We start from the raw sequence: 115,343 nt of genomic DNA, 5'->3' as shown, positions 1-115,343 counted from the left end.
GATAAACTGTCTCGCAGCAGCCGGATCAGAGCCTTCAACACCTGCAATTTTTTGCTGAAATTCATCAGCTTTTTTTTTGGGTTTATCCCGGTGCGTAAAGCCGAGGATAATCACATCGGTGTAATCTTCCGCCAGCAAAGCTCCCAGAACGGGGCCGGTTGTCTGTTCCAGTCCGAGTGAGGCCCTGAAATCAGTCATTCCATACCATGTCATTAAATATTTCTTCAATTTAAACTCCCTTGACTTTTGGGTACGAGTATTTGTGCTATCTGTTCACCCGCATTAATTATTTCGCCGACTTTGACGTACACCTTGACAACAAGCCCGTCAACAGAGGTATTAACTTTTTGGGTGTTACCTTCCTCATTATCTATTTCAATAATAATGTCGTTATATTTGACAATATTGCCTGCAAAGCAAGGAATATTCTGAACCGTACCTGTTGTGATAGACCGAGGAAATTTTATTGTTGCCGTATCAAATATTATTTTTCGTTCTTCAAAAGAAAGCTTATGGGCAAGCGACAATAACTTACTTGCATCAATCAATTTCTTTTTATAGAGTTCGAGAATGACGCCCCCAGTCATATTTGGATGCTGCAATGCAAGGTCGAACTCCTTTTTTGTGATTTCGTTGTCACTCCAGGATCCGCGGTTATTGAAATCAAATTTTCGATATTGACTAGCGACTTGTTGTAAGGCTTCAAGTGGACATCGTGGGTTACTGATTGCCGCTTGACGAACTAATGGGCTTTGATCTTCAACTAACTGTTTGAGCTTTTCAGGTGCGATATACTCATTTGACGCAGCATTTTCTTTTTCCGCAGGTGAATCGCTTTCACTTATTGTATTAATTCTCTCAAGCTCTTCGTCTGTAAGAGAGGCCGCTTTCAGGTTAAATGCCTTAAACAACTCCTGATAAATAGAAATCTTATCCTTAAGAACGATACTTATTGGCGTAATCAGGTTTATATGCTTATTAATAATTTCTTGAGTTAGAACAGACTCATTACTACGGAACATACTCTCTAATGCATCATTGATCACACATTCAATATCTGCACCAGAGAAGCCTTCAGACATAGTTGCCAACTTTGCAAGGTCGAGTCCTTTAGGCGGTGGGGTCAGTTGATTTGTTTTAACAGTGAAAATCTGTTTTCGCTCACGTTCACTAGGTAAGTTAACATAAAAAATTTCATCAAACCGTCCACGTCTCAATAGCTCCGGTGGGATATTGGTAATGTCATTTGCCGTCGCAACAACAAATACAACCCCAGGTTTCTCTTGCATCCAGGTGAGAAAATAACCAAAAAGACGGGTTGTGATTTCTGCGCTTCCGCCGGCTCCATTAATTCCTGAAAAAGCTTTTTCAAGTTCATCGATCCACAAAACACAAGGGCTCGCTTGTTCTGCAATTTTAAGAGCGGCTTTCATATTGGCTTCACTCTCACCCACAAACTTCCCCATCAAAGAGCCAATATCTAAGCGAAAAAGAGGAACATTGAATAATGAAGAAACGGCTTTTGCACTCATTGATTTTCCACATCCCGGCATACCTGCTAAAAGCACGCCTTTGGGAGCCGAAATACCCAAGCTCTGGGCTTTTGTTAAATTATCAATGATGTGTTTCTTGTTACGTAACCAGCTTTTAAGCCGCTCCAAGCCACCAATTTGTCCAATATCTATTTTACTATCGACCAGCTCCAATAGACCTGAGCGAGATAACTCTCTCTTTTTTAAGGCCAAAGCATCCCCCACAGATTCCTGTGTAAATTTGTCCTTATATTTGTTTTTGAGCGTTTCGAATATTCTAAAAACCATGTCTCGCTCCATCCCAGACAATATGGCTTTAAGCGAGTTTCTCACTGCTGTATTAACAGAGATAGAAGAATTGTTTAAAAGCATGTGAAATATCTCATCAACTTGAGATAACGAAAGAGGAGTACAAGAGAAAGGGAGTAAAAGATCTACAAGGTCAGGAAATTCTATACTCTGTTTTGACACTAAAAAGATCGCAGCCTGCCCTTTAAAATAACGCTTAATCCTTAACAGTTCCTGTTGCAATCTGGCAATAGATCTAATGTCATCTTTCAATACAGAATAGGCGTTTTGTATAACATAAATCCTACCAGTGGGATCGTCATCAGCTATTGCTTTAAGATCCTGAAACAGTGATGGTTCTTGATCCTGTACCAAAGCCCGTTTAGTCTTAAAATCAACCCAGCCATACCCCAGATTCCATTCCTTTACTGTGAAGTTCAGTTGCGTGGCAACCGCTTCAATTTCTTCGTCGATTCTATTGAAGTCCTGGCCCAGAATCTGAATTCCCGGAACGCCTGAACAAATGGCCTCAATAATTCCCTTAACATCCATGTTTAAAACCCAAATAGAGAGGCCACGCCACTACAGACTGATGAAACTCCGCTACTTATCGCCGAACCGACCGATTTAATGGAATCAACGACTGTAGATACAATCTTCTTTCCACCTTCATAAATGGCTTCGCCAACGGTACTGCCTGCAATTCCACCTACAACACCACCCACAACACCTCCGATAGCTGTACCGACTGGTCCTAGCGCTGTTCCCAGCGCAGCACCAACACTAGCTCCCTTAGCTCCGCCAGCAAGTCCTCCCACAAGGCTGCATGTGGTACTTCCAGCTTGATCTAGCGCTTCTGCACCGGTAATTTCTCCCTTTGCGAATTTGTATAGAATCTTGGCATTTTCAATACCTATACAAACAGCATTAGCAATTCTTCCAGCAGGTGTGTTTTTTAACGCATTGCCAAACCAGCCACTTTTTACTGCTACGGTTACACCACCAGTAACAGCAACGGTTAGTCCCGAAGTTGCTGCGGATTTCAATGAGCTCTGCACAAATTCTTGAAGGTCTTCTTCTGCACTATTATTTTCTTTCCCTGTTATTCCATTCCATATCCGCCGCCCTAGAATACGAGCGCCTTGAAATCCCACAGACAATAAAGCCGCAGCACCAGCTTTTTGCCCGATATTTTTTGCAATATCGATCCTGCTTGTCTCGTTCCAATCATATTGTTTGGCCTCAGCCTCTTCTTGTGCTCTGCGTTGTCTCTCTTTGGCCTCTTGTTTAGAAAGTGGCTTAGATTCGACACCATCAATTTCGATTGTTTCAGTACTTCCAGGAATATCTTCAGACTGCCCTTCTGGCACTAACTTGCGCTGCCCTCGGTAATCTCCTTTTTTAAGCATGGTGTCTGTCGCATCCGCATCTGCACCATATTTTGCTTGATAGCGACGGACAATTTTTCCTTCACCGTTCTTAATCACAATATCAACTGAATTTTTGCCATATGTCTGGCCGGGTTTGGGTTGTAATACTTCGGCACTGTATTCACTACCTTTAGCTACCGCATCAAGGTTGAATGTATCAACATGATGTTGTTCAGCAATAAAACCATCCAGATTAAGCTGCTGATTCAACTGGCCATCATTTCGGTAAAGCAAATCAATGTTTGCTTTGTTTGCCGTCTCAATGGCTGTATCAATTTTAGTAGCGTAAGCTCCGAAGTTAGTCACCCCACCTGCGGTTGCACCTTGCTCAATTTTCCCCGCCAACCAATTGTTAGTGCTTAATCCTTTACTGTGGTGTTCCGTCAACTCTTGCTGAGCAGACTTGAAAACCGCCACCTCCTCAACAATCTCGCCAGCGGTTTGTTCGATCTCCTCTTCCGTCTGCCAAATATTTGGATATTTAGCGAACTCACGACAAAGCCAAGCCTTATTGGATAGTTCAGGAGATTTATCTCTGTAGGAACGAATAAATGAACCTATAACTCCGCGCGTTTTTTTTGCACTCTCCGACGTAACCTTTATCTGTTCAGCTAAAGCATCTGCCTGAGCTTCACCATGAGATGCGCCATTCGCTATCAGTTCTGGCAAATCCAAATTATCCTGATTCCTATCCATTTTGCTCTCCTACCAATAACCTTGATCATCATTCTCAATAGAGACTGACGCAGCAATATTTGACTTCGTACGCTCATCCAACTCAATTGACGCCGGTACCACGTTCGGGTTCTTGGACTGGGTACGCATGGTCACCGACATGGTCACTCGCTGGAAAAACTCATGCAGCTGCCCGGCATTTTCCGCATAGAAAAGGTCATGGGGCGTGCCCTCGATAAAACGCTTCAGAACCGTCTCATCCGCATCCCGTCCGATAGCCATTGCCATACGGTCACATTTGGAAGAGCGTCCTTCGGAGATAAAATCCTCCAGCGGCCTTTCCCATCTGTCATTAGGCTGCCCGTCTGAAACAAGAACGATCGTCGGGCGGTAAGCACGGGAAGGAGTGGTCTCCTTGTCCTCGATCATGGCCTTGGCCATTTTGAGGGCAGTTCCCATTGGGGTCATACCGTTTGCCTGCAGACCTTGCCACTGCACCTGAGAAGCCTTGGTATAGGGCACCTGCAGCTCAACCTGATTGCCGAAAGTGATGACGGAAACAAGAATCTCCGTTTCCATCTTTTCTTCCTGAGCAAAGGTATCCAGCATATCCTCGACAGCCTTGTTAAGGTTGTCGATTTTATCTCCGTACATGCTATAACTGACATCCAGAAGCAGAACAACGGGAAGCGGTTTGGCGGTCGGGGTGGTGAACTTTTTTGGATCAAACATGAATCATCCTCCTGATTAATTAGCTGGTTTCAATTTCATACAATTCTCAATACTCGGGAAAAAACTCAGCAGGGTTTCTGCTCCCGACAAACACTTCGCAGACCAGTCGGCCCCGATCCACTTTGTAAGCGGTCCTGAGTTCAACCTGCTGCCCATTGATTAGTTTTGACAAAGCATCCTTCACTTTCTGTCCTTTGGCCGTATGCAACTCTGGAGCATCGTATCCAGCAGGACGGACTCTGGTTCCCTTCTTACCGTTCCATTTCCACTCAGGTGACACCGCGAAGGTATCGCCGTCGATAATTAAAGTGACACTGAATACTGGCATTGTTGCTCCTTTAGTTTTTCAGCCGATTACTTTTCTTTCTGCATCTTCCTTTAAGCAGTATGTATGCCAAAACGCTTAAAACCAATTAACCACCAGTTATTAAAGGGAAAAATTATACCCAATGGTGTGAAGGAATGGTTAGTACTTCAACTTAGGTTGATACACTTTCAACCAAGATTTAAATTTATCGCTTAGTATTATTCAAAAACTTGTGCACCGCCTGAGGGGTTACACCTAACATTCTCGCCGCCTGACTCTGGTTGCCGTTAGCTGCTTCAAGCGCTCTCAAAATCATCTGTTTGCGGGCACTGCTAATAAACTCATCCAGAGAAAATCCCTCGTATGGCTCTGGCAAAACATCCAATGGGTCGGCATAGGTGATCGGTTCGGTAATAAGCAGGTCCGAAGCATCCAGCACCTCCACACGGCTCAGTCTGACAGAGCGTTCGATGACATTTTCAAGATCCCTGATGTTGCCTTCCCAGTTGTGGGCCTGCAGACGGCTGAGCGCGTCGGTAGTTAGTCGGCGATGTCTTTTCAAAGAGGTATTCAAACGATCTAGGATATGGAGTACCAGTTTGGGAATATCTGAACGCCGCTCACGCAAAGAAGGCAGTTTGATCTCACCGACATTAAGCCGGTAATAGAGATCTTCCCGGAAGCGGCCTTGGCGGATTTGCTTACGAAGCTCTCGGTTGGTGGCCGCAACAATCCGAACGTCAACGGCATGCCCCTTACTATGCCCGATCGGCTCGACAATTCCATCCTGAAGAACCCTCAAAAGTTTTGCCTGAGCAGGCAGAGGCAATTCTCCAAGCTCGTCGAGAAACAGCGTCCCCTTGTCAGCCGCATCAAATTTTCCGGTCTGATCGTTCACCGCTCCGGTGAAAGCACCTTTTTTGTGTCCAAAAAGAATGCTTTCAACAAGATCCTCAGGGATTGCAGCGCAGTTTACAGCGACAAAGGTTTCCTGTGGGCGACCACTCAATGCATGGACATATCGGGCAAACAGTTCTTTTCCGGTGCCGGTTTCACCTGTGATCAAAATTGGAGCTAGCGATGAGGCCAGCATGGCACCCATCTCAAGGGCTTTGAGCATAGCCGGATGATCTCCGACAATCCCGAGCTGTGCTCTGACCGAATCCACATCCATCTCATGTTCATCAATCGTGAAGCTGGAGGATTTGAATCTGACCGAAGGAAACTCATCGGATGATAGCTCTATCTCACTGAGCAGTGGTCGGTCCTTAGTTACAAACCGTGGAGGCCTTACGTGAAGAATCTTGGCAGGAATTTCACCTGATGCTGCCAGCAGCACCCAACAAGCATGCATTTGCGGTGTTCCCGACGCTACCGATATGTAGAACTTTGCATGTTTATGCTCTTCTTGAATGGTGAGAGCGAACTCTTTCAGTCCTTTGAAAATATCATGATAGTTGGTCGGATCTGATAACTTCATGTCCAAGACATGCACAATGCATTGAGGATACAAATTCTTGATAGCTTCTTTTGTATTACTACTGGCCTCACGAGTAGCTGAAGTGTCAAACAAGTAAACGATCTGGAAGGTTTTGGCTTTTAACACACTAAGTATTGGGCCTGGTTGCTCTTCTTGCTCCACTAGACCTTTACTAAAAGGGTCATTAAACCCCGTAAAACTTAAAAGAATATTCATTATGCATCCTTGCCTTTCTTAATTAACCCCAAGCGCCTTAAACACTGCATCGACGGGGTCTGCATAAAAGCTGATCTGGAATTTTGAGAACAACTCAGCAGGAACCGTTGGAATATCTGAGGCTGAGGCCATTGGGAGCAAAATACGTTTTGCGCCACTATCCATTGCTAACTGAAGACTGCCTGCAAGATCTTGAACAGGATTGACGACACCACCTAAAGTCATCTCACCCAAAACAACCATCTGCTCTTGAATCGGTCGGTTCATCAGAATTGAACAGAACGCAATCAATGCAGCGAGCGATGACTTTGTACTTGGCCCCGTATTGTGGAGCTCAACAACATGGAGGTGATACTCATGATCAGAAAACTTCGCCGACGCACTGATTCTATTCAGATTACCTTTGAAATAATCAAAGCCAACACGCACAGCTTCTTTCGCTGCGGTATTCGAACCAAGGCCAGACACTGAATGTTTGCCAGAACCAGCCATCATCTGGGTTTCATAGCGATATAACCCAAGCTGCCCAGTGCTTCCCTGAGTAACCAAGTGCACAACACCAGCGCGAGGTAAGCCCTCAGGAATTAGCTTGCTGCCACCTTGTTCCGGTACATTAACGAAGAATTCTTCTAATGACTCGTTATCGATGTAGCTAAAGTGCACATCAAAAAATTCCATTCCGCCAAGCTTTTTCAATTGCTCTTTGACTCTACGTCTAGTTTCCAGCGCATAGGTCAAGCAGGCTCTTACATCATCTTTTGTGTACTGTGCGTCGGGGTGTAGTAGCTTTAACAAGCCCGAAACCGTTCTGCGTACAGCAATTACATCACGCTGATTAAGGTTATTACCGAGTTTGAAGAACTTCTCGATAGCATCCGCAAAACTTCTTTTGCGCATTTCACGCATGTATTCAGCAAGATAGTCTGTGATTAATCCGTAACTATTGGTGAAAAACTCAGGACGCATCTTCGGTATTTCCCATCCAGGAATATAGGAATGGAAACGGTCAAAAAAAGCAGTGTCAATCATGGCATCAGGAAAAGGTGCCAACAGATGACTGGTCTTCACCAGTGTCTCAACGCTTTGATTGATGTTACCGACGAATACCATGGAAGCCTTCGCTTCGATTGAATCACGACCACGGGCAAAAGACCCTGACGCCATATAATCTTTCATTATTTGAACGCCGTCTTTGTCTTTGAAGTTAATACCGGCCACTTCATCAAATGCGACAACATCCCACATACCAACCAACCCAACTTGGCGCGAGCTCATGTTATAGAACAAGTTCGCCACAGTTGTTTGTCCGCCCGAGACAAGCAATGAATTTGGTGAACACTCTTTGTAGACATGGCTCTTACCTGTCCCTCTTGGTCCGAGCTCACACACGTTGTAGTTGTTTTCAACGAATGGGATCATGCGAGTAATAAGATGCCATTTCATCCGATGCTCTAAGTTGGTTGGCTCCATACCCACGGAACGAAGCAACACATCCATCCACTGATCGGTACTAAAATGTCTTCTGGTTGAAAACACCTCATCCATGTTCATGGACGGCATTTGTATCGGTTTTAAACTCATAATGGAGAAAGGTGATGTCTTCTGACCTTCCTCAAAGAAATACTGCACGGTAATAATGCACCAGATACCGCCAGTTAATAATTTTTCGTTGTCTTGTACAATTTTGGTCGGTACAAGGGCATCCTTGATCCCCAGGTTCGACAACGCAGCTTCATAGACGTCTTTTTTCTGATTGAGCTTAACGCTTACTTTGTCGATGATTTTAAACGTGCCGCGTTCACGAATCAGTGACTTCACTTTCTCCGCTTCATCTGGTCGAACATAGTTCTCAGCCAAGATTTTTTTCACATTCTCAAGGCCTTGCATTACGACTTCGTCGTCATCGGACGCACAATACATGCCTAGTAAATACTCCAGCACATAAACAGGGACGTTAGCGCCTTCTTTCAATTGCTTTGTCAGATCTTTTCGAACGACACGGCCTTTAAAATATTGATTGAGCAATGCGTCTAAGTCGGCGCTTTGCATCTGATTTTTTTCGTCTTTATGATCTTGTGAAAAATCAGTTGTCATGTTTCACCCCAGCGCCTTAGAAAAAATCATCTTGGAATGCCAAATCAATGGTTACCGCGTATTGGCTATAACGGGTTCTCATTTCCGCATTCTCAAGAACTAATGTGTATTGAGCGTTCCTGTCGAACTGCGAACCAATTAGTTTTAACCTAGCTTCGCGAGTACGCTCATCCATCACTTTACTCACGCTATCAAAGTTAATCGTTTCACGACTGGATACTTCATTACCTTGTGCATCGACGATATAGACATCCAACAACCGTGCGACAAAACGCTCGCCTACAGGGTCTGTCTGAATAAATCTGACCTTGTCGATATTGTTTACTAATTTGATGGGCTGAGTGGCTGCTACAACACCTACCGGTTGTTTCTCATGTTTTGCTGCTTGTTCTTTTTGCAGCTCGCGCACATGTAGTACCGGTACGCAGATTTCCTGTAGCATCGCTCCACCGTGCACAAACTTGGCACCACCAACGAAGTGGAAGCGTTGAGCCGCTTTTGGAAGCAGGAACTCGGTATCACTAGAGCCATGAGCCGTATCGTTAATTGAGCCTTTCCAACAGGCTTCATCTGAAGGCAAGTTATTACCAACGATATAACGCTTCTTGGCTTCTATCGCGCCAGCAGGTTTGGTTTTCAACGAGGTTTTGTCAGCAGCTACAAGAGCTTTCTGTTGGAATAGGAAGCCATGGTCAGCGGTGATCACAACTCGGCTGCCGTTTAGACGGTTGATGACCCGCCCAACGAGGTCTTTTAGCTCTTCAATGGCACTACGACAGGCTTCAAACGTTTTCTCTTCAGTTGCAGCCTTATCACCAATTGCATCAATGGTATCGTGATAGATATAAACGACTTCTACGTCTCGAACCTTGTCACGCCCCTCCTGGTTACTCCAGCTCATCAGTTCCTTAGAACTCACTGCCATACCACCAACCTTATGTAGGATGGAGTTACGATTCTCTAAACCCTGTGAAGAAATACCATCCACATAAACAACCGTGCCACCGCTTGTGCCAGAAGTAGAGAGCGGCTGGTAACTGAGCGCCTTATGAGGCAATAATGCCGCCATCCCAAGTTGGGTATAACTCGGCAAAACGCCCAACTGCGTAGACACTTCAGCTTTAAATCGCTTCTCGTTGTTAATGATAGCGCCAAGCTCATTCGCAATTTCAAATCGCAGGGCATCAGAGATGATCACAAACACTCGTTTTGTCTGTTTCAGACTCAGTCGTGTGCGAACTTCTTTTTCATAGAAGTCATACTGGTGCGGTACGCCAGAAATCTGCCACTTTTCAAGTAATTTCTCATTGGCCAAATGGCGATCCCAGGCAAGGCCAAGCTCATATAAGTACCAGTTGGTATAAATGCTTTCGACTTCGTCGTCGAGCTGACGCAGTATGTCTGCTCCTTTACTCAATACAGAGTGCACATGCTCATTGAACAAACGGTAAGCCTGGTCAAAACGATAAATGTCTGTGGTATAGGCGTCGTACATTGCTTTCGCGTTATCAAAGTGGAACCCGTCTACATAGCGATTTCGCAAGTGCATTAACTCTTCAGCGTTGCGGATAGCTTCATAAATTGCGAAGTATTCTTTGCCATTCTTTGAATTAGGGTGTGTCCAGTGGCTAGCAAGACGTCTTGATAAGACCGTATCAAACTGAACCCGGTCTAGCGCTTTACTGCTATCGAGCAAATCACGAACTAAACCACGGATTATGGCCTGTTCCACAGCCTCGAACGTTTCGCATTCGATAAGCTCAACCGGATGGTACTGGCCAGCACGAGTCGAAATTTCCAACTGTTGGCTAAGCACCTTAGAGATGCTTTCGTAGTAAGCGGCGAAAGAGCGGCTGTCGCGCCAGCTCACCATAAACGCCAAGGCTGTCGCCCGGCCTGATGCGCTTTTTAGAACATTGTTAAGCAACCAATCGCGTTCACCACATTCAATTTGGCTCCAGAGTTCAGTACAGAACAATTTCAACACGAAGTCTTGGAAGGTTGGCTCTTCGACTGTATAGCCAAAACCCTCACTCAGATATGCCCAGAGTGAGGTCTCAAGATCAAACTTTCCTAGCTGGCTCCACACTTGTTTAAAGGCATCGGGCTGGCCAAAGCTTTCATCTTCATATAAGCCGTCAGCGCCTGCGGCGGGCGCGTCTAGCGCATCAGAATAAGCGCGTAGTAACCCAAGCAGAATGTCCGATAAAGACGCAGAATCAGCTTTTACAACCACTGCCATCATCTTCCTGTCTAACGACAGTTCGTCTTCGTTCTCAGTCACCCACTTCTTTAAACCGGCTATGCGCTGTTTATTAGCAAAAAAGCTCTGGCGCTTACGAATGTGCGTGCGAAGCGCCATTTTCGGGATACCTAATTCATTAAGCAGCATTGAGCTGTGATCAGCAAAAAACTGCTCGCTATACAAACGCACGTCTAGCAACCAATCGCGGTCAGGGTCTGGCTCAGCGCTTGGAAAATAGATAAGGAATTTAGCTTCACGCTCATCTACTTCAATACGTTTTTTCACTGCCAATACAGACTCATTTCCCATATTGAGGATGGTCAAATCATTTGGCAGTACTCTGACAGTTCTATCTGCCGCTTTATCACCTGATTCTTTTGCAAGCCCTTCTTTCGCAATAGATAGGGCGTTAGCTAAATGCTCAAGCTCTTCAATAAAACTTTGTTCTGGGTCGTACCAAAACACAATGCGGCTTTGTTCGAGTTTGGCAGCGATACCTTGCGCGAGTTCACTAATCTGCATCCGCTATTCCTTGAGTAAAATAGTTTACTAACTCAGTGGCACTAGGACAGTTTTGGTGCTGAGCAGCATGAACTAATGAAAAGCCGTGATGTTTTGTAATTTTCTTTGCAAATGAAATTTTCTGCCCAGGGCCTCGCTTTCCTCTTTCGGTAGCGATCTCTTTTAACCTATCCCATGGCATTGTTTGCGTTTGCTCTGGCTGTGCCTCATGAAAGTTAGAGTCATCTAGCCAAGAATTCATTGCTGCACTATCTGCGAGATACCACGCTTCTAATGCTTTCACCGCTACAAAAGAAAACTGAATAGACTCATTTTGTATACGCTGCCGCACTGCATCAACACTAGGCTCATTCTCGAGATCTGTTAATACAAAAATATGGTCAACAGCTTCAACATCAAAGCGTGCTACAAACGATTCAATATTTTGAGGCAACAGATTACCACCACCCTTGGCATCAATAACGGGCGTAACCAACTCATATCCTTTTCCATCTAGAAAATCTCTAAATTGAGTTGATTCAACGATAACTTTCTCGCTACCACCTTCAACGATAAAACCAACTTTTATCTTTCTGTTCACCGCTACCATGGCAAACCTCCATCAAAAAGATTGGTTAACCATGCGGTATCTAATGGAATTTTTGTTTTATCTACCCCAGAGTCTAACGCGCTTTGCAATTGAGTTTTCCCATCGGCTTTACTCGCAAAATAGAGCTCATTCGTTTCTAAGTTACGAACCACAGATTCGCTATGGGTAGTGATAAAAACAGGATGCTCAGTTGACGCATTGTCACGCATTAATGAAACCAGTTCTGAAATGGCTTTCGGGTGAATCCCTCTCTCTGGCTCTTCAATAATGGTAATACCGGATGATTTAGAGCGGCTAAGAATGGCTGTTAATATACACAGCGCATAAATGGTTCCATCAGAGATTAACTTAGCTGGAAATCTAGCCCTTGTTCCCTCTTCCTTAAAAGTAATGACAGTAGATGAGTCTAGACGCTGCTTTTCGGTCGCAACAGTCTCCATTCCCGGCACAATTAGCTCTATCCACTCAATGATTTGCTCTCGAAAATCCTCATCTTTTTCAAGAACAGATAGCATAGTGGCAATATTTTTACCCTGAGCATCTAAAATACTGGCATCTGCCGTTGACGTATCGGGCTCTTTTGCCGCAAAGGGGTCAATGCGAAAAACTCGTATATTGGTTAGAAATCCATATAAAGGATTTTTACCCAATAGCATTAACGCTGACATCTCCTTGGGATAATCCGGTAGTTTTTGTAAGGGAGCCCCGTCAGTTAGACTAATTAATGTTTCGCCCGCTGCTTTGCGGTCTATGATGCTAGCCTGATTGATTTTTAATGACTCTTGTAACTCAGGGGATTTATTTAACGCACGTATTTTTAACGAATAATCAAACAGCATTCCGTCTATATCAATCGACAAGGCAAAAGACATGGTTGTGCGCTGCTCTTTTCGAAACTTAAAGCAATGAATTTGGCTAAAACCACCAAACTCACGAATGGCTTGAATAGCCCCTCGCTGCACGACAGCGCCTAAAAACACCAGAGCATCAACAAGGTTACTTTTTCCTGCACCATTCGCCCCGGCGAATACTAGAAAAGGAGAAATATTTTCCAGCGACACATGGGCAATACTTTTAAAACCTTTAATTTCAAGTTTTTGTATATTCATTATATTACCTCCGGGGCCGAACCGGTAATGGCCTTAACATCAGCCAACAGATCACCAAACTTGCCGTAATTCACTTTCACGCCATTATCGAGATCCAGTGAAATACGCATATCAGCGTAGTGTTTTAGCTTGTCATCAAACTCTCGTAGCTCGACCTGTTTCTTGATTAAGGCATCCAACTCTTTCTTGAAGCGGTTCGCTTCACTGGTCGAGTCTGCCGTTTCGATCTGCTTCTCAAGCTGCTCAGCATAAGCATCGTATTTTCCGAGTAGCGGGGTGACATACTCGGTACGCATACGAGAAAGTGTGCCCTCGTTGTAGCGATGCAAATATACCAGACACTCAAATGCCTTCTGCTTACCAGAACTAAACAGCCAATAAATCGGGCGTTTTTTGTAAGTCTTCAGATGGTCTTTGTAGAACTGGGTCGATAAATAACGGCGAATCGTCTCCAGCGCTGATTCAGACTGCCCTTTTTTAGAGATTGGTTTAATAGCATTTAAGCATAGTGATTCGGCAATAAAATCGAGGTTTTCTTGTAAGTGTTCCTCACCCCATACGACCTGAACAAACTCACGGAAACGGTTGGTAGCATCATCTTTGAACCACTCTTGGTCGGTGAGCGGTATAATTCCATCCTCATCAGCAACGAATGATTGGTAAGTGCCATTGGCTATAAGCTTTTCAAATTCTTTATTTCCTTCATGAGCATATACTAGACCACCTCTGTCTAATGAATACCGCCCCATAATACAACCAATAGAATAGCTAACTAATGATGAACAATAATCGCTCACACTGAGTTTATTTCTTTCGCTCTCACTTTTAGACTTATATTTAAAGTGTCTATTCGAAATTAATGAAACATCTTCAAAATCAACACCAAAGTCAAAATCGCCCTCAAGAGATGCCAATTCGATAGTTAATTTATTATTTTTTTCCTCTAGAACCATCAGTTCCTTGGTCCTAGCACTTGATAAGCGTGCGTAAGCCTCATACGATTGCTTAATAAATTCTCCAGAATAATCATGCCCGATAAATTCATAGTTTTCCTCAAAAAGAGCCAAGTCTTCAGCGCAGATATCAATCATTCTATCGACATCAGAAACTAGGTCTTTATCATTTCGAAGAATTGCAGGTAATGCGCCGAAGTCACCCAGCTTAAAATGCATTGATGGATTAAAAACCGGACCAAGATAGGTGATAACTTTCGTATTACATAAAGCTAAAAGTGCATATAGCTTTTCTTTATTCTCACTGAATGCAGAATTAGCAGCTGCATCAAACCCAAAACCAGCAGGGTAATATCTGAAAGATAAATTTCCCGTGACAACATCAGACCATGAAACTTGAGGCCTAAAAAAGTAATTGGGGTTCCTAACAGTAGACTTCGGTCGAAAATCAAAAATTTCCTTACCATCATTCTCCCAGTTGATTACATAATCATTGTTCCCTAGCCATTTCTTATAGCCTCCTCCTTTGTTGTGAGGAAACCACTTTTTATGGCTTAATTTTGCGCTATCTCTATTCTCAGAATCAAAACAACAAGAATCAAAAGCCACTTCATGCCAATATCTTAAAAATCTGTCATTATCAGCACTAGTAATGCCATTCTTAGATTCAAACTTTTCTTTTAAGCAGCCAAATTTAGAGAAAGTTTTAATTAAATTTGTGCTAAGCCAGTATGCAATCGGGCTGTTCGGAATTAATTTAAAGCTATCCTGGCCTACATCCTGAAATATATTCTCTTTGTTTTGAAGACATTTACGCTTTTGCTCTTCATTACCTTCAACTAATCTTATAAAAGCTGGCTTTGCTTCTAAAATTTTTGCGTTAGAAATAACCCAAGCACATGTTTGAACCACCTCACCAGAAATCTGGCTAAAAGCTCTTGGACCAAGGTGAGCTAAAGAAACAATAGTTTTATCTTCTAATACTGCACTTCTAAGCTTCGCGTAGGTGGACAAAAACATCCAAGCCTGCATATTAACTTGTGCGTTATAACCATTCACTGACAACAAGTTAAAGGCTCTTTCCATAAAAATAGCAAAGAGGTCAGATTTGCTATTTGAATAGTTTTTCTTCGCAAAGTCTTTCAAATCTGCATTCATACCTTTGCTGCCCATATATGGAGGGTTTGCAATAACAGCATCGTAACGAATAGATAAAACCAAAGCCTGATGAACAAATTCAGTCAATTGCTTCGCCGCAGGCTTTTCCATTGAGTCGCCTGACTCTTGTAGCTCGACTAGAGTGCTCATTAGCTCTTTTAGCTGTTCATGCTCATCGCTTGGAACATCAATCAAAGAACCAAAGCTCTTGGATTGAGTAAATCTTGCCAATGTTCGCTTCAGCAGTTGGTAGCGGTTGTCTGCATTGAACGAGCTTAAATCTTGCTCTTCATCTGAGAACAAGTCCTGGGACGTGCCGCTTTGCCAACTTCCCGATAGGTTGAGTGCTTTCCACAACGTCGGCAGGTCAATATGGTTACTTTCCTGCAATGACAGTACATTGAGTCGCACGTTACGGGTAAAAATACGCTTATCGTCATCTCTAGCCATCATCATCAGCGCAAAGCCAGATAGCTGTGCTGCACGATCATCTATGTCTAGGCCGAAGAGGTTGTTCTCCAGAATCATCTTTGGAATATCACGAGAGCGGAAACCACGTTCTTCGTAAATGGCTTTTAGTACGTTGTAAGCTTCAATCAGTATGTGGCCCGAGCCACAAGCGGGATCGAGTACTTTGATGGTTTCCGGTTCAATAGATTCTGGCGTAATAGCCTTTAGCTGTTGGTTAACTTCATCAGATTGTTCAGCTGGCTCAATGTAGTATTCCATCTGCGATTTAATGGCAGAATCTGGATAGGTTTGCAGCCATTGACGACCGACTGAGTTTTGTACCAGGTACTTTACAATCCAGTTAGGTGTAAATAACTGGGTAGCGGCAGGAATATCTTCACTTTTGACCACCTTACCCATTACCTGATCTTTCTTTTCAGAAATGTAGAACTGGTAAAGCCAGCCAATAACTTCTACCTGTTGCCAATCTTCTTCAGGGATGCCGTCTACCAATCCACGCAGTATTGAGTCGGTACGAGTTAGGTTGTCTGGTAGCAGAAGCTCAGTTTCATCGTCCAAAGCGTCGAATAAAAAAGGCATAGCTTCATGTAGCTTATGGCACTGGCCTAACAACAGTTCACGATACAGCTCTTCGTCTTTGTTGCCCGCAAGCTTGAGTTCGATAATGCGAGCTCTATCTAACCCGAGTTCATCCGCAGCGTCTTGGGCATGGTCGATAATTTCAAAACCTTTAGGGTTGTCTGGGTGCGACAAAACACGAAAACCGTGACCTAGGTAGTCATGGATTTCCATATAGCGAATAGCACACAGACGGTTGAACCAAGTATAAGCTACCTGTTCCACGAGCTGGTTATAGCCCATTGCCTGAACCTTTTTGACCAATCGCTCTCTGGCAGTTTTTACGCTAGGCTCGAAGGTTTTGCCTTCAATTAGCAATACTGAGCCTTCTTGTTTTGCCTCTGATATCTGTTTGTCGCTATATATACCTAGCTGGTTTAGTTGTTTTGAAACTGCGGTGATAAATTCACGTCTAGCTTGAGGGGCATACTTTTTTAGTTTCGCAGTATTCATAATGTTCTCGCTGTTCCGTGACCACAAACACCTTCGATGGCTGTGGTCAAATCTGTTTTAAACTGGTTGTAACTAGGCATGTCTATGCGTGTGATATCTATCCCTGCTACCATTTCATATTGATGTTCAGTTGTCGCATTTTGCCCTAACAATCGAGCTAAAACTTTCTTAGGGGCATTTTCATCTGATGCAGCATCATTCCCTGACAGTTCGGTTTCTAAAGCTGTGCAATGAGCATATGGATCCTGCTTTTGACTACATATCAACCAAGCTTCTGAGGTTGGTTTGGGTATCATCGGTATCCCATGTACGCCTTCAATTCCATTAAAGCCAAGCATGATAGATTGATGTAAATCATCAAAATCACACTTATCGGTATCATGAAAATAGAAAGCCAGCTGATGTCCATTGTCTTTTGCATAGCCTGCCATTGTTGTGGCTCTATTTGCATGCTCGACGAAGCCTTTTTTTAACTTTGTACTTGGTCGATGTTTACGAACACCCTTAGCTTGGCGTGCCAACTCGTTGCCTGAAATACAAGTTATCCAATTATTGGGGGATTGAAAATCTATATTATCTGCATTCCAATCAGGGATAATTTTCTGCAATAGGCGAACCGCTAACAATGCCATGGGACCAAGGTTGTAAGATGCCCCACTAGATATTGAATGACCATTATTTGATCCCCCCATATCTGAGCCACCTTCACCTGTTACCAAGATGCTTGTAATCATAATGAACCTACCGACTCAACTCTGAAGAGTTTGCCAGAAGCTCGGCTTCATCGGCAGCATCTTTTAGGTAAACGTCAAGCATGGCATCGCCAGGAGCCAGCGAATTAAGTTTCTTAGTCAGAGATGGTAAGGCAAACAATTTGGTTGCTTTGGTATGCCCTTGTTTATTTTTATAAACAAGTATTATAGAACTCTTCGCTAAATCATCTTCTATATAATTCAATACCATTGGACTGTGCGTTGTAATCAACACTTGCTGAGGTGAGTTTATGAATGCCTCGACCAATTTTTCGGTTATTTCAGAGTTCACACCATTCTCAACTTCATCAAATTGCTGGAATCTTGAACTAGACCTTTGACTAGCCAGTATGATTAAAATGCGTAACATACCATCGTTGATATGCTTGGCATTAGTTACAACATCAACGTGAGAACCATCCTCATTATAAAACCGCTCTGTTAGCAAAAGGCTTAATGTGCCATCCAACTCAGTTTTAGTATCAATATTCACAACCTGAGGAAAATAACCATACAAGTTTGTTCGCAAAGTATCTCGCGCACTTTTTTCCAAATTGTGGATATAACTAATCAAGTACTCACCAGCACTACCTATTTTTCCTGCTGAAGCAAAACGACCTGAACGCATGACCTTAGGTGATAAAAGGTCATGACTATCAACATTAGTCATAAAGTTTCGAAAAATGACTGCTTCTTGCGGTAAAGCCGAATCATCCAAAGCAGACAATATTGAACCTGAATATTTGAAAATAAGGTCTGGAAAACTGTGACGCTTAGTTTTGAGTCTTCCCTGATATAGACGTAACAGCTTATGACCGTTAGCTAAATCCGTTAGTGTCTCACTTGTACACAGGCCTCTTTTCCAGTTGTAAGTGGCTTCCCAACGCAATTGCTTATCTGAAAACTCTATATCGAGTTCCAGATCAAACGTTTCTCTTGTAGGGAAAAAATGAGAAGCAACATCTTTTTCTTCCCAACCTCTTTCACTTAACCAACGGTCAATTTTTCCTTCAATAAGAGCAGATACATAACTAAACAGTTGTAAAACCGAACTTTTCCCTGCGCCGTTTAAACCAATAATGCAATTAAATTTCGAGTCAAGGTTTAACTCAAAATCAACTAACGATTTGAATGCGCTAACGCTTATTCGTTTAATCATGGTTAGTTTGTCCCAATCTAATAAGCTCAGAGTTATTCAAATTTGGCTCAGGCCTTAGTGCAGAAATAATACGGGCAAGCAGTGTTTCCTGACGCTCGCGGTAAAAGTCCATAAACTGGTTTAGTTGTTCGGGTAATGATGTGATGGCTTGCGATTGCAAATGTGCTTGTCTTGCATTCACATCAGGCCACTGCTGCGCATACCATTCATGGGGCATTTTTTGCCGCTTCTGATTATTGATAGTCCCTTCCAACAGCTGAAGGTTTGGCAGCTTGTTAGATGCCTCGATGAGCTCATCTAGCTGTTCAGCAGGGACACCAACTTTTGCAAGCTTGTTACGTGTAAACAAACCTTTGGGGTAAATGTGGTCCACATGAAAGTGTCGTGAAAAATCGAATCCAGGGAACAACAAAGTCAACAAGGCAAAGGTACGCGGATTACCATAATCCAACTGTGCTAGTTCACTAATTTCCTCTCGGTCAAAGCGCAACGATTTACCACGCTGTTGCATGGTCGCTTCAATTTTCGCTAGCGGGAAACCCGTATCACCCGATTGTTTTATGTCTGAGCGAAGCATAGTAAGCAGGGTATCCAAACCACTTCCCCAGATGCCTGACGCTTTCAACAACGACCTAACAAGCCAGTTTCTGATGCATTCTCTATCGACCGCATATTCAACCCTAGAAAGGTAGCTTGCCGTTAACTTTCGGTGGTGCAGGTAATAAGCCAACGGGAGGATGGCACTTGTTGCTCTAAGGTTTTGTGCATTAAAACCAAAACTTGCCAGCAACTGCATTGAGAGCAATAACGCATCACGAATTGGCGTCCAGTTCTTTTCGAGAATCGCCATGTTTTCCTTGTTAAAGTTCTCAACCTTAAAGCCCACGCTACCGATGTCAGAGAGCATTAAGCCTGCTTTTAAAACGAGATCTTTTGATACGTTGAATCCATCACCAACACGGTTCATCTCATCCACTAATGCATGAATTTCTTCACGGGCATCTAACGAGCTCCACTGCGCTACTGCTATTGAAAGTAGTAAGTCTGAGTAGGACAAAGTAGTGCCGCCGCTATTCATGCGGATAAAGATATTCAGAACACGTTCAAGGCTCTGATCACTTTCTTCGTAAAACGAAATCTTGTCTTTGTCATGGATGGTTCGATACAAGTGACGAAGAGTTGAGCGAGCCTCTTTGCGTTGCTCCGAGCTCAACCTAGCATCATCAGCAACTTCATCGATAAGTGCATCTTCTTCCTCTTCCATGATCCGGCCTACACGGAACCAGTATTGTTCAGATGCATCCAAAGAGGCTTTATCGTCGGTTAGGAACTCAAAGTCATACATCGACCCAGTTTCTAAGTCAGGCTGGCTTAACAGATTTAAATGAAGCCTGCGCACAGGGAAGGCGTCATCATTGCTCCACCATTTACCTGTCAGCTTCCACGCAAATGAGCCGCGTAGGCCGATATTCAAAGCAGTAATCCGCTGCTGTCCATCTAGGACGGCAATGAACTCACGTTCCGGTAACTGAGTGACATTTTCACAATGGTAGTTATCTCGCTCATGGTAATGCTGCATGAACTGATAAAACTGATAGCTATCCCGGTTCTCTGGTTTTATCTTCCAGAATAGAAAGGTCCCAAACGGGTAACCTTGCAACAGGCTATCAAATAGACGACAGATCTGTTCTGGTCGCCATACAAACTCACGCTGGATGGCAGGTAACAGGTATTCCTGCTCAGCAACCTTGTCGAGTAATGATTTTATTGTTCCACCCGCTTGATACATAGCTATCCGTTGCCTCTTACTTAATTCTTACTCGGTCGCCAGCTTTGACCGCAGCAATCAGCTGCTCTCTTAAAGCGGCAAGATAGGCATCAACTTCGGCTTCACTTTCAATGAATCCGGTTGTTACTGACTTAGCCATGGCATCGGTTGGGTTAATCGTTACGGTACGTTTTGCAACCGGCTGTGGCTGCACTGGTTCAGGGGCTGGCTCAGGTGCTGGAGCTGCCTTACCGGCTTTCGCTGCTTCCTCTTCGCGTTTCTTCTGTTCGAGTTCACGACGTCTTTGCTCAGCTTCAGCTTTTTTGCGTTGATCTTCGATAAAGCCATTCAGCAACTCATAAGCTTCGTCCTCGTAACCTTCCGCTTCAGTTTGCTCACTGATAATTTGTGGTATTGAAGAGGTCGCTTCAATGCGCTGTCTGCACATTTGTAACGGGCGCAGTGCTTGGTTCTGTAGTTCAGACGGTGCATGAGCTTCAGCTAGCGCTTCTTTTACACGTCCGATGCGCAGATCAACACGCTCTAAGGCATGAGTGCGTTTTTCTTCAACCAATGTTGAGTTAACTTTTGCCACCTGCTCGATAAGCGGATTAATGTGGCGCAGCTGCTCATACGGTGACGGCATATTGTAAATGCGTTCTAATTCAGTGAGCGCTTTTAATGCTTCACTGTCTTTTTCTAACGCAGGTCTATTGGCCTTAAACTTCTCGTTCAATGCGCCTGCAAGGGCTTGCCAAGTTTGAAATTGGCTATTGTAGAAGTCATCAAGATCCTCAAAGTCCTCAGCAAACTCTTCAAGGGCATCAGCGTCTTCTAGAAATCGGGCTATCAAAGCGAAACGAGATGGTTGTTCCAGAACTCCAGCAACCAATGCTAGACCCTCATCAATTTGAGACTTGCCTGGGAAATGACCATTTTTAGACATGTCGCGAAAGGATCTTAAGCTATTTAGCCATTTATTTAGACCGTCATTAACGTTGTTGGCGATCTCTGCCTCGCCACCACCTGTATAGGTAAGTGAAAAGAGTTCTTTAGCTAAAACAGCCGCCTTATTAATTTGGCGCTCGTCATGTTGCCTGATCTTATGTACACGGATCTCGCCGCGTTTACGCACACTGGTAAACGGCTCGTAAGCTTTTTTCAACGCCAGATCTGTACCTTGGGTACTAAAAGATACCTTTCCAGCCAAGCCCAGCCTTGCAGTGAGCAATAAGATTTCATTGTCTGGCCAGCCATATGGGCGCTTGCCGAAGCGAGCAACGATGTCACGTAAGTACACAGGCTCATTACGCTCGACTTTCAGCGTTACGTACTGCTCAACCTCACGCGTAGCTTCTGGATTACATTCATCCGCTTGAAGATCCAGTCCAATCTGAGCAATATCATCAGCAACAAGAACGGCCTGTAGCTCACGCAAAACTTCACCAGGCGTTGCCTTGAGCATGTTCAATTTAGCGAAGGTGTTTTCGATAACGTATTTGTATGCTTCTTCGACGATGGCACTTGGCGTTGCTGATTTCTTCGGTAGTTTTGTGCCGATAGCGTAAACGTCCGCCTCTGCAAACAAAGCTTCAAAATCCGTTCTTAAGCGTTTTTCACGCTCAATATTTTCCATCTGCTTTTCGCGGAGAAGGTGTTCTTGCTCTGGTCGCTGTCCTGAATTTTGTTTTAAGAATCGGTCAGTTTTAATAAAGGTTGTCAGGTCATCCCAAAGACGCTTATGTTCGCCCAGCTTGATGAGCACGCATCCATCAGCCTCAAGCGTATGATTGATGCACGCTTGATCGTGGGAGTAATTTTCAAAGTGCGAATCCAAAGGTGAAATGACTTTAATGACTAGGTCTTCCAGCGTGGTGCCATCTTTTGGATGACCATTACAAAAACGGCTCACCGCAAAGTCTTGCTTATTAATCGGGTAACGATAGGCACGATTACCTTTCAAAATACCGTCAAATACGATTGCTGAAAGCTTGTTAGAGACCTCTGACATTTCAACGTCAGTGTGGCGGATCTCGTTTTCAATCTCTTTTTCTTCGTTGGTCAGGAAAATAAATTCATCACCATTACGGGCAATCAGCAATTGGCGTTCTAGACGATTCAAGCTCTCTTCAATTTGCTTACGCAACGCAATTTTATCTGCATCGATTCGATCAATTGACAGCGTCACAAGGTTGTCTAGTGTGCTTTTGACAACGTCCACATAACGGATCAAGAAAAGAGTTTTTAAAATCTTGCCATCGAATTCTATTAAGGAATCCAACTCACAGGCTTGGTCAATCGTTCGCTTAACCGCTGGCTCCAAAAAGCTTTCAATCGGTGCATAGAAACTGTAGAACGGGATTAACACATCAAGGCCAGAGTCTTTCATCTGTTTTGCAGCTGATTGGAAAGCATCAAGTAATGAACGCTCACCCATAGCTAAGTGCTTACCCGTCGCGCCTTTTGTTCGAATTGACTCAAACACTTTTTGAACTAGCGTGTAGTGGTAAGGCACGAACGGATAGTTGTCCACAAAAGACGGAGCGTCGGTGTAGCCCTTTAGAGACGCGGTTGTCGTTTTATCAAATGTCAGCTGATTACGAAGAATATCGCCCTTTTCAGCAAAGACATCGATGAGGTGTGTACGAGCTTCTTCCGTTTTGGACAACAAACGCTTTTGAATAACTTCCGATGTATTCGAGCTCGACAGCTGTAAGCGGGTACTAAAACGCCCTTGAATTTTAGAGAAGTCCTCGCCATCGCGCTTATCCATACCACCAATGGCAGCATCAATGTCTGCCTGAGAGGTAACAACGACCCAAGCTCTGCCACCACAATATGTGCCAAGATCTTCAGTAATGGTCTGAAGCTTCAACATCATTTGTGTGTTCTTACCGATAAACTGACCGACTTCATCGACTAAGAAAAGAAGGTTACGATCCCCAGTTCGATCTAAGTATTCATTAACCCACTTACAGAAGTTTCGGATATCTAGCGGGAAATTGTTTTCAACCTGCTCAACCCAAGCTTTGGCAGACTCTAATGATTGCTCACTGGAATAAGCGAGAGCTTCTGAAAGTTCGTCTCGATAGAAGTCATAGGCGTCACGCTCTTTTTCCCAAGTTGATTGGGTCAACTCAGCAAATTTATCCTTGAAAGATGCGTATTGATTACGTTTATCAAGCTCGCGTTCTAAGTGGGCAATATGAGGAAAATCAGCGCAGTATCCTACACGCTCATTAAAGACTTTGAGGAAGACCTTAAGAATGGCATTTTCTCGGTCGTCCGTATTGGCTCGTGAATCGATGTTAAAAAGAATAACGTCTGTATCTTTGGTAACAGCGTTTTGGATATCAGCCAACAGCATGGCATCGTTGATTTTGTCTTTAAAAAACTCAAATGCTTGGCGGCCTTGGCCATCCTTTTCGACAGATTTGTTTTCAAGGAGGTAAGACAAAATTTTCAGGAAGTGAGACTTACCCGAACCAAAGAAGCCAGAAATCCACACCCCCATCTTTCCAGACAGAGAAGCGCCTGAAATTGATGCGCCGCTTTGCGTCACAGATGGAACGTAAGTCTCAAAGAAAGCGCGAAAATGTCGATCTAGCTCTCGGGTAACAACATATTCATCAAGTTCGACATACACACTGTCATTGTCTTTCTGTTCCGCTTTAACAACGCCGTTAATATCACGCGTTAACTTCTTGGAAAAAATCTGTTCAATTTTCATTCGGGAGTTTCCCTGCTCTACTTTTTACTTGTATTAATTGATTTTTTTACCGTCTTCAGGCACAAGCTTGAAGGCGCGATAGTAGTTTTTAGATTCGATCATGCCGAAAGGATGTAAATCCCTTCCGCTATATTCACCCGGATAGAAAAGTACTAATGGCGTGCTACCCATCACGTCTTGCAGTGCACTGAGTAACTCATGTCCTCGGACAAGAGGCCAAGCACTGCCTAAGCCTGACATCAACACAAACTCAAGTTCTGATGGCTTATATTTATCCGCGATATACCTTGCCACTTTCTCTTGACTCAGAGGCCCGGCTAGTGTTTTTCGAAGGCCATCAACACCGACTTGCAATTCACGCTGGCAAGCTCGGTCGAAAAGGCCTCGCTCCTCAAGCATATCTATCAAGACTTCAAAAATATTGAGATGGACAAAACGGTAACCACGCTTGTTGAGTTTTTCGTCAACGTGCTTAAGGTGCTCTCGTACAAGCAGTTCATACTTGGCTGGATAGTCAAATACCCAAAACCCAATTTCATTGCCCAAACCATCGTTTTTCAAAAACTTAGGGCTTTCAATTCGCTCCAATATCAGATCAAGCCTGGTCTGAAGAGCCTTCATATTGTGCACTCCATTACCTCAATCAAGTCTTCCCGGTCCAGACGAACTAACCAGTCTTTAACTTCTGGCATTAGGTAAACAGGTTGTATATTCTTTGTCCTGCTATCACTCAGGTAGCCACTATCAACCAATGCCTTAATTGCGTTGTTACCCATTTTTTTGACAGTTGAGTCAGAAAAACCGCCAAACTCAGCATATGTCCGCACTCTCATGTCATAAAACTCAGACCATGCATCAGCAGTTAAAGCGGGTTTATAGGTGCGGCGAGCTTCGGCTAAGATAAGTCGCATAAAATCAGCGACAACCGGAGAATGAATGAGTAATGACATCATCAGCATTTGGACATATGCGCGTTCACTCGCGGCTAAAAGATCAGTCATAAACTCATCACCCAGGCCTTCAATACGCCAACGGATTGTTCTGGCATAACGAATAGCTGTCTGGCCGGATTTTTTCTGAAGAACATTTTGCTCAACGATTAGTGACTTCCACTCGTCATCTGGAAGTTTTTTCAGTAGCGATTCTGCGATTATTCTAGATTCAGTTATCAATAAACTGCCTCCGATAAGATCGCCAAAATATTCTTTTATATTCATAAATTCATCTCACGATTCGCTATATCCAGGAGCGAGCGAAGCATTATCAACCCCGTATAGTGCTTCTGGATTTTTAAGTGCTAAATGGAACTCTCGCCCATTACTCTTACTATTCTTTGAACAATCGATATTCCATAAACGCAGTAAATATCCAGCGAACGCAGCTCTTATCTCTACACGCAACCTATTGTTTTCCATTGCGTAGTCCATCGATACAGCTTCTGGATGTTCTAGTTTGGGATGAGGTATCAGCTCTAGTTCAACGATTCGGTTCCATTGCTTATCCCACTGAAGAGTCTCAACTTCGTCGTTAACCTCATCCTCTAACAACTCAACTTCACTTATTCTGGTTAAAACAAAATCCCTAAATTCTCTATGCTTTCTATCGAATGCTCGGACATGCCATCTCAAGCCATTGTCAATCAAGGTATGAGGAACTATTTGCCTGCTCCCATGACCACTCGACGATGAGGTGTACTCAATATTAATAACAGCGCGCTTATGTATGGCTTCACTAATAGCCGCCACCACTTCCAATTTCGGCTTATTGAGATGGAACGGTGCTTCACAAGCCATAGGTGGCCTGACCTTACCAAGAAAGCCATCACCGAACCCTTGGCTTATCGTCGCAAGCGTTCGAACAACGTCATAATCAAACAACGGCTGGAATGCGCTCGTCTTCAAGTGCACTCTGCGCTTTTCGTCATACATAACGTTGTTAGGAGCCAACTCTTTGTACCGCGCAAAATCTTGTGTTGCCACAGACGGCGCTACGCTAAAGCGCTCGGTTAAATAACTACGCCCAGCTTCACCTTTAAATAACAAAGTGAAATCAATATGAGCGAGTCGTTCTCTCTGTGCTTGGCTAAGCTCTTCAAGTCCAGTGTTGTCTTGCACTGTCAGCCTCTCAATCCATCTGGGACAAGCCCGAATCATTTAAAACTAGGAAGCCATCGATTGAATACCATCAAGCAACCTACTTTTTTTCATTAGGTCAGATAGTACCAATCAGTTTTTTTATTTGCTAGTAAAACCTAATTACCATAAAAGAAGAAACACATAATTGTATAAATCTAACTCACCTGTAAACTAGCAATTCAATTGTCTCTTTCGTACCAAATTAGGCTATTCACTTTATCATTGATTAAAGATTTATCTTTCTTGCAATCATTAAGAGCTACCGACGTAATATAATTCTGATACCAATCACTACTATTTTTATATTCTAAAAGGCAACTAATTAGGCTTAAGTACGGAGTCACTTAGAATGACAGGGTAATCATTAGGTAAAAAAGTTGCGAGACTAATAGGATGCTTTTCTAAGAATTCATTAATCTAATATATTTCAATTACTTTATTAAAGATTTCATGCTTCCTTTGCTTAATTCAGAATTCTCTGATTTAACATTGAGCTTGAAATTAATACTATCCTTTTTCAATTGGTACATTATAAAAATTGAGCTTGCTTTAGACCCGTACTCTTTTTACCAACACAAAGTTAGTATTTAGCTTCATCTTAACTTAAATATATATCCAAATCATAACCATGTAGCATTTCATAAAGGGCATCACTCCAACCTTCAGAAATCCGCTGAAACATCAAAGACTCTTCAAGTGATTGCTTTATTTCATTACTGTTCATTACATTCCTTTTTAAAGATTACTTTTAAACGCGCTGTTAAAGCTTTTAAATTCTTTGGGACTGCTTTAACTCGCGTTTGATTCTTTCTATTGTAGAAGTACCGACTCCATGTTTTTTGGCGTACAACTTTGTTGTGAGTTTCTCAGTTTGTAAAGATAATATAATTTGATTGATCTTTGCCTCACTAATTCGTTTTTTGCTTATGGAGCGAACTTGTGAATAATTACTTTTAACTTGCTCCGAAGTTAATGTTTTTGCACTAACTAACTTCCTTATTGCCCTTTCAGTTTCAGATTTAGTCTTTGAATTTAAATGAGCAAGTTCTATAAGCTTGTATGGTACTTCACTCAAAATAGCATTAACCAGTTTTCTATTTTGTTCGTCTGTAAAACCCATATGAGAAGAATAAACTGTTCTGCCTGTTACATTCCTCTTTCTACCATTAACAATATCTAAAATGTAGGAACGCGACACTTTAAATAACTCCTGGAGCTCTTGGATATCTGCCCCTGAGTCATATCTTTCACAAATATCATAAATATCTCCGTCAGTGAGCTGGACCTGCGGTGCTCGCATCCCGAATCTACGGCCTGACTTCATATCATAATTTAAAGTTATTTTCCTATAAGTCCGCTTATTTCTAATACCTTCTACAACACCCAAGCTAATATCAAATTTATTGGCAACCTCTTTATTTGTTGGATCGTGTATTGAAATATATTTACAAATACTATGAACTAAATTTGATGGTAACAACCTTTCCTTATTTAGGTTAAATAATCTTTTGCACTTTTTTAGGTAAGCTATATTTTCTTTTGGAGTCATAAGTTTCAAATGCTTTGGATTAACACAAGCCTTATTCTCATAGTTATGACCGCACACATGACCAACATGCATATTCTTAGGAATTGATTCAATATTGTTAAAAATTATATAACTACATCTGGCTGCAACCGACTCTCTCTTACCTTTAAAAATCATATTAAACTTAGGTCTTCCTGATTTGTCATGCGATCCTTTAAAAGACCAGCATCCATCTTCTAAATCCCCTTTTTCGATTAAAGATAAAAATTGAGCTTTCTTTAATGAGAAATATTCTTCACTTGAACTAGTCTTTTTTGATGGGGTTATTCTTTCGTATACAGTTTTAGCCCCCAAACTGTTATTTTTTGAGAACTTACATGTAGTTAAATGAGATGGTCTTAAACAATTGGGGTTCTCACACCTATGAAATACTCTTAAATTAGAGTGCTCAATTCCATTCGCGATGAGATATGCAACTCTATGGACTAACCTTGTCCTGTATTTAGTATTAGAAATTCTGCCAAAACCACTATTTTGATCAATTGTTCCAGCCCAAAGCCAACACTCATCTGAAACAACTTGGCTTGGTCTTACAACTACCTCAGAGAGCAATCGATTTAAAATAGTGCTATTTGTGTTTTGCTTATTATTAATAACGTTAAACCAAGTTTTCTCTATTACTTGAAGTGTCGAGTTCATTTTAAATACCACCATCTGTAATTAACATCTATCATGCCACCTTACTTTGTAGCTAAGGCTGTATGCTTTCCCCAAGCGACAAAAAAGTACAATTGTCGAATCCAAACGACAAAAGTCTAATCCGTTTATTCATATCATGAATACCAAAAAGTCATTATTTTTAGATAGTTAACCAATTTACACTTTAATATATTCAGCTAATTAGTCATCAAACAACACTGCTAAACATTTATAAAACAGCGCGACAAAACTCAATTTATTTATGCATTTTGTTACTTCTAAACGCCTCAAAAACCACTTTAAAACCTTAAAAACGGCAATCTATTACTATGAGATTATCTAAAATCAATCTCTAGCCTTTTATTTACGTGGCTTTGATAGGGAATGGAAAAGTTAATAACCTAAACAAAACCACGAAAAAATCTTAGAAAAATTATCATAGAACTCAGCTCATTTGGTGAGCAGAGTTAGTGGTAAGGATGGTTGGAATTTATGATTTACTCGTTCGATCTCTTTGATGATTTCAGCATCAGTCATCGATTGTTTAGCTAAAGTAATACTGCTGCCATATTGTCGCTTCAAGTTTTTAAGTTTTTTACTTAGAAAAGACCCACAACGTGTAATTGTCTCTCGCGTTACATTTCTCGGCTCAGCAACTTTAAGCATTCGCTGATACACTCTCGGATAGCTGCCAACAAAATAGTCATCAGGCTTGAGTAAAATATCTAAAGGAATTGGCGCATCACTGCGGGCTTTTAACCTCAGCTCATGCCTGGTCCAATTATTAAAATCTGTATGGTTATTTGGCAGTTCAAGTTGCTTTCCTTTTTCATAGACAACCATTTGTTTATTAGACCTTTTCGAACCTATATACATGGTTCTGCCACTATTTGATTTAATATTTTCTTTTAGCGGTTTCGCGCCTGTTTTGGCATTAAACGCACCTGAACTAAAACGCTTTTGTGCAAATCGAATATTGTACTTGCCTGTCTTATCATCTAGAGCAATATCTATTCTTTTAATCTCAGCTGAAATACTTTTGCTGATTTCAATTAACGGAAAGAAGTAGTCAGAGTGCATATTAATTAGCTCACAGGCAAAGCCCGTTAATTCAAGCTGTAATAAACGACTATTAGACTTCCACTTTAATGAACCACATCTTTGGATATCTACATCATAAGAATTGAGTAAAACTCCAGAATCAAAATATTTCAGTGATGGTTTTGACGCAGTGACCCTGATCCTCAGTTCTTTTAACCACTTTTCAATTTTGGCTCTGACAGATTTAAAATCTTCGGTATCAGAACATTTAAATTGAATCGTCAGATAATCGATTCGGCTTTTAATCTTATTATTAACTAGATACGGACAGTCTGTCTTACCTGTTTGCAATGTAAAACCAAAATCCAACCCTTTGTTTTCTTGATTATTTTTATGGCTCTCTGTCACTTTGAATGGCTCTATTATGATCTTATTGCTCATTTTCAAGGTCCTTCATCCACTGGCGAATATCAGACAGCTTCCATGCAACCGTGCGTTTGTTAAGTTTTAAACGTTTTGGAAATCGTCCTTCTTGTTCCATCTCGTATCGTGAAGTGCGCGACAAGCCAGTTATTTCTCTACACTCTTGTTCACGAATAAAACGCTCTTCGAACATTAAAGCTGATTGATTATTTTGTTGTTGCATGGATAACTCCTCAAAATAGTTTGATGTCAGCTTGATCGGTATTGATCAAGCTTGTTCGAGGAGTATTTAAAAGGAATTGGAAAGGTCTGAGAATGGATCCTAGCTGCTAGGCTCAGACTTTTAATCTAACCATGAACCGAGTTTTTCTTTACAAACAATTTCACGGCATGAGATGTTTTCGATCGAAATTTATGATTATCTAAATAAAATTTAAAATTAGAGATCCATTTAAAAATAGCTTCAGATTCATCAGTGTAAGGCCTCAAATACGCCCTTAATTCAGGAGTTGTTTCAATTAAATGATTCACTTTACCTTTTATTAAATCAGCAATATTTTTCATACTCTTGCCAGATTTAAGATAGTTTTTTTGGTACTCATCTAAAACATAAAACACAATTTTTCGTTCTTTTTCAGCTTTTTTAGTGCCGCCTTTACTACCGCTAAGCTTTGCTGACTTTTGCTTAAAAGCTAGACCGCCAACTTCATTTTTTACTTTATCCGCGGCTTCTCGAACTAACTCCTCAACTGACAATTCATGAAATTTATTAGAAACATTATAGAGACCAAGTTGAGTCATCAAGCTAGCAATTCCTTTGAACAAATCCTCTTTATTTGCTTCCTCCAAATAAAGCTTTGCATCCTTATCTAGCGCTCTTAAATTTTCCAAAAATGAAAGTGATCTGATCCAGTAAAACTGGACACTGCATTAAGCGACATTCAATTGTTCAAATCTTTCAGGGCTTAAATAGCTTAAGGCACTATGCCTTCTCTTCTTGTTATAATCAATTTCGATGTACTCAAATATGTGCTGACGCATGGTTTCTCGGTTCATAATCGGCTCATATTGAATGGCTTCAACTTTCATCGAATGGAAGAAGCTTTCAACACAGGCATTATCCCAGCAGTTGCCTTTACGGCTCATGCTTTGGATTAAACCGTTCTTCTTAATCAAGTCTCGATAAACGTGAGAGCAATACTGACTGCCACGGTCACTATGAACGATGACATTCTTAGGCTTTCCACGACGCCATAGCGCCATTTGCAGAGCATCACACACCAACGTAGAGGTCATTCGGTTACTCATCGACCAGCCAATCACTGAGCGAGAATACAAATCGATGATAACGGCCAGATATAACCAGCCTTCGCTTGTCATTAGATAGGTGATATCACCCGCCCATTTTTGATTTGGTTTCTCGGCAGTAAAGTTCTGCTCTAGCACATTCGGTGCAATAGGCAACGAATGTTTGCTATCCGTTGTGACTTTAAACTTACGTCCTGCTTTAGCGACTAACCCTTGACGCTCCATGCTGCTGGCAATGGTTTTAATGTCATGCCTATGGCCTTGCTCTTCAAGCTCTGCTTGAATACGTCTAGCACCATCTCGCTCTTTACTGTCATCAAAAATGTGTCTGACTTTTTCATCACGAACTTGCTGTGCCTGCTTTCGCTTGCTTGGCTGCTGACAAGTCTTCAACCATGAATAATACCCACTTGGCGAAACAGACAATGCACGGGTCATTCTGACAATGGAGAATGACCCGAGATTGTCTTTAATAAACTCAAATCTGGCTACTTTTGGTTTTTCGCGAAGTAGGTGGCCGCCTTTTTTAGTATTTCTAGCTCCTCGGCTTGTTCAGCCAATTGGCGTTTTAGCTTTGCATTTTCTGTGGCTAGAGTGCTTTCTCGTTCAGATGTAGATGCTTTCTTTTGTGCCGAGCTTCGCCATGCGTAAAGTTGAGACTCATAAATGCTAAGCTCGCGTGCAGCCTGTGCGACTCCAACTTTAGAAGCTAACTTTAGGGCTTCTTCTTTAAATTCGACTGAATAGGTTTTTCTGGTTTTCTTTGGGGATGTCATTATTCACCTCTGTGAGTTAGTTTACTCACTTAATGAGGTGTCCAAAACTATTGGATCAGATCATTACCTTCTACCCCAGAGAAAAAAGAGGATATAAATAAAAAGAACTCTATCATTATGCTTTCCTTAAGTTTTTATTAGACTGAAATCAGTCTAATAAATTTCATTTTTAAGCTCAATATCTATGCCCCAACTTGTTCATGAACAAGTTCAACATCTTCAAGGATTGGCTCTGAGGCGAACCATTCTAGAAAGCCATTTATACTGGTGTCTTGCTCTTCAAAAGGCACCTTTGAGGGCATATTTAAGCGTTTCAATACTTTTTCGTCTGAGAGTATTTCATCTTTCAAAGGGCTAAGCTCTATAGCTCTTAGGCAAAGTAATTGATAGGGAAAAAACGATTCATAATCAAAAAAGTTATGAACGGCTCTACAGTGAGATTTATGCTTAGTGCTTAGATGCTTTGTCAAATCGTACCCTAGAATCAGTAAAACTTTTTCAATCACTTGTAGATTCATATCTTTACTTATGCCAAAGCTAGCAACGCTAGCTAATTGGTTTTCTAATTTACTCCATCGTTGATAGGGTTGCTCACCTTGCGAAGAGTAATTCCTTACTACTTTTAATACCTTGAGTTTCGTTTCAAGCTCACGCGACTTGTAGTCAATTTTATAAAGCGCTTTTAACCAACCTCTTTCAGAGTCAACATCTACCGAAGGCCATTCACTCTTGGCGGCTCTTAGAAACCCATCCCAATCATGCACTTTATATTTACGGATATTCTTTAAAAGCGTTTTCTGTCCTAATTCACGCAGCTTATCCTTATGCGCTTTGTTAATTGCAAAAAAGTCTTTATAAAAGGTTTCGCCATTTTCATATGTGAGCTGGGCGTATTCAATTTCATATTCATTCCAATCATATTTAATACTTTGGGAACCAAGCTTCAGGTAAGACTCCCAAACCATCGCTATTAACTCAAGCTGGCCTTTTTCTAGTGATCTTTCAGCTCTTATATCATCAAAAATAAACCAGTTTCCGCGATTACAAAACGCAATATCTTTGTGGACCTGTTTTACAAAGCCGCTGCTCTCATCCAAATAAATGTTGTCTTTGCTCGCGCTTAACCAAATGAGTTGAAAGCCTTTGTTTTTATAAAACTCTTGGCGCTTAACAATAACTTCTGGTGATTCGCTTCTAAGCTGTACCTCGAAAACAACATCTTTACCCATATATTGAGCGTGTATGTCTGGTTTGGCCCGATTGAGCTTATCAGCGCTGAATATAAACTTTTTATCTATATCTATAATTTGCCAGTGCTCTAAATGCTTTAGTGTATTCGCAAGTAACCTTTTTGTTTCTAAATGCAATCGACCTTCTTGAACCCCTGCATAGATTTCTGCAACAGTTGAAGAATCAGATTTCCAAGGACATATAGCATCCTTATGATGATTGAAAAAATAGTTATGACCGTACTGTCTATTTTTGTCTGCTGTCGCTTTTAAAAAGACGGGGTTTTTACAGTGTTGACAAACAAACCTATTAGTAAACTTTTTATTGGTCCTAAAGCCCTGTAAGTCGGCTTGCTCGAATATGAAGTCAAAGGAATCAACCCACAATGATTCCTCTTCCCATGTGTCTATGACAATGGGGATCTGATGTCGTTTTTCCATATATAGAATTCCTTTCTATAAGTGTACTGAATTGATGGTATTGGGTGTTGTACATGTACAATGCACAACATTAAAGTTTATAAAAGTAAATTTAACTTAACTTTTTTAACTAAATGAGTTTAATAAAACCTTAACTTAATTGACACGCTTTACACAAACATTGCTTGACGGCATCTATCGTACAGCATAATAAAGATCTCCGCTGAATGCTCCTATTAGAGCGTGATCTGCATCACTCAATTTACCTTCGGCAAACAATGCGTTAATCATACCTTGCATTCCGCCTCGGCACATAGCTCTTACGGTACTGTCATTGGTAGAGCACATAGTTTCAATTTCTTCTTTGAACCACTCCTGAGCTTTTGAACTCCAACCAAGGGTTCCAATCAGAAACTCTAGTGAAGACTTTCTATCAATGGCGAGAGCGCTTAATTGATTGCGCTCAGTAATTCCTTTGAAGCTGCCTTGGGCCATAGGTGGGCTGGATAAAATTTCCGAATCTTGAGATGGGCGACTCCCATACGAATGCGAGCGATCCCCTTTAGCAAGTTTAAAGGTTGCCTTTAGCTTAATTAAGTCACCTTCTTTGACATGCTCACGAATGCATAAAGGTATGGTGCTGTATACAGTGGATTTGTTAGGTAGCTCCACCAGCATCTTTAATGTTGGCACATGATCATCTGAATAGAACCCTACTGGCTCTGGCTTATCAGCTCTGGAGTCAGATATCTTTAGAATAGTACCTACAACCTCCTGCCTACCCTCCGGCGCAAGCCCTTTACCTTTTGATGAAAGCTGCACAATTTTGTTGAAAGTTGACTCACTCAACACACCTATATATGCGTAGCAAACTTCACCATCTCCATCAACCCATATTTTTCCATTACTCACATGAAAACCAAACTGGTTACCAAGGTCTTTAAGTGCAATCAGGTCAGACGCCGAAATTTTAATTTTGCGCCTTTCTTCATTTGCCACGTAAGATCTATAGTCACCTTCTATAGGCAAGAACTGCCCTTTATCGAAAAGCGTCGAGTACCATCGGTAATTATTGCTTGGAGAGATCAGCCTACCAAATTCATCTTGGTCTGGCTTTAAGCCATTACTTGTAGTTGCAACTTCAATCAACTCACATTTGATCTCTTCGATTCTTTCTTTTTCTAATTTAAGAACATCTATAACGGCAGTTAAAACAGGCGAAGTTTGCACATCAATCTCCTTGCTTAATGTTTTAGTTAACTTATTGAGAGTACAGGTTCAGCATAATAGCCCAAAAACAAAAAAGTTGTTGCCTCAACAAGGGGTCGCATAAGGTTTAGATATTTATCTCAACGTTTAAATATACTTCTTTAACTGAATCGCTGGTTATACCGATATATTCAAATCTTTTACGCATAGAATATGTGCTAAGCGTATAATTCAAGCTTTGGCGTTTAGCGACTTTTTATCCTTTTTATGAATCTTGAAGTCATGCCTTACATTGATTGAAGTGGTACTTAAGAATCCAGTTTGACTCCCCTTTGAGACAAATAAATAAGGTCAATATAAACATGTAGATATGAACATAACTATAGCTTTTTATGACCGCTCTGGTAAATACAAGGTCTGATTTAAGAATTTCTATTTATCTCATTAACCATCTGAAATATTGTAAGTTAATTGCCTAAATAGCTTTATAAGCATATAATTAAAAACTTAACGGTTAATGCTCGAACAGTAACGAACAGGCTCATTAAAAGTGATTTAAATTCATAATGTTACAGAGCAGAGACGGCGGTTCAACTCCCTTTCCGACAGTGACTCGGAAGTACCACATTTCGTACCACAAACCTTGGTACTTGAACCGAACAATACATTAAAAGTCAAAGGGTTAAGATTTGGGTTCAACCTCCCCCAGCTCCACCAAATAGCAATATCAAAACCCTATCAAAACACTGTTTTTGATAGGGTTTTTGTTTTTCTGGGATTTGAATAGTGTGTGAATGGGGACGTAAATGTGGTATGATTTGTCGCGTTTTTGTCCCGTAAAATAAAGTCAATTGAAGAAGTCGCCCAAGTGACAGGCCATAGAAATTTAAATATTTTTGGCAAGTTTACACGCAACTATTTCCACATAAGTTGCATGATAAAGAGCAAATCAGTTAGGGGTTTGAAACTCCCTCCACATCACGAATAAGTTGAATAAGTTTTAATCTGATAGCTGCCTATGTGCCAAACTCGCGCGTTCGGCACCTTACTCTTTTATTAACCATTTTCTTTGTTAACTGTATATATCCTAACACCCAAGACACTTCTTCGTATTTTAAGCGACACAGTATCTCCGGTCTTAAAGTTGGGGAATAAATCTTCATCCGTTATTAGATAGTTCTTAGAAAAACCTGATACTCCCTCAAATGAGATCTTATATTCACGTCTTTGAGTACTTTTTACCTTTGTAATTAGAACTTCATTTGGAGCTAAAAACTTACTGAAAACTGCTGTAATACCTATACCAAATGGAAGAAATATAAAATAAGTTAAAAATACTATCATTAAAATAAATAACACCGGAATTGGCAGTTTATCCCTTCGCTTAAACTTAAAAGATTTATAAACTTCTGGGTCAGTATATAGTTTCAAAGCTAGCCATAAAGTGAACCATATACTAATCGAGAAAGAAACAAGTAATATAGGAACTGCAATTGTTTTATTAATAAAAAACCATGAGTTATCAGAGTAAAGAGCTAGAAATACCCAAAGTGCCATAGGTAGATAATAAATTAATAAATTTTTCATAAGGTTAACAGCTTATCATTGAAGCAAATCAACCTAAGGCAACGGCGAAGGACGCGTATATCCATGCGCTATAATTATCATCCAATGTCTTATTAAGCACTATCTCTTCCCTTTTCAATTCTAAAGCACTGCATGTATGCCTAAATTTTTAGAGATATTGACAAATTTCATAATAAAATTAAATAAAAACCGCTCCTAAGCGGCTTTTTTGTTTTTAATCATTCAACGCATCATCCAGTGCTCTGACCAATTCATCATCTAGCTTGTTGGTTGTCTTGCTGGCCAAGTGTTTGGCTGTGGCGAGACAAACGCGCTTGATGAATACTTCGGTTGCGAGTTTGGTTAATAGGTATTTACCCAGAGTGCTTAACATGGTTTTTGTTCTCCAGTTTGGCTACTCGTTCCTTAAGCTCTTTCATTCCTTGCTTAAGCCACCCTACATCCGTGCGAACGGCCTTGACTGTTGTCATCCCTACCTCAATTGCGTTTGGTAAATACCTTCAGGTGTGCGGTAATCAAACTTTGATAACGGCAGAATAAAACGGCCTGTTTTGCGGTAACGCTTATAGGCTTTATCAAGCATATCGAGCATTTTGTTCGTCACCGAAACAACTGGCACACCACCAATGTCGATGGTGATTTTTTTGATTGTTTCGACGTGTTTTAAATTGGTTTCAAGTTCAATACCGTGATAGGTCAAACCCGATTGCAATTTAATCGCCCATTCTTCGCCGTAACCCGTGCCCGTTGGGCTTGGTAGCTGAATCATCGACGGTCGAATTGATTTAATAAGACTCATGCCAGCTCCTTAGCCGATTACATCTTCAACTGCATCTACGTTATTAGATGCCCAAACAACCACCGCCGCGATTACTGTCGCGATACCCGCTGTGATTAAGTAAGTTTTGTTTTTAGCAGTCATTAAATAAAGTTCCCTTTGGTATTTGCTAAATCGTCCTAGATTGCCCCCGATACTGACCGAACTGCGAGCGCGTTTGCGTTTATTTGTAAGCCTACGCTTGGCTTTTTTTGCTTTTTGGTGTGTAACCGGTTCTTTACGCTGCTGAACTAAATCAAAAGGCAAAGGGCTACGGTCAACAAAAAGCGCTTTAGGATTCCACTTCCTGAACATGCTTTGTTCCTTTAGCGATTTTTACATTGACAAAAGCAGTAATAGCGGAGCCTAAGGCTACAAGTGAGTAAATTTTCATAATGTGTTTCAGTCTTTAGCTGACTAGTGTTGCTGCAAATGTGGGTGTTAAGGTAGGGAGAAAAAACGGTTTTGGTCAACGGGGGTTTGAGTTGGGGTGACCTAATAGGTTAAATTAGTTTAATATTTTAAGGAAAAATAAGATTATGAATATAGATTTCCCGTTAAAACTTGGCGTCATTAAAGATGCGAATGATAATGTTTTCAATCCAAATACTCCATGGTTTCTAAATGAGTTAAATCACTTTAATTGTTTCATTGGTCCAAATAATAGCGGTAAAAGTAGACTGATAAGATTTTTGTGCAACCTAAAACATACAGATATCTTTCTCGATAATAAGTCCGAGACCAGCCAAAGAATAAAGGATGCGTTAGATCGACTTTATCCGAATAATTACATGGAAAGAAGGGCATCGAATGTCACAAATATAATGCAAATTAAGTTATTTAAGGAATTGAAAAAAGAGCGAAACATAATAAACACTAAAGATCTTTTTCAAACATTTAAGGAAGTTTGCCCAGATCAGATTAATGGAAGTACAGAACACCATTATAATTCACTATCACAGGTTGTTAATCAAGACCTTGCGCAATTAAGCAGATTCAAATTCGATACTGAACTACAAGATTTGAATAAGATAAATTGGAAAAAAACTTATATACCTGTGCTAAGGTCATTAAGACCTTTAGGAATAGAAAAAACTGAAGACTTTTTTAAAACAAGAACTATTGATGATTATTTCCCACAGCTTAATCAACAGCAAAATAAGCCCAAAATTAATATTTTTACAGGGCATTCAATCTACAATGATATACAAAGAGCATTACTAGGCTCTCATGAAGAAAGAACAAAAGTTGCGCACTTCGAAAGCTTTTTATCCCAGAAATTTTTTAATCATCTACCTGTAACATTAATCCCTAAGCTCAATGATGATGTAATTAGTATAAGAATCGGTGATGAGGAACGTGATATTTGTTCTGTAGGTGATGGGATTCAGTCTATTATAATAATTACTTTTCCAGCATTTATGGAAAACCAAAATACAATGTTCTTTGTTGAAGAGCCCGAAAAATTTCTTCATGCTGGAATGCAAAGAGTACTTGTAGATACTCTATCAGAGTTCAAACAACATATTTTTTTCTTTACAACACATTCTAATCACTTTCTTGATTTAGCAAGTGAAAGGAATGATTTATCTATATACAAAGTTCAACGACAAGAAAAAAAAACAGCCTTAGAGAATCAAAAGAACTTCAAGCATATTCTTGATGAATTAGGAATTCGAGCTTCTTCTGTTCTTTTAGCAAACAGTTCTATATGGGTAGAAGGCGTTACGGACCATAAATATTTAAGAGTATATTTGAGAAAGTATATTGAGTCTTTAGGGGGTAATGCTAAAAGTTTCATCGAGGACTTACACTATACATTTTTTGAATATCAAGGTTCAAATATAGGCCATTGGGATTTTGCTTCAGAGCATGAAGATCGTGATACAAACAATAAAACCCAAAGACTTAGGGCAGGCCTAACTAATAACAACATTTTCTTAATTGCAGACGGAGACATAAAATCAAAAGAAGATAGAGTCCGCGAATTAGAAACCAGTCTGGGTGACTGTTTTTACAAGATCAAAGAAAAAGAAATAGAAAATTTAATACCCCTGAAATATCTTAAGAGATACGCGCAATACTATTGGAACAATCGTATGCAAGATACGGACGGTCTAGAGTTAGATTTAGAAGGTCTAGAAGAAAGGGACCTCTTGGATGAATCAAATAGTGTCGGTGTAATTTTAGAACAATGTATAAAAGGCACAAAACCGACACCTGATAAGACTTACTTTCAAAAAGGTATAACTATTCACAGAAAATCGGATTTTTGTGACGATATTATCAAGCTAATTCTTGAAGATTGGGATAACTTTGAATTAACACCCGAGCTAAACGAATTGTGCGAATCTATTTATAAGCATATTCAAAGTGCAAATAGCTAAATACTTTAAAGCCGCATAACGTGGCTTTTCCTAAACCCTCAACTTCCCAAACTCTACATTTCCAATACCTGGGGACTTGAAGAAATACTCAAGCTTCTTAAGCGCTTTGATATCTTTCAAAGGAATATCGCATTCTTCGGCCATACGCATGGCGTCTTAATCGACGCTTGCATGCCTACCCATTTGTAGATGCTTTGCGATAGCGTGGTTTTACTCATTTCAACCACTCGCTGACCGACTGAATGCACCACAATGCCAAACTTACGGCCTACGGCTAGCAGCCAGACATAGGCGCCCTTTTCTTTGCCTAATGACTCGGTAACTTGGGGCACTTCTTCACACACTACATGCAATTGTTTTTTGTACTTACCATCGCCCAAAGCTTTGACGATTTCACAAAAGCGCAAAAAGTTTTCACGGGTTTCTGGTACTGTGAGCGCAATCTTAAAACCGCTTTGGGTTTTGCGCCCTGCTATTGCGGCCTTAAAGAATTTAGTAAACGATTTATAGCGCCTTACAGTACGACCTTTAAACTTGCCGCTGTAGTCTTCATGCGGGTACCAAAATAAAATTTGATCGGTAGCTTTGGTTGTTGGCAACAACTTAACAGCGGTTGTTTTACCGCTGCCAGTGCCGCCAACATACAAACAGTGCAAAGCACTCAACGCATTATTTGAATTAATGGGCTGCATCAACATCGCTTGCCACCTCGTTTTGCTCAACTTGCTCTGTTTCTTTTTTGGCTTGCGCATCACGCGCTTTTAACTGCTTAATCTGTTTTACCGAACTAAACATAAACGAGCCTAGCCACAAGGCGCCCAATATCTCGTCTTTGTAGTTACCCAATAACCCCGCTGCGGCTGGCGCATACTTTTGAATTAGTGGTTTCATTCGGGCTGCGCCAATTTTTTTAGACGACTCTTTAATAACAAAATCAGGGTGAAAGTGTTTACGGAAAACATGTAGATGCTGACCTCGCCCTAAAAAGATCAGCGCAATACTTAAAAACGCCAGAAATGAGCTAGAACTTAACTTACTTACAGTACTGTTTTATACAGGCATTCGCCCATCAGAAGCCGCCGCATTGCAATGGGTAGACGTTGATTTAATCAATGAAGAATTGAAAGTGTGCGAAGCCGTTATTTGGGATTCAAGCTCACAAAAGGCCGTGACCAAAGGTACCAAAACCCGCGCTGGTAATCGTGTGATTGAACTACAACCCGAAGTTATATCAGCACTTGAAACACAAAAAGAATTAACCGGTAGCAATGAGTTTGTTTTCATTGAACCAAAACAAAAGCGCCAGCTAACAGGCTCGGCGCAAATTCGTAAAAATATATGGTTGCCAGTATTAACCGCCAGCGGCGTGAGATACCGCCACCCTTACCAAGCCCACCACACATTCGCCACCATGCTAATCAGCCAAGGTAAGAACTTATGGTGGATTGCCCGACAAATGGGGCATGACAGCCCAGAAATGCTATTTAGGCATTATGGTAATTACATTAAAGAGCATGACAAAAAAAGCCGCTAATGCGGCTTTTTCATTCTTACTTAAGTTTTTGCTCTTCAGACTTAATGTCATACAGCAGCATCATTTTCTCAAGATGAATATTTTTTTCTATCAGTTTTTGGTTCTTTTCTTCTAGGAGCTTATTTACTTCTTTAAGCAAATCAATCTGCATGTTATGACCACTTTCATTGGTACTAGTTCTACCTTTGTAAAATTGCATAAAGCAATACACAGAACTAATGAATAAGGTTAAATATATGTAATATTCGATGAAGTTAAACTTTTCCTTATTTTCTTTGTTCCTTTCTTCATGTATGTACTTTTGATTCTCAAAAACTTTTGGTTCTCTTAGATTGCAATTTGATTGATCACTCTTAGAGCCAAAAGTTTCGCAATACACTTTCTTAGTTTCATATATTGCACTATCAACTTTAAGTTCTATTAGTTCTCTGTGAAGGGTTTCTTCTGCTCCAGAAGAATGAGTTATCATAATTAAACATAAAGGTGCACACATCATAATCCAAAGCAGGAAAAAAAGTTCTATGTAGGTATAAATTACTTTTTTCACTAAATTCCTTAATTAGTTTTTTATCATTTTTGATTTATTGAAAGGCTCATCTACCAAAACTCTCCATTAGCTCGGGTAGCTCATTCAAGCCTCTTTCTAGTAAACTTCCCTTGTTAAGAAGTCCCAAAATAATTAGAAATACAAATAAAATTGTTATAGATAAAACTGTGGATATTGGGGAGCGCTGTAATGCAATAGAAAAGCATTTTAAGCCTAGTTTTTTAAGCTCTTTAGTTTGTTCCACTGATGCTCTATCTATTGCTTTTTCTGAGCTTCTTTCAGCAAGCTCTTGAACTAATGGCTTTTCTCTTAAATTAAACATTACACTAAAGAAATGCCAAGTAATCCTAAAAATTGCAAAAGGCATTTTAGTAAAAGAGAAAGCAGCAAACAAAGTTTGCTTTAATTTCCTTGGATTATCTCCACCTAAATAAGCATCAACTTCTTCTGCTAACCTAATCCTATTTCTAATAGAAAACCAAGTTACAAACAAAATGTAAAAACATACAAGCAACGTAAATATTGCTAAATCAAACATACTAATCGACATTCTCAATTTCCTTATCTATTTCTTTTAAATCTGCCCTTTGGGCTAAAGCACTCATCCTATACTCATGGTCTTGTATGAACTTAAACCTTTTGAGCTCACGCTCTTCCCTATTGTTTAAATACAAATAACCATACCTAAGTACAATTAAAGCCATAGCAATTATTGAAGATGAACCCCAACCCGCTGACACAAATTCTTTTAGTGCAGCTAAATTTTTAACCATACAATCTTAATCCTTGACCGAGCAAAAACAAACAAATTTCACTATATTTCAGTTGCTTGTAATCTACGGAAAAAGCATATATTTGTCACGTATAATGTCCCACTAACAAGGGCCATGTTGATTTATAGCAATAACAGGTAGTTATAGAATTGTGTACGGCGGTTCAAATCCCCCAGCTCCACCAAACGTATAAATCAAGACATCTCAGGATGTCTTTTTTTATGCCTAAACCCTAGCAATTAAACTCCATTTACCCTCGAAATAACTTGTTTGGATTCCACCTAAATCTATCTAAGCGCTCAGACCTTTAAGTCAACCTTCAATTTTTCTAGCAATCCCTGCTCATTTCCTGTAAAAAGCGTGTCTATCAGCTATATGATAATAATGTTTATTTGTATTTAACTAATTTAGTAGGTATCGATGAGTAAGACTTTGTGTGAGTGGAAGCGTAAAGATATAGAAAGTAAGCTATCTCAGCTTGCCGAGATTGTGTCGCCTAGTCATTTTATTTGTAAAAAATGTGCGCGTTCTGCCAGTGATAAGAAATACCTTTGTAAAGGCACTAAACTGAAATAATCATTCGCATTCTTACTAACAATTTTACCTAAATAGTCATTCACCACGATTTATTATGCGGTGAGCTTTAATGAGAGTGATTGCGCTTTTTGCTTGCGCCGTTTGTTGCCCTGTTTTTCTTCTAAATTGTTATTTTTATTTATATTTCCTGCTGATCTACTTGTATTCGTGTGCGTATTAAAGAACAATGCATGCATAAATTTTTTGAGGAGTCCCGCTATGCTAGCCCCTGCAATGGTTGAAAAGTTAAACGAGCAAATTAATTTAGAATTCTATTCTTCAAACCTATACTTACAAATGAGTGCTTGGTGTGAAGATAAAGGCTTCGAAGGTGCCGCTGAATTTTTAAGAAAACATGCCGTTGAAGAAATGGAGCACATGAACCGTTTATTCACTTACGTGAGTGAAACAGGCGCGCTGCCTATTTTAGGTGCGATTGATGCACCTCCTCATGAGTTTAAATCTTTGGGTGATGTGTTCAGAACTACCCTTGAACATGAATGTGAAATCACAAAAGCGATTAACGAACTTACGCATGTTGCTTTCACGACGCATGATTACTCTACGTTTAATTTCTTACAGTGGTATGTTGCTGAGCAGCATGAAGAAGAGAAGTTGTTCAAAGGTATTTTAGACAAACTTGAATTAATTGGTGAAGACGGCAAAGCACTATTCTGGATCGATAAAGATCTTGCTGAATTAGCTAAGTCAGGTAGTTCATCTATCATGGAAGCGGGCGCTTAATCCCCCACAGCTTTCATTTAAAAAGCAAAAAGGTAGCGAATAAGCTACCTTTTTTGTTTATACCAATTCTCAATCATTTTGAGGGACTAAAACTTTCCTGCAGGTGGCCAATTTGGGTTATCTATTTCATCTTCCCCAACTGCATCTTGCGCTTCAAGGGCTATTGCATTTGGCACATTGTCTTTAGGAATACAAAGTTCTACCACGTAGTTGTTTTTATCATCCGCTCTGATTTCTTCTAGTACACCATATAACTGTTCAACGGTCGTTACTTTGCGACCTTGCCCACCAAATGCATCGGTAATTTTGGCAATTTCCCAGTTTGGTAAATCGTTATATTGATATACATCATTCAAGAGTTTATCTGGGTAGTCGACTGGCGGTTGTCTAAATGGATTAGGATTAACCAAGTATTGCTCAATACCATATATGCCGTTTGCGATCACGAACACAACCGTGTTCTGCCCATAAGCATGTTGGTCGGCAACCGCTTGGCAGGTTTCATGAAATGCACCGTCTCCAACAACAACAATGGCGCGTTTATCCGGATAGGCACATTTAATCCCTGTACCCGCAGGCACTGAATATCCTATTGATAACCAGGCTGCTTGGGCTACAAAGCCATTTCGGCTTAGTACTTTGACGCTTTGTGCACCAATCAATGGAAAGCCTGCATCGACTACCATAATGTCATCTTCAGTTAGCCACTGGCTCATCGCTGAGAAAAAGCTGTCATAGCCTAACGGCTGTACAAGGTTATTTTGACTTGAAAGCAATGTAAAACTTGCTGAGTTTTGAACCCTTATGCCCTTCAATTGCAGCTGTTGGTTCGCTTCATGAATTGCTTTAAATTCTTGTAACATGGCGTGCAAAAATGCTTCTAAAGTGACTGATGCGAAAAATTCAGCGCCAACAAATACGCCACCATGAGCCGCTAAAATCGTGTTGCTGCTGCAAATATCTTCGTTACCAGTGTCTTTGCCCGTTGTCCACGCGCCTACACCTATGAGTACTCCATCATCGCCAACTAGCTTTTCTACTTCATGCCTCTTAAGGGTAACACACCCTTCAAAATAGCGATGCGTCTCCTCAATCACTGACTTACTAAGTGCCGAGGTAACAAAGTGAATATGCTGATCGGGCACCGTATGCGTCTCATTAATGAAGTCGAGTAGAGCTAAAAACTCATCCTGAAGTTGATAGCGCTGTAGTTCAACACCGGCCCAAAAAATACTTTTTGGCTTACTACTGATCAGTTCTACTGCTGCTTTGGCTGCATTTTGAGCCTCGCTGACCGTATTGGTTGCGCCAACACCAGAGCTGAGTTTGCCACTTGGCTTTTGACATGCTGCACGCCAGACATCTTCTGCTACTTCAAAATAAATTGGTCTACGCTCTGTAAGCATGGCGGTAATCGCCGCATCAATCTGATAAGGCGCTTGTTTAGCATTGGTGATCCGCTCGGCTGCCACAGTTACAGGTTTAAACATATGAATGTCGACAAACTCATAGCCTGTTGTGTGCGAATAAAGCAACCCAGCTTGTTTTGAAATTTGATCTTCTTTATTAGTCGGTGCGCCGTTTATTAAAATCACAGGCACTTGTTCAACATAAGAGCCCGCAATGGTGTTTAGCAAACTAAATGCGCCCACACTATATGTCACATATAGCGCACTCACGCCTTTGAGTCTTGCATAGGCATCAGCGGCAAAGCCTGCACAAATCTCATTGGCATTGCCTGAAATTTTTATCGGTGAATTATCGTCAGCTAAAATTGTATCTAAGAAAGCGGCGGTGTAATTGCCTGCAACCCCAAACATCTGTTCAACACCAATTTGCTCCATGCGGGCTTTTAAATAATCTGCGACTGTATATTGCTCTGTAATATTCATAGTTTCTTTCCTGGAAATACAAAATGAAAAAGGGCCAAAAGGCCCTAAGTCTTGGGGAAGGTATTAATCTTTATCGAAGTAAGTTAAATCGACACCTAGCACCGTCTCTTCAATATGCTGCTCGCACACAGACTCTTGTGTTGTGTCAGATTCTGAATAATCCGGGTCAAAGTATTGATTAATGAGCGATTCACGTCTTTGTGCGTAGTTTGCTTTAATTTCTTCTGAAGCATCACTGTGCAATGATGCAAATGGCTTGAGATTAAAGCCTTGCTCAAGAACTAAATCGGTAGAGCGCAATGCCCCTTCAACCCAACCTTGATAATCAGAGAATGCTTCACCACATGTAAACAGGTTTGGTAATGGCTCAACTAAATCTTTCATCACCTGACGGTCATTAGCACCCACCGCCCATTGATGCACACCATAACCAAATTGTTGTTCGGCTGGCAGATCAAAGTTCACGCTACCTTGCCAAATGCGTGCACTGGTTAAAATTGGTGCGGGTACATAGTGTGTATTAAAGATGTCTTTAAAGAATTTAGTCGCTTGCTCAACAACAGCGACAGTTGCAGGGTACATGTCGCTAGGCACAGCTTCTACAAAGTCGAGTTGATTTGGGTGCTCATATTTAGGGCCTGACGCTTGTAGCGCACTCCAGAAGTTGATGTTCAAGTAGTCACAATAAATCGTCAATGCCGCAGGTTTTTTGTATTTGTCTTGCGCTGTTTTATCGAGCTCAACTTGTACTTTATCAGACGCTGCTTGGCCGCTTTCTTGATACATAAGCTGGGCTGCTAGCTTTTCATCCACAGCATAAAATGGATACACTGAGCCTGTTGGAAGATCAGCAAAGTTAGGACCAAATTCAACGGCAGGACGACCAGTTGAGCCCTCACCCCACCATGCACTATCGTAATAAAGATTAATTTTCAGTAGTGGTTGGTTTGATGCAGTTTGTAAAGTGTTCCAGATTTTTTCGGCGCGCTCTCGGTTGTCACTATTAAAGGCGTTTGATTTTGCAAATAACTTTTCTAGTGCCAAACGCGGTAAACCTAGAATGACTTTATCGGCGCGTAACGTTTTTGTAGAGCCACACTTGCAATTTCCTTGCTGAATTTTGAGTACGTATTCTTGGGCGCAATCATCGAATTCGATACTCTCTACTGAAGTATCTAAATGAATGCGTTCGCTGCCAATTTTATCGACTAATGCATTCGGTAGAGTGCTAAACCCCTTGGTAAATGTTTTGAACTGAACATTCGCGGGAAAGTCTTCTAACAGTTGATAAGCAACACCTGCGTTCATGCCTGATAAGAAGGTACCGTTAAAGCCTAGAACGCGATACAACATGGTTATACACTCTTGGCTGTAGCCCATATCGGTGAATAAATCCCACAGAGACCATTCGTTTAGGCCTTTACCATTCCACTGACAATCTAAGCGGAATCTTTGCCAAAATACAGGGCCGCGGTTTTTAGGTCGATATTTAAATTGTGGATTCGCTTTTAAGATTCGGTTAAAAACAACATTCACAATATCTTTAGGATTTACTCCCTGCTCGCTAGGAGCAAGATTATATAGCTCAGACCAAATAGCATAATCATCTTTTTGCGCGTCATTGACTGAGAAGCTTTCCCCCCTAAAGAACAATCGGTTGTTACCGCCACTATTCATAGGGAATGGTACAATTTGATTTTCTAAATCTAACGCTAAAAACAACGCCATCAATGTATCCATATCATCAAATAAGAATCGCATGCCGCCTTGCTCTTCTTTAACTTCGATGAATTCAGGATCACCAGGTTGATGATGCTGGTTTTTAAAATTAACCAGATCTGAGTCTAAGCGGCCGCCCGTTCTATTTGAACGTTCAAGAATTGCGAAGTCGCTTATTCCCGCTTCATTTTGTAATCGCCATGCACTGTACAGCCCCGACATACCGGCACCGACAATTGCTACTTTTACTTTATCACCATCTTTTAGATTGCTTGCCTTAATACCTGAGCCTAGTTTGTAGTGAGTCATCATAATTCCTTAACATTTTCACTTAAAAATATTGAATGGCGTTAGCCACTTACCATTTAAAAAATCGCAACACTACTCTCTCCATTGAGTAATTAACGCGAAAAGCGCTTCCTTATGAAAATAAAATGTAGCTGATAAGTAGTTAAAGTGTAATTACAAGCAATTACAAAAGTGTGTTGAATACGAAGGCTTTTAAAGATGAGAAGAAATAAAGTATGGGCTAAATGTAATTTAGCCCATTGGTAAGTTTGAAGTTAAAGACCGCCTTTTGTAAGCTTTTCTGGGTTTAATAACTCTGACAGTTCGTCCACTGACAATTCGGTGTGCTCGCTCGCTACATCAACAATCGGGCGCCCTTCTTTGTAGGCTGTTTTCGCGATAAATGCGGCTTTTTCATACCCTATGATTGGGTTGAGAGCTGTTACTAGAATAGGATTTTTTGCCAGTGCTTTATTAACGTTTTCTTCGTTCACATTGAATGTTGCAATGGCTTTATCGGCGAGCAGTCGACTAACATTCGCCAAAATATCGATACTTTCAATAATGTTATGCGCAATCACAGGTAGCATGACATTGAGCTCAAAATTACCTGATTGACCCGCTACCGAAATTGTGGTGTCGTTACCAATCACTTGAGCGCTTACCATGGCTGCCGCTTCAGGAATAACCGGGTTTACTTTACCAGGCATAATTGAAGAGCCCGGTTGCAGTGCTTCAAGTTCAATCTCAGCAAGACCTGCCAGTGGCCCTGAATTCATCCAACGTAAGTCGTTGGCAATTTTCATATTCGCCACAGCCATTGCTTTTAATTGCCCTGAAAGACCCACGATCGCGTCTTGCGAGCCAATATGATAGAAATGATTGCTACTTGGTTTAAAGCGAATACCAATATTTGTACTTAAATATTGCGTGAACACCTTGGCAAATTGTGCATCGGCATTTACACCTGTGCCTACTGCTGTGCCACCTTGTGCAAGTTCGTAGACTCTTTCTACGCTACTTAATATACCTTGGTACGCGCAGTCAATCTGATGCTGCCAACCACCTAAGGTTTGCGCAAATGTTACGGGCATTGCATCCATTAAATGCGTACGACCTGTTTTAACTACATGACCGACTTGTTTAGATTTTTGCTCTATCACTTGTGATAGGTGTTTTAACGCAGGTAATAGCTCATAAACTACAGCAACCGCACTACTGACATGAATAGCAGTTGGGATCACGTCATTTGAGCTTTGACCCATATTTACGTCGTCATTAGGGTGGATCTGAATACCACTTTGCTGTGTTGCAAGTGTCGCGATCACTTCATTGGCATTCATATTTGAGCTTGTACCCGAGCCTGTTTGAAACACATCAACTGGGAATTGATCTAAGTGCTCACCTTCAATAATACTTTGCGCTGCTTTGGCAATTGCCTGTGCTTTATCTTGTGAAAGATGCCCTAGCTCTGCATTTGCCTCGGCCGCCGCTTGTTTAATGTAAGCAAGTGCTCGAATAAACTCTTGCGGCATAGTTAACTTGCTAACTGTAAAGTTATTGACTGCACGCTGGGTTTGCGCTTTATAAAGTGCGGCTTCAGGCACATCTAATACACCCATGCTGTCTGATTCTTGGCGAAATGTAGTCATCTTTGACTCCTATAAAAATGGATTAAATTCACGACACAGCACTCTTGCTTCAAGCTCCAGCGCCAAATATTTTTGTTTATCGGCTTGCTGCTGTTTGTAGAATCGCTTCAAAGCGAGAAGAGGCTTATATAGCTGCTCAAAACATTGCTTTCTGATTGACTCATGTACGAGTGGATCAGCAATTTTATTGAGTAACTCATTGAATACTCTTTTTAAATACAGTTCTTGTAACAATGTGCAATGACTGCTGCCGTACCATTTTGCTAATGCCAAACTGCCCTCAATATATTGAGATACCAAAACAGGTGCTTCTAATTGAGGTCTTCGACAGTGGGTTTTTAAACAAGGTGTGTAACAAGCAATAGTTTCTTTCAAACACATATGAACCGACTTTAAAATCACAATTGATAATCATTATCATTACAGTTAATCAATTGGTTTTCAAGTTTGAATTTGAAGAATTTAAATTGCTGTGAATAATCAGAAGAAAGTTCGGACACTGAGGCAGGAACAAATATGAACAAATTCAGTGATTACGCGGCGTAATTATTTGAATATAAGAGTGATGTAAAATCGCTGCTACCGAGCCACTCCTGTAACACCGACTTTATGTCTGGTACTCAGACTGATATTGAAAATAAACGCGATGTGAAATCGCAGCTACCTAACCACTCCTGTAGCACCGACTTTATGTCGGGTACACAGACTGATAATGAAAAAAAACGCGATATAAAGTCACTGCTACCAAGGCCACTAATGTAGCACCGACTTTATGTCAGGTATGCAGACTTATTTTAAAAATAAACGCGATATAAAATCGCTGCTACCGAGCCACGGCTGTAGCACCGGCTTTATGTCGGGTACGTAGACTGATAATGAAAATAAACGCGATATAAAATCGCTGCTACCAAGCCAATTCTGTAGCACCGACTTTATGTCGGGTAATGAGACTAATAATGAAAATAAACGCGATGCGAAACTGCTGCTAAAGCAATTCTTGAGCAGCAACTTTATTTTGGGCGTTTAAATACAAAAAAAGGAGTGAAATTCACTCCTTTTTTATCATTCAAAACAAGCTAATTGCTTATTTTAATTTGCTGTCTAGCTCTTCGATTTTTGCTTTCCAAATCGCAGGACCTGCAGTGTGCGCGTTGTTACCATCGCTATCAACTGCAACTGTTACTGGCATATCTTCTACTTCAAACTCGTAGATTGCTTCCATACCTAAATCTTCGAACGCTACTACGCGCGCTTTTTTGATTGCTTTAGATACTAGGTAAGCTGCACCACCTACTGCCATTAAGTAGATTGATTTGTTTTGCTTGATAGATTCAACTGTCGCTGGACCACGCTCAGCTTTACCGATCATGCCCACGATACCAGTGTTTTCTAGCATTAGATCGGTGAACTTATCCATACGCGTTGCTGTAGTTGGACCTGCAGGACCTACAGCTTCGTCGCCTACTGCATCAACAGGACCAACGTAATAGATAAACTTGTTCTCGAAATCTACACCTTCAGGTAAACCTTCACCTGACAAGATCATGTCTTGAAGACGCTTATGCGCTGCATCACGACCTGTTAAGATTTTACCTGAAAGAAGAACAGTCTCACCCATCTTCCAATCTAGCGTATCTTCTTTCGTTAGTGTGTCTAAGTTTACGCGACGTGTGTCTTCACCCACTTCAAACGTCAACTCTGGCCAATCTTCAACTTTAGGAGCTTTAAGATCTGCAGGACCTGAACCGTCTAGCGTGAAGTGAACGTGACGTGTTGCTGCACAATTCGGGATCATTACAACAGGCTTAGATGCCGCGTGTGTTGGCGCTGTTTTGATTTTAATATCAACAACCGTTGTTAAACCACCAAGGCCTTGTGCACCAATACCTAACTTGTTAGCACGCTCAAAGATATCTAAACGTAGCTTTTCTTCAGCTGTTTCTGCACCGCGCTCGATTAGCTCGTGAATATCAACCGGATCCATCAGTGACTCTTTCGCTAATACCGCTGCTTTTTCAGCTGTACCGCCGATACCTATACCTAGCATGCCCGGTGGACACCAGCCTGCGCCCATAGTAGGTAGTGTTTTCTCAACCCAAGCAGCAACATCGTCAGATGGGTTAAGCATAACCATTTTAGTTTTGTTTTCTGAGCCGCCGCCTTTCGCTGCGATCATCACTTCAACTTCAGCGCCTGGTACCATGTCGATGTGTACAACTGATGGCGTGTTGTCTTTGGTGTTTTTACGTGCGCCAGCAGGATCAGCAACAATTGATGCACGAAGTGGGTTGTCAGGGCTGTTATAAGCGCGACGTGTACCTTCATCAACCATTTGTTGCACAGTTAAGTCTGTTTTATCCCACTTAACATCCATACCTACTTTAACGAAACACGTAACGATACCTGTGTCTTGACACAGTGGACGCTTGCCTTCAGCAGACATACGAGAGTTAATTAAGATCTGAGCAATCGCATCTTTAGCCGCTTTGCTTTCTTCTTTATGGTAAGCCTTTTCTAACGCTTGAACGAAATCGAGTGGGTGGTAATAAGAGATATACTGCAATGCATCTTCAATGCTGTCGATGAAGTCTTGTTGACGGATCATACTCATGACGGTTCCTTAATAATCGTAAGTCAAATATAGCTTACGCCTTTAACATGTTGACGGTTTTAAGTGATATACACATCACTATTGTAAAACTGGCAAATATGATACCCTCCTCGCCCGTTTCGGGCTAGTTTTCAGGTTCAAGTAAATGATAAATGAGCAAATCAATTGTAAAAAATTAGACATTAAGCTATCTACTGAGTTAGTTTTTGAGCAATTCGCCCATTTGCCTCACGCAGTTTTATTAGATTCAAGTAACGCGCAACACGAAAATAGCCGTTACGACATCATCAGTTTTGAGCCAAAACACCTCGTCGAAGCGAAAAATAAGCACGTGTTTTTGGATGGTAAACAACAAGCACAAAGTTGTTTTGCCATTATGCAATCACTGTTAAGTGATTTATCGAATACACAAACCGCTGAAAATTTACCTTTTACTGGTGGATGGTTAGGTTACTTTGGTTACGACTTGGGTCGTTATATTGAATCCATGCCCGAGTTGGCAATCGAAGACATTAATATGCCTGATATGAGTGCAGGTCTATATTTAGATGCACTGATTTTTGATAATCAGACATCTGAGTGGTTTTATGTTTCTCAGCCAAACTTTGATCGCCTTGACACGTATTTAGCGGCAATTAACAAACAAGCTGCAAAAGCAGTTCCTTTTAAGCTTACTTCTGAGTGGCAATCGAATCTTGATAAAAGTGCTTACGAAAAACAGTTTGATAAAATTCAAGCTTATTTAAAAAGTGGCGACTGTTATCAGATTAACTTAGCTCAGCGCTTTAGTGCTGAATTTAATGGCGCACCTTGGTCAGCCTATAAAACCCTTAGAGCACACAACAAAGCACCATTTGCTGCTTTTATAAATCACCCACGAGGGTCTATTTTATCGGTATCGCCAGAGCGCTTTATTCTTGTGGAAGACGGCAAAGTCGAAACCAAACCAATAAAAGGCACACTGCCTAGGCTAAAAGAAGCGACAGCCGATAAAAAACAAGCCGAAATACTTAAAAATAGCCCTAAAGATCGCGCCGAAAATGTGATGATCGTTGACTTACTCCGTAATGATTTAGGTAAAGTCGCCAAACCGGGCACTGTGACTGTGCCTAAACTATTCGATATTGAAAGCTTCCCTGCTGTTCATCACTTAGTGAGTACCGTACAAAGTGAATTAGCTGAAGGCAAAACCGCTATTGATCAATTAGAAGCGGCTTTTCCTGGCGGCTCTATTACAGGTGCACCTAAAATTCGTGCCATGGAAATTATTGAAGAACTCGAGCCTCACCGTCGCAGTGTATACTGCGGCTCTATTGGTTATATCAGCGCGTGCGGCAAAATGGATACATCAATTACCATTCGTACTTTAGTATGCAGTGAAGATAAAATTCACTGTTGGGCTGGTGGTGGCATTGTTGCTGATTCAAAAGCTGCTTTGGAATATCAAGAAACTTTAGATAAGGTAAACAAAATACTACCTATACTTAGTAATAGTTAGTCGATAATTAAGCCAGGGGGTAAAAGTGAAGTTATCAGACATAATATGCAAATTTAATCTTAGTGCCCCGCTTATTAATTCCAAAGCATATCCCAATACCAGAGCCAGTGCCGTTTTGTTACCACTACTAGAAGTAGATAACAAAGCTGCACTACTATTTTGTAAACGCGCCGCTTATTTAAAACACCACCCGAGCCAAATCTGTTTTCCCGGTGGTAAGTTTGAACAGTTTGATCCGTCATTACAGGCCACTGCAATACGTGAAACCAATGAAGAACTGGGTATTTCTCCAAGTCATATTCAGTCTATCGGCCAATTACCTACCCATAGCACTTTAACTGGCTTTACTATTTCGCCTATTGTCGCAACCTTACAATCGCAAGCAGCCTGGCATACTGATAGCGATGAAGTTGAGCTTGTTTTTACTATCAGCTTGGAGCAATTATTCGATGAAAATAATTGGCAAAGCATAGAGGTTCAACTAGGCGGAAAACCCCGCCAATTCGATATTTTTCCCACTGAACATGGCTTACTTTGGGGTGCGACGGCTAAATTAGTCAAAAACTTTGCTCAACTGGTCAGCTAAGCACCATTCTGAGGGTGCAAAATAGTTACATTGCAATACTTTAACGTTATGATGTGCGTCCGTTCAAAGGCAATGTTGAGTAGAAAAATATGATTAGTGCATTTGATATGTTTAGTATCGGGATTGGCCCGTCGTCTTCGCATACGGTCGGCCCAATGCGCGCCTCACGTCTTTATGTAAAAGATTTACAAGAAAAACAATTAATCGACAAAGTTACTTCTGTCAAAGTTGAACTATATGGTTCACTTGGCCAAACAGGTGTAGGCCACGGCTCAGGAAAAGCTGTGATTTTAGGGTTAGCAGGTTATGACCCTGAAACCATCGATGCCGATGCAGTACCTGAAATTTTAGACACCATCGAAAACGAACAAGTTATCTATTTAGATAAAACTCATAAAGCTAAGTTTCCAAAACAGGGGGCGATTGTTTTTCATCGTCGTAAAACTTTACCTAAGCATTCAAATGCCATGGAAATCTTTGCTTATGCGGGCGATGAGCTACTTCACAGTCAAGTCTACTATTCTATTGGTGGTGGCTTTATCGTAACCGAGCAAGACTTTGATAAAGAAAAACAAGCAGCACTCGATATTCGCGAAGAAAACCCAGCACCTTACCCTTTCAATAATGCTCAAGAGCTATTGGATATGTGTAAAGAAACTGGCCTGAGTGTGTCATCTCTGATGATGGCAAACGAAAAAACACTTCGCGCGGAAAAAGATATTAAAGACGAACTCTTTAACATCTGGAGTGTTATGAAAGCTTGTATTGAGCGTGGTATGCGTACCGAAGGAATTCTACCGGGCGGCTTAAAAGTAAGACGTCGTGCACCAAGCTTATACTTAAAACTAAACGTTGAAAATAACAACGATCCACTACGTGCAATGGACTGGGTTGATTTATTCGCTCTAGCCGTAAACGAAGAAAACGCAGCCGGAGGCCGTGTAGTAACTGCACCGACTAATGGCGCGGCGGGGATCTTACCTGCGGTATTAATGTACTACCATACATTCATCAAAGAAGTCGATGCAGAAATTGCCACACGTTATTTATTAACCGCTGCAGCGATTGGTATTCTTTATAAAAAGAATGCATCAATTTCAGGTGCCGAAGTGGGCTGTCAGGGTGAAGTCGGTGTAGCTTGTTCAATGGCAGCAGGTGCACTCACTGAAATCATGGGTGGTAATGTTGTGCACGTTGAAAATGCAGCAGAGATCGGCATGGAGCATAACTTAGGTTTAACATGTGACCCTGTTGGTGGCTTAGTTCAAGTTCCTTGTATCGAGCGTAACGCTATGGGTGCAGTGAAAGCAATTAACGCTTCTCGTCTTGCTATGCGTGGTACGGGCGATCAAAAAGTATCGTTAGATAAGGTCATTAAGACCATGCTTGATACGGGTAACGATATGAAGACCAAGTACAAAGAGACTGCACGTGGTGGTCTTGCGGTTAATATTATCGAATGTTAATACCAACTACAGTTTAGAGACAAAAAAGGCTGCGATTGCAGCCTTTTTTATTAATAAAAAATTATCCCAATACTCTTAATTAAGCGATCTATTTTGAGGCAAGAAAAACTAGTCGATAACGAGGCGTAAATTTTGCTATTTAGTTGTTCTAAATAAGAAATTTTCAACGACGTTAGCGTCAGTTTTAGTCCCTCAAAATGATTGAGTATTATTGAGGGTTGGTATTACTTCACCGGTAATTTTATGTCTTTAAACAACTCATCAACATCGTCTTGGTTACGAAGTAGACTTGCTTTCTCGACTAATTCTTTTGTTAAGTGAGGTGCAAAACGCTCAATAAAGTCATACATATAACCGCGTAAGAAGCTGCCCTTTCTGAAACCGATTTTAGTGGTGCTCGCTTCAAACAGGTGGCTGGCATCTATACACACTAAGTCAGTGTCAGTTTGTGTATCTATAGCCATGGTTGCCAATACACCAACACCTAGACCTAAGCGAACATAAGTTTTAATCACATCAGCATCAGTCGCTGTAAAGACAATATGTGGCTCTAAACCATGAGCGTTAAACGCTTTATCAAGTTCTGAACGACCAGTAAAACCAAATACATAAGTGATCAATGGATACTTAGCAATATCTTGAACCGATATATTCTTACCTAGCTTCGCCAAAGGATGGTCTTTAGTAACTACGATGCTTCTGTTCCAGTGATAACAAGGAAGCATAACTAAATCGCTATAAAGATGTAATGCTTCAGTTGCAATAGCAAAGTCTGCGTCACCGCGAGCAGCTGCATCGGAGATCTGTTGTGGCGTGCCCTGATGCATATGCAAAGACACTGCGGGATATTTTTTCATGAATCCTTGGATCACACCCGGCAGTGCATAACGCGCTTGCGTGTGCGTTGTTGCTATATTCAATTTGCCTTGATCTGGCAATGTATGCTCGTTAGCAACCGCTTTAATTCCCTCTACTTTAGAGAGTATTTCTCGCGCAATATTGATAATTTCGTTACCAGCAGGCGTAACATGGGTTAGATGCTTACCACTGCGACCAAAAATTTGCACACCGAGTTCATCTTCAAGCATTCTAACTTGCTTTGAAATACCAGGTTGAGATGTATAAAGACTTTCAGCCGTTGCTGACACATTTAAGTTGTGATTGAGGACTTCTACAATATATTTTAATTGTTGTAATTTCATAATATTTTTATTGTTTTAGTTTTTCATGAGCAGCGGCGTCATCGTTGCGCCATAAAGCATTTTGCCCTAATTACCTAAGGCTAGCATATTTACCTCAGTTCAGGTAGCAAATGCCTCATTTGTTTACATCTCTCCATTATTTAAATCTTAAACTATAATAAAAAGCTATGAAATAAATGTATTTTTTATCAGATTATCGTGTTGAACTATTCAGAAAACGATTATTTCATGTAAGATAAAAACGGTTTAAGAACTTTATGATTGAGAAGTCGCTATGCTTGTTCCGATAATTATTATGCTAATCATTGCTTTGATCATCATTGCCGTATGGGTCAGTGCAGTTCAGCAGCATAAAGAGAAGCAAGAAGCAGAAAGAAGAAAAGAGCTCGCAAAACAAAAGCGCATCATTGAAGAATCAGAAGATGTTATTGTAAACAGCAGTAACATTCCTATGTCTGAGTTTATTATTCAAGTACTACAACGCAGAGTGCATGATGCTTTATCGACCATGGTAGAGTTATCACCGACTTCCCGCGAACTTAAAAACCGTTTGCACGAATCAAAAGAAAGAATGAACTCGACACCCGAAAATGCCAATAACTCTGACAACCTAAGTCTACCTGATAGTGACAAACAGTTAATCGCTCTAATTCAAGGCATAAAGAAATTAAGAGGCGTGCTTCGCTCTGAACATTCAAAAGGTAAAGTTGAGACACAAAAGTTTGTTGCTGAAGATAGAAGACTTGAAAAGCTGCAATTGAAAATTAATGTTGAAAGCCAAATTAAGCGTGGTGTTGCCGCCAGAACAGCGAACATGGTTGGCTCTGCGAGACAATACTTCGAAAAAGCTTACGCGACTATATGTGCGGTGACATACACAGATGAATACGTAGCGAGTAAAAAGCAGCAATTAGAGTCTTACTTGAACGAGATAAGTAATGAGCTCAAAGCCTCTAATGCTTCTTCTGTAAAGCAGAAAAAAGAACAAGAGCAAGACGATTTAGATGTATTATTCGCACCAAAGAAAAAGTGGTAACACTTTTTCTTTGGCTCATTGCTAAGCGTTTAACTTAGCGCAAACTTTACTAAGAATAACGCCGTTAATACCCAAACACTCACGGTTATCTCTTCTTTTTTCCCACACACAAATTTTACCGCCGTGTAAGCAATAAAACCCAGTGCAATACCGTGCGCAATTGAGAAAGTAAGTGGTGTCATCAATAACACAACACTGACAGGGATCGCATCAGTCATGTCATCCCAATTCACTAATTTCAAATTTTGCAGCATAAGTACTGCAACATACAAAATAGCGCCTGCTGTTGCATAAGCTGGGATCATTTGAGCTAAAGGTGCAAAGAAAGTCATTAATAAGAAACACACACCCACAACTACCGCAGTTAGACCTGTCCTGCCCCCGACTGAAACACCTGAAACAGATTCGATATATGAAGTCGTGGTTGAAGTGCCCAGCATTGAACCGGCAATTGTCGCCGTACTATCGGCTGATAGTGCACGCCCTAAGCGTGGCATTCTGCCTTGCTCGTCTGCTAAACCTGCTTTTTGAGTCACAGCGACTAACGTACCCGAAGTATCAAACAGATCTACAAACAAAAATGCAAAAACAACACTTAACATTGAAAGTTCAAGTGCACCAGCTATGTCTAGCTGCATGATAGTTGGTGCAATAGAAGGTGGCGCTGATACAAGCCCTTTGTATTCAATTAAACCTAAGCTCCATGCAACCAAAGTAACTACAAAAATACTGATCAAAACGCCGCTTTTTACGTCTCTAAACATTAATGCTGCAATTACGAAAAAACTTAAAATTGCCAATAACGGACCTGCGCTCGTGATATCCCCAAGCTGCACAAGCGTAGCTGGACTTGCAACAATAATTTCAGCATTCTTTAACGCAATGAGTGCCAAAAACGCGCCGATCCCAGTCGCTATTGCCTGCTTTAATACCAGTGGAATAGCATTAATTATCCACTCTCTCACTTTGAACAAGCTTAAGAATAAGAAAATACACCCCGACAAAAAGACCGCACCTAACGCTGATTGCCAAGTGTAACCCATGCCTAATACAACACCATAAGTGAAGAAAGCATTAAGGCCCATACCAGGCGCTAACGCTAAAGGATAGTTTGCCCAAAAACCCATAATAAAGCAGCCTATTGCCGCTGCAATACAAGTGGCAACAAATGCCGCACCAAAATCCATGCCTGTCTGCGCTAACATTGCTGGGTTTACAAACACAATATAAACCATAGTTAAAAAGGTGGTGAGGCCAGCAATTAACTCAGTTTTCACACTAGAGCCTTGATGCTTAATAGAAAATAGCTTTTCGAGCATAGATGTTTCCATTGGTAAAAGTTAAAAGAAATTTATAATTCTTATAAAAGCGGCGCTATTCTAGCGGTTAATGGCAATGATTAAAAATGCAAATCAAGTTTCTATGATCTGAGTTCTTAGAAAGCGATTTGGCTAAGTAGAGAATGACATGCAAGAATGGATGAAAATGATTTTGTAAGCGAAAATTGCAAAAGATCGCCTAACATACAGAAACCTTTAAAAATTAACTGCATATTAAGCATAAAAATATATAATTAAGGATTCATGTGGCAAGAATTTAGCATAGCTTTATATAATGAAGACACAGTAGCTAAGTTTTTGACTACAATATTAATAAGAATTTTAGAATAGGTAGAGTATGGATAAATCGCCAAATACTAGCGCGACGCATCATGACTTAGAGCAGCAATTATTCAATGTGCTTGAGTTTGTTACAACACCGCCAAATGGTGAGCTGCGCTATCCAAAAGAGCATGACTCTGTGACTGCTTATAAAAAAGGCTTGTACTACCTGCAAGAAAAATCCTACCCATTAGCAGCAAAATGGTTGCGTATGGCCGCGATGTCGGGTGATAACAAAGCGCAATTTTATTTGGGCCTTATGTTTATAAAAGGACAAGGCGTGCCTCAAAGTGCATTCCATGCAATGGCTTGGTTATCTCTTGCTCAAAGCCAAGGTGTTGAAGCTGCATCTGCAGTCATAGAACAAATAAAACCGCATTTAACAACCAAGCGAATTAAAGACGCGCATTGCTATGCCGCAACCCTTTATGAACAGATCCATCAACTGCAATTCAATACAGACCTCAACGCCTAAATACATACAGTAGTTTTGTACAGAAAGTACTGTATAAAACTACTGTATAGCTAGCCGCCACTAAATCAAAACTCCACAACAACATCACAACAAAAACATAAACCATTGTTTATTAATATCTTTTTATAAACCCTGTTATTTATTGATTAAAAATTGACATTTTCTTCTTGCATTAAAATACTGTATAAACTACTGTACACAGATACTGTATAAACAACCAGTGAGATGATCATGTTACAGACAACACGTGTTTTACCTAACTCAGTAGAAAAAGCAGAAACGTCGAAAACGGTAAATTTTGTAGAAACACCAGATGAAATTTGTGCCAGCTTAGAGCTGCTTAAGATCATTCACCAATGTAACCACAAGCAAGGTTGGACTCTACTAATCGCCCCTGATCATATTCCGAATAAAGATATGCTCGAAGCAAGTTCAATTGATTCAAGCAAATTACTCGTTATCAGAAAAAAGCATATTGTCGATTTAGAATACGTTCTAAATTCAGCGTTAAATAACGGTAATTTTGCAGCTGTGATCACTTGGACTGATATCACGAACGAGCAGCAACTTTCTCAGATGTGTCTAAGTCAAACTGATATCTCACTTTACTGTTTTACTCAAACTAACAATAAAACGTGTACAATAGAGCGCAAAGCTAGCTAATAAAAAAGACGCTCTTATGTGTTACTGTTCAAATAATCTGCCATATGAATCTTGTTGTGCTGTATTCGTTTCAAAACAACAAACGCCTCAAACGGCAGAGCAATTAATGCGCTCTCGTTATAGTGCTTATGCAACAAATAATGCTCAATATATTTTAGAAACCTATGCCAGAACTGAGCAGCAAAAACATGAACTTGAGGATATTGCTGCATTTGGTTCTTATGCCGAATTTATAAATCTAGAAATTATTACGACTAAAAGTGAGGCTGAATTTGATTATGTTGAATTTAAGGCTCATTACTTGGCTGATGGAAAACATTGCCAGATCCATGAAATATCTCGATTTATAAAAGAGCAAGGTGAATGGAAATACCTTGATGGTGAGTTGTTTGATGTGCCTGAAATAAAAATATCAAGAAATGACCCATGTCCATGTGGCAGCGGTAAGAAATTTAAAAAGTGCCACGCTAACTAATCTCTCTTTCTTAATTAATCAGGCGGACAGCTGTATCGCCTGCTGCATTTCTCCACTTTCTAATTGATCATAGAAACCAACTGCATCCATTTTTGGCTTGTCAGCTTCCAACATTCCCGCTCTTTTAGCTAATATTTTAGCTTGTACGGTCGGCTCACAGTTATCAAGAACAACTAAATCAATATGCTTTTTATCATCTCTAATATGTAAAGGCTCAGGATCAAGGCAATTTCTTAAACGTAATTCAGTTAAACCTTGTTCATGAAGTAAGCGACTGTTGTGCTCACCTATCAACATATCGAATTTTTCAGGGGCCATTTTTTGCTGGGGACCAATTTGTAATTCTTTTTTTAATGCTGACTCACTGCGATCTGGCTCGCTTGTTTCTGACTCTGGTAAATGAAATTCACTGAAGTCGAGCACATTAGGTGAAAGCATAGCCAAACAAAGCGCAAAGTCAGCACGACGATCTTGCGCCACACTTTTTGCTAGTGTGTCACCGAGCTGATGTTCCTTGTTTAAAATACGCTCTAATTGCATAGAGTTTCACCGATTATTTCAAAAGTTATATTTTTATCGGCATTTTTTAAATTTTCTTTAGTTGTTTTCTTTACTTAATAAAAAACTTTGTTATTATCAGCGCCGTTGTTTAGGAGGGGTTCCCGAGCGGCCAAAGGGATCAGACTGTAAATCTGACGGCTCTGCCTTCGCTGGTTCGAATCCAGCCCCCTCCACCATAACAACACAATACAACTTGGAGGGGTTCCCGAGTGGCCAAAGGGATCAGACTGTAAATCTGACGGCTCTGCCTTCGCTGGTTCGAATCCAGCCCCCTCCACCAAGTTGTACAAAATTAGTTATCCCCCTGTGGAGGGGTTCCCGAGCGGCCAAAGGGATCAGACTGTAAATCTGACGGCTCTGCCTTCGCTGGTTCGAATCCAGCCCCCTCCACCACTTCTTATTTATTCACTGAAACTAAACCTTACTCAATCATCAGTTTTTTTCCGTTATCGTTAAACCACTTTCTCGCTGATTTATAATTTCCATACTGTTTTTCGACAAGCATCCAGAACTGTGCGTTATGTGCTAACACATGACAATGAGCAAGTTCATGAATAATCACATAATCAATCATCTCTGTTGGTGCACCTGCTAGTAAGCAATTAAAGGTTAAAGCTTGCTTGCTATTACAGCTCCCCCAACGACTTTTATACTCTCTAACTTTTACACTTGAAATAGAACAGCCCATCGCTGTGCTAAAGCGCGCCAGCTTGGTGTTCAAATATTCTGATAATTGTGAGCCCAAGAAAGTGATTATTGCTTTTCTGCACTCTACTTGCTGTCTTTCCAGATCAGAAGGTAAACAAATACGTCTTTCTTCATGGCTAACCACCATCTTTTGGACATTTGAATAATCAACATCGTATGTTTGCCCGAATAACAACAGCTTTCTTGTTCTTAAAGGGTCTTGTTTGCTTGGCAGTTGCTGCAACTTAGACTGTTGTGATTGCACCCAGTTATTTTTCGTTTCAAGCCATTGTCGAAGTGAGTTTTGACAAACCTTGAAAGGCGCTGAAACTATCACTCTTTCTGGAGTGACTTTAATCGCAACCGACTTTCGACGCTTGCTTAGCTTTAATTCATATTCAAACATTATTAAGAAAATTTTTTACTTCACATTCAATACCATAAATTTGCTGCTACCTTTAGTGTAATAAGACTTTAAAGGGGTTAATTTATGAATGATAAACCTACTTGCCAATATCAATCTCCTGATGGTCATAAATGCCAAGAAATCGATATGGGTTCTGGTCTTTGCTTTTGGCATGATGCAAAGTTTGATAAAAGTGGGCTTGAATTATCGCAAAAACTTGAACGTTATGCCAAGCGTGGTGGTTTACTACAAGGCCTAGAATTAAAAAGAGCGAACTTAGAAGGTCTAAACCTAGTTAAGCATGATGATCATCATGGCTATGATTTATCTTATAGCAATTTTTACCGGGCAAACCTTCGTGGAGCACACTTATTTAATAACAAAATTGAAAACGCTTCTTTGATGAAAGCAGAGCTTCATGATGCAAGCTTACACTGCTGCAAACTGTCTAACTCAAATTTACTCGGAGTGAAGTTAAACAATACCCGCATCGATAACATTGATTTAAGTGGAAAACTACAGCAAGAAAATGAGGCCATATTAGCAAGCAAAGAAAAGCGCCTAGATGATGCCGCTGATTTTTACCTTCAATCTGAAGAAACTTACCGTATATTAAGAAAAGGTGCTGAACAACAAGGTTTATTTGAAATGGCTGGTAACTATACTTATCAAGAGTTACGCATGCGCCATTATCAATATCCTAAAAATTCAAAAAAGCGCTTTGTTAGTGCTGCTGTTAATTTACTATGCGGATATGGGGAGAAACCCGAAAACGTTATCCGTTTTAGCTTATCAATGATTGTGTTTTGTGCCTTTATGTATTTTATGTTTGGGATCAGCTATCAAGACCAGATATTGGCGGTTAATTTCTCAGAGCCTTTTAGTGATAACATCAGCGCCTTACTCAATAGTATCTACTTTAGCGTTGTGACATTCACGACCTTAGGATACGGAGATATTACCCCAATAGGCTTTTCTCGCTTCATTGCTACAATTGAGGCCTTTATAGGTAGTTTCTCTTTAGCACTATTCGTTGTGGTCTTTGTAAAGAGAATGACGCGCTAATCGCGCCATTCACTTCACAAATACATACTAAAATTTAAAACTGACTTCTAGAGTAACTTTAAATATTTAAGTAATCTGCATTACTCGTCTTTTGGCCAGTTAAATGGAATACTGGGAACAGTAAGCCCTCTCGCAGCCAATGCTTCTGGTACTGTCAGGCTAGTATCTGAAGAGCCCCACAAATCATTCGTAAATACTAAACTGCTATCTTCGGCAGCGATGTCACCTAAAACACCACTTAAATCTATATCAAATAAGAAACTACCTGAACCATCATAGTCACAATTTGTTGTCGGCGCATATTCAATATTGGCTCTATGATCATTGCCAAGATAAACACTTAAACTAGCATCATATTCAAAGAATTGTCTTTGAGTTTTAGCAACCAGCGCATGGCTTGCACCTGGTCCAGCCCAATTACATATAAACCCTTGGATCCAACCGTCAGTGTCTGTGACTTGTTCACCATAGCCAAAATGTGCTTCACCGTTATCTAAACTTGCATCATTAAACCCTATATTAAAGATCCGGCTGTGAGAGTCGTTCACACCCGCTTGCCAGACATAGCTGTAACTACCAGCAAGAGAAGTTAAATCGAAATCAGCACCTAAAATTGCAAAATTTTCACTCCAACCATCGCTGTTAGAAGTGCTATACGTATTATCAACATCTACTAAACCATTACTGTTAAATACTCCTGTGGCACTGTGACCGCATAATGTGGCATTTCTTAATTGTAAGTTCATCTCATCATCTGCTCTTTCATACGCGAGAGACGCTGCGAACGTCCGTTCATTTTGACTACAATTAAACCCTGGCCACTCTATACCTGCCACGCCTTGCTTCCCTTCAACCGTGTATTGTAATAACCCTGTATATTCCGTTTCTTCTGAACTAGGCGTATGAGACATTGAAATAGTAATTTGATAGTCATTTCCTGACACTTGATAGTCCATTTCTGCATTGTACGTCCAGGTATCTGATGCAAGAGAAATGCTCGCGGAATCGAAGCTAACACTGGTTATCCCGTGGGCATTCATATAAGTAGTGAGATCAAGCGTTGCGCCCTCTTCAGGCAAAGATTCACCTTCGCTGTCTGCTACACTAATAAAACTCGCAATAACCATTAATGCCATTTGTGTTTGCGATTCAACACCAGAGAGCAGTGCATTTACTTGCGATACGGCGCAAGCGTTCCCACTGCTATCTTCTGCAAGCCACAAACCCAAATCACCACTGGGTAACGTACCTGAACTACTGCCTGTACCACTCGCTTCAGGATGATCCTGATACATTAACTTGGGACCAAAACAATCTGAGTTAATGCTAACTTGATAGAAAGAGGCAACATCAAACGCATCTGAAATAGCAAGTTCCCCTGCTAACACCTGCCCTATTTGCTCCGTTGCGGAAAAATAACTAGAGACAGTTGGACCAAAGAGAGGTGTACTTGGCGCGTAACTCGGGCTGGATTTTGCGCGTTTTTGCTGAGTACTGTCAGCAAAAGGTGATGACACCATTAAACTAGTAGGAAAACGTAAAGCGACTTTAGGCGCTTCAGTTTCGTCATTCGTTGAATGAGTTGGCTCTGGGGTAGGTGTCATATTCTGACTATCTTCAGAGCTACTTGAACCGCAGCCTGATAGACATAGTGAAACAGTTAAAACAGCGGGCAGGTAAGGCTTCATACTACAAACTCCGTAATTGGCTTTAATAAAACGATTAGCAAAGCCTCAGAAAATTGCAAAACCCCTTTTTAAAATTGTAGACATACTCTCTGTAAATACGATCTAGATTGTGTTTATTTCTCTTAACCTTAGCAGCATCAAGCCAATATATTAGGCGCAAAATGCTCACAATAACTTACTGTTTCTTACAATTCGAAGCGTGATTTCGAATTGCTCTTTAAGTGATAAAAAGCCGCTACATGCGGCTTTTAACTTTATTTGTTGCTTGGCTATTAGCTGGGTCATCGGGCCAATAATGTTTTGGATAACGCCCTTTCATTTCTTTTTGCACCTCTTTATAGCTATTTCCCCAAAAGTGCGCTAAATCTTGCGTTAACTGTAATGGCCTTTGCGCAGGCGACAATAGCTCCATTAATAATGATAGACGCCCTTCACACAGTCTAGGGGTTTCTAGCATACCAAACACCTCTTGCATGCGAACACTGAGTTTAGCGGGTCCATCAAGTTGATACGTTAACTTAATATTTGACCCCGAAGGCACTTTAATTCTTGTTGGTAAATAGTGTTCAAGCGCTTGTTGCTGTTGCCAATCTAAGCAGCTCATTAATGCGTCTTTTAATGACATATTAATTAGGTTATCAAACTGCTTTATTTGCTCCACATAAGGGACTAACCACGTTAAATCATTTAGCAACGATTGTTCTGCCAAATCTTTAAACTGTTGGGGGTAATATTTACATGCCAAGCCAAACCTTGTTAGTAACTGCTCACACTCGCTATAGTTTTTAAATAACGATAAACCTTGATTTTTTATTAGTTCTAACCAAGCTTGAGTTCTCGCCTCAGTATCTATTTCTTGTTTGCTCTGTGTGGCAGAAAGTACAATTTGCCCAAGCATTTTTCTATCTTCATGAATGAACCTTTTCTTGCGTGGATCAAACTCGCAAACGGTTGTGTCTGAGATTAAATAAGGTAGGTAACTTTCAAGCTCATCAAGGTGCAATTGTACAGCAGAAAATATATGCGCCCCTTTTTGTCCCCCTAAAGAAACAACAGCCAAATAGTCCGCTGTCGGCCACATTGTTTCTTTGACTTGCACGCCGGCCCCATTTGCCATTAAAAAACCTTGCCCACGGCGCTTCGCCACTCTGTCTGGATAAGCCAATGCCACCAAAATTGGCAAAGCGGACATTGGTAAGTTTTGCTGCTTGCTGACATTTAAGCGGCGGCACCAATACTGAAAAACGTGCTTAAAACTTGCAGAGGGTTGTGCCAACATGCTCGCTAACGCAATACTGAGATCAAACTCCTGTTGTTTTCCCTGTTCCCACATGCTGACCAGTGCGCATGCCAGCGTGCAACAGCCAGGAATTTGGGTTTCAAGTTCACGCGATTTTAATAGCATATGTGCATAACGAGGTTCAGTGCCAAAGCTATGAATTTGCGTGCCGAACTTAGTTAACTTACCATCAGCATCTAATGCTTCTAACATTTGCAGTAATTGTTTTGCTTGTTTGAGTTGTGCATTTGAAGGCTGATCAAGTAAAGGCAATTCGGTGATATCACAACCCCATATTTTTGCCTCAAGCATTAAGCTACTAATGTCAGATGTTTTTATTTGTGGTAAATCATGTGCTACACGACGGTCAAAATGCGCCTTTTCACCAAGACGATAAACCACTCCCGGCTCAATTCGCCCTGCTCTACCTGCACGTTGAATAGCTGAAGCTTTTGAGATTGATTGCGTATGAAGTTCACTGACGCCTGTATTTAAGTTATAAACAGCAGCACGCTTTTTACCACTATCAACTACAACTCGAACGCCTTCAATGGTCAAAGATGTTTCGGCTACGTTAGTGGTGAGCACTATTTTTCTGCGCCCATTTGGGGCGGGTGCAATCGCGGCTTGCTGCTGCTGCTTGTTTTGCTCACCAAATAAGGTAACGACATCAATGTCGTTATCAAGAGTACCTAGGTTTTTAGCAACAAAATTGATCTCTTTTTGGCCTGGCAGAAAAACCAAAATGCTCCCTTCTTGCTCTTCTACCGCGCGCTTAACCAAAGCAGGCATTGCAGCAAGCCAATCAGCTTCATTACGAAATGGTGCATACACTTCATCAATTGGAAAACTGCGCCCTTCTGAGCTGATCAACGGGCATTCTAAAAAGCTTTGATAACGCTCTGAATCTAATGTTGCTGACATGACTAAAATTTTTAAGTCATCTCTTAATCCAGTTTGGCTTTCAAGTGATAAAGCAAGTGCCGTGTCTGCTTGCAAAGAGCGCTCATGAAATTCATCGAAAATTAGCAAATCAACCCCTTCAAGCTCAGGGTCTTGTTGGATCATTCGCGTCAAAACACCTTCTGTGACGATTTCTAACTTTGTTTTACTGCTTACTTTTGCTTCTTGTTTTATCCGTAGACCAATTTGCTCGCCAACCGCTTCTCCTAATTGTGACGCCAGAAAATTGGCAATATTACGCGCAGCTAATCGGCGCGGCTCTAGCATCACTATTTTATTAAATTGAGAAGACAACATGAGTTGCAAAGGCAACCAAGTAGACTTACCAGCTCCAGGAGGAGCCTGTAATAACACTCTTGGATGAGAAGACAGGGATAGGACTAATTGCGAGTAAACAGATTCAATCGGCAGCACAAACACACTCTTTGTGAAAATCTTTTTGCCAAGTTTATCATGTTAGAGGCTGTTGATTATATCTTCTCTGTTCGAAATAGCCTGCAACTTATTTTGTTTCACAAGTCGTTTTGCGTCTTTGATAATGGTATCTGCTGCAATAGGTTCATCGATATGTAACTCAGTGATCCCTACCCATGCATTTCGTCCACCATGTTTTGCACTATACAAACAAAAATCTGCTAACTCTAAGGTTTGCTCCCAATCAAGGATGATGCTATCTCTCAACAGGGGGTAAGGGGTAAACCCAAGGGAAGCCGTAACCGCTATGTTTTGATTATTTTCAGTAAAAGAATGGGATTCGATGCTGACTCTGATCCTTTCAAGAATTTCAGCAGCCGCTTCACGAGAAATATTAGGCATAACCAGTAAAAACTCTTCACCTCCCCAGCGGATAATCACATCATTTTGCCTTATCGCATGTTTAAGTAAGTCGACAAACGATTTAAGCACACCATCCCCTGCACTATGGCCAAATGTATCATTGATACTTTTAAAGTGGTCAATATCTATCAGGCATAGAATGGTCGATTCCATAAAGCTTTCATGAGGTAAATACTCATCAATATGGGTAAAGATAAAATGGCGATTGTAAGCACCGGTTAAGCTATCTGTGTAGCTCATTGCTTGTAATTGTTTATTTCTAATCGCAAGCTCTTTCGTTCGCTCTGCCACTTGCTGCTCTAACATTTTTAATGTCCGTTTATTTTGCCAGCGCCAATACATAAAAAATAGCAAAGCGAAAAATAGCACCACTAATAAAATAATACGTTGTTGTAAAAGCGCGGTATTTTCTATGGCTTGCTTTTGTTGTGTGATCTGCTGCTGCTTTAACGCGTTATCTTTTTCTAGAAGCGTTAACTGCTGCCTTTGTTGCTCAAAATCAAACTTAGCTTCAAGTTGCAAAAGTTTGTTATTACGTTTTTGCAGGTCGAGCGCCTTTTGCGTAAATGCATATCGCTTTAAATACAAATGTGCCCATTGGTAATCTTGAATTTGCGCAAAGCTAGATGCAAGCGTATGTTGCAATTGTGCTTGCTCTTCTAAAAAACGCGTATGGAATGTACTCTGAAGTCCATCTTGCGCCGTCAATATAGCCTTAGTAAAAAAACCAGCCTGCAAAAAAACCTTAGCCTGCAGCACCTTAATCATTAACTGCGTGTAATGCTGCTGGGTCCCTATGTTGTATTGGGTTATTTGATCAACCAAGCTTTGTGCTCCAATGTGATCGCCCAAATTGAGTTTTATTTTAGCCTTTTCAATTAAAAGCTCGACAAATACATCTTTGCTCATGTTTGGCTTGCTGATCGCATTGTCTAATACATAAAGTGCTTGCAAGTAACTACCTTGGCTAAAGTAAATTCTTGCTTTCCAAAGACAGATCCGTGATCGTAGCGTGCTCACCTTAGGCAATTGCACAGCCAACAAGTCGATTTTCTGCATTTTCTCTTTCGCTTGTTTAAAACGCTCCAGAGACACCTCAAGACGAACAATTGATAAATAAACGCTGATCAACAAGCTGGGATCTTTTAGTTCTGTTGCAATATCAAGAGCTGCTTGGTTTAACGCTAAACTTTCTCTGTAATCACCATAGCGGTGTTTTAACAAAGCGACTAGTAATAAAGCTTCGGCTTGAACTTTCGCGTTACTTGCAGCTTGAGCTTCTTGCTCTAATATTTTTAAGTTTGGTAGCAACTTTAAGTCGTATGTTGCTAATACCGCTTTTTTATATATTTCCAGTTTCGCAGGTAACTCAGCAAAACTTTTAGTTTGTAATTTTGCAGAGCTAGGTTTGCTTGACACTTCAAAGCAAAAGAAAAATACAATTAATGCTATAAAGCCATGAGTATATTTGATCATTGTTGCCCCGGATTTAGCATTTGAATATTAATCGTTTGCCAATCCGTGACTTTTTCATTGATGAAACCTGACTGCTTTAGCGCTTTTTCAATGGTGCCATTTGCACGCAGCAAAGCGAGTCCTTTGTTGAGAGCCTGAAACACGCGTTTCCCTTCTGGATGTCGTTTACTCACCACAAAATGCCGAGAATCAGGTAAAAATACTTTCAAGTTGTTAATCGGTACATAAAGCCGATTTTCAAAATTCAATTCTAATGTGTCACTTACACTAAAGTTAATCAGCATGGTATCTACTACATTGGTTTCAACCATTTCTAACATGGTTTCCCAAGGGCCAATAAAGCTGACAATATTTAAATCGGTATTATGCAATGCTCGCCAATCTACTTTCCATCTCGGGTTTGCCACGACAGTGAGATCCTCAAGCTGAGATTTTTCTAAATTATGTAAATGAACGTTTCTTTTTGGTACATAGAGTCCCGCTTCATATTCTCCAAACTTAACCAGAGGTTCACTGACATAAAGAGAACCGCGGTAATCAAGAATGTCTTCATGCCACACAGAGCGCGCTAAAATTAAACTATCACCAGCAATTAAATCTGAGTATTCCATGATATTTATCGATGGCTTAGGATTGAAGATGATTGTTCTATCTAAGCCACCTAACACAAGAGCTTGCTGTAATAAGATCATTTCAACAATCTCAATGTGCGAGCCCTTTGTAGATGCATGAAAGTCGGTAATGTCTAATGGCGAGCGACCATTCAAAAAGCTTTGATAGCGATGAGTAAAGTTTTCACTTTGCATGATATCCACCACTAAAGGGGTTTTAGCAACTGCAAAGTTTGGTAGTAAAAAGGATATTAGGAGTACAACAAAACGCATAGATAACACCATCGAACAAAGCGCTCTATGCACTTTTTGTGAACATTATATGAGCGACAGTATTAATATCAACAAATTTAATGCAAAAGGATTAAATAAAAACGGCCGAACAACACAAAAACTTTACAATATGAAAGATTTAAAGCATAAAAAATCACCTAAATACATTTTCTTAATATTTAAATTTTTACTTGAGTAACAAACACACCCCGTACTTCTATTTAAAATACATAAATTGAACGATTAAAGGTGAGGTTATGTTCTTCAATATTTTAATAAGGCTTACAACGATGTTATTATCGGCTCAAATCAGTCCAACAGTGGCGTAATCATGGAAAAATACGAAGAGCTACTTGTCTCTATTAGAAAAGTTATACGTGCCATAGACTTGCATTCGAAGCAATTAAACAAGTCATCTGGCTTGACCGGTCCACAGCTATTGATCATGCAAGAAATTGCACGTGTAAAAGGTGTAACAGCTAGCCATGTTGCGAAACAAATAAACTTAAGTGCAGCAACTGTCACAAATATTTTAGACAGACTCGAAAACAGAGGGTTAATTGAGCGAGTTAGAAGCTCTGAAGACAAACGACGTGTTGGGTTATTTTTATCTGAAGATGGTAAGACTGCATTAATTGATGCACCTCAACCTCTTCAAGAGCATTTTATTCAAAAATTTTGCCAACTAGAAGAGTGGGAGCAATCCTTATTGCTTTCATCTATGCAGCGCATTGCTTCAATGATGGATGCAACAGAAATAGACGCAGCACCTGTACTTGAAATTGATCCGATGCACATCAGTAGCCAAAAACAGGCTGAGTCAGAATAAGTCTCTTAATCACGGGCAGCACTTGTTTGTAATACTGCCCTTTTGATTACACCAATCACTCTGCCAACTTTTTAAACCAGAGATTCAAAGATTTAAATTCATCTTCAATTCGGTTGTTATTAGTTAGCCGCCCACCAAACTCATATTTTTGCTGCGAAAATATCTTGTTGACTGGAAAAGAGGTCGCCAAACATAAGGTATAAACGTATTTTATATCTTGCTGTTTTAAAAACTGCTTAACTTTATTTAAAAGCGCGGATGCTATGCCTTGATTCTGAAATTGCGTCATCACGCCCAGATCGTAAATACGCGCATTGCTGGTGTCTGCATCTAACTCCACTCGTAAGCAACCAACAATAACGCCCATATAATCAGCGCAGTAGTATTGCACGCCATGATTCATACTTGTCTTAATGAATTCTTCGTTACTCACTGGAGATGAGTAATTGGTATAAACATGCCCATATAATTTACTTAGAGCACGAATATCGGTGAGATTGCAGCTTCTGAATTGAACCGGCTCGTTAAACTTGCCCGAATGCCAAGGGTTAGCTTTTAAGGCTTTGGTAACGATTTCATCGTATTGTTGACTAAATTCACTTTGCTCACGATTTTTATCTAAAAAATAAGAAATAAATACCGCATCTTCGCTTCCGAAATAACCTGGCACTGTTGCTTCAATCTTATAGCCTTTTTTCAAAAACGATACTAACTGTGAGCCTTTTACTTTTGCGATTATCTTGCCATAACCTTGCGCTAAAGCGACTTGAACTAATGCGTCATGGAAAGTATTCGGGGTTTTTATCGTCGAGTCTGTCACATAAATTCTGCTATTTAGCTGACCGTGGCGGATTTGATTAAATTCAACAATTTCATCACAGTCGTAATAACTACTTGCTACGGCTGACATGATCTCTCCATAAATAAGTTAATGCGAGAAAACACTTACTAAATACAAATCATTGTCGAAAATAATTTGATTTAAAACTTTAAAACGCACACACACCCGCACATCAAATTAAGGTTATTTGTTTATATTCAATATCTTATAAATTTAACCAAGGAGGGCATGACGCTACAAAGCGGCTTTCAAATACTTTGTATTCGAAGCATATTACCAATTATTAGAACTCGAATCAAATTACAAATCGCTAAGAACACTAGCCATAAAAGCTACATTTCAGACTATATTTACAGCAAACACCCAGTAAATTTGAAAATAGCACCATAAAAACTCCCCTACCCTCGATTTAAAACAACTTAATCAATATAAAAACCACCAAAAAACTACAATCACAAATCATTTTAACTATAAATTTAACTACTCAAACAAAAATAATTAAAACCAAGCACACAAAACAAAACCCAGTACAAAACAACAACTTAAAACACATTAATTTATAAATACAAATATCAAAAACCAATGCAAGCTTGAAAAATTACTTAGAACTCTATAGGATTTATTTTAATTGAACGGTCAATTAATAAAAAGTTATGCCAAAAGTAGGAATGGAACCGATACGTCGCCAACAACTCATTGAAGCAACGTTAGAGTCGGTCGCAGAAGTGGGCTTACATGCCACGACCATAAACAGCATTAGTAAAAGAGCGGGCTTATCCTCAGGGATCATTAGCCATTACTTTGGAGGTAAACAAGGCCTCATCGAAGCGACTGTGCGCTTTTTATTAAACAATTTAAAAACCAGTTTGATCAGTAAAACTCAGCAATCTTGCTCTGCTGAAGAGCGGTTAATGTTCATTGTTGAGGCTAACTTTTCAGTTATCCAACAACAAACCAGTAGTACAAAAACTTGGTTAAGTTTTTGGGCGCAATCAATGCATGATGAACAATTGCACCGATTGCAAACCGTAAATGCAAAACGCTTATACAGTAACTTAGCATTTTCTTTCAAAACGTTAATGCCAGAACACGATGCCAAACGCGCTGCTAAATTAGCGGCGGGTATGATCGATGGCTTATGGCTGAGGGCTGTTTTAAGTAAGGCCTCAGAGCAAGAATTTAAGCAAGCTGAGCAGCTTGCAAAACATTATGTGTCTTCCCTCATTTCATCTTGTGGAGCTTAAAAATGACCACACCTGTTTATCAGAATTTTATCCATGGCCAATTTGTGCCGAGCCAGAGCAAAGAAACTTTTGCAGTCAAAAACCCTGCAACTGACGAAGTGATTTATCATGTCGAAGTTGCAGATGAGTCAATTCAAGAAAAGGCCATTGCCAGTGCTCGCGAAGGTTTTGCAGCTTGGTCAGCAATGGTCCCTATCGAAAGAAGCCGAATTCTAAACAAAGCCGTTTATTTATTACGTGAGCGTAACGACGAGCTAGCAAAAATCGAAGTATTAGACACAGGTAAACCAATTCAAGAAGCGGATTGTGTCGACATTCAAACTGGCGCCGATGTAATTGAATACTTTGCTGGTCTTGCTCCAACACAAGTCGGTACACAACAACCCGTTGGTAACGACTTTTTCTATACCCGCAAAGAACCTTTAGGTATTTGTGCAGGTGTCGGCGCATGGAACTACCCGCTACAAATTGCCTGTTGGAAATCAGGCCCCGCTCTTGCTGCAGGTAATGTTTTAATCTTTAAGCCATCAGAAGAAACACCTCTTGGTGCAATTAAACTGGCTGAAATCTTCATTGAAGCGGGTATGCCAGCAGGTGTATTCAACGTCGTACAAGGTGCTGCTGAAGTCGGACAATGGTTAACAACACATCCTGAGATCGAAAAAGTATCGTTCACTGGCGAAGTTGGCACAGGTAAAAAAGTCATGCAAAGCGCCGCATCAAACTTAAAAGATGTGACCATGGAGCTTGGCGGCAAATCACCTTTAATCGTATTTGATGACGCCGATATCACAGAAGCTGTAAGCGCAGCAATGCTGGGGAATTTTTACACCCAGGGCGAGATCTGTACTAACTGTACTCGTGTGTATGTTCACAAATCTGTCTACACACAATTTATTGACCAGCTTAAAGCTCGCACTGAAGCAAATATTATCGCAGGAGATCCCCTTGATCCTAATGTTAATTTGGGCGCGCTTATTTCTAAAAAGCACCAAGAATTGGTGCTGGATTACATCGAAAAAGGCAAAGCCGAAGGCGCCATTTTATTAACAGGTGGCCATGCTTTATCGCCTGAGTCTGCCCCGAACGGTTACTTCGTTGCACCGACTATTTTCACAGACTGTACTGACGACATGACCATTGTCAAAGAAGAGATCTTTGGTCCAGTTATGAGCGTGTTAGTTTTCGAAGATGAAGCTGATGTGATCACCCGCGCTAACAATACAGAGCTAGGGCTAGGCGCCGGTGTATTTAGTCAAAACATTCAACGCGCACACCGTGTTATCCACCAGCTTAAAGCCGGTATTTGTTGGATAAATAGCTATGGTAACTCCCCTGCCGAAATGCCAGTTGGCGGTTATAAGCAATCAGGTATTGGTCGCGAAAATGGCATCGAGACTTTAAATAGCTACACACAAACCAAGTCGGTTTATGTGGGTATGAGTCAAATCGAAAGCCCATTTTAGGAGTCTAACATGCAGTACGATTACATCATCGTCGGTGCAGGCTCTGCGGGTTGTGTACTGGCAAATCGCCTTTCAGCGGATGCAAAAAATAAAGTGCTATTACTAGAAACCGGTGGCTCTGATAAAAGCATTTTTATCAAGATGCCGACGGCGCTGTCTATTCCGATGAATACCGACAAGTATGCATGGCAATTTCATACTGAAGCGGAACCTTATTTAGACAACCGTAAGATGCACTGCCCTCGCGGTAAAGTGCTAGGAGGGTCATCATCAATTAATGGCATGGTGTACGTGAGAGGTCACGCCAAAGACTTTGATGAATGGCAAGCTCACGGCGCACAAGGCTGGGATTACCAAGCCTGCTTGCCTTACTTCAAAAAAGCTGAGAGCTGGTATCAAGGTGAGAATACCTATCGTGGTGGTGCAGGTGAACTGGGCGTCAACAACGGTAATGAAATGAAAAACCCGCTTTATAGCACCTTTATTGAGGCGGGCGCTCAAGCCGGATACCCAGTCACAAATGACTATAACGGTGAGCAGCAAGAAGGCTTTGGCCCAATGCACATGACGGTAAAAGACGGTGTGCGTAGCTCAACCTCTCGCGAGTATTTAGACCCAATTAAACATCGCAACAATTTAACTGTGGTCACAGGTGCCCTTGTCAGCAAGGTGTGTTTGCTCGATAAAAAGGCCACAGGCGTTGAATATCGTGTGAGTGACAAAGTATTCCAAGCGGATGCTAGTAAAGAAGTCATATTAAGCGCGGGCCCAATTGGCTCTCCTCATATTCTGCAATTTTCTGGTATCGGTGAGCGCGAAGCCTTAGAAAATGCGGGTATCGAAGTTAAACATGAGCTGCCGGGAGTCGGTCAAAACTTACAAGATCACCTGGAGTTTTACTTCCAATACAAGTGTAAAAAGCCAATTACTTTAAACGGTAAACTTGGCTTAATTTCAAAGGGCTTGATTGGCACTGAATGGGTGTTGAATAAATCAGGTCTTGGCGTCACTAACCATTTTGAATCTTGTGCTTTTATTCGCTCAAAAGCCGGTATTGAGTGGCCTGATATTCAATATCACTTTTTGCCAGCGGCGATCCGTTACGATGGTAAGTCTGCATTTGATGGCCATGGTTTCCAAGTACATGTTGGACATAACAAACCTAAGAGCCGAGGGAGTGTGACTATTCAGTCAAATGACCCACTAGTGCCACCAAAAATTCAATTTAATTACTTGCAACACCAAGACGACATTGAAGGCTTTAGAGCGTGCGTTCGCCTTACGCGAGAGATCATCTCTCAACCTGCTTTTGATGAGTATCGTGATGGCGAAATTCAACCTGGTGAACATATTCAAACTGATGAACAGATTGATGAGTTTGTTCGACAAGCCGTTGAGAGTGCCTACCACCCTTCTTGCTCATGCAAGATGGGCGAAGATGAGATGGCCGTAGTGAACTCACAAACCCAAGTTCACGGTATTCAAGGCCTGCGAGTGGTGGACTCTTCCATTTTTCCAACTATTCCGAATGGAAATTTGAATGCACCGACTGTCATGGTTGCTGAAAAAGCCGCAGATATGATTTTAGGTAACGCGCCATTGGCACCTATGAATGCCAAGGTGCACTTACATGAAGATTGGCGTAACAAGCAAAGATAAAAAGAATCACACAGGTGCACTTAACTGTTGCACCTTGCTCTTACGGTGTGCCGTTTAGGTTGAATGGGAGCAACGACATATAACAATCATAACGGGAGAAAATATGAGTTATTTCTACTTATTTTGGGAGGGTGACAATGACCTTATGGCTTAGTGCAGGCATTTTATTTACCCTACTTTCAATTGCTTTCATTATTTACAAATGGGGCAACGTCGAAGTGGTCGGTGTGACACCGGTCAAAACCTTTACCTTTATTGCTATCTTGTTTACTTCAGGCCTAGATGTTGGCTTAGTGATGTTTCCACTCACTGAGTTTGCAGGTTATGCAGACATAAACGCAAGCCCAGAATATGGCTTCACAAACCCACTTGCTATCGAGTTTGGTTTTTGGGGGTTCTTGATCTGGGGATTCTACTTCCTTACCTGCTTTTATTTCTGTGTAATTGAACCTAAAGTAAAGTTCTTCGAGATCCCTCTCGTTAAACTACTTAATAATGTTGTGATCATAGGCACCTGTGCGTTTACCGCATACTTACTACTTTCAAACCTGCCGTGGTATTTACCGAGTATGGGGGACGGTGAGTCAATCATTCCGACTTTCTACCTCATTGTATTTGCAGCCATCGCATTTGCCGTGTATTCAAGTACTGACATTAAGTATGTACGCTTTTTAAGTATTACCACCACTTGGGTATTCATTGGTTTAATTGGATTAATGTGGGCGAATGCTTTCGTATTTGGCGACAGTGCGATTTCGGGTTACTTCAATAACTTTGCCTTAATCGGCGACTATTTTGCCAACATGCATCAGTTTGTATTGCCGATTAATGATTACCATGAGTTTTACTTATTCTGGTGGTTTGCTTGGAGCATCATGATCGGTCAATTTACTTCACGTTTCGTTGGTGGACTTAAGACCTATCAAGTACTTGCTGCGATGTTGATATTCCCATCAATTCCAATTGCGGCTTGGTTTGCGGTGCTTTATCACTACCATGAAGCTGGCATTGCAACAGATGGTCTAGTGAATTTTACCATGGTGTTTGTTGGTATTGTATTTGTGATCAACTCTCTCGATTCGCTTGTACGTTTATATACAGATAATTTAGGGATCACAGTTCAAAAACTTGGTAAAGCAAAATACATCGCGCTTAACATCGCCGCGCTCTCTCTGCTGACCCTACTTTTCAAACTCAACTTTTTACAGATCCAATGGGTTGGCGCCATTGTGATCGGCATTTTCTTCGCCTGTTTTGGTTACATCTTAGTGCAAAAATACAAAGCTGTAGCCAATATTGAAGGCTCTCCAAAAGAAAATGAAATCGACTATACAAAAATAGAAACAGTAAGCTAATTATGACAACAATGATCAAAACATCTCTTATTTCTCTAGCGCTATGCTCAAATTTGGCAATGGCAGATTGGAGCACAACTGTAACAGGCGCATCTGACTATACTTTCAATGGTGTTAGCCAAACTGATAATGGACCTGCTATTCAAGCGAGTCTTGATAAAGCATTTGATAATGGCGTATATGCTGGCTCTTGGGCATCGAATGTCGATTTTGGTACCGACACAAACTTAGAGTGGGATTTCTATGTAGGCCGCTACGCTGAATTAAACAGCCAATGGAGCATTGATTATGGTATCGCTTATTACACGTATCATGGTGAAAACGCTTCTAGCGACGGTAACTACCCTGAAGTATACGCCAAGTTCGGTTTTAACAATGAGCTAGGTAATACCGAGTTTAACTTCTGGTATAGCTGGGATTATTTTGGAACAGATGCTGGCCATACTATTGCGATGGTGGCACACACCGTTGAACTTGCGCCGAACCATAATTTAAGAGCCAGCTTTGATATCTCAAACTCATTAGATGGCGATAAATATAGTTGGCAAGCGACTGACAAGTCTTACCATCACTATCGTTTAGCGTATCAAACAAGCTACGAAGGTTTTAATATTGAGGTGACAGCTGAAAACACCAACCTAGATTGGGATACAGCTGATGAACGCATCGTACTTTCTGTAGCAAGAACATTCTCTTTATAAGCTGAGTTTAATAATTGAAAGGGTGACACTTCACAGTGTCACCCTTTTTTATTTTTAGCTGCAGTTCAATGCAAATTTACAATTAAAGCAATGCGCTTAAGAGACCGGCCCTTCATCACGAAGAATATGTAAAAAGTGCATGTGTTTTTGATATTGATTTATCACATCATTGATCACAGCAGTTTCTGACCAGCCCATAATGTCATAGTCCTGCCCGCCTTCAAGTAAGTGCACTTCTGCACGGTAATAACTCTCACAGCCCTCTTCTTGATCGTGACTAAAGCTTGGTTGTACATGTTCTTTCTTATATACACCATAAATAAAGTCATGCTCTTCACCATGGTTTACAACAAGAGAAATACACTTGTCTGAAGTTTTGATTTCTACTTCAATATCGTTTAGTTCAAACTGAGCTTTTAATGCTTTAAACGCCCGCTTCACTTCTTTATTTAAAAACTGATTGATGTCTTTTTTATCTGGCGTTGAAACTATGTTATTCAGCTTTTCTTTCCAATCAGAGGTTTCTTCACTGCTCATGTTTAGCACCGCATGATGCTGTAAACTCTCACGTTTCGCACTTTCAACTTCTAATGCTTTCACTAACCCAAAACATGAGAACAATAGCACAAGAGAGAATGGCAAGGCACTGGCAATCGTCATGGTTTGTAGGGCTTCTAAACCACCTACCAAACTCAATGTTGCAGCAACCACACCAACACTAATCGCCCAGAATAGACGCTGCCAAATTGGTGTATTATTCTCACCATTTGAACACAGCATATCGATTACCATAGCACCCGAATCGCATGATGTGACAAAGAAAATAACAATCATAGCAACAGATAATACAGTCAATATCGTTGACCAAGGGAACTGCTCTAAGAACACAAATAATGCCACCGAAGAGTTCTCGCTAACCATATTTGCAACTTGCTGAGCGCCCTGTTCAACTACCATGTAAATCGCACTGTTACCAAATACTGTCATCCAAAGCAGTGTAAATGCAGTAGGCACTACCATCACGCCTAATACGAACTCTCGAATAGTTCTACCTTTTGAAATACGTGCGATAAATAAACCTACAAATGGTGCCCATGCTAACCACCAGCCCCAATAGAAAATAGTCCAACCGCCAATCCAGCTTTTTTTCTCATAAGCAAATAAATTAAATGTGTTCGAGACAATTTCTGAAAGATAAGCGCCAACGTTTTGCACATAGGCTTGTAATAAAAATACGCTAGGACCTAGTATGAAGATAAATGCCAGTAACGCTATCGCCAATAGCATATTGGCTTCTGAGAGAATTTTAATGCCTTTATCTAACCCTGTTGCCACCGACACCGACGCCAATGCAGTGATGACCACCATGATAATGACTTGATTGGTTTGGCTGACGTCAAATTCAAATAAATAATTAAGTCCGGCATTTACCTGGCTCGCACCTAAGCCCAAAGAAGTCGCCACACCAAAAACCGTACTAACAACCGCGAAAATATCGACTAAATGCCCTTGCCAGCCATAGATTTTATCGCCAATAATCGGGTGAAGTGCCGAGCGTAATGTTAAAGGTAACTTATGGCGATAGCTGAAGTATGCCAATACTAAAGCAACAATGGCGTAAATCGCCCACGCATGAAACCCCCAATGAAAGAAGGTAATTTTCATTGCTTCTTTGATTGCTTCTAGAGAGCCCTGCTCTGCCGTTGGTGGTGACAAATAGTGCATAATCGGCTCTGCCACGCCGAAAAACATTAAGCCAATCCCCATACCTGCTGCAAACAGCATGGAGATCCAAGTGCCTAATGAATAATCTGGGGTTGCATGGTCAGGCCCTAGTTTTACCGAGCCAAATCTAGATAAGCTTAGATATAATACAAAGCCCAAAATGATGGCGACGGTAAGCACATAAAACCAACTACCATTGGCTGTGATAGCGTTTTGAATATCTGCAAATAATGACTTTGCCATATTTGGGGCTGAAACAGTGATGATCATCAATAAGAGGATCACCAAAGAGGCAGGGTAAAACACCGCCTTGTTAAATTTTGCTTGTTGTCCGAGCATGGAACACCTTTTGTTTCGCTTAGAAAAGCTTTTATCTATAAGTAAAAATATCAATTTAAGTTGCACGTTTTAAACTGAAAAAATAAAGAAATAGATAAAAGCGCCATGAATATTTAATTTCACATCTAACTAATTATATGAAGTTTTCGTACAAAAGTAATCTTGGCGTTTAATTAGGAGATCTAGCGAGCTGAATTCATTTACTTAATTAATCAGGCATAAAAAAAGCACTTAACAAAGTAAGTGCTTTTTGAGTAATGTAATTTTTTGCTGAATGCCTATTCAGGCTCATAACCTAAGTTAGGTGACAACCAGCGCTCTGCCTCTTCAAGGCTCATATTGGTTCGCTTGGCGTAGTCTTCAACCTGATCCTTTTGGATTTGTGCTACTGCATAATATTTAGAATCAGGATGAGAGAAATACCAACCCGATACCGCAGCACCTGGCCACATTGCATATGAGCTAGTAAGTTGCATACCTATACGATCTTCAGTTTGTAGTAATGACCAGATCTTTTTCTTCTCAGTATGCTCAGGGCATGCAGGATAACCCGGTGCAGGGCGAATGCCTTGATAGTTTTCGCGAATAAGTTCTTCATTACTGAGGTTTTCATCGGCTGCATAACCCCAGTATTCTTTACGAACTTGTTCGTGAAGGTATTCAGCAAAAGCCTCAGCTAAACGGTCAGCTACCGCTTTAACCATGATCTTGTTGTAGTCATCTTGCTGTGCATCGAACGCTTCTGCTAAGTCGTCTTCTTCAAGGCCACCGGTTACTGCAAACGCACCAAAGTAGTCTGGTGTGCCTTTCGGGGCGACATAATCGGCTAAACAGTAATTAGGGAAGTCTGTTTTCTCAGTCTGTTGACGTAAGTGACAACTTAGCTCTAATACTTCAGTTCGTGATTCATCTGTATAGATTTCAATGTCATCACCAACACGGTTCGCTGGGAATAAACCAATCACACCAAGTGGCTTAAGCGCTTGTGTTTTTTCAAACTCATCAAGCATGGCATTGGCATCGTGATAAAGTTTTTTCGCCTCTTCACCAACAATTTCATCATCAAGAATACGAGGAAACTTACCTGCCAATGACCAAGTCATAAAGTAAGGTGTCCAGTCGATATATTCGCGTAATGTTTTAATGCTGACATCTCTAAACTCTGTAACGCCCAGCTTTTTCGGCACAGGTGGCGTGTAGTTATCCCAATCAAGCTTTGCGGCATTATCACGGGCACGCTGGATAGTAACCGGCTTACTGCGTGGTTTTTTACGCGCTTGTTGCTCACGAACCTTTTCGTATTCAGCAGTAGTTTTGGCTAAAAACTCCGGTTTTTGTGTTTTGCTTAATAGGCTTGAGACAACACCTACCGCACGGCTGGCATTATTTACATAAACCACGCCTTTGTCGTACTGAGGCTCAATTTTAACTGCAGTGTGAGCTTTAGAAGTCGTTGCACCACCAATTAAAAGTGGAATATCAAAACCACGACGAGTCATTTCTTTCGCCACATGTACCATTTCATCAAGAGATGGCGTAATAAGGCCCGACAAACCAATGGCATCGGCTTTTTCGTCAATGGCGGTTTGCAGAATTTTCTCTGCAGGCACCATTACGCCTAAATCGACCACTTCATAGTTGTTACATTGCAGAACTACACCGACAATGTTTTTACCAATGTCGTGTACGTCACCTTTAACCGTTGCCATGATGATTTTACCGTTAGTTGCCCCCTCTTCTTTCTCCGCTTCGATATACGGATCAAGGTAAGCAACGGCACGTTTCATTACACGGGCTGATTTTACAACCTGAGGCAAGAACATTTTACCGGCACCGAATAAATCACCGACCACATTCATGCCGTCCATCAATGGACCTTCAATCACTTGAATTGGTTTATCCATCGAGGCGCGACACTCTTCGGTATCTTCTTCAATATACTCGGTAATGCCTTTAACAAGTGCGTGTTCTAAACGCTTTTCTACTGACCAAGTTCGCCACTCTAAATCTTCCACTTTTTCAGCTTGCGCTAAACCAGAATATTTAGGTGCCAACTCAACCAGTCGCTCACCCGCGCCAGGGTCAGTATTTAATACAACATCTTCTACGGCTTTTCTCAGCTCTAAAGGAATATCGTCATAAACTGCAAGCTGACCGGCATTTACAATGCCCATATCCATGCCTGCTTGAATGGCGTGGTATAAGAACACTGAGTGAATGGCTTCACGAACCGGGTTATTGCCACGGAACGAGAACGACACATTCGATACACCACCCGATACTTTACAGTGCGGTAGGTTTTGCTTGATACGACGAGTGCCTTCGATAAAGTCAACCGCGTAGTTATCGTGCTCTTCAATACCCGTTGCTACCGCAAAGATATTCGGGTCAAAGATGATGTCTTCGGGTGGGAAGCCTAGTTGGTCGACCAAGATACGGTAAGAGCGCTCACAAATTTCAAATTTACGATCAGCTGTTTCGGCTTGCCCTGTTTCATCAAATGCCATAACGACAGCCGCAGCACCGAATCGCTTGATAATTTTAGCCTGACGAATAAACGGTTCTTCACCTTCTTTCAGTGAAATAGAGTTAACAATCGCTTTACCCTGAATACACTTTAAGCCCGCTTCAATGACTTCCCATTTAGACGAGTCAACCATGATAGGCACGCGCGAGATGTCTGGCTCAGAAGCAATCAGATTTAAGAATTTGGTCATTGCCGCTTTCGAATCTAACATGGCTTCATCCATGTTGATGTCGATAACCTGCGCGCCGTTTTCAACTTGCTCACGCGCAACATCAAGGGCTGTTTCGTAATCTTCTTCTAAAATTAGGCGCTTGAATTTTGCAGAGCCGGTAACATTGGTACGCTCACCAACATTGGTAAAAATTGCGGTATTTTGTTGCGTCATCTGATACTTCCTAATTCAAGTTACACGCTTCAAGACCAGCTAAGCGCATACGCACTTCAAGCTCAGGTAAGGCTCTTGGTTTAACATCTTTTAGTGCTTGTGCAAATGCTTTGATGTGTGCAGGCGTTGTGCCACAGCAACCACCGACAATATTAATAAAGCCTTCTTTGCCCCAGTCGATGATTTCTTTCGCCATTTCATCGGCTTCTAAATCGTACTCACCAAATTCATTCGGTAAACCTGCGTTAGGGTGAACTGAAGTGAAGGTTTCGCACACTCGCGACAGCTCTTCAACATAAGGACGCAGCAAATCTGGGCCTAATGCGCAGTTTAAGCCAATAGAAATCGGTTTAATGTGACGAATTGAATTGTAGAATGCCTCGGTTGTTTGACCTGACAACGTTCGACCAGAGGCATCGGTAATGGTACCTGAGATCATTACAGGTAAAGATACACCTGCTTGTTCAAACGCTTCTTCTACAGCAAATGACGCAGCTTTTGCATTTAAGGTATCAAAGATTGTTTCAATCAAAATTAAATCCGCACCACCTTCCATTAATGCAAGTGTAGACTCAACATACGCTTCCACCAGCGCATCAAAAGTAATGTTGCGATAACCCGGGTCGTTTACATCTGGTGAAATAGAACATGTTTTAGATGTTGGACCTAACACACCGGCTACATAACGCGGTTTATGCGGCTCTTTAGTGGTAAATTCATCACACACTTTACGCGCCAATTTAGCCGACTCAAGGTTGATTTCACGGCTTAGACTGCCCATTTCGTAGTCTTCCATCGAAATAGTCGTCGCGTTGAAGGTGTTTGTTTCAATGATATCAGCGCCTGCAGCCAAATATTTACGATGAATATCACTAATGACATCAGGTTGAGTTAGGCTTAATAAATCGTTATTGCCTTTCACTAACACGTGCCAGTCTTTAAAGCGCTCGCCGCGATAGTCTTCTTCTGCAAATTTATATTCTTGGATCATGGTACCCATAGCACCATCTAAAATAAGAATACGTTGTTTTAAAGCCTGTTCTAAGGCTGCACTTTTATTCGGCATAGTTGTTAGTCCTTACATCTTGGCTAACTAGGTTAATATCGTATGGCGTTGTTTGGTAAACGTAATAATTCAACCAGTTTGAGAATAACAAAAAGGCATGGCTTTGCCATGTTTTGCACGGTTTTTGGTTATCATCATCGTTTGGAAAATACCCTTCCGGCTTTGGTGCATCAGGGCTTTTAGCAAGGTCGCGTAAATATTCTTTTTGCAATGTATCGGCATCGTATTCAGGGTGTCCGGTTAAAAACACCTGACTCCCCGATTGATTTTTAATTAAATAAGCACCAACTTTTTCAGAGCCTGCTAACACGGCAAGTTCAGGGGTTTGTTGTATTTGCTCAAGTTCAATATGGCCATAACGAGAATGCGGTACTAAAAACTCATCATCAAAACCACGAGTTAGCGCACCATGCTCAAACAAACAACGGTGCTTAAATACACCACATAATTTATCGTCACGAAGTTCACGCTTTAAATCGTAATGATGATACAAGCCCGCGTGAGCTGCCCAACAAGAGAACAAGGTTGAGGTCACATGGTTTTCAGCCCAATCAAACAGCTCTTTGAGTTCTTGCCAGTAAATGACATCGTCATATTCCAGATGAGCCAGTGGCGCACCTGTGATGATCATGGCATCGTAGTTTTCATCTTTTACATCAGAAAAATAGCGATAGAACATATCTAAATGCTGCTCAGAGTTTTCTGAACTACGATGTGTGTCTAATCGTAATAAATCAACGTTAACCTGAAGCGGCGTATTCGCAAGTAAACGAATAAACTGTACTTCGGTTTCAACCTTGTTGGGCATGAGGTTAAGAATTGCCAAGCGCATCGGACGGATCTCCTGCGTTCTTGCCCGTGATTTAGGCATCACGAAGACATTTTCTTGCCTGAGTGTGGCAATGGCAGGTAGCTCATCTTTTACGGTGATCGGCATACAATTCTCCCCAACTTAATTTATGGGTGTCATTATGAACGTAAAGTCGAAAATTTCAACCTCTAGATGTTTAGATGTCCAAAATCTCAACTCATTTGTTTGCAACTGGAAAAATTATCTTGATAATCCACCCGCCAAACAAGAATAGAGTAAGAGAATACAATGGGGATCGGTGAGCTCGCCGCAATCAGCGCAGCCATAGTCTGGGCGTCATCAACAATTTTATACAAACGATTTAGCCATCATTTATCGCCCCTGCAACTAAATGTCAGTAAAGGCATAATTGCGTGTGCACTGATGTTATTAATTTTACTAGTGATGCCTGCCAGTCCTCTGCCACAATTAGCCAGCTCTTGGGCATGGCTCATTGTCAGTGGTATTTTGGGTATTGCCATTGGCGATAGCGCTTACTTTGCAGCCCTTAGAAATATTGGCCCTGCTCGCACGCTCGTCATTGAATCTCTCGCGCCAGCTATCGCTGGTGTGCTAAATATTGTTTTACTCGGCGTATGGCTCAGCGGCCTCGCATGGCTAGGTATTGTGATCACGACTTTAGGCGTTTTACTGGCAATTATACCTAAAAATCCATTACCTCAAGTTGAGCACAGCATCTACATCAAAGGCGTTGGTTTTGCGCTACTTGCAGCTACTTGCCAAGCGGCAGGCATGGTGATGTCAAAAGGCGCCATGAATGCTGAACAAATCGGTAGTTTGTGGGCTGCTTTTATTCGCTTATTTTCAGGCACACTGGTTGTCGCGTGTGTTGTCGCCTGTCTAAAAGAACAAAATCTCAAACAAGCCATTACCTTGGATGGCATAAGTCAAAAGCAATGGCTGTTTGTGGCCGTATTTTTTGGCACCTTTATTGGCCTTTGGCTACAGCTTATTTCAGTCAAACATACCGATCCGGCTATCGCTCAAACTATTTTCGCAACTGCTCCGTTGATGGTGATGACCATAGGTGCAATTCGCAATGAACCCATGACCAAAAATATGATATTGGGTGGGTTAATTGCTTTTTCAGGCGTGGCGCTGTTGGTTTTGAGTTAAAACTTCACCTCTAAGGGCTTTATAAGTTGCTGTTTGATTGACGAAATCGCTAGGTAAACTCTACAATATGCAAGTTAATTTTGAACATTAAAGGTTTCTTCTATGGCATTGCCAGATAAGTTTATTTTTTCAATGCACCGCGTAAGCAAAGTGGTGCCACCTAAACGTACGATCTTAAAAGATATTTCATTATCTTTCTTCCCTGGTGCGAAAATTGGTGTACTTGGTCTAAATGGCGCAGGTAAATCAACCCTATTACGCATTATGGCGGGTGTTGATAAAGAGTTTGAAGGTGAAGCAAATGCACTTGCTGGCACTAAAATCGGCTACCTACCTCAAGAACCTAAATTAGACGAAAGTAAAACAGTTCGTGAAACAGTTGAAGAAGCTGTAAGCGAAGTTAAGAACGCACTTGCTCGTCTTGACGAAGTCTATGCAGAATATGCAATGGATGGCGCTGATTTTGACGCTCTAGCAAAAGAGCAGGGTCAATTAGAAGCAATTATTCAAGCACACGATGGTCACAACCTAGATAACGCACTAGAGCGTGCTGCTGATGCACTTCGCCTTCCTGAGTGGGATGCAAAAATTGAACACCTATCGGGTGGTGAACGTCGCCGTGTTGCTATCTGTCGTTTGCTTCTAGAAAAACCAGATATGCTTTTACTAGACGAACCAACCAACCACTTAGATGCTGAGTCTGTTGCTTGGTTAGAGCGTTTCTTACACGACTACGAAGGTACTGTTGTAGCGATTACCCACGACCGTTACTTCTTAGATAATGTTGCAGGTTGGATCTTAGAGCTTGACCGTGGCCATGGTATTCCTTGGGAAGGTAACTACTCTTCTTGGCTTGAGCAAAAAGATGCCCGCCTTAAGCAAGAAGAAAAAGCTGAAAAAGCACGTCAAAAGTCAATTGCTCAAGAACTTGAATGGGTTCGTTCAAACCCGAAAGGTCGCCAAGCAAAATCTAAAGCACGTATGGCACAGTTCTCTGAACTACAGCAAAGCGATTATCAAAAGCGTAACGAAACAAACGAACTATTTATTCCACCAGGTCCTCGCCTAGGTGACAAAGTACTTGAGGTAAATGGTTTAACTAAGAGCTTCGGTGATCGTGTACTTATCGATAACCTGAGCTTTAGCATGCCTAAAGGCGCAATCGTCGGTATTATCGGTGCTAACGGTGCTGGTAAATCAACACTATTCAAAATGATCTCAGGTCAAGAGCAAGTTGATTCTGGCTCTGTTGAACTAGGTGAAACTGTTGAACTCGCTGCAGTTGACCAGTTCCGTGACAACATGGACGACAGCAACACTGTTTTCCAAGAGATCTCTAATGGCCAAGACGTACTTAAAATTGGTAACTTTGAGATCCCAAGCCGTGCCTATGTTGGCCGCTTTAACTTCAAAGGTAACGACCAGCAAAAGTTTGTAAAAGAGCTATCTGGTGGTGAGCGCAACCGTCTTCACCTAGCTAAGCTTCTAAAAGCTGGCGGCAACGTATTACTTCTGGATGAGCCAACCAACGACCTAGACGTTGAAACGCTTCGTGCCCTTGAGAATGCGATTTTAGAATTCCCAGGCTGTGTAATGTGTATCTCGCACGACCGTTGGTTCTTAGACCGTATCGCTACACACATTCTTGACTATCGCGACGAAGGCCAAGTGAACTTCTTCGATGGTAACTATACTGAGTATGAAGCTTGGTTGAAGAAGACCTATGGCGCACAAGCTGCTGAGCCTAAGCGTATTAAGTACAAAAAAATTGGCTAAATAATCCAAGCATTAGCTAATTTTTGCAAATCATTGATATTAAAAGCCCTGTTTATGCAGGGCTTTTTTTACACTGGAGCCTAAGTGTATTACTATCTATGCTTAGATTATCAAGATTAATTAGAGAATAACGATGGAAGAACGTAGACGTTTTACGCGTATTTTGTTTTCAAACCCTGCAACATTAATGACAGCCAGTGGTGATTACAACTGCCAAGTACTCGACCTTTCATTAAAGGGCGCATTGATCACACTACCTATAGGTTATGTGCCTCTGCAAGGTGAAGCAGCGAACTTAAAATTTCATTTGCCAGACAGTGATGTGCTTATTTCAATGGAAGTTGAAGTACGACACGTCGAGACTGAGTATTTAGGGCTTCACTGTAATCAAATCGACCTTGAGAGTGTGACACACCTAAAACGCTTGATTGAACTGAACGTGGGTGACGACACCATTTTGCACCGTGAAATTGAGCAATTAGCATTTAAAAATAACTAAACAAACTGCCATTTAAAATTAAACAAGAAGAGATAAAAATGATTTTAGAATCTTTACAAGGATTTTTGCCTTTTATTAGCTATTTCGTGATTGGTTATGCTATTACATTGGGTTTTTTATTTGTTTACAGCTCAATCACGCCGCATTGTGAATGGCGTTTGATGAAAGAAAACAACCCTGCTGCTGCGGTCGCTTTCTGCGGTACATTAATTGGTTTTATTTTACCTATCGCTAGTGCAGCGGTGAATGCTGTGTCACTTTTAGATTTTGCTGTTTGGGGTGTGATTGCCGGAGTTATGCAGCTAGTTACATTCTTTACCGTTCGCTTATATATGCCGAAGCTGTCTGAAAAAATTGAAGCACAACATTTGAGTGCTGGTTTATTCTTAGGTGCAGCCTCACTGGCTACGGGAGTTTTAAACGCCGCCTGTATGACTTACTAGGAGGCATGATGAAACGTAGCAAACACATTAAATTAACTTTACTTATGGGCGCTACTGGCTCATTAGCAGGCTGTGGTGATAGTGAAGAGTCCGCTTTATTATTTCAAGATGCGATGGAATGTAACTCTTTTGGTATTGAGTTAGAAACCTGCCAAGCCGAGTATCAACAAGCACTTGAGCAACATTTAAATGAAGCACCCCGCTATGCCACCGAGCAATTGTGTGAAAGTGATTTTGGGTTCGATAGATGTGAGTCAAACGGCGGTATTTGGCAACCTCTTATGGCTGGCTTCATGATAGGCTTAGTCGCTGAGGCTGTCGACGAAGGGCTCGATGCTTTAAAGAAAAAACGCAAACATAAACGTGCCATGTTAGGCGGGAAATACTATTCAGGTGCTAAACCTTTATACCGTAGCCGTGACGATTTCTTTAGCTATCGTAACTCAAACAATGACTATGTGGCCAGTGCGAGTAGCAGCGGTTCTACACTCGTCAAATCAAGTAAAGTAAACTACAAAGCAAAACGAAAACCCGTTACTCGTAAACGCGGTGGTTTTGGTCGTAGTGCTTCAAGAAGTAGCTGGGGTGGTTAAGCGAAAGCTTAACCTCTAGTTTCACATTATGTTCAGAAGATCATCCCCGCCTCGCCCACACTGGCAAAAACTCGCCAAAGAAACTGGCTTTAACTTTCATACCATGCATGGTGAAACTTATTGGGATGAAAGTGTGTACTACCAATTTACTTTACAGCAAATAGAGCAAGACATAGAAGATCCGAGTGTTGAACTCAATCAAATGCTTTTAGAGCTGGTTTCTAAAGTCTGTGACGATGATGAGCTCATGCAGTTATTTGCCGTCCCCGAACAACAGTGGGATTTAATTCGTCGTTCTTGGTTTAGACGGGATCCGCATTTATACGGCCGCTTTGATTTTAGTTACAACGGCAATGGCCCTGCCAAACTTCTCGAAGCAAATTTTGATACGCCCACATCACTATTTGAAGCTGGCTATTTTCAATGGCGTTGGCTAGAAGATATGGTCGATGCTGGACAGCTGCCAAGGCAAAGCGACCAATTTAATGCTTTACAAGAAGCGCTAATAAAACATTTTCGACAGCTACACCGCTTTCATCGTGCTCAACGTTTATATTTCTCGTGCTGTAAGGACACCAAAGAAGATTTAGGCACAGTTGAATACATGCGCAGCTGTGCCATGGAGGCGGGTTTAAAAACGGGCTTTTGCTTTGTCGAAGACATTGGACTCAATGACGCCAACCAATTAACCGATCTTAACAATAACCCCATGAGTTGGATGTTTAAACTCTACCCTTGGGAGTTTATGTTTACCGATGAGTTTGCACCTGCTTTATCGAATTTAAAGATGCAATGGTTAGAGCCAGCTTGGAAAGCAATTATCTCGAACAAAGCGATTCTACCTTTGCTTTGGCAAATGTATGAAGGCCACCCAAACCTGTTACCAGCTTACTTTTCAAAAGATAAACACAAACTCGATACTGCCGCTGGCATTGTTAAAAAGCCACTTTTTTCTCGCGAAGGGGCCAACATAGAGATTACCAAAGCAGGTAAAACAGTCGCAAGCTCTGGGGGTGACTATGGTGATGAAGGTTTTATTTATCAAGCTTTTCATGCTTTACCTAATTTTGATGGTAACTACCCTTTAATTGGCAGTTGGATGGTAAAAGATGAAGCTGTGGCTATGAGTATTCGAGAAGACAGCTCTTTAATCACACAAGATCTGAGCCGCTTCGTACCGCATATAATCTTGAGCTAAATTGCAGCTTTTAAGCTTTAGCCATTTAAGCATATTCGCAAATGCGCTACCATTAACACAAATCATTTCATAGGGATGAATACTATGTCGCACACTCGTGCTTTTCCTTTGAATCAACATCTCATATCAGTATCTGGCCAAGATCAACTGAGCTATTTACATGGTCAACTGACACAAGATTTGAACTTAATTAACAAACAACAGTTTTTATGGGCAGGCCATTGTTCGCCGAAAGGCAAGCTTTGGGGTGCTTTTAAGCTATTTAAACACCAGTCTAAGTTCTATTTATTAGGCAGCCCTGCTGAATGTGAAGCTTCATCGAGAGAGCTAAAAAAATATGGTGTTTTCGCTAAAGTTGAAATTGAGCTTCATGAAAGTCCAAAACTTTTCGGGCTTTTAACCAACGATTTTTCTGCAACCTGCGCGCAATTTGCAATCTCATTCTCAGACGAACAGAATTGTTGTGAGTTTGCAGACGGTATTGCCCTGAAACTCGATGAAACTCGTCTAATTGTTTTATTAAACGATGACGCAGAATTACCCAATGGCATTACGCTTGAAAAAGATGCAACTGAGTTTGCAGAAGCTGCTATCTTAGCCGGTGAACCAGCTCTGAACAGTGACTATATTGAAGAGTTTGTGCCGCAAATGATCAACCTTCAAGCAATCGGTGGTATTAGCTTTAAAAAAGGCTGCTACACAGGCCAAGAAACCGTTGCTCGTATGCGCTACTTAGGTAAAAACAAGCGCGCTATGTACATAGTACAAGGCGATGCATCTCAAGCCGTTGAAGACACTGATTTAGAAATTCAGCTTGAAGACAACTGGCGTCGTGCTGGCAAAATCATTTGCCAAGTGTTCAATGCCAACTCAAACACCTATTCTGCTCTGGCTGTATTACCGAATGATACACAATCAGATGCTACACTTAGGTTAAAACAATCTCCAGAGCAGTTGGTTTCAATCCAACCTCTTCCTTATTCTCTTGAAGATCAATAATTGGATCCTATTATGAAAATCACTAAAGACGCCGTTGTAAAAATGCACTTCTCTGTAATGGATGATGAGCAAAATACCATAGATAACACTTACGACGGTGAGCCACTTGAGATCATCGCAGGTCACGGTTACTTAGTACCTGGCTTAGAAGCGGCTATTGCAGACAAACAAGCTGGCGACACTTTCTCTGTAACTATTGAACCAGAGCAAGGCTATGGTGAGCGTCACGATAACTTAACGCAGGTTGTTGAGAAGTCAATGTTCGAAGGTATGGACATTGATGTGGGTATGCAATTCAGAGCGACCACAGACGAAGGTGAGCACACAGTGATCATCATTGGTATCGAGGGCGATGAAGTTGTGATTGATGGTAACCACCCGCTATCAGGTTTAACTTTAAAATTTGACGTAGAAATTGTTGATGTGCGTGAAGCAACTGCTGAAGAGCTTGAACACGGTCATGTGCACACAGAAGGCGGTTGTGGTCACGATCACTAATTCAGCTGTAAGCTTTAAGCTGTAAGCAAAAAAAATAGCGCCGATGTTACATTTGGCGCTATTTTTTTATGCTTTATTTTCTCAAATTGATTGAGAATTAATGATGATTAGAATTAACTAAAATCAAACGGATCTTTGCGTTTCTTAACAGGCACATGCTCGTCTTCATCGTCATCAACTTCCTCATTCGCCACCGGTTTAACAACTTCAGGGGTTTTTAATAAAGCTTCTGGAAAGCTTGCCAATAAAGCATCTTGATCATTGGTACCAATGCGGTACTTCATGCCATCTTTTAACGCAATCTCAATAGCTGAAAACCCTGCAGCGGCATACACCCAGCCATCATTACTGATCCGCATGCCTATGCCATGTCGTAACGAGTTGCGTACTGCACTTACCGAGTCTATCTCATCAAAATTTAAGGTCTTCTTACCTACACCTGGCCCAAACCAAAAACTCACTGATTGACTGTTTTTATTTACTTCGACAGTTAAACCGTAAAAGGCAACTGCAACCAACATAAGTAAAGCTGCAAAACCAACTATACCAATGTTAAAACCAATAAGCTGAGCGGCAACAGCTAAAAAGCTACTGATCCATAATAAAATTGCCCAAATAACCCAAGCAAACTGCGTGTGTTTATACATAAATTCTCTTAATTTAATCTTCTATTGAAACCGGTGTTGGGCGCATAAAGTTTTGCAAACCACCACTAAAGCTGTATATCAGCGTCGCACTTATTTCACTATCTCGCTTTAATTTATCTTCTTCTGGCATAGAGTTATATCTGTAGGTATAAGCAACCTTAAAACCAATGCCTCCCAAAACTTGGGTTACCAAAGCTGTTTCACTCAATACTCGGGTATTTAATCCAGAGAGCGACCGTTCAATACTCACATCTTGGTTGAAACGAGTTCGAGCCGAAACTTTTCTTTCCCATTGCAGAGCCAAACGTAATAACTGACCTTGCTGAACTCTGTCTTCACCTTCTAGTAATTCAATTTCGTCGTCGGTTCGAGTAACCGATAAACCTGGTCCAATATCGAAATCAACCGTATTTTTTCTGCCTTCAAATAGTCGGGTACCATAACCTAATGCAAGTGTTGCGGTGTATTCTTTACCGCTAAACTCATCGTCTTCATAATCACCATATAAAAATAATGACTGATTATCTTCACCAATTTTATAGTTGCCCTGCATAGAGACAAAGTAGCGCTCGGCTGAAACAGTTTCTTCACCTGACTCAGCATCGGTATCTTCACGGTAAAGACCATCGAACTTAAAGTGATTTCGCCAATGAGTGAAGTCTTGATACAAGTTACCTTTTAACTTGAAAGCAGTATTTTCTGCATTACCTTTATTGATGATCAAACCAAACTCAGTATCACCATACAAAAATTCACCTTGATGTAGCTCATGAATTTCTTCATCAGACAGCTCACCATATTCGTGAAAGTCTTCAAATGGGTCTACCGCATAACTTTGGTTGCTAAGGGTAACAAAGCAGAGACCAACTATGAGTGCTGGTATTTTTATTTTTTTTATTAACATGCTTCTTATTGAGTGTTTTCTTCGGCTTCTTGCTTCCATAAAACATGACAGAACGGCGCATCCAAGTCGCGACTGATCAGAATTTTTGCGAGTACTTCGTCCTCGTCTTCGTATTCAATGCCTACTAACACTTGCACAAAGTCTTCTAGGTCACTTTCCAATGCGACAAATGCTTGCCAACTATCATCTGGCTCACTGTCTTCAATAAAACCATATTCTTCATGGTGTTGGTTAAACTCAGCAATATCTAATTCAGATAAGTTTTGAGGTGCTAATTCTAGAAAAATCTCATAAGCTTGGTGAGTGGCTTCTTCAATACTACAAAGACGTGCTGACATGGAAAAGTCTCGCTAACAAATATTGTGCTTATCATACAAAACCGTCAATTACTTGGCTACGGTCTTGAGTTGAATTGAAGAATTTACATGGCAAATAAAGCCAGATAGAGTGTTAACTCTAAAATTATAATAAAACAGGCTCACCTATGGTTTCTCTCGAAATACTAAACAACATTGCTTACGTCACCCTGAATCGCCCCGATAAACAAAATGCGCTCAATGTCGAAATGTTTACCCTACTCGACAAACACATTAAACACATAAAAAAACAACGGAGTATTCGCGCAGTTGTGCTCCGTGGTGAAGGTGAACATTTTTGCTCTGGTTTAGATGTGAAGTCTGTGATGGCCAAACCATTCAACATAATCAAATTACTTTTTAAATGGCTACCGGGAAACGCAAACCTAGTTCAGCGAGTTGTGCTAGGCTGGCACACTTTACCCGTACCTGTTATTGCGCTTATGCAAGGTAATAGTTTTGGTGGTGGTCTACACATTGCCCTAGGTGCAGATATACGTATTGCCAAAAGCAACACACAGGTTGCGATTATGGAATCGCGCTGGGGTTTATGCCCTGATATGGGGAGCTCGCCTTTATTACTTGGTTTAACACAGTACGATCATGCCTTATTGCTCAGCAGCCAAGGGGAACCAATTAATGCGGAGCAGGCCTACAAGCTTGGTTTGATCACCGAAATAGTTGCTGAACCTGAAAAACGATGCCATGAAATCATTGAACAGCTAACATCACGCTCTCCAGATGCGCTTGCAGCGATTAAACGGGTGAACCAAGCAAGTTTTCACTTTAATCGCAGACGTGTACTCGCAAAAGAAACCTGGTCACAAATAAAACTGTTATTGAGTAAAAATACCCGTATCGCCATGCATAATGCAACTAAAGACGATCCCAAACCATATAGACTACGAGGAAAATGGTAAGAAGGTCGCATCGACACTCCTTACAGACTTTTTATACTAGTGTAATGAATACTATTAAAACTCACTTTATCACCTCATTTAAGTTCAGCGTCAGCTTGATGCTTATCATGGGTTGTTTGTATATTTCAAAGCTCGTTACTGCATACTTTGCTATTACTTTTCCCGCCGCGCTCATCGCCATGCTTTTGTTATTTTGCCTTTTGCTGGCTGGAATAATTAAAGAAACTTGGATAGCCCCTGCATGCAAACCTATTTTAAAATATATGGCGTTGTTTTTTATTCCCGCTGGGGTTGGTTTAGTTGAGCATTTAGACGCTTTTGTCCAACACTGGCCGCTTTTCCTTTTGGTTTTGTTACTGGTGCCTCTGATAGGGCTTTTAATTGTGTCACTGTTTGCGAATACGCGAGGGCAACATGCTGAGTGACATGCTGAGTGACATGCTTCTTACCTCCTTTGTCTGCGTACTCATAATCGGACTATTTTTAGCAAGCCGAAAACTAAATAGCAGATTTAACACGCCTCTACTAAACCCATTGTTAGTTTGTATTGTTACAGTGAGTGCCTTTCTCATCTTTGCAAATATAAGCTATAGCGAATTTATCAAGGTAAGCTACCCCATTCATTTCTTCTTAGAGATCGCAGTCGTTGCACTCGCCTACCCGCTGTATAAACAAATTCATGATATTAAAAGAAGTCTAGGCTTGTTGTTGTTATGTGGATTTATTGGCGTGACAAGTGCCACATTAGTCGCGTTTATATTGTGTAAACTCTTTGCGGTGCCCGACGAATTATTAAACTCTTTACTGGCGTTATCGGTTACAACACCTATTACTTTGATTGTCACTGATGGCTTAAACGGCATACCAGCAATTGCAGCCTTTATGGTGATTTTAATTGGTATGTTCGGCGCTGTTTTTGGATTGTCCATCCTCCACTTACTTAAGATAAAAGACCAACGCGCCAAAGGGCTCGCACTGGGTGTAGTATGTCATGGTATCGGCACAGCAGCGGCGATTGAACATCACCCACAAGCCGGTGCATTTGCATCGGCGTCTATGATAATTAGTGCATTAATCACTGCGGTTTGGGTGCCAATATTGTACGCTATACTCACTTCATTATTTGCTAATTGAATTTATTAGGTATTTACCGTGATCCAACAAGAAATAGAACAAGTTGAACGTTACTACACCATTATTAAAGACTATTTAGTCAACTACAGTATGCAAGTTGCCGCCGCCCTACTCATTTTATTAATTGGTTTATGGGCATCAAAGAAAATCTCTAAAGCGGTTGAACGCTTACTACTGAAGCATAACATTGATATTGCATTGACTAACTTTATTGCGAATGTAGTCAAGGTTTTGTTGATTGTCATGTTTGTGGTGATTGCCCTAGGTAAATTGGGAATAAGTATTACCCCATTTGTCGCCGCCATTGGTGCAGCTTCACTCGGTGCAGGTTTGGCTCTGCAAGGTATGTTGTCAAACTACGGCTCTGGCCTTGCAATTATTGCAACTCGCCCATTTGTTGTTGGCGATACCATTTCAGTTAAAGGTGAGTCGGGTCAGGTTAAAATGATTGAATTAGGTCACACCATTTTAATCAACGAAGAAAACGTCGAGATCACCATTCCTAACAAACATATCGTGGGCGAAGTGCTACATAACTCATTTAACAATTCATTGATTATGGGTGAAATCGGCATTGCCTACAGTGCCGACAGCGATAAAGCCATAGAAGTCATCAGCCGTACTCTCTCATCTCATAACAAGGTGGCTAATGAGCCGCATGCTAAAATTGGTATAGAACGATTTGACGATAGCGCTGTGATTATTAGCTATCGTTACTGGGCACCAACCACTGAACTAATCGACACAAAACTCGATATCAACCATCAAATCTATGCACAGATTAAGGCCGCAGATATTGAAATACCGTTCCCACAGCGTGTGGTGACGATAAAGAATGAAGGCTAGCTTGGTAACTTTTATCATTGCCTCTTCTGAATAAGACATAAAAAAGCCGTTCGAAATGAACGGCTTTTAATATTTTGCTTTAGAACAACTTAAGTTATGGCTTAGGTGGTTCTACAGGTGCAGTTGGATCAGTTGAAGAGGGTTCAACTTTTTGCTGTTCTGCTACTTGAGGTTCCCTAGGGGGAAGATCTGGGCCACCAGAACCATGAACAGGCACTCCACCCTTTATAAATTTAAGATACTGTTCTTTTAATTCCATATCCTTTATTCCTAGCTAATAAGATTATTGTTCGTTTAAACTTGTTTTAGAAAATGCCCAAGATTTAATTGTAAATGAAAGGCAAACAAACGAAGTTAAAATTATCATTAATTTTTGCAAACCATCACGTATATATAACTTGTAATAAGCATTATCTAACCAATAAATAGAATAAAGATATACTTCAATAAAAGTTATAAAATTACTCAAAATACAAATCAATGCAATAATATATAAAAGTGCTTCTTGAACTGTATATGTATGATTTTTATAAGCTTGAGCAAAAAACTCAATATGAGAAAGCCTATATGCTAAATGTCTTCTTCCTAGCATAAATACTATAAACAGTACTGACATACCCATTGACCATGCATAAAAACCTATTGGCATTGCAAACGCCCAATCTAATGTAGCAAACCCAATTAAAGAAACCGATAAAATACTTAATATCAAATACCTTGCATTGATATCTTTCCAACAAAATATTAACGCAAAAACATATAAAGCAGATGCAATGTAATCAAATATCTGAGCAATCATTCTTTCACCTCTCCAACATCTTTATTATTTTTATTTTCTTTGTCACTTTTTTTACCAAAAATATCAAAGTATGAGGCTGGATCACGACCACTAATCAACAGTATGTCGATAAATTTACTGAGTGGGATTTCGTTTTTACCGCTTTCCCAATTTGAGATGGTTGATTGATCGCACTCAGATATCATACGTTTAGCAAGCTCAGCTTGGCTTAAGCCTAACTCTTGCCTAATTTGACGAATGAATCGTTGCGCTTCAACCTTGAAGCTAAAGGTTTTCCTTTTGCGCTCAGTTGCTTTCATTATTTCCTTTCCAAAAAAGCTAGATCCTTAGCTTTTTGCGTTAAAAATCGTTTTTATGAAGATAGTCATGGCTGACTATGAAAAAATTTACAACATGATAACAGGGGAGTTTCATAAGTTAAATAGATAACTGTGATTCTTTTATAGCCACTCAAACATTAGTTGAGTCATAGCCATGCCAAAGCACACTTTTTTATCTCAGCAAACAGTTAACCAGCAAATTGAAAAGCTAGAAACGCTTATTCGAGTTGGTGAACTGATGGACTGGGAAGGGATCGAAGGTGAGTTAGTAAACTCTTACTATGCCATTCAAAGAGAAACCATCATTGAATGCCAAGCCACTTTAAAGCAATTAGACAGAGATATTGAAAACCTTGCTAATTCGTCTGAAAATAAGCAAGCATCAAATAAAAGCGTCAGTATATTTAGAAATATCGCTCGCTAGTTTTTTCTGCTCTACTCTAATACCAATCCTCAATAATACTCAATCATTTTGAGGGACTAAAACTGACGCTAACTTCGTTGAAAACTTCTTATTTAGAACAACTAAATAGCAAAATTTACGCCTTGCCTACATGGAAGTAGGTACCTCAGCGATAGCAGGACGCGTAAGCGGCGTTATCGACTAGTTTTTCTTGCCTCAAAATAGACCGCTTAATTAAGAGGATTGGTATAAGTGCAATGTTCAATAACAATATTTAGACATAAAAAAGCCCGACATACGACTATCGGGCCTTCTTTTGTTTTTTGTACTTTTAGCTTTTAGCTTTTAGCTTTTAGCTTATGCCTTACGCCAAGTGGTTTTGCCAGCACTGTCTTCTAGTACTACACCCATTGCCGTTAACGCATCACGCGCCGCATCCGCAGCCGCCCAATCTTTATTCGCACGCGCTGTTAAACGTTGCTCAATTAACGCTTCAATTTTAGCGACTTCTTCGTCGTCTTGGTCGCCTTGTAAGAATTGCTCTGGCTGTTGCTGTGCAATACCTAGCACTTCTGCAAGCTTTACAAGAATAAACGCGTGTTCACCCGCCGCTTTTGCGTCTTTTTCTTTTAGCAAATTAACTTCTTTTGCTAATTCAAAGATAACTGGCAGCGCTTCTGGTGTATTGAAGTCATCGTTCATTGCCGTTTCAAAACGCTTAGCAAACTCTGTTTGCTTATAATCAACTTCAACGAGTTCAACACCACGTAATGCGGTGTAAATACGCTCAAGAGAAGAACGAGCTTGATCTAGGTTCTCTTGAGAGTAATTAAGCTGGCTACGATAGTGACCGTTAATTAAGAAATAACGCACTGTTTCGCGGTCGTATTGCTTTAATACTTCACGCACTGTAAAGAAGTTGCCTAATGATTTAGACATCTTCTCTTTGTTTACTTGTACCATACCTGTGTGGATCCAAGTATTCACGTAGTTACCGTTGTTAGCGCAGCATGATTGCGCAATTTCATTCTCATGGTGCGGGAATTGTAAATCTGAACCACCACCATGAATATCAAAGTGCTCACCTAAATGCTTTTGGCTCATTGCACTACATTCGATGTGCCAACCAGGACGACCTTCGCCCCAAGGTGAAGACCAAGAAGGCTCACCTGCTTTAGCTTTTTTCCAAAGTACGAAATCTAGTGGATCATCTTTGCCTTCAGCCACTTCAACACGCGCCCCCGCTTGCAGCATGTCTAAATCTTGCTGCGAAAGTTGGCCATATTGTTCAAATGTTGATACATCAAATAGTACATCACCGTTTTGAGCAACGTAGGCGTGTTTTTTCTCAACTAGGCGCTCGATCATGTCGATGATCTCATTCATATGGCCGGTTACCGTTGGCTCAATATCAGCCGGCAACATATTCAATGCTTCAAAGTCTTCGTGCATTGATTTAGTCATACGAACCGTTAAGTCGTTTATTTCTTCATTGTTTTCAGCAGCACGCTTAATAATTTTGTCGTCTACATCGGTGATATTACGCACATAGGTAACATCAAAACCTAAATAGCGAAGATAGCGATTCATCACATCGAATGAAACGTAAGTACGCGCATGACCCACGTGGCAGAAATCGTAAATGGTGATACCACACACATACATGTCGACTTTGCCTTCGACAAGAGGTTTAAACGGCGCTTTTTCACGAGTAAGTGTGTTGTATATCTGCAACATTGAGTCTGTTTCCTAATCCAATAATAGACATAAGCCGCAATCATAACACTTGAATTCGCCCTGCTCTATACCCGATTGCAGCTATTTCCCGATAAATAAGCCATTAACACAAAGCTTTAACCGATTTATATTCTGCTATAAAATACATTCCTTTAATAAACACATATCGAATAGGTAACCACAATGGTTGTACTTCAAACAAACTTTGGTGAAATCAAAGTAAATCTTTTTGCAGAAGAAGCACCTGCTACAGTTGAAAACTTTTTAAAGTACGCGAAGTCTGGTTTTTATGACGGCACTATCTTCCACCGCGTAATTGACGGTTTCATGGTTCAAGGTGGTGGTTTCACTCAAGGTATGGAACAAAAGTCTGTACAAGCACCAATTCAAAATGAAGCAAACAATGGCCTGAGCAACAAAACTGGTACACTTGCTATGGCACGTACACCAGATCCACACTCAGCAACAGCTCAGTTCTTCATCAATGTAAACGACAACAACTTCTTAAACTTCTCTAGCGAAACTTCGCAAGGTTGGGGTTACTGTGTATTCGGTGAAGTCGTAGAAGGCATGGAAGTAGTAAACAAGATCAAATCTGTTGCTACTGGTTCTGCGGGCTTCCACCAAGACGTACCACTTGAAGATGTGATCATCGAGAAAGTGACAGTTGCTTAAATTTTAGTGCTAAGCAATTAAGGCTAGGTATACACCTAGCCTTGTCTTTTTCACACTCACTATTCATTTTCTTTCTAGGCTTTTTGAATGGCATCTCGCAAAACCTACTTTATCTCTGACTTACATTTAACCGAAGACCGCCCAGACATCACCAATGCATTCAAGCTTTTTCTTGAAACGCACATGACTGATGACGTCGATGCTTTATATATTCTTGGAGATTTTTTTGAAGTATGGATAGGCGATGATGGTCATACTGCGCTGACTGACGAGGTAGCTTCGCTGTTAAAGTCTGTGTCAAACAGAGGCATTCAAGTATTTTTTACTCATGGTAATCGAGATTTTTTACTTGGGAAAAAATATGCCAAGCAAGCAGGCATGACTTTATTGCCTGAACAAAAAGTCATTGATTTATACGGTACACCTACAGTCATTCTGCACGGCGACGAAATGTGCACCCAAGACATTGCCTATCAAAAGTTTCGTAAGAAGAGTCGCGGCTGGTGGTGGCCAAAACTGATGCTCGCCATGCCACTCAGTTATAGAAGAAAAGTCGCCAAACAAGCGCGTCAAAAAAGTATCGAAAGCCAAAAAGGCAAACCATTAGATATTTTAGATGTCACCTCTGACGCTGTGTTAGCCATGTTTGCAAAGCACAATGTAAAACACATGATCCACGGTCATACACACAGACCAAATGTGCATACAATTGAAAAAGATGGGGAGACCCTAACCAGAACGGTACTTGGTGATTGGTATTCGCAGAGTTCTTATTTAGTGGCTACTGAAACAACTCAAACTCTTTGTAATCATAATTTAAAGTGACAAAAACTAACTTTCAGTGATTGGAAACTCAATAACAAACTCCGTAGAGATGCCTTCAGGTAACGCTTCGAGCTTTGTTAAATTTAGGGTTCCATCCAATACTTTTGTCACCCACTGATTCACCATAAACAAACCTAACCCTGTATGCCCTTTACTTCTGGCGCCAGTATAAAATGGGTCAAAAATATTTTTCGATTGGTGTTCTTCTATTCCTCTGCCTGTATCCTGCACCCGCAAAATAACGCTATCCTTTTTCTTTTGCTCGGCTTTGACAATAATTAAGCCGATTTCCCCTTCACCAAAGCCATGCTCTAACGCATTTAACACCAGATTTTCAATTATCCTTGAAATAACACCAGGGTAAGCTCGTATTTCGTTATAAATTGATACTTGAGTTTTTAGCTCTATTCTTGTGTTTTTAAATCTTGGATGTAAAACACGGCATAAATCTTCAAACAATGATTCAAAGAAAATAGCATCCTTACTCTCATCTCCTCTTTCTATTGCCATCCTTTTAAAGCTTTTCACATGTTCAGCAGCTTTATTTAAATTTTCTCGAGATAAACTTAGGTTAGCTTCAAACTGCTCTAAGCAATTTTGTAGATACTGTTTGCTAAACCCAGTATCAATTTTCTTTGCCAGATCCATGCTCAATAATTGTGCATTTGAAATCGACATTATCGCCCCACCAATTGGGGTATTCATCTCATGAGCAACACCAGCTGCAAGCATACCTAAAGAGCTTAACTTTTGTGCTTCAACTAAATCACTTTGAAGTAGTTTTAGTTGCTGAACCCGCTCTTCTAATTGAACATTTAAATCCGCTAGTTTTTCTTTCTCGTCAACAAGTTGCTTTGATATTGTAAGCAATGCTAATTTTAACTTAATATCATTGGAGAGGTAAAAATAGCCAATAATTACAAGTGCAACAAATAACATACCTGCTTGTATAAATGCGCGCCTAAAAACTTGGTTGATAGACTGCTTTTCAGCTTTACTTAACAAGTAGAGCGCTTCGTTTTTAGAAGTGCTTCCTTCAGCTTGTAGGTTGAGTTTTAGTACACTAAAAAATTGCCCTTGGTCGAAGTGTCGTATTTTTTTAACTTCAGAGTGCTTTATAAATTGCCAATGTTGGGGATTAATTGTTGTTTTATTCGCTTTAGGATCCAACATAAACGCCCACTCTAATTCAGGGTTTTCATGAAGTAGCCATTGCCCAGTCTCATTTAAGATTTGTATTTTCGCTGCACTTGTCTTCATTTCCTTTAGCAAGTTAAATGTTTTTGCTAGATTAAAGTTCACGACAACTAAGCCATCTAAAAGATAGTCATCGGATGAAGTGCGGTAGGAAGCACGAATAGTAGGCTCAAAGGGCTCTACAATCTCACCATATTCAACATTTAAATCTAGCCTGGAAATGTAAACATCCGGTGCTGCACTTGCCATACCTTGGCGGAAGTAATAACGACTTCCTTTATTTTGTAACGCGTCACTGGCAACGGTTTCTGGCAACCCCTGATTAAAGTTGACTCTTATTTGCTCTTGCCCTTGCGAGTCTATCCAGCGAATTTGAGAAATATTATTTATAACGCTGCCGAATTCTGAAAAATGTTCACTCAAAGCGGTTAAATTTAGGCTGTCACTCTGTTTATCTTGAAACAGCGTTTTATCTGCAACAAGCAGCTTAACGATTTCTCTAACACTTGATAGCTCTTTGTTTATGACTAAACTTGCTTGTAGCAGAGCATCATTTTGTTGCTCTTTGACCTTTTTTAAGTCAGATTGCGATAGCCAATAAAACGCCAAGATACTGCAGAAAAGTACTGCAGCCATCAATAAACACGCAGTAACAACAAACTGCTTCTTTATTTTGCTTTGTGTTTTTACTAAATCAAAGCCGTTATGCATGCCTGTGCTCTAACCAAACAATGAGCTCATCAATAAACATTGGCTTAGCAAAATAGTAGCCTTGTGCAAATTTACAGCCAATATTAGCCAACCACTGCGCTTGCTCTGCCGTTTCTACCCCTTCAGCAACTACATCAAATTCAAAAGTATCGGCTAGCATCATTATCATATTAACGATGTGTTGGCTCGACGAATCAACTTCTAGTTTATTAACAAAGCAGCGGTCTATTTTGAGGGTAGAGGCAGGTATTTCAGAAATATGTTCAAGAGAAGAATATCCGGTTCCAAAATCATCAATACTGATATGAAAGCCCAATTCAACAAACTTTTCTAAACTACGGTTTACTCTCTCATAATTATGGATTGCCTGTGTTTCAGTCACTTCTAATTCAAGTTGACAGGTTTTAAGGCCCGAATTAGTCACCCTATTATTAATTTCTGAAATATAATTATCTGAAACTAAATCAAGAATTGATGCATTAAACGCCACTCGATAGTCACTACCTATGACCTTATTTAGGACCTTAATTGCATCGAGAATTTTCGTAAAAATAAGATTGTCTAGTTCGGTGATCAGCCCAGATGTCTCGGCCAGGGAAATAAATTCGTCAGGGCTCACAAAAGAACCGTCTTTTAATTTCCATCGAGCTAGCGCTTCAAAACCCACTACTTGGTGACTAACAAGGTCTATTTTTGGCTGAAAAGCGACTGTTATGTCTTTGTCTGCAATGGCATGACGTAATTTTTGCATTAACTCAAAACGAGATGAGATCTCATCGGCATGCTGAGAAGTAAAGAAAATAATTTCATTTTCTTGTGGATCAACGTTACTTAGAGCTGACTCCGCAAGATTGAGCATTTTCTCTGATGACAAGTTTCGTAACTGACTTAAATTCAATACTAACACTCTCACATCAATAAATTGCTCGACGTTATTAATTTCAAACACCTGCCTTTTTAATTGTGCGACCTTTTGCTCGTTTAGCTCAGTTTTGTTGGGCAGAATTACTGCAATACTGTCATCTTTGAATAATGAAACTCTTGGGTTTAATTCTTTATACGTTTTTTGGATATTAGAGACTAAGCGCAGCAGAATTTTCTTACAGAATTGAAAACCAAGTGCATAAGCTTTTTCATCAAAGTCTTGAATCTCAAAAATAATAAGTTGAGCTTGATTAATCTCAATAGAATTCATTTTTTCGATTTCTCTTTGCAGCCAATTCCTATTCGGTAAATTCAGAGAAATATTGGTGTATGCAAGTTCGGTTAAGCGGTTCAACAAAGCAATATTTGAAAAGCCACTACCTACATTTTCGCTAAACACCTGTAATAAAGCGGCACTTTGTTCAGATAACGGCGTTTCTGTTTTGACCAAGATAATATAGTGTTTGAAATCAATATGGTGAGTATCAAAAAAGAAGATCGAATAATGTTCTGTAATACGATGACTTCTAGATTTTTGACTTAATTGAATTTCATTAAAAATCTCAGAACCAACAATGTCTTCTGATACTTCATGACCTTCAAAATCCTTAAAGCAACCACTGGTAGACAAAACAGGTAAACTGTCGGTTTGGTTTTTACCCGAAAACAAAATTCCACCACCATCAGTGACTTGAATGATTTTGGCTATTTCATGTAAAACAGCTTGAGAAAATGACACGATGTCATGTTTGCCATTAATACTTCGGGCTGCATCCAGTATGAGCTGCAACCCCTGCTTGGCATTTTCAATTTGTTGAATATATTTAAACGTACGTAGGTTACTATTTATAACAGAATGCAGTTTTTCAGCAGAAAGGTCTGCTTTGTTCCAATACTCATCGATATCGAGTAATTTCATTACATCTTTTTGCGGCGCAAAACTGGGCTGACCGGTGAGCAATACAATGCGAATTTGACTGTTACCAACGACGTTTCTAATTGTATCGACAAGTCTTAAACCGGCATCGTCGGTTTCCATGACAACATCAATGAAAACAATTGCAATGTCTTTATGTTGAGAAAGTACGTATGCAGCCTCAGATACACAGCCCGCTGATAATACCTCTATTTCAAGGTTGTCTCTTACTGAAACTGCTTTTATTGTCTGAATAAGTGCCTGCTGATAACTAGGGTCGTCTTCAACGGTTAAGACTTTCCATCTTTGCTGTTCTTGTTTTTGAACAGCATCTGATTCAGAAAACTCAAACATTGATGCGTCATTCATAGTGCCCATTCCTTATTAAACTGCTATGTAAGTAATACGGATGTTCTGAAAAACCGGTTTAAAAATAAACAAGGTTAATCACCGAACTCCATCGAACTCATGCGCTAATTACTTAAACACCATTCATTGGTATCAACATAAGTTCATTTACATATTTACATTAGCACACAAACCAAATAGTGCTCCAGCTAACAAAGCTTCTTTAGAAAATATACTTCAACTTAATTTAGAGCGCTTGTTTAATAAAAAAAAGGCACCCTAGGTGCCTTAACTTTTGAAGAAAGAAGCGTGTCTTAGAGGTGAGTTGGCGCACCTGAGTGAAACTTGAAGTCCTCATCTGGAGAGGAAATTAATTCGGCTTCTACCTCACCGAAAAATGCGACACGTTCAGTAATATCAAACTCACTAATTTCTTGCGCTAACTTTAAATAATCTTGATAGTGTCGAGCTTCTGAGCGCAGTAAAGACACATAAAAGTCACCTAAACGTTTATCAACATGGGGAGCAAGCTTAGCGAACCTTTCGCACGAACGGGCTTCGATATAAGCACCCACTATCAGTTTATCTACCAACGCATCTGGCTCATAGGTTTTTACATTACGCAGCATGCCTTTGGCATAGCGGCATGGCGTGATGCTTTGGTATTCAATACCGTATTCATCCATAATTTCAAGCACTTGATAAAAATGGTGTAACTCTTCTTTTATTAAGATCACCATTTTATCAATTAAGTCTTGGCCATAAGGCGTATTAGATTTTGGGATCATTGATTTAGTGAGTTTATTTTTATCAGCCAACTCACGCCAGTCTCCCTCACGCTTATAAATAAGTGTTTCAAATGGCTTCAACCATTCAAGCAATGCGTCACCACTTTCTTTATCTACTGCATATTTGCGAATTAAAAACATCGCCGACTGTGCCGCTTTTAATTCACAGATCAGGTGATCAATTAAAATAACAGGTAGATTTTTAGGGTCTTTTGCGGCTTCAATCCAACTATTTGGGGTTTCACATTGTAAGAATTGATTTATTGGCTCTAAAAGCTTATCCAAGGCTGACTCTCAAATTGGCGCTAATTAAAATTGCTGCGAATTATATCACAAAACAGACTTAAGCTAATGCCTTGGATCAAGGGTTGATTATTGCGTTCAAAGTATTCAAAACATTTCAATTAGACGAAAGTTTAACCATTTCTTGACAAAGAAATGCTTCTTACGCATAAATAACTATGAAAGATGTATAAAAAACACACACCCTTTGCCAAATTCTGATAAGGAGGCCTTATGATTTTAAATCATTTATGGGGCTTGTACGCTCACCCACTCGAAGAGTGGCAAACCATAGATAACCGTCATGAGAGCATGAAGTATAGTCTGTCACACATTGCGCTGATTGCGTTAATTCCAAGTATTATGGGATACATTTCTTCTGTACACATCGGCTGGCGTATTGGTACGTCTGATGTCGCCTTTTTAACTCACGAAAGCGCACTGTTGATTGGTGTCGCTATGTATTTCGCACTCATTATGGGTGTCTTTGCTCTCGCCTATTTGGCACATTGGATGGCAGTAACATTCGGGGCTAAGCCAACCTATACGCAAACTTTAGAGCTCGCAGCTTATACAGCCACGCCGTTGTTTATGTCAGCCGTGTCAGCAGTGTTTCCTGAACTATGGTTTGTAGTGACTGTTGGTATGGCTGCGCTGGCCTACTCTGTTTATCTACTATACACAGGTGTGCCGATTTTGATGCATATTCCTGAAGAACGCGGTTTTATCTACGCCAGCTCTGTGGTGACCTGCGGATTGGTGTTAATTGTAATTATTATGGCGGGTACGGCAATTTTATGGACGAATGGCATAATTAGCCCTACCTTTAGTTAGGGCGCTCTGTTGAGTCCCTAAATTTTTGCTTTTATCCAAAAGTTAAAAGGAGCGAATAATCGCTCCTTTTTTATATGCTTTGTTGAAGGAGTAATTACTCGCCTTCTGACTCGTCTTGGTTATGTAATTCAAGTGAAGCCGACATTGCCTTTTCACGCGTTGATTTCGCAGAGTCATTACGCAATGCATCAATACGGTTTAAGTATTCTTGGTTAATATCACCTGTGATGTATTGACCATCAAATACTGACGTTTCGAATTCTGTCACGCTTGGGTTTTCTTGACTTACCGCTGCGATTAAGTCTTCAATCGATTGATAGATTAAACCATCAGAACCGATACTTTCATTGATATCATCAACTTCACGACCATGCGCGATTAGCTCTGCAGCAGATGGCATATCGATACCATATACATTCGGGAAGCGAACTTCTGGCGCAGCTGAAGCGAAGTATACGTTTTTAGCACCGGCTTCACGTGCCATTTCAACGATCTGGGCTGATGTTGTACCACGTACAATTGAGTCATCAACTAGTAGCACGTTTTTGCCTTCGAATTCTCTGTCAATCGCGTTTAATTTGCGGCGTACAGATTTTTTACGCATTTCTTGACCAGGCATGATGAAAGTACGGCCGATATAGCGGTTTTTAACAAAGCCTTGACGATACGGCTTGTCTAATACTCTGGCAATCTCAAGCGCAACATCACATGATGTTTCAGGAATTGGAATAACTACGTCGATGTCTTTATCAGCCCATTCACGCGCAATCTTCTCACCTAATTTAGTACCCATGTTTACACGTGTTGCGTAAACCGACATTTTATCAATAACAGAATCAGGACGTGCAAAATAAACAAACTCGAAAATACATGGTGCATGTTTCGTCTTAGCAGCACACATTTGCGAGAATAGTTGCCCGTCTTCAGTCACATAAATAGCTTCACCAGGCTCAACATCACGTACAAATTCAAAACCATCGGCTTTTAGTGCAACGCTTTCAGAAGCGAACATATATTCAACGCCATTTTCAGTTTCACGCTTACCGTAAACTAAAGGACGAATACCATTCGGATCACGGAAAGCCACAATGCCGTGGCCGATGATCATGGCAATGCTTGCGTAACCACCAACAACGAGTTCATTCACATTTGAAATCGCGCTAAACATATCTTCAGCTTCAAGCTTTAACTTGCCTGACTTGCACAGTTGGTGCGCTAAGATATTCAGTAAGATTTCAGAATCTGATGTCGTGTTTACATGACGGCGAGCTTGACTAAATAGTAACTCTTTTAGATCTTCAGCATTGGTGAGGTTGCCATTATGCGCTAAGGCAATACCAAAAGGAGAGTTAACATAGAATGGCTGTGCTTCTGCAGAACTTGAAGAGCCTGCAGTTGGGTAACGCACGTGGCCGATACCAATATTGCCTTGAAGGCGCTTCATATGGCGGGTATGAAACACATCTTTAACAAGTCCATTCGCTTTTCTTAAGCTAAATGTATTGTTGTCGATAGTGATGATGCCTGCTGCATCTTGCCCACGGTGTTGCAAAACAGTTAAGCCGTCATACAAAGCCTGATTAACAGGAGATGTTGCGACTATACCAACGATACCACACATTAAATTTTTCCTCGCCGATTAACGGTTTCCGATTAACGGTTCACTGAATTTAAAAAGCTGGAGTTATGTTCTAGATAGGAAAAAAACCATTCTATAACAAAGCTAAATTCAGGGATTAAAGTAGAGGCTGTCCACCAAGGTGCATCTGGTGCACCGGTAAACGCATCCAGAAAAAACAGTAAGGCGCTTACGACTAACACGCCTCGAAGTGCACCAAACACAATACCTACGATACGGTCGGTGCCTGACAAGCCAGTGCGCTGCACAAGTTCTGACAGAATGTAATTAACAAGCCCACCCAACAGTATGGTCGCAAAAAATAATATGGCAATTGCGGCCGCATTTCTTAAAAGGGGTTCTGAAATGGAAGTTAGGAAGGTTGCTAGATATTGATAAAATAAACTAGATATAAAGAATGCGCTGATCCAGACAACCAATGACATTGCTTCTTTTACAAAGCCTCGCATTAGTCCGAATAAGGTGGAAAGACCAACTATACCGAGAATCGCGTAATCAACCCAGTTCATAATAACCAACAAGTCGTTAATTTGGGGCGCATTCTATAAGAGCCATGGGTCAATTACCAGATCATTTTGTTATATTGAATTGGGTTAACCTACCTTTTAGGCCTGTCAACTTTTCTAATTCAGGTAACTTAGCCTCTAAATCAGCTTTGTCTAACTGAGGGCCTACAAACACTTTTGTCAGTTCGCCATTAGGTGTTTTAACTGGCCTTGTGAATGCGGTAAAGCCTGCTTTTTTTAGCTTTTTCATCAATGCTTCGACATTGGCTTTATGTGAAAAGCTTCCCAACTGAATAACATAGGCCATACTGGTTAAGTTAGATGTTTCAGGCCTTTTTAAAGGCTCAGCTTTTACAGCTTCGACTTCTGGTTGGGTTGTTGCCTGTTCTGCTACCTGTGCCGTTTGAGTAGCCACTTGCTCGGCAACATCTTCGGATGGTGCTTCTAATGTGTCTTGTGTCGTCATCTGATCGGTTGTTTGCGCTTCGGTATATTCTCCAGCGTCAATTGCAACTTCGTCGTAAATCGTCTCAGGCTTTATTTCTGGTGCAAGTGCTGCCTTTGCATCAATATCTTGCTTTATCTCAATAGTGGTAAACTCAGGACGTTCTGGGATAGCTTTAAAGCCGTCTTTGAAATGAACTTTTTCACCATCAAGAATGTTCGGTATAAAAATGATGGCGGCAACCACCACTATACTGGTACCCACTAAACGGTTTAAAAATCCTGAGTTCACAACTTATCTCTCTATTTTTGCCAATATTGAATTGCTTCAGCCACAGTGAAAAATGAACCAAACACTATCATGGCTGTGCTGTCATCTAATTCTTTTAATTGGCTATCGAGAGCCAACTTTACAGAATCGAACTTTAGCGCGTTTTGCTGATGGGCTTGAGGCAACAATGGCAGTAAATTGCTCGCCTTTTCAGCACGTGGCCCTTCTAAGGATGCCAAAGACCAAAAATCAACGAGTTCAGACACTTCATTGATTACACTGGCTTTATCTTTATCAGCAAGCATAGCGATTAATGCATGTATTTTAAAGCCTTGCTGCTTTAACTCTAATAACTTTTGTTTTAGATAACGAGCTGACTCTGGGTTATGCGCCACATCTGTGAAGACTTTTGGCGAGTCACAGAGCTTTTGAAAGCGCCCCTCAACTTTTAAGTCAGCTAAACATTTTTCAATCACAGCTAACTCAGGGAGCAACTCTAAACGCGCCAGTAAAGTAAGCGCCGTTGCGACATTTTGCGCTGGAATACTCGGCTTTTGAAACTCACACTCATACGAGTTATAACGCCAAATAAACGAGGATTGTTTTGGCTCGAAGAAAAAGTCTCGTTTAGACAGAATTAACTCAGCTGATATTTCATCGCCATACTCTGTCACTGTATGTGGAATATTTAGATCACCCACTACCGCAGGTGTATCTGCACGGAAAATACCTGCTTTATCATAGCCAACTAATTCACGCGTATCGCCTAAGTACTCTTTATGGTCAAGGTCGATGGTTGTAATAACGCTGGCAATCGGCTCGACAATATTTGTAGCATCAAAACGACCGCCTAAGCCCACTTCAAGCAAGACATAATCGACTTCACAGCGTTTAAAAATAGCCAGAGCGCCTAGCGTACCAAATTCAAAATAAGTCAGTGGCGTTTCACCTCTGCCCTTTTCAAGCAGATCAAAAGCATCAACATGGTATTGGTCATCTAATTCTTTACCATTTACACGAACACGCTCGTTATAACGAATTAAATGTGGAGAAGCATAGGTACCTACCGAATAACCCTGAGCGAGCAACAAGCTTTCTAAGCAACGTGCTGTGGTGCCTTTACCGTTAGTACCAGCAATCATGATGATTTTTGAAGAAGAGTTGAGAAGATTAACCGAGTCGGCAACTTGTTTGATGCGCTCCAAGCCCATTTCGATATTGGCAGGATGAACACGCTCTAAATAACAAAGCCAATCATCAAGGCTTGATGATTGGCAAGGTATATTTTGTGACATAAAAACAGCTTAAATTAAAAAATTTACGCTACTCTATGCTCTTGTTCAGTAGATGGCAAGTCCATAAACTTCGCTAAGTTACGTGCTAGTGTGTCACGCATTTCACGACGATCAACAATCATGTCGATTGCACCATGCTCTAGTAAGAATTCTGAACGTTGGAAACCTTCAGGTAATGTTTCACGAACAGTTTGCTCGATAACACGTGGGCCTGCGAAACCGATAAGCGCTTTAGGCTCAGCAACATTGATATCACCTAGCATAGCCAGTGAAGCAGATACACCACCCATTGTTGGGTCGGTCATTACTGAGATAAATGGTAAGCCTTTTTCACTCATTTTAGCCAGTGCCGCACTTGTTTTAGCCATTTGCATCAATGACATAAGTGCTTCTTGCATACGTGCACCGCCTGACGCAGAGAAACATACTAATGGCATGTTGTGCTCTAAACACTCATTTACAGCATCAACAAAACGCGCACCCACTACCGACGCCATTGAACCACCCATGAAAGAGAATTCAAAAGCAACCGCTGCAATCGGCATACCCTTAAGGCGGCCCGTCATCGCAACTAGTGCATCTTTTTCACCACTGACTTTTTGTGCGGCAGTAATTCTGTCTGAGTACTTTTTAGAATCTTTAAACTTAAGCACATCTTTTGGCTCGTGCTCAATACCAATCTCTTTACGATCAGCATCATCTAAAAACATTTCAAGGCGCTGACGAGCGCTAATACGCATGTGGTGGTCACACTTAGGACATACGTTGTGTGACTTTTCTAATTCTGCTTTATACAAAATTGCATCACATGATGAACATTTTGCCCAAACGCCTTCTGGGACTTCTTTTTTGTTATTACCTGATGATTTGGTGGTTCTAGGTAAGATTTTTTCTAACCAACTCATTTGCAATTCTCTTATGCTAATTCTGTGTTGTGACGTCTGTATTCATTCAGACAAACTGAAGTCATTAAACCATGATTTATTAGACAAAGGTATAAAAAACTGGTCGTATAAGTCTTAAATAAGCCGCCATAATTCATTAACTAACCCAAGCTTTCGCTTTAAAATTACGCAATTTCAGTATCTGGTAAGAATAAAGGACCAAGCGGTGTTGACGGTATTTGCCATTTCTCAGGATAATCAACATCTACCAAATATAAACCATTTGGTTTCGCTGTTGCGCTTGCTTGAGTTCTGTCTTTAAGTGCCAATAATTCAGCCATCCATTCAGGTGGATATTTACCTGTACCAATGTCGATTAGCGTACCGGTAATGTTTCTCACCATATGGTGCAAAAAGGCATTGGCTTTCACATCAATAATCACAAAGTTACCGACGCGTTCAACATTTAAATGCAGCATTTTTCTAAATGGCGTATTCGATTGACAGTGTACCGCTCTAAAAGAAGTGAAGTCTTGCTCACCTAACATAACTGGACAAGCTGCTTGCATCAGTTTTTCATCAAGAGGATGATGGTAATGCGTTACACCGCTTCTTAAGATACCTGGACGATATGGGTTGTTGTAAATAACATAGCGGTAACGGCGCGCTGTCGCGCTAAAACGTGCATGAAACTCATCATCAACCACATGTGCAAATTGAATGGCAATATCATCAGGTAATTGCGAATTAGCACCTAATGTAAAAGCACTCATATCGCGGGCTGAATGCGTATCAAAATGTACTACTTGGCCTGTAGCATGAACACCCGCATCTGTTCGGCCTGCACAAACTACTTCTACTTCATGGTTACAAATGCGAGACAATACAGTTTCTAACTCTTGTTGAATACTGTTTACATGAGATTGCCTTTGCCAACCACTATATTGAGCGCCGTTATATTCGATACCAAGTGCTACACGCATGAATTTATTACCTCTGTCTAGACTAGCGCAGCATTCTAAGCCATCACGAGATTGAATTAAAGAAAGAACTGAATACAGAAAAAAATAAAGGAGGTATTCACCTCCTTTATTTTAAAATTGCCTAAGCTTGTAGCTTATCTCTTAAAGACGCGGCTTCGGCTTGAACTGATTCTGGCCCGCTATTTATAACCTCTTCAATAATAGCAAGTGCACTTTCGCTATCATCGATTTCAATATAAGCGCGAGCTAAATCTAATTTTGCTGAAAAACCATCTGCTTCCAAATCAACATCAGGGGCATTTTCACCGGCGAGAAGATCTTCAAAGTCACCAAGTCCTACATCCATATTAGCTTCTTGGTACGGCTCTTCTTCGCTTTCAAACTCATCACTCTGTGCAATTAGGTCATCAATATCTAGATACTCTTCAACATCAATGTCGTTATTGTCTGTTTCAACTTCAACTTCTGAAGACAATGCTGCAATATCATTATTAAGCTCTTCGTTTAATAATGTATCGAAATTAAGCTCAACATCGTCCAG

103 protein-coding genes, 3 tRNA genes and 1 pseudogene (2 of these 107 running past the window's edge) are annotated in these 115,343 nt (G+C 40.7%); 37 read left to right on the top strand and 70 right to left on the bottom strand.

Annotated features, from left to right (window positions below; translation table 11 throughout):
* The 26 genes from ACH784_RS06955 to ACH784_RS06830 form a co-directional block, all read right to left on the bottom strand.
* On the bottom strand, positions 1–228 hold the 5' portion of the coding sequence (locus tag ACH784_RS06955) for a Card1-like endonuclease domain-containing protein (protein ID WP_404394582.1). It extends 1,503 nt beyond the left edge of the window; the window shows 228 of its 1,731 coding nt (coding positions 1–228); it begins with the start codon at positions 226–228; the stop codon falls past the left edge of the window.
* Positions 225–2,372: an AAA family ATPase gene (locus tag ACH784_RS06950; RefSeq protein WP_404394580.1), complete on the bottom strand. Its 2,148-nt coding sequence runs from the start codon at positions 2,370–2,372 to the stop codon at positions 225–227. The genes ACH784_RS06955 and ACH784_RS06950 overlap by 4 nt, the downstream gene beginning before the upstream one ends.
* A gap of 2 nt (positions 2,373–2,374) precedes the next feature.
* Positions 2,375–3,946, bottom strand: coding sequence for a hypothetical protein (locus tag ACH784_RS06945; RefSeq protein WP_404394578.1), 1,572 nt, complete (start codon positions 3,944–3,946; stop codon positions 2,375–2,377).
* A gap of 9 nt (positions 3,947–3,955) precedes the next feature.
* Positions 3,956–4,657 carry a VWA domain-containing protein gene (locus ACH784_RS06940; RefSeq protein ID WP_404394576.1) on the bottom strand — a complete coding sequence of 234 codons (702 nt, stop codon included), beginning with the start codon at positions 4,655–4,657 and terminating at the stop codon, positions 3,956–3,958.
* 46 nt (positions 4,658–4,703) lie between these two features.
* Entirely contained in the window at positions 4,704–4,985 is a 282-nt protein-coding gene (locus ACH784_RS06935) for a thermonuclease family protein (RefSeq protein ID WP_404394574.1), read from the bottom strand.
* 184 nt (positions 4,986–5,169) lie between these two features.
* Entirely contained in the window at positions 5,170–6,660 is a 1,491-nt protein-coding gene (locus tag ACH784_RS06930; protein ID WP_404394572.1) for an RNA repair transcriptional activator RtcR family protein, read from the bottom strand.
* 18 nt (positions 6,661–6,678) lie between these two features.
* Positions 6,679–8,754, bottom strand: a complete 2,076-nt coding sequence (gene brxL / locus ACH784_RS06925) for a protease Lon-related BREX system protein BrxL (RefSeq protein WP_404394570.1) — start codon at positions 8,752–8,754, stop codon at positions 6,679–6,681.
* A gap of 16 nt (positions 8,755–8,770) precedes the next feature.
* Positions 8,771–11,521, bottom strand: coding sequence for a BREX-1 system phosphatase PglZ type A (pglZ, locus tag ACH784_RS06920; RefSeq protein ID WP_404394568.1), 2,751 nt, complete (start codon positions 11,519–11,521; stop codon positions 8,771–8,773).
* A complete protein-coding gene (locus ACH784_RS06915; protein WP_404394566.1) occupies positions 11,511–12,110 on the bottom strand; it encodes a DUF4276 family protein in 600 nt (199 codons plus the stop codon). Before ACH784_RS06915 ends, pglZ begins: the two co-directional genes overlap by 11 nt.
* Positions 12,104–13,219 (bottom strand): AAA family ATPase, encoded by a 1,116-nt coding sequence (locus ACH784_RS06910; protein WP_404394564.1) that lies wholly within the window; start codon positions 13,217–13,219, stop codon positions 12,104–12,106. Before ACH784_RS06910 ends, ACH784_RS06915 begins: the two co-directional genes overlap by 7 nt.
* Complete coding sequence (pglX, locus tag ACH784_RS06905; protein WP_404394562.1) at positions 13,219–16,872, bottom strand: BREX-1 system adenine-specific DNA-methyltransferase PglX; 3,654 nt, start codon at positions 16,870–16,872, stop codon at positions 13,219–13,221. Before pglX ends, ACH784_RS06910 begins: the two co-directional genes overlap by 1 nt.
* Complete coding sequence (locus ACH784_RS06900; RefSeq protein ID WP_404394560.1) at positions 16,869–17,606, bottom strand: hypothetical protein; 738 nt, start codon at positions 17,604–17,606, stop codon at positions 16,869–16,871. Before ACH784_RS06900 ends, pglX begins: the two co-directional genes overlap by 4 nt.
* Positions 17,607–17,613: 7 nt before the next feature.
* Positions 17,614–18,783, bottom strand: coding sequence for an AAA family ATPase (locus tag ACH784_RS06895; protein ID WP_404394558.1), 1,170 nt, complete (start codon positions 18,781–18,783; stop codon positions 17,614–17,616).
* The gene (locus ACH784_RS06890) at positions 18,776–20,572 is read right to left on the bottom strand and encodes a DUF262 domain-containing protein (RefSeq protein ID WP_404394556.1); all 1,797 of its coding nucleotides are present in this window, start codon (positions 20,570–20,572) and stop codon (positions 18,776–18,778) included. Before ACH784_RS06890 ends, ACH784_RS06895 begins: the two co-directional genes overlap by 8 nt.
* A gap of 16 nt (positions 20,573–20,588) precedes the next feature.
* Entirely contained in the window at positions 20,589–24,281 is a 3,693-nt protein-coding gene (gene brxC, locus ACH784_RS06885) for a BREX system P-loop protein BrxC (protein WP_404394553.1), read from the bottom strand.
* Positions 24,282–24,314: 33 nt separating this feature from the next.
* Positions 24,315–24,902, bottom strand: coding sequence for a DUF1788 domain-containing protein (locus tag ACH784_RS06880; protein ID WP_404394550.1), 588 nt, complete (start codon positions 24,900–24,902; stop codon positions 24,315–24,317).
* The gene (locus ACH784_RS06875) at positions 24,899–25,498 is read right to left on the bottom strand and encodes a DUF1819 family protein (RefSeq protein ID WP_404394548.1); all 600 of its coding nucleotides are present in this window, start codon (positions 25,496–25,498) and stop codon (positions 24,899–24,901) included. Before ACH784_RS06875 ends, ACH784_RS06880 begins: the two co-directional genes overlap by 4 nt.
* Positions 25,499–25,507: 9 nt before the next feature.
* Positions 25,508–26,434 (bottom strand): WYL domain-containing protein, encoded by a 927-nt coding sequence (locus ACH784_RS06870; protein WP_404394546.1) that lies wholly within the window; start codon positions 26,432–26,434, stop codon positions 25,508–25,510.
* Positions 26,435–27,014: 580 nt separating this feature from the next.
* Positions 27,015–27,140 (bottom strand): hypothetical protein, encoded by a 126-nt coding sequence (locus tag ACH784_RS06865; RefSeq protein WP_404394543.1) that lies wholly within the window; start codon positions 27,138–27,140, stop codon positions 27,015–27,017.
* A gap of 45 nt (positions 27,141–27,185) precedes the next feature.
* Entirely contained in the window at positions 27,186–28,643 is a 1,458-nt protein-coding gene (locus ACH784_RS06860) for an HNH endonuclease (RefSeq protein ID WP_404394541.1), read from the bottom strand.
* A gap of 450 nt (positions 28,644–29,093) precedes the next feature.
* Complete coding sequence (locus ACH784_RS06855; protein WP_404394538.1) at positions 29,094–30,125, bottom strand: replication initiation factor domain-containing protein; 1,032 nt, start codon at positions 30,123–30,125, stop codon at positions 29,094–29,096.
* Positions 30,115–30,330, bottom strand: coding sequence for a helix-turn-helix transcriptional regulator (locus ACH784_RS06850; RefSeq protein ID WP_404394535.1), 216 nt, complete (start codon positions 30,328–30,330; stop codon positions 30,115–30,117). The genes ACH784_RS06855 and ACH784_RS06850 overlap by 11 nt, the downstream gene beginning before the upstream one ends.
* Before the next feature lie 125 nt (positions 30,331–30,455).
* On the bottom strand, positions 30,456–30,998 hold the full coding sequence (locus tag ACH784_RS06845) for a hypothetical protein (RefSeq protein WP_404394532.1): 543 nt from the start codon (positions 30,996–30,998) through the stop codon (positions 30,456–30,458).
* A 39-nt stretch (positions 30,999–31,037) separates the two neighbouring features.
* A protein-coding gene (locus ACH784_RS06840) for an IS3 family transposase (protein ID WP_404393288.1) occupies positions 31,038–32,191 on the bottom strand; the annotation gives its coding sequence in 2 pieces (ribosomal slippage) (positions 31,038–31,945 and positions 31,945–32,191; 1,155 coding nt in all).
* A 182-nt stretch (positions 32,192–32,373) separates the two neighbouring features.
* Positions 32,374–33,861, bottom strand: coding sequence for a DUF6035 family protein (locus tag ACH784_RS06835; RefSeq protein WP_404394529.1), 1,488 nt, complete (start codon positions 33,859–33,861; stop codon positions 32,374–32,376).
* Positions 33,862–34,035: 174 nt separating this feature from the next.
* Entirely contained in the window at positions 34,036–35,070 is a 1,035-nt protein-coding gene (locus ACH784_RS06830; protein WP_404394526.1) for a hypothetical protein, read from the bottom strand.
* Positions 35,071–35,878: 808 nt separating this feature from the next.
* Here ACH784_RS06830 and ACH784_RS06825 point away from each other — a divergent pair.
* Positions 35,879–36,006: pseudogene (locus ACH784_RS06825) on the top strand (site-specific integrase); the annotation flags it as partial.
* 99 nt (positions 36,007–36,105) lie between these two features.
* On the opposite strand, the gene ACH784_RS06820 reads toward ACH784_RS06825, so the two are convergent.
* The 4 genes from ACH784_RS06820 to ACH784_RS06805 form a co-directional block, all read right to left on the bottom strand.
* Entirely contained in the window at positions 36,106–36,636 is a 531-nt protein-coding gene (locus ACH784_RS06820; RefSeq protein ID WP_404394523.1) for a hypothetical protein, read from the bottom strand.
* A gap of 214 nt (positions 36,637–36,850) precedes the next feature.
* A complete protein-coding gene (locus tag ACH784_RS06815) occupies positions 36,851–37,009 on the bottom strand; it encodes a hypothetical protein (protein WP_404394520.1) in 159 nt (52 codons plus the stop codon).
* Positions 37,010–37,108: 99 nt separating this feature from the next.
* Entirely contained in the window at positions 37,109–37,435 is a 327-nt protein-coding gene (locus ACH784_RS06810; protein ID WP_404394518.1) for a major capsid protein P2, read from the bottom strand.
* Positions 37,436–37,444: 9 nt separating this feature from the next.
* Positions 37,445–37,768, bottom strand: coding sequence for a hypothetical protein (locus tag ACH784_RS06805; RefSeq protein ID WP_404394515.1), 324 nt, complete (start codon positions 37,766–37,768; stop codon positions 37,445–37,447).
* Positions 37,769–37,992: 224 nt separating this feature from the next.
* On the opposite strand from ACH784_RS06805, the gene ACH784_RS06800 reads away from it, so the two are divergent.
* Positions 37,993–39,840, top strand: coding sequence for an AAA family ATPase (locus ACH784_RS06800; RefSeq protein ID WP_404394512.1), 1,848 nt, complete (start codon positions 37,993–37,995; stop codon positions 39,838–39,840).
* A 116-nt stretch (positions 39,841–39,956) separates the two neighbouring features.
* On the opposite strand, the gene ACH784_RS06795 is transcribed toward ACH784_RS06800, so the two are convergent.
* Both ACH784_RS06795 and ACH784_RS06790 read right to left on the bottom strand, forming a co-directional pair.
* Positions 39,957–40,538, bottom strand: a complete 582-nt coding sequence (locus ACH784_RS06795; RefSeq protein WP_404394509.1) for a hypothetical protein — start codon at positions 40,536–40,538, stop codon at positions 39,957–39,959.
* The gene (locus ACH784_RS06790) at positions 40,519–40,731 is read right to left on the bottom strand and encodes a hypothetical protein (RefSeq protein ID WP_404394507.1); all 213 of its coding nucleotides are present in this window, start codon (positions 40,729–40,731) and stop codon (positions 40,519–40,521) included. The genes ACH784_RS06795 and ACH784_RS06790 overlap by 20 nt, the downstream gene beginning before the upstream one ends.
* 97 nt (positions 40,732–40,828) lie before the next feature.
* Here ACH784_RS06790 and ACH784_RS06785 point away from each other — a divergent pair, with 97 nt between their 5' ends.
* A complete protein-coding gene (locus tag ACH784_RS06785; RefSeq protein WP_404395208.1) occupies positions 40,829–41,374 on the top strand; it encodes a site-specific integrase in 546 nt (181 codons plus the stop codon).
* A 16-nt stretch (positions 41,375–41,390) separates the two neighbouring features.
* On the opposite strand, the gene ACH784_RS06780 is transcribed toward ACH784_RS06785, so the two are convergent.
* From ACH784_RS06780 to ACH784_RS06770, 3 genes are read right to left on the bottom strand one after another with little or no spacing between them, the layout of a single operon-like run.
* Positions 41,391–41,921, bottom strand: coding sequence for a hypothetical protein (locus tag ACH784_RS06780; RefSeq protein ID WP_404394504.1), 531 nt, complete (start codon positions 41,919–41,921; stop codon positions 41,391–41,393).
* 46 nt (positions 41,922–41,967) lie between these two features.
* The gene (locus tag ACH784_RS06775; RefSeq protein ID WP_404394502.1) at positions 41,968–42,471 is read right to left on the bottom strand and encodes a hypothetical protein; all 504 of its coding nucleotides are present in this window, start codon (positions 42,469–42,471) and stop codon (positions 41,968–41,970) included.
* Positions 42,461–42,694 carry a hypothetical protein gene (locus tag ACH784_RS06770; RefSeq protein WP_404394499.1) on the bottom strand — a complete coding sequence of 78 codons (234 nt, stop codon included), beginning with the start codon at positions 42,692–42,694 and terminating at the stop codon, positions 42,461–42,463. The genes ACH784_RS06775 and ACH784_RS06770 overlap by 11 nt, the downstream gene beginning before the upstream one ends.
* A gap of 795 nt (positions 42,695–43,489) precedes the next feature.
* Between ACH784_RS06770 and ftnA the strand changes: the two genes are divergently transcribed.
* Complete coding sequence (gene ftnA, locus ACH784_RS06765) at positions 43,490–44,014, top strand: non-heme ferritin (protein WP_404394495.1); 525 nt, start codon at positions 43,490–43,492, stop codon at positions 44,012–44,014.
* 86 nt (positions 44,015–44,100) lie between these two features.
* Here ftnA and ACH784_RS06760 read toward each other — a convergent pair whose 3' ends face one another.
* From ACH784_RS06760 to ACH784_RS06740, 5 genes are all read right to left on the bottom strand, one after another.
* Positions 44,101–45,906, bottom strand: coding sequence for an alpha-keto acid decarboxylase family protein (locus ACH784_RS06760; protein WP_404394492.1), 1,806 nt, complete (start codon positions 45,904–45,906; stop codon positions 44,101–44,103).
* A 63-nt stretch (positions 45,907–45,969) separates the two neighbouring features.
* On the bottom strand, positions 45,970–47,934 hold the full coding sequence (locus ACH784_RS06755; RefSeq protein ID WP_404394489.1) for an FAD-dependent L-amino acid oxidase: 1,965 nt from the start codon (positions 47,932–47,934) through the stop codon (positions 45,970–45,972).
* 254 nt (positions 47,935–48,188) lie between these two features.
* The gene (locus ACH784_RS06750) at positions 48,189–49,565 is read right to left on the bottom strand and encodes a class II fumarate hydratase (protein WP_404394486.1); all 1,377 of its coding nucleotides are present in this window, start codon (positions 49,563–49,565) and stop codon (positions 48,189–48,191) included.
* A 9-nt stretch (positions 49,566–49,574) separates the two neighbouring features.
* Positions 49,575–49,946, bottom strand: coding sequence for a hypothetical protein (locus ACH784_RS06745; protein WP_349285932.1), 372 nt, complete (start codon positions 49,944–49,946; stop codon positions 49,575–49,577).
* A gap of 703 nt (positions 49,947–50,649) precedes the next feature.
* Positions 50,650–52,176, bottom strand: coding sequence for a fumarate hydratase (locus ACH784_RS06740; protein WP_130255919.1), 1,527 nt, complete (start codon positions 52,174–52,176; stop codon positions 50,650–50,652).
* Between the two features lie 145 nt (positions 52,177–52,321).
* On the opposite strand from ACH784_RS06740, the gene pabB reads away from it, so the two are divergent.
* The 3 genes from pabB to ACH784_RS06725 all read left to right on the top strand — a co-directional run bounded on the left by pabB (position 52,322) and on the right by ACH784_RS06725 (position 55,726).
* Entirely contained in the window at positions 52,322–53,674 is a 1,353-nt protein-coding gene (pabB, locus tag ACH784_RS06735) for an aminodeoxychorismate synthase component I (RefSeq protein ID WP_404394483.1), read from the top strand.
* A gap of 25 nt (positions 53,675–53,699) precedes the next feature.
* Entirely contained in the window at positions 53,700–54,260 is a 561-nt protein-coding gene (locus ACH784_RS06730; RefSeq protein WP_404394480.1) for a CoA pyrophosphatase, read from the top strand.
* Positions 54,261–54,349: 89 nt separating this feature from the next.
* Entirely contained in the window at positions 54,350–55,726 is a 1,377-nt protein-coding gene (locus ACH784_RS06725; RefSeq protein ID WP_404394478.1) for an L-serine ammonia-lyase, read from the top strand.
* A gap of 224 nt (positions 55,727–55,950) precedes the next feature.
* Here ACH784_RS06725 and cysB read toward each other — a convergent pair whose 3' ends face one another.
* The gene (gene cysB, locus ACH784_RS06720; RefSeq protein WP_404394476.1) at positions 55,951–56,928 is read right to left on the bottom strand and encodes an HTH-type transcriptional regulator CysB; all 978 of its coding nucleotides are present in this window, start codon (positions 56,926–56,928) and stop codon (positions 55,951–55,953) included.
* A gap of 274 nt (positions 56,929–57,202) precedes the next feature.
* On the opposite strand from cysB, the gene ACH784_RS06715 reads away from it, so the two are divergent.
* The gene (locus ACH784_RS06715) at positions 57,203–57,964 is read left to right on the top strand and encodes a hypothetical protein (RefSeq protein ID WP_404394474.1); all 762 of its coding nucleotides are present in this window, start codon (positions 57,203–57,205) and stop codon (positions 57,962–57,964) included.
* Positions 57,965–57,993: 29 nt separating this feature from the next.
* Here the strand turns inward: ACH784_RS06715 and ACH784_RS06710 are convergent, their stop codons facing one another.
* Positions 57,994–59,283, bottom strand: coding sequence for an NCS2 family permease (locus ACH784_RS06710; protein ID WP_404394472.1), 1,290 nt, complete (start codon positions 59,281–59,283; stop codon positions 57,994–57,996).
* 358 nt (positions 59,284–59,641) lie between these two features.
* Here ACH784_RS06710 and ACH784_RS06705 point away from each other — a divergent pair, with 358 nt between their 5' ends.
* The 3 genes from ACH784_RS06705 to ACH784_RS06695 all read left to right on the top strand — a co-directional run bounded on the left by ACH784_RS06705 (position 59,642) and on the right by ACH784_RS06695 (position 61,238).
* Positions 59,642–60,100 carry a tetratricopeptide repeat protein gene (locus ACH784_RS06705; protein ID WP_404394469.1) on the top strand — a complete coding sequence of 153 codons (459 nt, stop codon included), beginning with the start codon at positions 59,642–59,644 and terminating at the stop codon, positions 60,098–60,100.
* Between the two features lie 231 nt (positions 60,101–60,331).
* A complete protein-coding gene (locus ACH784_RS06700) occupies positions 60,332–60,763 on the top strand; it encodes a SulA-like leucine-rich domain-containing protein (protein WP_404394467.1) in 432 nt (143 codons plus the stop codon).
* Between the two features lie 16 nt (positions 60,764–60,779).
* Positions 60,780–61,238, top strand: coding sequence for a YchJ family protein (locus ACH784_RS06695; RefSeq protein WP_404394465.1), 459 nt, complete (start codon positions 60,780–60,782; stop codon positions 61,236–61,238).
* 18 nt (positions 61,239–61,256) lie between these two features.
* Here ACH784_RS06695 and ACH784_RS06690 read toward each other — a convergent pair whose 3' ends face one another.
* Positions 61,257–61,778, bottom strand: coding sequence for a VC2046/SO_2500 family protein (locus ACH784_RS06690; protein ID WP_404394462.1), 522 nt, complete (start codon positions 61,776–61,778; stop codon positions 61,257–61,259).
* 112 nt (positions 61,779–61,890) lie between these two features.
* On the opposite strand from ACH784_RS06690, the gene ACH784_RS06685 reads away from it, so the two are divergent.
* The 3 genes from ACH784_RS06685 (at position 61,891) to ACH784_RS06675 (ending at position 62,192) form a co-directional block, all read left to right on the top strand.
* Positions 61,891–61,975, top strand: a tRNA-Tyr gene (locus ACH784_RS06685).
* Positions 61,976–61,994: 19 nt separating this feature from the next.
* Positions 61,995–62,079 (top strand) — tRNA-Tyr (locus ACH784_RS06680).
* A 28-nt stretch (positions 62,080–62,107) separates the two neighbouring features.
* Positions 62,108–62,192, top strand: a tRNA-Tyr gene (locus ACH784_RS06675).
* Positions 62,193–62,220: 28 nt separating this feature from the next.
* Here the strand turns inward: ACH784_RS06675 and ACH784_RS06670 are convergent.
* On the bottom strand, positions 62,221–62,892 hold the full coding sequence (locus tag ACH784_RS06670; protein ID WP_404394460.1) for a M48 family metallopeptidase: 672 nt from the start codon (positions 62,890–62,892) through the stop codon (positions 62,221–62,223).
* An 84-nt stretch (positions 62,893–62,976) separates the two neighbouring features.
* Here ACH784_RS06670 and ACH784_RS06665 point away from each other — a divergent pair, with 84 nt between their 5' ends.
* Positions 62,977–63,957, top strand: a complete 981-nt coding sequence (locus ACH784_RS06665) for an ion channel (protein WP_404394458.1) — start codon at positions 62,977–62,979, stop codon at positions 63,955–63,957.
* Between the two features lie 80 nt (positions 63,958–64,037).
* On the opposite strand, the gene ACH784_RS06660 is transcribed toward ACH784_RS06665, so the two are convergent.
* The 4 genes from ACH784_RS06660 to ACH784_RS06645 form a co-directional block, all read right to left on the bottom strand.
* Entirely contained in the window at positions 64,038–65,645 is a 1,608-nt protein-coding gene (locus ACH784_RS06660) for a hypothetical protein (protein WP_404394455.1), read from the bottom strand.
* A 235-nt stretch (positions 65,646–65,880) separates the two neighbouring features.
* Positions 65,881–68,301: an ATP-dependent helicase HrpB gene (gene hrpB, locus ACH784_RS06655; protein ID WP_404394451.1), complete on the bottom strand. Its 2,421-nt coding sequence runs from the start codon at positions 68,299–68,301 to the stop codon at positions 65,881–65,883.
* A 42-nt stretch (positions 68,302–68,343) separates the two neighbouring features.
* A complete protein-coding gene (locus ACH784_RS06650) occupies positions 68,344–70,200 on the bottom strand; it encodes a GGDEF domain-containing protein (RefSeq protein WP_404394448.1) in 1,857 nt (618 codons plus the stop codon).
* Positions 70,197–71,084 carry a hypothetical protein gene (locus tag ACH784_RS06645; RefSeq protein WP_404394445.1) on the bottom strand — a complete coding sequence of 296 codons (888 nt, stop codon included), beginning with the start codon at positions 71,082–71,084 and terminating at the stop codon, positions 70,197–70,199. The genes ACH784_RS06650 and ACH784_RS06645 overlap by 4 nt, the downstream gene beginning before the upstream one ends.
* A gap of 331 nt (positions 71,085–71,415) precedes the next feature.
* Here ACH784_RS06645 and ACH784_RS06640 point away from each other — a divergent pair, with 331 nt between their 5' ends.
* Positions 71,416–71,913 carry a MarR family winged helix-turn-helix transcriptional regulator gene (locus ACH784_RS06640; RefSeq protein ID WP_404394442.1) on the top strand — a complete coding sequence of 166 codons (498 nt, stop codon included), beginning with the start codon at positions 71,416–71,418 and terminating at the stop codon, positions 71,911–71,913.
* A 55-nt stretch (positions 71,914–71,968) separates the two neighbouring features.
* On the opposite strand, the gene ablB is transcribed toward ACH784_RS06640, so the two are convergent.
* Positions 71,969–72,823 carry a putative beta-lysine N-acetyltransferase gene (gene ablB / locus ACH784_RS06635; protein ID WP_404394439.1) on the bottom strand — a complete coding sequence of 285 codons (855 nt, stop codon included), beginning with the start codon at positions 72,821–72,823 and terminating at the stop codon, positions 71,969–71,971.
* 584 nt (positions 72,824–73,407) lie between these two features.
* Between ablB and betI the strand changes: the two genes are divergently transcribed.
* From betI to ACH784_RS06610, 5 genes are all read left to right on the top strand, one after another.
* Positions 73,408–73,998 carry a transcriptional regulator BetI gene (betI, locus tag ACH784_RS06630; RefSeq protein WP_404394436.1) on the top strand — a complete coding sequence of 197 codons (591 nt, stop codon included), beginning with the start codon at positions 73,408–73,410 and terminating at the stop codon, positions 73,996–73,998.
* Between the two features lie 2 nt (positions 73,999–74,000).
* Positions 74,001–75,464 carry a betaine-aldehyde dehydrogenase gene (betB, locus tag ACH784_RS06625; protein WP_404394434.1) on the top strand — a complete coding sequence of 488 codons (1,464 nt, stop codon included), beginning with the start codon at positions 74,001–74,003 and terminating at the stop codon, positions 75,462–75,464.
* Between the two features lie 9 nt (positions 75,465–75,473).
* The gene (betA, locus tag ACH784_RS06620; protein WP_404394431.1) at positions 75,474–77,123 is read left to right on the top strand and encodes a choline dehydrogenase; all 1,650 of its coding nucleotides are present in this window, start codon (positions 75,474–75,476) and stop codon (positions 77,121–77,123) included.
* A 137-nt stretch (positions 77,124–77,260) separates the two neighbouring features.
* Positions 77,261–78,478 (top strand): BCCT family transporter, encoded by a 1,218-nt coding sequence (locus tag ACH784_RS06615; RefSeq protein WP_404394429.1) that lies wholly within the window; start codon positions 77,261–77,263, stop codon positions 78,476–78,478.
* 2 nt (positions 78,479–78,480) lie between these two features.
* Positions 78,481–79,179 carry a TorF family putative porin gene (locus ACH784_RS06610; protein ID WP_404394426.1) on the top strand — a complete coding sequence of 233 codons (699 nt, stop codon included), beginning with the start codon at positions 78,481–78,483 and terminating at the stop codon, positions 79,177–79,179.
* 96 nt (positions 79,180–79,275) lie between these two features.
* Here the strand turns inward: ACH784_RS06610 and ACH784_RS06605 are convergent, their stop codons facing one another.
* The 4 genes from ACH784_RS06605 to metA all read right to left on the bottom strand — a co-directional run bounded on the left by ACH784_RS06605 (position 79,276) and on the right by metA (position 86,158).
* The gene (locus tag ACH784_RS06605; protein ID WP_404394423.1) at positions 79,276–81,243 is read right to left on the bottom strand and encodes a BCCT family transporter; all 1,968 of its coding nucleotides are present in this window, start codon (positions 81,241–81,243) and stop codon (positions 79,276–79,278) included.
* Positions 81,244–81,521: 278 nt separating this feature from the next.
* On the bottom strand, positions 81,522–84,155 hold the full coding sequence (gene metH, locus ACH784_RS06600) for a methionine synthase (protein WP_404394420.1): 2,634 nt from the start codon (positions 84,153–84,155) through the stop codon (positions 81,522–81,524).
* A gap of 10 nt (positions 84,156–84,165) precedes the next feature.
* Positions 84,166–85,221 carry a homocysteine S-methyltransferase family protein gene (locus tag ACH784_RS06595; protein ID WP_404394417.1) on the bottom strand — a complete coding sequence of 352 codons (1,056 nt, stop codon included), beginning with the start codon at positions 85,219–85,221 and terminating at the stop codon, positions 84,166–84,168.
* The gene (metA, locus tag ACH784_RS06590) at positions 85,211–86,158 is read right to left on the bottom strand and encodes a homoserine O-succinyltransferase (RefSeq protein WP_404394414.1); all 948 of its coding nucleotides are present in this window, start codon (positions 86,156–86,158) and stop codon (positions 85,211–85,213) included. Before metA ends, ACH784_RS06595 begins: the two co-directional genes overlap by 11 nt.
* A gap of 162 nt (positions 86,159–86,320) precedes the next feature.
* Between metA and ACH784_RS06585 the strand changes: the two genes are divergently transcribed.
* The 8 genes from ACH784_RS06585 to ACH784_RS06550 all read left to right on the top strand — a co-directional run bounded on the left by ACH784_RS06585 (position 86,321) and on the right by ACH784_RS06550 (position 93,214).
* Positions 86,321–87,208, top strand: a complete 888-nt coding sequence (locus ACH784_RS06585; protein ID WP_404394413.1) for a DMT family transporter — start codon at positions 86,321–86,323, stop codon at positions 87,206–87,208.
* A 102-nt stretch (positions 87,209–87,310) separates the two neighbouring features.
* Positions 87,311–88,984, top strand: a complete 1,674-nt coding sequence (gene ettA / locus ACH784_RS06580; RefSeq protein WP_404394411.1) for an energy-dependent translational throttle protein EttA — start codon at positions 87,311–87,313, stop codon at positions 88,982–88,984.
* Between the two features lie 133 nt (positions 88,985–89,117).
* A complete protein-coding gene (locus ACH784_RS06575; RefSeq protein ID WP_404394409.1) occupies positions 89,118–89,483 on the top strand; it encodes a PilZ domain-containing protein in 366 nt (121 codons plus the stop codon).
* 38 nt (positions 89,484–89,521) lie between these two features.
* Entirely contained in the window at positions 89,522–89,926 is a 405-nt protein-coding gene (locus ACH784_RS06570) for a DUF350 domain-containing protein (protein ID WP_404394408.1), read from the top strand.
* 5 nt (positions 89,927–89,931) lie between these two features.
* Positions 89,932–90,519 (top strand): DUF1190 domain-containing protein, encoded by a 588-nt coding sequence (locus ACH784_RS06565; protein ID WP_404394407.1) that lies wholly within the window; start codon positions 89,932–89,934, stop codon positions 90,517–90,519.
* A 28-nt stretch (positions 90,520–90,547) separates the two neighbouring features.
* Positions 90,548–91,717, top strand: a complete 1,170-nt coding sequence (locus tag ACH784_RS06560) for a glutathionylspermidine synthase family protein (protein ID WP_404394406.1) — start codon at positions 90,548–90,550, stop codon at positions 91,715–91,717.
* A gap of 84 nt (positions 91,718–91,801) precedes the next feature.
* A complete protein-coding gene (locus tag ACH784_RS06555; protein WP_404394404.1) occupies positions 91,802–92,716 on the top strand; it encodes a YgfZ/GcvT domain-containing protein in 915 nt (304 codons plus the stop codon).
* 12 nt (positions 92,717–92,728) lie between these two features.
* Positions 92,729–93,214 (top strand): peptidylprolyl isomerase, encoded by a 486-nt coding sequence (locus ACH784_RS06550; RefSeq protein ID WP_404394402.1) that lies wholly within the window; start codon positions 92,729–92,731, stop codon positions 93,212–93,214.
* A 113-nt stretch (positions 93,215–93,327) separates the two neighbouring features.
* Here the strand turns inward: ACH784_RS06550 and ACH784_RS06545 are convergent, their stop codons facing one another.
* The 3 genes from ACH784_RS06545 to ACH784_RS06535 are packed head-to-tail and all read right to left on the bottom strand — an operon-like array spanning position 93,328 to position 95,103.
* Entirely contained in the window at positions 93,328–93,861 is a 534-nt protein-coding gene (locus ACH784_RS06545; RefSeq protein ID WP_404394401.1) for a hypothetical protein, read from the bottom strand.
* Positions 93,862–93,874: 13 nt separating this feature from the next.
* Positions 93,875–94,765, bottom strand: coding sequence for a YdiY family protein (locus ACH784_RS06540; protein ID WP_404394399.1), 891 nt, complete (start codon positions 94,763–94,765; stop codon positions 93,875–93,877).
* Positions 94,766–94,770: 5 nt separating this feature from the next.
* Positions 94,771–95,103 (bottom strand): DUF440 family protein, encoded by a 333-nt coding sequence (locus ACH784_RS06535; RefSeq protein ID WP_404394397.1) that lies wholly within the window; start codon positions 95,101–95,103, stop codon positions 94,771–94,773.
* 146 nt (positions 95,104–95,249) lie between these two features.
* Here ACH784_RS06535 and ACH784_RS06530 point away from each other — a divergent pair, with 146 nt between their 5' ends.
* The 4 genes from ACH784_RS06530 to ACH784_RS06515 are packed head-to-tail and all read left to right on the top strand — an operon-like array spanning position 95,250 to position 98,021.
* Positions 95,250–96,041 (top strand): crotonase/enoyl-CoA hydratase family protein, encoded by a 792-nt coding sequence (locus ACH784_RS06530; RefSeq protein ID WP_404394396.1) that lies wholly within the window; start codon positions 95,250–95,252, stop codon positions 96,039–96,041.
* Between the two features lie 44 nt (positions 96,042–96,085).
* Positions 96,086–96,466, top strand: a complete 381-nt coding sequence (locus tag ACH784_RS06525) for a CidA/LrgA family protein (RefSeq protein ID WP_404394394.1) — start codon at positions 96,086–96,088, stop codon at positions 96,464–96,466.
* Positions 96,456–97,175, top strand: coding sequence for an LrgB family protein (locus ACH784_RS06520; RefSeq protein WP_404394391.1), 720 nt, complete (start codon positions 96,456–96,458; stop codon positions 97,173–97,175). Before ACH784_RS06525 ends, ACH784_RS06520 begins: the two co-directional genes overlap by 11 nt.
* An 18-nt stretch (positions 97,176–97,193) precedes the next feature.
* On the top strand, positions 97,194–98,021 hold the full coding sequence (locus tag ACH784_RS06515; RefSeq protein ID WP_404394388.1) for a mechanosensitive ion channel family protein: 828 nt from the start codon (positions 97,194–97,196) through the stop codon (positions 98,019–98,021).
* Between the two features lie 94 nt (positions 98,022–98,115).
* Here the strand turns inward: ACH784_RS06515 and ACH784_RS06510 are convergent, their stop codons facing one another.
* Genes ACH784_RS06510 through ACH784_RS06500 form a run of 3 tightly spaced genes read right to left on the bottom strand, consistent with a single transcriptional unit; the run spans position 98,116 to position 99,119 of the window.
* Complete coding sequence (locus tag ACH784_RS06510) at positions 98,116–98,280, bottom strand: hypothetical protein (protein WP_404394385.1); 165 nt, start codon at positions 98,278–98,280, stop codon at positions 98,116–98,118.
* A 24-nt stretch (positions 98,281–98,304) separates the two neighbouring features.
* Positions 98,305–98,820: a hypothetical protein gene (locus ACH784_RS06505; protein WP_404394382.1), complete on the bottom strand. Its 516-nt coding sequence runs from the start codon at positions 98,818–98,820 to the stop codon at positions 98,305–98,307.
* The gene (locus tag ACH784_RS06500) at positions 98,817–99,119 is read right to left on the bottom strand and encodes a helix-turn-helix domain-containing protein (RefSeq protein ID WP_404394380.1); all 303 of its coding nucleotides are present in this window, start codon (positions 99,117–99,119) and stop codon (positions 98,817–98,819) included. Before ACH784_RS06500 ends, ACH784_RS06505 begins: the two co-directional genes overlap by 4 nt.
* 175 nt (positions 99,120–99,294) lie before the next feature.
* On the opposite strand from ACH784_RS06500, the gene ACH784_RS06495 reads away from it, so the two are divergent.
* On the top strand, positions 99,295–99,564 hold the full coding sequence (locus tag ACH784_RS06495) for a hypothetical protein (protein ID WP_404394378.1): 270 nt from the start codon (positions 99,295–99,297) through the stop codon (positions 99,562–99,564).
* A gap of 336 nt (positions 99,565–99,900) precedes the next feature.
* Here the strand turns inward: ACH784_RS06495 and cysS are convergent, their stop codons facing one another.
* Entirely contained in the window at positions 99,901–101,280 is a 1,380-nt protein-coding gene (cysS, locus tag ACH784_RS06490; protein ID WP_404394376.1) for a cysteine--tRNA ligase, read from the bottom strand.
* A 183-nt stretch (positions 101,281–101,463) separates the two neighbouring features.
* On the opposite strand from cysS, the gene ACH784_RS06485 reads away from it, so the two are divergent.
* Together ACH784_RS06485 and ACH784_RS06480 are read left to right on the top strand one after the other, a co-directional pair.
* A complete protein-coding gene (locus ACH784_RS06485; RefSeq protein ID WP_404394374.1) occupies positions 101,464–101,955 on the top strand; it encodes a peptidylprolyl isomerase in 492 nt (163 codons plus the stop codon).
* Positions 101,956–102,042: 87 nt separating this feature from the next.
* Complete coding sequence (locus tag ACH784_RS06480; RefSeq protein WP_404394371.1) at positions 102,043–102,780, top strand: UDP-2,3-diacylglucosamine diphosphatase; 738 nt, start codon at positions 102,043–102,045, stop codon at positions 102,778–102,780.
* 6 nt (positions 102,781–102,786) lie between these two features.
* On the opposite strand, the gene ACH784_RS06475 is transcribed toward ACH784_RS06480, so the two are convergent.
* From ACH784_RS06475 to miaE, 3 genes are all read right to left on the bottom strand, one after another.
* Positions 102,787–104,688, bottom strand: a complete 1,902-nt coding sequence (locus tag ACH784_RS06475; RefSeq protein WP_404394368.1) for a sensor histidine kinase — start codon at positions 104,686–104,688, stop codon at positions 102,787–102,789.
* The gene (locus ACH784_RS06470) at positions 104,681–106,897 is read right to left on the bottom strand and encodes an EAL domain-containing protein (protein ID WP_404394365.1); all 2,217 of its coding nucleotides are present in this window, start codon (positions 106,895–106,897) and stop codon (positions 104,681–104,683) included. The genes ACH784_RS06475 and ACH784_RS06470 overlap by 8 nt, the downstream gene beginning before the upstream one ends.
* Positions 106,898–107,190: 293 nt before the next feature.
* Positions 107,191–107,949, bottom strand: a complete 759-nt coding sequence (miaE, locus tag ACH784_RS06465; RefSeq protein WP_404394362.1) for a tRNA isopentenyl-2-thiomethyl-A-37 hydroxylase MiaE — start codon at positions 107,947–107,949, stop codon at positions 107,191–107,193.
* A 231-nt stretch (positions 107,950–108,180) separates the two neighbouring features.
* On the opposite strand from miaE, the gene ACH784_RS06460 reads away from it, so the two are divergent.
* A complete protein-coding gene (locus ACH784_RS06460) occupies positions 108,181–108,780 on the top strand; it encodes a Yip1 family protein (protein WP_349286235.1) in 600 nt (199 codons plus the stop codon).
* Between the two features lie 94 nt (positions 108,781–108,874).
* Here the strand turns inward: ACH784_RS06460 and purF are convergent, their stop codons facing one another.
* The 7 genes from purF to ACH784_RS06425 form a co-directional block, all read right to left on the bottom strand.
* A complete protein-coding gene (gene purF, locus ACH784_RS06455) occupies positions 108,875–110,401 on the bottom strand; it encodes an amidophosphoribosyltransferase (RefSeq protein ID WP_404394359.1) in 1,527 nt (508 codons plus the stop codon).
* A gap of 32 nt (positions 110,402–110,433) precedes the next feature.
* Complete coding sequence (locus ACH784_RS06450; RefSeq protein WP_404394357.1) at positions 110,434–110,928, bottom strand: CvpA family protein; 495 nt, start codon at positions 110,926–110,928, stop codon at positions 110,434–110,436.
* A 61-nt stretch (positions 110,929–110,989) separates the two neighbouring features.
* On the bottom strand, positions 110,990–111,661 hold the full coding sequence (locus tag ACH784_RS06445) for an SPOR domain-containing protein (RefSeq protein WP_404394354.1): 672 nt from the start codon (positions 111,659–111,661) through the stop codon (positions 110,990–110,992).
* Positions 111,662–111,672: 11 nt separating this feature from the next.
* Positions 111,673–112,935 (bottom strand): bifunctional tetrahydrofolate synthase/dihydrofolate synthase, encoded by a 1,263-nt coding sequence (gene folC / locus ACH784_RS06440; RefSeq protein WP_404394351.1) that lies wholly within the window; start codon positions 112,933–112,935, stop codon positions 111,673–111,675.
* A gap of 23 nt (positions 112,936–112,958) precedes the next feature.
* The gene (gene accD, locus ACH784_RS06435) at positions 112,959–113,840 is read right to left on the bottom strand and encodes an acetyl-CoA carboxylase, carboxyltransferase subunit beta (protein WP_404394349.1); all 882 of its coding nucleotides are present in this window, start codon (positions 113,838–113,840) and stop codon (positions 112,959–112,961) included.
* 164 nt (positions 113,841–114,004) lie between these two features.
* On the bottom strand, positions 114,005–114,802 hold the full coding sequence (truA, locus tag ACH784_RS06430; RefSeq protein WP_404394347.1) for a tRNA pseudouridine(38-40) synthase TruA: 798 nt from the start codon (positions 114,800–114,802) through the stop codon (positions 114,005–114,007).
* Between the two features lie 121 nt (positions 114,803–114,923).
* Positions 114,924–115,343, bottom strand: the final stretch of a protein-coding gene (locus ACH784_RS06425; RefSeq protein WP_404394345.1) for a FimV/HubP family polar landmark protein. Its footprint extends 5,541 nt past the window's final position; the window shows 420 of its 5,961 coding nt (coding positions 5,542–5,961); its start codon lies beyond the right edge, outside the window; its stop codon occupies positions 114,924–114,926.

This window comes from Pseudoalteromonas phenolica (assembly GCF_044788725.1).
GTDB lineage: Bacteria > Pseudomonadota > Gammaproteobacteria > Enterobacterales > Alteromonadaceae > Pseudoalteromonas > Pseudoalteromonas phenolica_C.
This window is presented reverse-complemented; position numbering and strand designations above follow the sequence as displayed.

Coding starts and splice junctions, on each gene's coding strand:
- ACH784_RS06950 (WP_404394580.1), bottom strand. CDS start 2,372: ATGGATGTTAAGGGAATTATTGAGGCCATTTGTTCAGGCGTTCCGGGA.
- ACH784_RS06945 (WP_404394578.1), bottom strand. CDS start 3,946: ATGGATAGGAATCAGGATAATTTGGATTTGCCAGAACTGATAGCGAAT.
- ACH784_RS06940 (WP_404394576.1), bottom strand. CDS start 4,657: ATGTTTGATCCAAAAAAGTTCACCACCCCGACCGCCAAACCGCTTCCC.
- ACH784_RS06935 (WP_404394574.1), bottom strand. CDS start 4,985: ATGCCAGTATTCAGTGTCACTTTAATTATCGACGGCGATACCTTCGCG.
- ACH784_RS06930 (WP_404394572.1), bottom strand. CDS start 6,660: ATGAATATTCTTTTAAGTTTTACGGGGTTTAATGACCCTTTTAGTAAA.
- brxL (WP_404394570.1), bottom strand. CDS start 8,754: ATGACAACTGATTTTTCACAAGATCATAAAGACGAAAAAAATCAGATG.
- pglZ (WP_404394568.1), bottom strand. CDS start 11,521: ATGCAGATTAGTGAACTCGCGCAAGGTATCGCTGCCAAACTCGAACAA.
- ACH784_RS06915 (WP_404394566.1), bottom strand. CDS start 12,110: ATGGTAGCGGTGAACAGAAAGATAAAAGTTGGTTTTATCGTTGAAGGT.
- ACH784_RS06910 (WP_404394564.1), bottom strand. CDS start 13,219: ATGAATATACAAAAACTTGAAATTAAAGGTTTTAAAAGTATTGCCCAT.
- pglX (WP_404394562.1), bottom strand. CDS start 16,872: ATGAATACTGCGAAACTAAAAAAGTATGCCCCTCAAGCTAGACGTGAA.
- ACH784_RS06900 (WP_404394560.1), bottom strand. CDS start 17,606: ATGATTACAAGCATCTTGGTAACAGGTGAAGGTGGCTCAGATATGGGG.
- ACH784_RS06895 (WP_404394558.1), bottom strand. CDS start 18,783: ATGATTAAACGAATAAGCGTTAGCGCATTCAAATCGTTAGTTGATTTT.
- ACH784_RS06890 (WP_404394556.1), bottom strand. CDS start 20,572: ATGTATCAAGCGGGTGGAACAATAAAATCATTACTCGACAAGGTTGCT.
- brxC (WP_404394553.1), bottom strand. CDS start 24,281: ATGAAAATTGAACAGATTTTTTCCAAGAAGTTAACGCGTGATATTAAC.
- ACH784_RS06880 (WP_404394550.1), bottom strand. CDS start 24,902: ATGAAGGCTCTTCAGACCAGGCTTGATCTGATATTGGAGCGAATTGAA.
- ACH784_RS06875 (WP_404394548.1), bottom strand. CDS start 25,498: ATGAATATAAAAGAATATTTTGGCGATCTTATCGGAGGCAGTTTATTG.
- ACH784_RS06870 (WP_404394546.1), bottom strand. CDS start 26,434: ATGATTCGGGCTTGTCCCAGATGGATTGAGAGGCTGACAGTGCAAGAC.
- ACH784_RS06865 (WP_404394543.1), bottom strand. CDS start 27,140: ATGAACAGTAATGAAATAAAGCAATCACTTGAAGAGTCTTTGATGTTT.
- ACH784_RS06860 (WP_404394541.1), bottom strand. CDS start 28,643: ATGAACTCGACACTTCAAGTAATAGAGAAAACTTGGTTTAACGTTATT.
- ACH784_RS06855 (WP_404394538.1), bottom strand. CDS start 30,125: ATGAGCAATAAGATCATAATAGAGCCATTCAAAGTGACAGAGAGCCAT.
- ACH784_RS06850 (WP_404394535.1), bottom strand. CDS start 30,330: ATGCAACAACAAAATAATCAATCAGCTTTAATGTTCGAAGAGCGTTTT.
- ACH784_RS06835 (WP_404394529.1), bottom strand. CDS start 33,861: ATGGAAAAACGACATCAGATCCCCATTGTCATAGACACATGGGAAGAG.
- ACH784_RS06820 (WP_404394523.1), bottom strand. CDS start 36,636: ATGAAAAATTTATTAATTTATTATCTACCTATGGCACTTTGGGTATTT.
- ACH784_RS06815 (WP_404394520.1), bottom strand. CDS start 37,009: ATGTTAAGCACTCTGGGTAAATACCTATTAACCAAACTCGCAACCGAA.
- ACH784_RS06810 (WP_404394518.1), bottom strand. CDS start 37,435: ATGAGTCTTATTAAATCAATTCGACCGTCGATGATTCAGCTACCAAGC.
- ACH784_RS06805 (WP_404394515.1), bottom strand. CDS start 37,768: ATGTTCAGGAAGTGGAATCCTAAAGCGCTTTTTGTTGACCGTAGCCCT.
- ACH784_RS06800 (WP_404394512.1), top strand. CDS start 37,993: ATGAATATAGATTTCCCGTTAAAACTTGGCGTCATTAAAGATGCGAAT.
- ACH784_RS06795 (WP_404394509.1), bottom strand. CDS start 40,538: ATGTTGATGCAGCCCATTAATTCAAATAATGCGTTGAGTGCTTTGCAC.
- ACH784_RS06790 (WP_404394507.1), bottom strand. CDS start 40,731: ATGAAACCACTAATTCAAAAGTATGCGCCAGCCGCAGCGGGGTTATTG.
- ACH784_RS06775 (WP_404394502.1), bottom strand. CDS start 42,471: ATGTCGATTAGTATGTTTGATTTAGCAATATTTACGTTGCTTGTATGT.
- ACH784_RS06770 (WP_404394499.1), bottom strand. CDS start 42,694: ATGGTTAAAAATTTAGCTGCACTAAAAGAATTTGTGTCAGCGGGTTGG.
- ftnA (WP_404394495.1), top strand. CDS start 43,490: ATGCTAGCCCCTGCAATGGTTGAAAAGTTAAACGAGCAAATTAATTTA.
- ACH784_RS06760 (WP_404394492.1), bottom strand. CDS start 45,906: ATGAATATTACAGAGCAATATACAGTCGCAGATTATTTAAAAGCCCGC.
- ACH784_RS06755 (WP_404394489.1), bottom strand. CDS start 47,934: ATGACTCACTACAAACTAGGCTCAGGTATTAAGGCAAGCAATCTAAAA.
- ACH784_RS06750 (WP_404394486.1), bottom strand. CDS start 49,565: ATGACTACATTTCGCCAAGAATCAGACAGCATGGGTGTATTAGATGTG.
- ACH784_RS06745 (WP_349285932.1), bottom strand. CDS start 49,946: ATGTGTTTGAAAGAAACTATTGCTTGTTACACACCTTGTTTAAAAACC.
- ACH784_RS06740 (WP_130255919.1), bottom strand. CDS start 52,176: ATGAGTATGATCCGTCAACAAGACTTCATCGACAGCATTGAAGATGCA.
- pabB (WP_404394483.1), top strand. CDS start 52,322: ATGATAAATGAGCAAATCAATTGTAAAAAATTAGACATTAAGCTATCT.
- ACH784_RS06725 (WP_404394478.1), top strand. CDS start 54,350: ATGATTAGTGCATTTGATATGTTTAGTATCGGGATTGGCCCGTCGTCT.
- cysB (WP_404394476.1), bottom strand. CDS start 56,928: ATGAAATTACAACAATTAAAATATATTGTAGAAGTCCTCAATCACAAC.
- ACH784_RS06715 (WP_404394474.1), top strand. CDS start 57,203: ATGCTTGTTCCGATAATTATTATGCTAATCATTGCTTTGATCATCATT.
- ACH784_RS06710 (WP_404394472.1), bottom strand. CDS start 59,283: ATGCTCGAAAAGCTATTTTCTATTAAGCATCAAGGCTCTAGTGTGAAA.
- ACH784_RS06705 (WP_404394469.1), top strand. CDS start 59,642: ATGGATAAATCGCCAAATACTAGCGCGACGCATCATGACTTAGAGCAG.
- ACH784_RS06700 (WP_404394467.1), top strand. CDS start 60,332: ATGTTACAGACAACACGTGTTTTACCTAACTCAGTAGAAAAAGCAGAA.
- ACH784_RS06695 (WP_404394465.1), top strand. CDS start 60,780: ATGTGTTACTGTTCAAATAATCTGCCATATGAATCTTGTTGTGCTGTA.
- ACH784_RS06690 (WP_404394462.1), bottom strand. CDS start 61,778: ATGCAATTAGAGCGTATTTTAAACAAGGAACATCAGCTCGGTGACACA.
- ACH784_RS06670 (WP_404394460.1), bottom strand. CDS start 62,892: ATGTTTGAATATGAATTAAAGCTAAGCAAGCGTCGAAAGTCGGTTGCG.
- ACH784_RS06665 (WP_404394458.1), top strand. CDS start 62,977: ATGAATGATAAACCTACTTGCCAATATCAATCTCCTGATGGTCATAAA.
- ACH784_RS06660 (WP_404394455.1), bottom strand. CDS start 65,645: ATGAAGCCTTACCTGCCCGCTGTTTTAACTGTTTCACTATGTCTATCA.
- ACH784_RS06650 (WP_404394448.1), bottom strand. CDS start 70,200: ATGATCAAATATACTCATGGCTTTATAGCATTAATTGTATTTTTCTTT.
- ACH784_RS06645 (WP_404394445.1), bottom strand. CDS start 71,084: ATGCGTTTTGTTGTACTCCTAATATCCTTTTTACTACCAAACTTTGCA.
- ACH784_RS06640 (WP_404394442.1), top strand. CDS start 71,416: ATGGAAAAATACGAAGAGCTACTTGTCTCTATTAGAAAAGTTATACGT.
- ablB (WP_404394439.1), bottom strand. CDS start 72,823: ATGTCAGCCGTAGCAAGTAGTTATTACGACTGTGATGAAATTGTTGAA.
- betI (WP_404394436.1), top strand. CDS start 73,408: ATGCCAAAAGTAGGAATGGAACCGATACGTCGCCAACAACTCATTGAA.
- betB (WP_404394434.1), top strand. CDS start 74,001: ATGACCACACCTGTTTATCAGAATTTTATCCATGGCCAATTTGTGCCG.
- betA (WP_404394431.1), top strand. CDS start 75,474: ATGCAGTACGATTACATCATCGTCGGTGCAGGCTCTGCGGGTTGTGTA.
- ACH784_RS06615 (WP_404394429.1), top strand. CDS start 77,261: ATGACCTTATGGCTTAGTGCAGGCATTTTATTTACCCTACTTTCAATT.
- ACH784_RS06610 (WP_404394426.1), top strand. CDS start 78,481: ATGACAACAATGATCAAAACATCTCTTATTTCTCTAGCGCTATGCTCA.
- ACH784_RS06605 (WP_404394423.1), bottom strand. CDS start 81,243: ATGCTCGGACAACAAGCAAAATTTAACAAGGCGGTGTTTTACCCTGCC.
- metH (WP_404394420.1), bottom strand. CDS start 84,155: ATGACGCAACAAAATACCGCAATTTTTACCAATGTTGGTGAGCGTACC.
- ACH784_RS06595 (WP_404394417.1), bottom strand. CDS start 85,221: ATGCCGAATAAAAGTGCAGCCTTAGAACAGGCTTTAAAACAACGTATT.
- metA (WP_404394414.1), bottom strand. CDS start 86,158: ATGCCGATCACCGTAAAAGATGAGCTACCTGCCATTGCCACACTCAGG.
- ACH784_RS06585 (WP_404394413.1), top strand. CDS start 86,321: ATGGGGATCGGTGAGCTCGCCGCAATCAGCGCAGCCATAGTCTGGGCG.
- ettA (WP_404394411.1), top strand. CDS start 87,311: ATGGCATTGCCAGATAAGTTTATTTTTTCAATGCACCGCGTAAGCAAA.
- ACH784_RS06575 (WP_404394409.1), top strand. CDS start 89,118: ATGGAAGAACGTAGACGTTTTACGCGTATTTTGTTTTCAAACCCTGCA.
- ACH784_RS06570 (WP_404394408.1), top strand. CDS start 89,522: ATGATTTTAGAATCTTTACAAGGATTTTTGCCTTTTATTAGCTATTTC.
- ACH784_RS06565 (WP_404394407.1), top strand. CDS start 89,932: ATGATGAAACGTAGCAAACACATTAAATTAACTTTACTTATGGGCGCT.
- ACH784_RS06560 (WP_404394406.1), top strand. CDS start 90,548: ATGTTCAGAAGATCATCCCCGCCTCGCCCACACTGGCAAAAACTCGCC.
- ACH784_RS06555 (WP_404394404.1), top strand. CDS start 91,802: ATGTCGCACACTCGTGCTTTTCCTTTGAATCAACATCTCATATCAGTA.
- ACH784_RS06550 (WP_404394402.1), top strand. CDS start 92,729: ATGAAAATCACTAAAGACGCCGTTGTAAAAATGCACTTCTCTGTAATG.
- ACH784_RS06545 (WP_404394401.1), bottom strand. CDS start 93,861: ATGTATAAACACACGCAGTTTGCTTGGGTTATTTGGGCAATTTTATTA.
- ACH784_RS06540 (WP_404394399.1), bottom strand. CDS start 94,765: ATGTTAATAAAAAAAATAAAAATACCAGCACTCATAGTTGGTCTCTGC.
- ACH784_RS06535 (WP_404394397.1), bottom strand. CDS start 95,103: ATGTCAGCACGTCTTTGTAGTATTGAAGAAGCCACTCACCAAGCTTAT.
- ACH784_RS06530 (WP_404394396.1), top strand. CDS start 95,250: ATGGTTTCTCTCGAAATACTAAACAACATTGCTTACGTCACCCTGAAT.
- ACH784_RS06525 (WP_404394394.1), top strand. CDS start 96,086: ATGAATACTATTAAAACTCACTTTATCACCTCATTTAAGTTCAGCGTC.
- ACH784_RS06520 (WP_404394391.1), top strand. CDS start 96,456: ATGCTGAGTGACATGCTGAGTGACATGCTTCTTACCTCCTTTGTCTGC.
- ACH784_RS06510 (WP_404394385.1), bottom strand. CDS start 98,280: ATGGAATTAAAAGAACAGTATCTTAAATTTATAAAGGGTGGAGTGCCT.
- ACH784_RS06505 (WP_404394382.1), bottom strand. CDS start 98,820: ATGATTGCTCAGATATTTGATTACATTGCATCTGCTTTATATGTTTTT.
- ACH784_RS06500 (WP_404394380.1), bottom strand. CDS start 99,119: ATGAAAGCAACTGAGCGCAAAAGGAAAACCTTTAGCTTCAAGGTTGAA.
- ACH784_RS06495 (WP_404394378.1), top strand. CDS start 99,295: ATGCCAAAGCACACTTTTTTATCTCAGCAAACAGTTAACCAGCAAATT.
- cysS (WP_404394376.1), bottom strand. CDS start 101,280: ATGTTGCAGATATACAACACACTTACTCGTGAAAAAGCGCCGTTTAAA.
- ACH784_RS06485 (WP_404394374.1), top strand. CDS start 101,464: ATGGTTGTACTTCAAACAAACTTTGGTGAAATCAAAGTAAATCTTTTT.
- ACH784_RS06480 (WP_404394371.1), top strand. CDS start 102,043: ATGGCATCTCGCAAAACCTACTTTATCTCTGACTTACATTTAACCGAA.
- ACH784_RS06475 (WP_404394368.1), bottom strand. CDS start 104,688: ATGCATAACGGCTTTGATTTAGTAAAAACACAAAGCAAAATAAAGAAG.
- ACH784_RS06470 (WP_404394365.1), bottom strand. CDS start 106,897: ATGAATGACGCATCAATGTTTGAGTTTTCTGAATCAGATGCTGTTCAA.
- ACH784_RS06460 (WP_349286235.1), top strand. CDS start 108,181: ATGATTTTAAATCATTTATGGGGCTTGTACGCTCACCCACTCGAAGAG.
- purF (WP_404394359.1), bottom strand. CDS start 110,401: ATGTGTGGTATCGTTGGTATAGTCGCAACATCTCCTGTTAATCAGGCT.
- ACH784_RS06450 (WP_404394357.1), bottom strand. CDS start 110,928: ATGAACTGGGTTGATTACGCGATTCTCGGTATAGTTGGTCTTTCCACC.
- folC (WP_404394351.1), bottom strand. CDS start 112,935: ATGTCACAAAATATACCTTGCCAATCATCAAGCCTTGATGATTGGCTT.
- accD (WP_404394349.1), bottom strand. CDS start 113,840: ATGAGTTGGTTAGAAAAAATCTTACCTAGAACCACCAAATCATCAGGT.
- truA (WP_404394347.1), bottom strand. CDS start 114,802: ATGCGTGTAGCACTTGGTATCGAATATAACGGCGCTCAATATAGTGGT.